Source organism: Amycolatopsis sp. lyj-90, assembly GCF_046549035.1.
GTDB lineage: Bacteria > Actinomycetota > Actinomycetes > Mycobacteriales > Pseudonocardiaceae > Amycolatopsis.
Genome location: NZ_JAJPWP010000001.1, coordinates 166,935 through 282,277 on the forward strand (window position 1 = coordinate 166,935; position 115,343 = coordinate 282,277).

At 69.5% G+C, this 115,343-nt stretch carries 94 protein-coding genes and 1 pseudogene (2 of these 95 cut by a window edge); 48 read left to right on the forward strand and 47 right to left on the reverse strand.

What is annotated here, in order from left to right:
• On the forward strand, positions 1-615 hold the 3' portion of the coding sequence (gene sbnA, locus ACLJPX_RS00795; RefSeq protein WP_101607068.1) for a 2,3-diaminopropionate biosynthesis protein SbnA. It extends 393 nt beyond the left edge of the window; 615 of the gene's 1,008 nt are visible here — the last part of the coding sequence; its start codon lies off the left edge, out of view; the stop codon is at positions 613-615.
• A 125-nt stretch (positions 616-740) separates the two neighbouring features.
• Here sbnA and ACLJPX_RS00800 read toward each other — a convergent pair whose 3' ends face one another.
• A complete protein-coding gene (locus ACLJPX_RS00800; protein WP_410598226.1) occupies positions 741-1,985 on the reverse strand; it encodes an MFS transporter in 1,245 nt (414 codons plus the stop codon).
• A gap of 178 nt (positions 1,986-2,163) precedes the next feature.
• Here ACLJPX_RS00800 and ACLJPX_RS00805 point away from each other — a divergent pair, with 178 nt between their 5' ends.
• Together ACLJPX_RS00805 and ACLJPX_RS00810 are read left to right on the forward strand one after the other, a co-directional pair.
• Positions 2,164-9,432: an amino acid adenylation domain-containing protein gene (locus ACLJPX_RS00805; RefSeq protein WP_410598227.1), complete on the forward strand. Its 7,269-nt coding sequence runs from the start codon at positions 2,164-2,166 to the stop codon at positions 9,430-9,432.
• Entirely contained in the window at positions 9,429-10,937 is a 1,509-nt protein-coding gene (locus tag ACLJPX_RS00810) for an amidase (RefSeq protein ID WP_410598228.1), read from the forward strand. Before ACLJPX_RS00805 ends, ACLJPX_RS00810 begins: the two co-directional genes overlap by 4 nt.
• A 149-nt stretch (positions 10,938-11,086) precedes the next feature.
• Here the strand turns inward: ACLJPX_RS00810 and ACLJPX_RS00815 are convergent, their stop codons facing one another.
• Together ACLJPX_RS00815 and ACLJPX_RS00820 are read right to left on the reverse strand one after the other, a co-directional pair.
• Positions 11,087-11,677, reverse strand: coding sequence for a LuxR C-terminal-related transcriptional regulator (locus ACLJPX_RS00815; protein ID WP_410598229.1), 591 nt, complete (start codon positions 11,675-11,677; stop codon positions 11,087-11,089).
• Positions 11,674-12,294 (reverse strand): response regulator transcription factor, encoded by a 621-nt coding sequence (locus tag ACLJPX_RS00820; protein WP_168214294.1) that lies wholly within the window; start codon positions 12,292-12,294, stop codon positions 11,674-11,676. The genes ACLJPX_RS00815 and ACLJPX_RS00820 overlap by 4 nt, the downstream gene beginning before the upstream one ends.
• Positions 12,295-12,551: 257 nt before the next feature.
• Here ACLJPX_RS00820 and ACLJPX_RS00825 point away from each other — a divergent pair, with 257 nt between their 5' ends.
• The 6 genes from ACLJPX_RS00825 to ACLJPX_RS00850 all read left to right on the forward strand — a co-directional run bounded on the left by ACLJPX_RS00825 (position 12,552) and on the right by ACLJPX_RS00850 (position 20,814).
• Positions 12,552-13,502: an ornithine carbamoyltransferase gene (locus ACLJPX_RS00825; protein ID WP_410598230.1), complete on the forward strand. Its 951-nt coding sequence runs from the start codon at positions 12,552-12,554 to the stop codon at positions 13,500-13,502.
• A complete protein-coding gene (locus tag ACLJPX_RS00830) occupies positions 13,495-15,792 on the forward strand; it encodes a lantibiotic dehydratase (RefSeq protein ID WP_410598231.1) in 2,298 nt (765 codons plus the stop codon). Before ACLJPX_RS00825 ends, ACLJPX_RS00830 begins: the two co-directional genes overlap by 8 nt.
• Positions 15,789-16,718, forward strand: coding sequence for a threonine/serine dehydratase (locus ACLJPX_RS00835; protein ID WP_410598232.1), 930 nt, complete (start codon positions 15,789-15,791; stop codon positions 16,716-16,718). The genes ACLJPX_RS00830 and ACLJPX_RS00835 overlap by 4 nt, the downstream gene beginning before the upstream one ends.
• Positions 16,719-16,738: 20 nt before the next feature.
• Positions 16,739-18,979 (forward strand): lantibiotic dehydratase, encoded by a 2,241-nt coding sequence (locus ACLJPX_RS00840; protein WP_410598233.1) that lies wholly within the window; start codon positions 16,739-16,741, stop codon positions 18,977-18,979.
• Positions 18,980-19,039: 60 nt separating this feature from the next.
• Positions 19,040-20,038, forward strand: a complete 999-nt coding sequence (gene sbnB, locus ACLJPX_RS00845; protein ID WP_410598234.1) for a 2,3-diaminopropionate biosynthesis protein SbnB — start codon at positions 19,040-19,042, stop codon at positions 20,036-20,038.
• A 143-nt stretch (positions 20,039-20,181) separates the two neighbouring features.
• Entirely contained in the window at positions 20,182-20,814 is a 633-nt protein-coding gene (locus tag ACLJPX_RS00850; protein WP_410598235.1) for a hypothetical protein, read from the forward strand.
• 442 nt (positions 20,815-21,256) lie between these two features.
• On the opposite strand, the gene ACLJPX_RS00855 is transcribed toward ACLJPX_RS00850, so the two are convergent.
• The 11 genes from ACLJPX_RS00855 to ACLJPX_RS00905 are packed head-to-tail and all read right to left on the reverse strand — an operon-like array spanning position 21,257 to position 38,990.
• Positions 21,257-22,552, reverse strand: a complete 1,296-nt coding sequence (locus ACLJPX_RS00855; RefSeq protein ID WP_410598236.1) for an MFS transporter — start codon at positions 22,550-22,552, stop codon at positions 21,257-21,259.
• Positions 22,549-23,343 (reverse strand): thioesterase II family protein, encoded by a 795-nt coding sequence (locus tag ACLJPX_RS00860; RefSeq protein ID WP_410598237.1) that lies wholly within the window; start codon positions 23,341-23,343, stop codon positions 22,549-22,551. The genes ACLJPX_RS00855 and ACLJPX_RS00860 overlap by 4 nt, the downstream gene beginning before the upstream one ends.
• A gap of 30 nt (positions 23,344-23,373) precedes the next feature.
• Complete coding sequence (locus ACLJPX_RS00865; RefSeq protein WP_101607080.1) at positions 23,374-24,672, reverse strand: cytochrome P450; 1,299 nt, start codon at positions 24,670-24,672, stop codon at positions 23,374-23,376.
• Complete coding sequence (locus ACLJPX_RS00870; RefSeq protein ID WP_410598238.1) at positions 24,669-26,483, reverse strand: amino acid adenylation domain-containing protein; 1,815 nt, start codon at positions 26,481-26,483, stop codon at positions 24,669-24,671. The genes ACLJPX_RS00865 and ACLJPX_RS00870 overlap by 4 nt, the downstream gene beginning before the upstream one ends.
• The gene (locus tag ACLJPX_RS00875) at positions 26,480-27,196 is read right to left on the reverse strand and encodes a hypothetical protein (RefSeq protein ID WP_410598239.1); all 717 of its coding nucleotides are present in this window, start codon (positions 27,194-27,196) and stop codon (positions 26,480-26,482) included. The genes ACLJPX_RS00870 and ACLJPX_RS00875 overlap by 4 nt, the downstream gene beginning before the upstream one ends.
• Complete coding sequence (gene glyA / locus ACLJPX_RS00880) at positions 27,196-28,557, reverse strand: serine hydroxymethyltransferase (RefSeq protein WP_410598240.1); 1,362 nt, start codon at positions 28,555-28,557, stop codon at positions 27,196-27,198. The genes ACLJPX_RS00875 and glyA overlap by 1 nt, the downstream gene beginning before the upstream one ends.
• On the reverse strand, positions 28,554-30,125 hold the full coding sequence (locus ACLJPX_RS00885; RefSeq protein WP_410598241.1) for a condensation domain-containing protein: 1,572 nt from the start codon (positions 30,123-30,125) through the stop codon (positions 28,554-28,556). The genes glyA and ACLJPX_RS00885 overlap by 4 nt, the downstream gene beginning before the upstream one ends.
• Before the next feature lie 23 nt (positions 30,126-30,148).
• The gene (locus tag ACLJPX_RS00890) at positions 30,149-31,423 is read right to left on the reverse strand and encodes an acetyl-CoA carboxylase biotin carboxylase subunit family protein (protein ID WP_410598242.1); all 1,275 of its coding nucleotides are present in this window, start codon (positions 31,421-31,423) and stop codon (positions 30,149-30,151) included.
• The gene (locus tag ACLJPX_RS00895) at positions 31,420-31,599 is read right to left on the reverse strand and encodes an MbtH family protein (protein ID WP_101607084.1); all 180 of its coding nucleotides are present in this window, start codon (positions 31,597-31,599) and stop codon (positions 31,420-31,422) included. The genes ACLJPX_RS00890 and ACLJPX_RS00895 overlap by 4 nt, the downstream gene beginning before the upstream one ends.
• A complete protein-coding gene (locus ACLJPX_RS00900) occupies positions 31,596-35,285 on the reverse strand; it encodes an amino acid adenylation domain-containing protein (protein ID WP_410598243.1) in 3,690 nt (1,229 codons plus the stop codon). Before ACLJPX_RS00900 ends, ACLJPX_RS00895 begins: the two co-directional genes overlap by 4 nt.
• Before the next feature lie 15 nt (positions 35,286-35,300).
• Positions 35,301-38,990 carry a condensation domain-containing protein gene (locus tag ACLJPX_RS00905; protein WP_410598244.1) on the reverse strand — a complete coding sequence of 1,230 codons (3,690 nt, stop codon included), beginning with the start codon at positions 38,988-38,990 and terminating at the stop codon, positions 35,301-35,303.
• A gap of 542 nt (positions 38,991-39,532) precedes the next feature.
• On the opposite strand from ACLJPX_RS00905, the gene ACLJPX_RS00910 reads away from it, so the two are divergent.
• Together ACLJPX_RS00910 and ACLJPX_RS00915 are read left to right on the forward strand one after the other, a co-directional pair.
• A complete protein-coding gene (locus tag ACLJPX_RS00910) occupies positions 39,533-41,251 on the forward strand; it encodes a non-ribosomal peptide synthetase (protein ID WP_410599071.1) in 1,719 nt (572 codons plus the stop codon).
• A gap of 249 nt (positions 41,252-41,500) precedes the next feature.
• Positions 41,501-42,955 carry a M28 family peptidase gene (locus ACLJPX_RS00915; RefSeq protein ID WP_410598245.1) on the forward strand — a complete coding sequence of 485 codons (1,455 nt, stop codon included), beginning with the start codon at positions 41,501-41,503 and terminating at the stop codon, positions 42,953-42,955.
• Between the two features lie 43 nt (positions 42,956-42,998).
• Here ACLJPX_RS00915 and ACLJPX_RS00920 read toward each other — a convergent pair whose 3' ends face one another.
• On the reverse strand, positions 42,999-43,178 hold the full coding sequence (locus tag ACLJPX_RS00920; RefSeq protein ID WP_410598246.1) for a hypothetical protein: 180 nt from the start codon (positions 43,176-43,178) through the stop codon (positions 42,999-43,001).
• A 417-nt stretch (positions 43,179-43,595) separates the two neighbouring features.
• Here ACLJPX_RS00920 and ACLJPX_RS00925 point away from each other — a divergent pair, with 417 nt between their 5' ends.
• Together ACLJPX_RS00925 and ACLJPX_RS00930 are read left to right on the forward strand one after the other, a co-directional pair.
• Positions 43,596-44,843: a DUF222 domain-containing protein gene (locus tag ACLJPX_RS00925; protein WP_410598247.1), complete on the forward strand. Its 1,248-nt coding sequence runs from the start codon at positions 43,596-43,598 to the stop codon at positions 44,841-44,843.
• 155 nt (positions 44,844-44,998) lie between these two features.
• A pseudogene (locus ACLJPX_RS00930) lies at positions 44,999-45,244 on the forward strand (aldo/keto reductase); the annotation flags it as partial.
• A 29-nt stretch (positions 45,245-45,273) separates the two neighbouring features.
• Here the strand turns inward: ACLJPX_RS00930 and ACLJPX_RS00935 are convergent.
• Positions 45,274-45,768, reverse strand: coding sequence for a GNAT family N-acetyltransferase (locus tag ACLJPX_RS00935; RefSeq protein WP_410598248.1), 495 nt, complete (start codon positions 45,766-45,768; stop codon positions 45,274-45,276).
• Positions 45,769-45,863: 95 nt separating this feature from the next.
• Here ACLJPX_RS00935 and ACLJPX_RS00940 point away from each other — a divergent pair, with 95 nt between their 5' ends.
• The 3 genes from ACLJPX_RS00940 (at position 45,864) to ACLJPX_RS00950 (ending at position 48,402) form a co-directional block, all read left to right on the forward strand.
• Positions 45,864-46,601, forward strand: coding sequence for a phosphotransferase family protein (locus ACLJPX_RS00940; protein ID WP_410598249.1), 738 nt, complete (start codon positions 45,864-45,866; stop codon positions 46,599-46,601).
• Positions 46,602-46,655: 54 nt separating this feature from the next.
• The gene (locus ACLJPX_RS00945; protein WP_146044422.1) at positions 46,656-47,621 is read left to right on the forward strand and encodes a hypothetical protein; all 966 of its coding nucleotides are present in this window, start codon (positions 46,656-46,658) and stop codon (positions 47,619-47,621) included.
• 139 nt (positions 47,622-47,760) lie between these two features.
• Complete coding sequence (locus ACLJPX_RS00950) at positions 47,761-48,402, forward strand: hypothetical protein (RefSeq protein ID WP_410598250.1); 642 nt, start codon at positions 47,761-47,763, stop codon at positions 48,400-48,402.
• On the opposite strand, the gene ACLJPX_RS00955 is transcribed toward ACLJPX_RS00950, so the two are convergent.
• Positions 48,293-50,254: a hypothetical protein gene (locus ACLJPX_RS00955; protein WP_410598251.1), complete on the reverse strand. Its 1,962-nt coding sequence runs from the start codon at positions 50,252-50,254 to the stop codon at positions 48,293-48,295. The two genes, ACLJPX_RS00950 and ACLJPX_RS00955, sit on opposite strands and share 110 nt — an antisense overlap.
• Before the next feature lie 125 nt (positions 50,255-50,379).
• Here ACLJPX_RS00955 and ACLJPX_RS00960 point away from each other — a divergent pair, with 125 nt between their 5' ends.
• Together ACLJPX_RS00960 and chrA are read left to right on the forward strand one after the other, a co-directional pair.
• Complete coding sequence (locus tag ACLJPX_RS00960; protein ID WP_410599072.1) at positions 50,380-51,117, forward strand: ArsR family transcriptional regulator; 738 nt, start codon at positions 50,380-50,382, stop codon at positions 51,115-51,117.
• A complete protein-coding gene (chrA, locus tag ACLJPX_RS00965) occupies positions 51,114-52,316 on the forward strand; it encodes a chromate efflux transporter (protein WP_410598252.1) in 1,203 nt (400 codons plus the stop codon). The genes ACLJPX_RS00960 and chrA overlap by 4 nt, the downstream gene beginning before the upstream one ends.
• Before the next feature lie 57 nt (positions 52,317-52,373).
• On the opposite strand, the gene ACLJPX_RS00970 is transcribed toward chrA, so the two are convergent.
• Both ACLJPX_RS00970 and ACLJPX_RS00975 read right to left on the reverse strand, forming a co-directional pair.
• Entirely contained in the window at positions 52,374-53,711 is a 1,338-nt protein-coding gene (locus ACLJPX_RS00970; RefSeq protein WP_410598253.1) for a serine hydrolase domain-containing protein, read from the reverse strand.
• A gap of 101 nt (positions 53,712-53,812) precedes the next feature.
• Entirely contained in the window at positions 53,813-54,436 is a 624-nt protein-coding gene (locus ACLJPX_RS00975) for a carbonic anhydrase (protein ID WP_101607097.1), read from the reverse strand.
• Between the two features lie 112 nt (positions 54,437-54,548).
• Here ACLJPX_RS00975 and ACLJPX_RS00980 point away from each other — a divergent pair, with 112 nt between their 5' ends.
• Positions 54,549-54,989 (forward strand): hypothetical protein, encoded by a 441-nt coding sequence (locus tag ACLJPX_RS00980; protein ID WP_101607098.1) that lies wholly within the window; start codon positions 54,549-54,551, stop codon positions 54,987-54,989.
• Here ACLJPX_RS00980 and ACLJPX_RS00985 read toward each other — a convergent pair.
• Positions 54,964-56,562: an FAD/NAD(P)-binding protein gene (locus tag ACLJPX_RS00985; RefSeq protein WP_410598254.1), complete on the reverse strand. Its 1,599-nt coding sequence runs from the start codon at positions 56,560-56,562 to the stop codon at positions 54,964-54,966. The genes ACLJPX_RS00980 and ACLJPX_RS00985 overlap by 26 nt on opposite strands.
• On the opposite strand from ACLJPX_RS00985, the gene ACLJPX_RS00990 reads away from it, so the two are divergent.
• On the forward strand, positions 56,542-57,630 hold the full coding sequence (locus tag ACLJPX_RS00990) for a response regulator transcription factor (protein ID WP_410598255.1): 1,089 nt from the start codon (positions 56,542-56,544) through the stop codon (positions 57,628-57,630). The genes ACLJPX_RS00985 and ACLJPX_RS00990 overlap by 21 nt on opposite strands.
• Positions 57,631-57,636: 6 nt before the next feature.
• Here ACLJPX_RS00990 and ACLJPX_RS00995 read toward each other — a convergent pair whose 3' ends face one another.
• On the reverse strand, positions 57,637-58,023 hold the full coding sequence (locus ACLJPX_RS00995; protein ID WP_410598256.1) for a Dabb family protein: 387 nt from the start codon (positions 58,021-58,023) through the stop codon (positions 57,637-57,639).
• A 110-nt stretch (positions 58,024-58,133) separates the two neighbouring features.
• Here ACLJPX_RS00995 and ACLJPX_RS01000 point away from each other — a divergent pair, with 110 nt between their 5' ends.
• The 5 genes from ACLJPX_RS01000 to ACLJPX_RS01020 all read left to right on the forward strand — a co-directional run bounded on the left by ACLJPX_RS01000 (position 58,134) and on the right by ACLJPX_RS01020 (position 64,236).
• The gene (locus ACLJPX_RS01000) at positions 58,134-58,769 is read left to right on the forward strand and encodes a TetR/AcrR family transcriptional regulator (RefSeq protein ID WP_410598257.1); all 636 of its coding nucleotides are present in this window, start codon (positions 58,134-58,136) and stop codon (positions 58,767-58,769) included.
• A gap of 86 nt (positions 58,770-58,855) precedes the next feature.
• Positions 58,856-59,794, forward strand: coding sequence for an ABC transporter permease (locus tag ACLJPX_RS01005; protein ID WP_410598258.1), 939 nt, complete (start codon positions 58,856-58,858; stop codon positions 59,792-59,794).
• Positions 59,794-60,789 (forward strand): ABC transporter permease, encoded by a 996-nt coding sequence (locus ACLJPX_RS01010; protein ID WP_410598259.1) that lies wholly within the window; start codon positions 59,794-59,796, stop codon positions 60,787-60,789. The genes ACLJPX_RS01005 and ACLJPX_RS01010 overlap by 1 nt, the downstream gene beginning before the upstream one ends.
• A 10-nt stretch (positions 60,790-60,799) precedes the next feature.
• A complete protein-coding gene (locus ACLJPX_RS01015) occupies positions 60,800-62,482 on the forward strand; it encodes an ABC transporter substrate-binding protein (RefSeq protein ID WP_410598260.1) in 1,683 nt (560 codons plus the stop codon).
• Between the two features lie 29 nt (positions 62,483-62,511).
• The gene (locus ACLJPX_RS01020; protein WP_410598261.1) at positions 62,512-64,236 is read left to right on the forward strand and encodes an ABC transporter ATP-binding protein; all 1,725 of its coding nucleotides are present in this window, start codon (positions 62,512-62,514) and stop codon (positions 64,234-64,236) included.
• 54 nt (positions 64,237-64,290) lie between these two features.
• Here the strand turns inward: ACLJPX_RS01020 and ACLJPX_RS01025 are convergent, their stop codons facing one another.
• From ACLJPX_RS01025 to ACLJPX_RS01040, 4 genes are all read right to left on the reverse strand, one after another.
• Entirely contained in the window at positions 64,291-65,277 is a 987-nt protein-coding gene (locus ACLJPX_RS01025; protein ID WP_410598262.1) for an aldo/keto reductase, read from the reverse strand.
• A gap of 112 nt (positions 65,278-65,389) precedes the next feature.
• Complete coding sequence (cmdF, locus tag ACLJPX_RS01030; protein WP_410598263.1) at positions 65,390-66,979, reverse strand: tyrosine 2,3-aminomutase; 1,590 nt, start codon at positions 66,977-66,979, stop codon at positions 65,390-65,392.
• Positions 66,976-68,448, reverse strand: a complete 1,473-nt coding sequence (locus tag ACLJPX_RS01035; protein ID WP_233224183.1) for an MFS transporter — start codon at positions 68,446-68,448, stop codon at positions 66,976-66,978. Before ACLJPX_RS01035 ends, cmdF begins: the two co-directional genes overlap by 4 nt.
• Before the next feature lie 10 nt (positions 68,449-68,458).
• Positions 68,459-69,184 carry an SDR family NAD(P)-dependent oxidoreductase gene (locus tag ACLJPX_RS01040; protein ID WP_410598264.1) on the reverse strand — a complete coding sequence of 242 codons (726 nt, stop codon included), beginning with the start codon at positions 69,182-69,184 and terminating at the stop codon, positions 68,459-68,461.
• 95 nt (positions 69,185-69,279) lie between these two features.
• Between ACLJPX_RS01040 and ACLJPX_RS01045 the strand changes: the two genes are divergently transcribed.
• On the forward strand, positions 69,280-69,843 hold the full coding sequence (locus ACLJPX_RS01045) for a MarR family winged helix-turn-helix transcriptional regulator (RefSeq protein WP_101607109.1): 564 nt from the start codon (positions 69,280-69,282) through the stop codon (positions 69,841-69,843).
• Between the two features lie 18 nt (positions 69,844-69,861).
• Here the strand turns inward: ACLJPX_RS01045 and ACLJPX_RS01050 are convergent, their stop codons facing one another.
• Genes ACLJPX_RS01050 through ACLJPX_RS01080 form a run of 7 tightly spaced genes read right to left on the reverse strand, consistent with a single transcriptional unit; the run spans position 69,862 to position 77,286 of the window.
• Positions 69,862-71,061: a 3-deoxy-7-phosphoheptulonate synthase gene (locus ACLJPX_RS01050; protein WP_410598265.1), complete on the reverse strand. Its 1,200-nt coding sequence runs from the start codon at positions 71,059-71,061 to the stop codon at positions 69,862-69,864.
• A gap of 28 nt (positions 71,062-71,089) precedes the next feature.
• Positions 71,090-72,493, reverse strand: coding sequence for an amidase family protein (locus ACLJPX_RS01055; RefSeq protein ID WP_410598266.1), 1,404 nt, complete (start codon positions 72,491-72,493; stop codon positions 71,090-71,092).
• Complete coding sequence (locus ACLJPX_RS01060) at positions 72,493-73,506, reverse strand: hypothetical protein (RefSeq protein WP_410598267.1); 1,014 nt, start codon at positions 73,504-73,506, stop codon at positions 72,493-72,495. Before ACLJPX_RS01060 ends, ACLJPX_RS01055 begins: the two co-directional genes overlap by 1 nt.
• Entirely contained in the window at positions 73,503-73,805 is a 303-nt protein-coding gene (locus tag ACLJPX_RS01065) for an acyl carrier protein (protein WP_101607113.1), read from the reverse strand. The genes ACLJPX_RS01060 and ACLJPX_RS01065 overlap by 4 nt, the downstream gene beginning before the upstream one ends.
• A gap of 11 nt (positions 73,806-73,816) precedes the next feature.
• Positions 73,817-74,209, reverse strand: a complete 393-nt coding sequence (locus tag ACLJPX_RS01070) for a hypothetical protein (RefSeq protein ID WP_101607114.1) — start codon at positions 74,207-74,209, stop codon at positions 73,817-73,819.
• Positions 74,210-74,236: 27 nt separating this feature from the next.
• Positions 74,237-75,973: a prenyltransferase/squalene oxidase repeat-containing protein gene (locus tag ACLJPX_RS01075; protein ID WP_410598268.1), complete on the reverse strand. Its 1,737-nt coding sequence runs from the start codon at positions 75,971-75,973 to the stop codon at positions 74,237-74,239.
• Positions 75,970-77,286: a phenylacetate--CoA ligase family protein gene (locus tag ACLJPX_RS01080; protein WP_410598269.1), complete on the reverse strand. Its 1,317-nt coding sequence runs from the start codon at positions 77,284-77,286 to the stop codon at positions 75,970-75,972. Before ACLJPX_RS01080 ends, ACLJPX_RS01075 begins: the two co-directional genes overlap by 4 nt.
• Before the next feature lie 386 nt (positions 77,287-77,672).
• Here ACLJPX_RS01080 and asnB point away from each other — a divergent pair, with 386 nt between their 5' ends.
• The 8 genes from asnB to ACLJPX_RS01120 all read left to right on the forward strand — a co-directional run bounded on the left by asnB (position 77,673) and on the right by ACLJPX_RS01120 (position 84,971).
• Entirely contained in the window at positions 77,673-79,502 is a 1,830-nt protein-coding gene (gene asnB, locus ACLJPX_RS01085) for an asparagine synthase (glutamine-hydrolyzing) (protein ID WP_410598270.1), read from the forward strand.
• A gap of 46 nt (positions 79,503-79,548) precedes the next feature.
• The gene (locus ACLJPX_RS01090) at positions 79,549-80,613 is read left to right on the forward strand and encodes an ornithine cyclodeaminase (RefSeq protein ID WP_410598271.1); all 1,065 of its coding nucleotides are present in this window, start codon (positions 79,549-79,551) and stop codon (positions 80,611-80,613) included.
• A gap of 96 nt (positions 80,614-80,709) precedes the next feature.
• Entirely contained in the window at positions 80,710-81,696 is a 987-nt protein-coding gene (locus tag ACLJPX_RS01095; RefSeq protein ID WP_410598272.1) for an iron-containing redox enzyme family protein, read from the forward strand.
• Positions 81,696-81,962 carry a CDGSH iron-sulfur domain-containing protein gene (locus ACLJPX_RS01100; RefSeq protein WP_410598273.1) on the forward strand — a complete coding sequence of 89 codons (267 nt, stop codon included), beginning with the start codon at positions 81,696-81,698 and terminating at the stop codon, positions 81,960-81,962. Before ACLJPX_RS01095 ends, ACLJPX_RS01100 begins: the two co-directional genes overlap by 1 nt.
• 142 nt (positions 81,963-82,104) lie before the next feature.
• On the forward strand, positions 82,105-83,115 hold the full coding sequence (locus ACLJPX_RS01105) for a pyridoxal-phosphate dependent enzyme (protein ID WP_410598274.1): 1,011 nt from the start codon (positions 82,105-82,107) through the stop codon (positions 83,113-83,115).
• A gap of 14 nt (positions 83,116-83,129) precedes the next feature.
• Positions 83,130-84,050: an ornithine carbamoyltransferase gene (locus ACLJPX_RS01110; protein ID WP_410598275.1), complete on the forward strand. Its 921-nt coding sequence runs from the start codon at positions 83,130-83,132 to the stop codon at positions 84,048-84,050.
• 13 nt (positions 84,051-84,063) lie between these two features.
• Positions 84,064-84,705: a LysE family translocator gene (locus tag ACLJPX_RS01115; protein WP_410598276.1), complete on the forward strand. Its 642-nt coding sequence runs from the start codon at positions 84,064-84,066 to the stop codon at positions 84,703-84,705.
• Entirely contained in the window at positions 84,705-84,971 is a 267-nt protein-coding gene (locus tag ACLJPX_RS01120; RefSeq protein ID WP_410598277.1) for a hypothetical protein, read from the forward strand. Before ACLJPX_RS01115 ends, ACLJPX_RS01120 begins: the two co-directional genes overlap by 1 nt.
• 22 nt (positions 84,972-84,993) lie before the next feature.
• On the opposite strand, the gene ACLJPX_RS01125 is transcribed toward ACLJPX_RS01120, so the two are convergent.
• Complete coding sequence (locus ACLJPX_RS01125) at positions 84,994-85,395, reverse strand: winged helix-turn-helix transcriptional regulator (protein ID WP_410598278.1); 402 nt, start codon at positions 85,393-85,395, stop codon at positions 84,994-84,996.
• Between the two features lie 90 nt (positions 85,396-85,485).
• On the opposite strand from ACLJPX_RS01125, the gene ACLJPX_RS01130 reads away from it, so the two are divergent.
• Positions 85,486-86,343 carry an SDR family oxidoreductase gene (locus ACLJPX_RS01130; RefSeq protein WP_410598279.1) on the forward strand — a complete coding sequence of 286 codons (858 nt, stop codon included), beginning with the start codon at positions 85,486-85,488 and terminating at the stop codon, positions 86,341-86,343.
• A 542-nt stretch (positions 86,344-86,885) separates the two neighbouring features.
• Here the strand turns inward: ACLJPX_RS01130 and ACLJPX_RS01135 are convergent.
• The 3 genes from ACLJPX_RS01135 to ACLJPX_RS01145 are packed head-to-tail and all read right to left on the reverse strand — an operon-like array spanning position 86,886 to position 89,949.
• Positions 86,886-87,062 (reverse strand): tautomerase family protein, encoded by a 177-nt coding sequence (locus ACLJPX_RS01135; protein ID WP_410598280.1) that lies wholly within the window; start codon positions 87,060-87,062, stop codon positions 86,886-86,888.
• On the reverse strand, positions 87,044-88,300 hold the full coding sequence (locus tag ACLJPX_RS01140; RefSeq protein WP_410598281.1) for a DegT/DnrJ/EryC1/StrS family aminotransferase: 1,257 nt from the start codon (positions 88,298-88,300) through the stop codon (positions 87,044-87,046). Before ACLJPX_RS01140 ends, ACLJPX_RS01135 begins: the two co-directional genes overlap by 19 nt.
• Before the next feature lie 14 nt (positions 88,301-88,314).
• The gene (locus tag ACLJPX_RS01145) at positions 88,315-89,949 is read right to left on the reverse strand and encodes a (2,3-dihydroxybenzoyl)adenylate synthase (protein WP_410598282.1); all 1,635 of its coding nucleotides are present in this window, start codon (positions 89,947-89,949) and stop codon (positions 88,315-88,317) included.
• Positions 89,950-90,167: 218 nt separating this feature from the next.
• On the opposite strand from ACLJPX_RS01145, the gene ACLJPX_RS01150 reads away from it, so the two are divergent.
• Positions 90,168-91,229 (forward strand): LLM class flavin-dependent oxidoreductase, encoded by a 1,062-nt coding sequence (locus ACLJPX_RS01150; RefSeq protein WP_410598283.1) that lies wholly within the window; start codon positions 90,168-90,170, stop codon positions 91,227-91,229.
• Positions 91,230-91,721: 492 nt separating this feature from the next.
• Here the strand turns inward: ACLJPX_RS01150 and solA are convergent, their stop codons facing one another.
• Complete coding sequence (solA, locus tag ACLJPX_RS01155; RefSeq protein ID WP_410598284.1) at positions 91,722-92,897, reverse strand: N-methyl-L-tryptophan oxidase; 1,176 nt, start codon at positions 92,895-92,897, stop codon at positions 91,722-91,724.
• A 301-nt stretch (positions 92,898-93,198) separates the two neighbouring features.
• Here solA and ACLJPX_RS01160 point away from each other — a divergent pair, with 301 nt between their 5' ends.
• Both ACLJPX_RS01160 and ACLJPX_RS01165 read left to right on the forward strand, forming a co-directional pair.
• Entirely contained in the window at positions 93,199-94,626 is a 1,428-nt protein-coding gene (locus ACLJPX_RS01160) for a PucR family transcriptional regulator (protein WP_410598285.1), read from the forward strand.
• 153 nt (positions 94,627-94,779) lie between these two features.
• Positions 94,780-95,481, forward strand: a complete 702-nt coding sequence (locus ACLJPX_RS01165; protein ID WP_410598286.1) for a winged helix-turn-helix domain-containing protein — start codon at positions 94,780-94,782, stop codon at positions 95,479-95,481.
• On the opposite strand, the gene ACLJPX_RS01170 is transcribed toward ACLJPX_RS01165, so the two are convergent.
• On the reverse strand, positions 95,465-95,707 hold the full coding sequence (locus tag ACLJPX_RS01170) for a phosphopantetheine-binding protein (RefSeq protein ID WP_410598287.1): 243 nt from the start codon (positions 95,705-95,707) through the stop codon (positions 95,465-95,467). The genes ACLJPX_RS01165 and ACLJPX_RS01170 overlap by 17 nt on opposite strands.
• Before the next feature lie 242 nt (positions 95,708-95,949).
• On the opposite strand from ACLJPX_RS01170, the gene ACLJPX_RS01175 reads away from it, so the two are divergent.
• The 9 genes from ACLJPX_RS01175 (at position 95,950) to ACLJPX_RS01215 (ending at position 104,879) form a co-directional block, all read left to right on the forward strand.
• Positions 95,950-96,975 carry a ketoacyl-ACP synthase III family protein gene (locus ACLJPX_RS01175; RefSeq protein WP_410598288.1) on the forward strand — a complete coding sequence of 342 codons (1,026 nt, stop codon included), beginning with the start codon at positions 95,950-95,952 and terminating at the stop codon, positions 96,973-96,975.
• A gap of 41 nt (positions 96,976-97,016) precedes the next feature.
• A complete protein-coding gene (locus ACLJPX_RS01180; protein ID WP_410598289.1) occupies positions 97,017-97,352 on the forward strand; it encodes an ATP-binding protein in 336 nt (111 codons plus the stop codon).
• Positions 97,349-99,262 carry a hypothetical protein gene (locus tag ACLJPX_RS01185; RefSeq protein WP_410598290.1) on the forward strand — a complete coding sequence of 638 codons (1,914 nt, stop codon included), beginning with the start codon at positions 97,349-97,351 and terminating at the stop codon, positions 99,260-99,262. The genes ACLJPX_RS01180 and ACLJPX_RS01185 overlap by 4 nt, the downstream gene beginning before the upstream one ends.
• A complete protein-coding gene (locus ACLJPX_RS01190) occupies positions 99,259-100,647 on the forward strand; it encodes an amidase (RefSeq protein WP_410598291.1) in 1,389 nt (462 codons plus the stop codon). The genes ACLJPX_RS01185 and ACLJPX_RS01190 overlap by 4 nt, the downstream gene beginning before the upstream one ends.
• Position 100,648: 1 nt before the next feature.
• Positions 100,649-102,133, forward strand: coding sequence for a glutamine synthetase family protein (locus ACLJPX_RS01195; RefSeq protein WP_410598292.1), 1,485 nt, complete (start codon positions 100,649-100,651; stop codon positions 102,131-102,133).
• Between the two features lie 12 nt (positions 102,134-102,145).
• Positions 102,146-103,435 (forward strand): adenylosuccinate lyase, encoded by a 1,290-nt coding sequence (gene purB / locus ACLJPX_RS01200; protein ID WP_410598293.1) that lies wholly within the window; start codon positions 102,146-102,148, stop codon positions 103,433-103,435.
• Positions 103,419-103,820 (forward strand): GNAT family N-acetyltransferase, encoded by a 402-nt coding sequence (locus ACLJPX_RS01205; protein WP_410598294.1) that lies wholly within the window; start codon positions 103,419-103,421, stop codon positions 103,818-103,820. The genes purB and ACLJPX_RS01205 overlap by 17 nt, the downstream gene beginning before the upstream one ends.
• A gap of 73 nt (positions 103,821-103,893) precedes the next feature.
• Complete coding sequence (locus tag ACLJPX_RS01210; protein ID WP_410598295.1) at positions 103,894-104,466, forward strand: TetR/AcrR family transcriptional regulator; 573 nt, start codon at positions 103,894-103,896, stop codon at positions 104,464-104,466.
• Between the two features lie 128 nt (positions 104,467-104,594).
• Positions 104,595-104,879 carry a DUF2218 domain-containing protein gene (locus ACLJPX_RS01215; protein ID WP_410598296.1) on the forward strand — a complete coding sequence of 95 codons (285 nt, stop codon included), beginning with the start codon at positions 104,595-104,597 and terminating at the stop codon, positions 104,877-104,879.
• A gap of 712 nt (positions 104,880-105,591) precedes the next feature.
• On the opposite strand, the gene ACLJPX_RS01220 is transcribed toward ACLJPX_RS01215, so the two are convergent.
• Genes ACLJPX_RS01220 through ACLJPX_RS01230 form a run of 3 tightly spaced genes read right to left on the reverse strand, consistent with a single transcriptional unit; the run spans position 105,592 to position 108,767 of the window.
• Complete coding sequence (locus ACLJPX_RS01220; protein ID WP_410598297.1) at positions 105,592-107,535, reverse strand: NPCBM/NEW2 domain-containing protein; 1,944 nt, start codon at positions 107,533-107,535, stop codon at positions 105,592-105,594.
• Positions 107,536-107,592: 57 nt separating this feature from the next.
• Positions 107,593-108,252 carry a TMEM175 family protein gene (locus tag ACLJPX_RS01225; RefSeq protein ID WP_410598298.1) on the reverse strand — a complete coding sequence of 220 codons (660 nt, stop codon included), beginning with the start codon at positions 108,250-108,252 and terminating at the stop codon, positions 107,593-107,595.
• Positions 108,249-108,767 (reverse strand): DUF6790 family protein, encoded by a 519-nt coding sequence (locus tag ACLJPX_RS01230; RefSeq protein WP_410598299.1) that lies wholly within the window; start codon positions 108,765-108,767, stop codon positions 108,249-108,251. Before ACLJPX_RS01230 ends, ACLJPX_RS01225 begins: the two co-directional genes overlap by 4 nt.
• 57 nt (positions 108,768-108,824) lie before the next feature.
• Here ACLJPX_RS01230 and ACLJPX_RS01235 point away from each other — a divergent pair, with 57 nt between their 5' ends.
• On the forward strand, positions 108,825-109,244 hold the full coding sequence (locus ACLJPX_RS01235; protein ID WP_410598300.1) for a MarR family winged helix-turn-helix transcriptional regulator: 420 nt from the start codon (positions 108,825-108,827) through the stop codon (positions 109,242-109,244).
• Positions 109,245-109,251: 7 nt separating this feature from the next.
• Here the strand turns inward: ACLJPX_RS01235 and ACLJPX_RS01240 are convergent, their stop codons facing one another.
• The 6 genes in view from ACLJPX_RS01240 to ACLJPX_RS01265 are tightly spaced (at most 12 nt apart) and all read right to left on the reverse strand, a layout consistent with a single transcriptional unit that may run on beyond the window.
• Positions 109,252-110,886, reverse strand: a complete 1,635-nt coding sequence (locus tag ACLJPX_RS01240) for an amidohydrolase (RefSeq protein WP_410598301.1) — start codon at positions 110,884-110,886, stop codon at positions 109,252-109,254.
• Complete coding sequence (locus ACLJPX_RS01245) at positions 110,883-111,908, reverse strand: ABC transporter ATP-binding protein (RefSeq protein WP_410598302.1); 1,026 nt, start codon at positions 111,906-111,908, stop codon at positions 110,883-110,885. Before ACLJPX_RS01245 ends, ACLJPX_RS01240 begins: the two co-directional genes overlap by 4 nt.
• Positions 111,901-112,722: an ABC transporter permease gene (locus ACLJPX_RS01250; protein WP_101613123.1), complete on the reverse strand. Its 822-nt coding sequence runs from the start codon at positions 112,720-112,722 to the stop codon at positions 111,901-111,903. Before ACLJPX_RS01250 ends, ACLJPX_RS01245 begins: the two co-directional genes overlap by 8 nt.
• Positions 112,715-113,572 (reverse strand): ABC transporter permease, encoded by an 858-nt coding sequence (locus ACLJPX_RS01255; protein WP_410598303.1) that lies wholly within the window; start codon positions 113,570-113,572, stop codon positions 112,715-112,717. Before ACLJPX_RS01255 ends, ACLJPX_RS01250 begins: the two co-directional genes overlap by 8 nt.
• Positions 113,569-114,615 (reverse strand): extracellular solute-binding protein, encoded by a 1,047-nt coding sequence (locus ACLJPX_RS01260; RefSeq protein ID WP_410598304.1) that lies wholly within the window; start codon positions 114,613-114,615, stop codon positions 113,569-113,571. The genes ACLJPX_RS01255 and ACLJPX_RS01260 overlap by 4 nt, the downstream gene beginning before the upstream one ends.
• 12 nt (positions 114,616-114,627) lie before the next feature.
• On the reverse strand, positions 114,628-115,343 hold the 3' portion of the coding sequence (locus ACLJPX_RS01265) for an aspartate aminotransferase family protein (protein ID WP_410598305.1). The gene runs 565 nt beyond the window's last position; only the last 716 of its 1,281 coding nucleotides appear in the window; the start codon falls outside the window, past its right edge; it ends in the stop codon at positions 114,628-114,630.

The following is a 115,343-nucleotide window of genomic DNA, read 5'->3' on the forward strand; positions in this document are numbered from 1 at the left end:
CTGCCGGTCCGCATCCGCCGCATCCGGGAACTGACCGAATGCCTCGAGCACGCCTACTGGCCGGACCAGTACTCCAACCCGGGAAACCCGCTGGCGCACCACACCACCATGCGCGAGATCGTCGAACAGGTGCCGGGCGGACTGGACTTCCTGTTCTGCGCCACCAGTTCCTGCGGGACGTTGCGCGGCTGCGCCGAGTACGCCCGGGCCAACGACCTGCCGGTGACGATCGTGGCCGTGGACGCCGCGGGCAGCGCCATCTTCGCCGACTCGCCCGGGCCCCGGCTGATCCCGGGACACGGCGCCGCCGTCCGCCCGGGTCACCACGCGGACGACCTGGCCGACTTGGTCGTGCACGTCGCCGACGTGGACAGCGTCCGCGGCTGCCGCAGGCTCGCCGCGCGGGAAGCGATTCTCGCGGGCGGTTCGTCCGGTGCGGTGGTCGCGGCGGTGGACAGCCTGCGCGACCGGGTGCCGCCCGGCGCCACCTGCGCGATCGTCCTGCCCGACCGCGGTGAGCGGTACCTCGACACGATCTACAACGACGCGTGGGTCTCGACCCACTTCGGCGAGGTGCCGCTGGAAGGGCTGACGCGGGTCCTGGTCGAGGGGTAGGGCCCGGCGCCCGGCTGTCCGTGATGCCTACGGCCGCGTCGCGAAAGCCACTTTCGGGACATCAGACGTCGCGAAAGTGGCTTTCGCGACACCCTCCCCACATCCACCCGCGTGGCCCCGTCGCTTCACTTCGCCGGGGCGGGTGCCTCGAGTTCCGCCAGGTCCGGTGCGGACCGGACCGAGGGGCTGATCACGGTCGCCAGGGCCAGCACGGCCATCCACAGCGTGAACAGCCACACCGTCGTGGTGGCGCCGACCCAGCCCAGCAGGAAACCGCCGATCAGCGACCCGAGCGGGACGGCCCCGAAGGCGATCATGCCCGCGGCGGCGAGGACCCGGCCTTGGAGGTGGTCCGGGGTGACCGCGAGCTGGTAGGCCGAGGTCCCCACGTTCCACAGTGGACCGACGAAGGCCATCGCGCCGAACACCGCGCCGAGCAGGAGCGGCTCGTCCACCACGGCCAGCAGCGGGACCAGCAGTAGCCAGACCCAGTTCGCCCCGATGACGACCGTCTTCAGCGACAGCCGTCTCGCCGCCGCGGGGGCGACCAGTGAGCCGAGCACCCCGCCGACCGCGATGATGCCGAGCATGAAACCGACGGTCGCCGGAGAGGCGCCGTGGTTGTTCGCGGACACGATCACGGTCAGGAACAGTCCCTGGAACAACAGGTTGCTGCCGGCGATCAGGAGCGTGGTCGCCCGGAGGAACGGCTGCCGCCACAGCCAGACGGCGCCCTCGGTGAACTCCGCGGCGCGCGGGCGTCGGCTCGCGGTGTCCCGCTGGACCTGGAAGTCCTTGCGGATCAAGCCGAGTGTCAGCACCGAGATCGCGTAGCTGACGATGTCGAACACGAACGGTACCGCGCGGCCGAAGCCGAACAGGATCCCGCCGAGGGGTTTGCCCAGCATGGCGGCGCCCCGGCGGCGGGCCTCGTTGCGCGCCAGCGCCAGGGAGAGCTGCGACGCGTCGACCACGTTGGGAACGGCGGCCGCGGCGGCCAATCGATAGCACACCGCGAAGGTGCCTTCGAGGAAGCCGACGACGAGGATGTGCGGCAGGGTCAGCCGCCCGAACAGCAGGGCCGCCACCAGGGTGCTCAGCACCAGTGCGCACAGGATATCGCAGTAGATCATCATGCGCTTGCGGTCGAACCGGTCGACCAGCGCGCCCGCGGGCAGCTGGAACAGCAGTTGCGGCAGCAGCGAGACGAATCCGGCGAGACCGGCGTCGGTGGCCGAGCCGGTCAGCGCGAGCACCAGCAGCGGGTACGCCACATTGGACACGTTCGAACCCAGGATCGACACCGCCGATCCGGCCCACAGCAGAACGAAGTCACGGTTTCGATACAGCGGGGGCACGGGGGGACTCATGGTCCCCGATGCTCGTGGGCACGGGCACTCGCGCACAGAGAAGGATCGGCACTCCGGCACCCGGCGCGCTGCGTGAACGGGCACCACCTTCACCCTGACGCCCGCTCACGGCCGCCGGGCATCCTCGACCGATCATCCCTGGCTCCCGGTCTTTGGTGGCAGGACAGGAAGGCGGACCATGGACACCCGAGGCAACTCCCGTGCCGAACTGCTGCGGCGACGGTTGCGAGGTATCGGCAACGTCGAGGCTTCCGGCGGGATCACCCCGGTGCCCCGGGGCCGGCCGCTGCCGCTTTCGTTCGCGCAGCGCGGGTTGTGGTTGCTCGACCAGACCCGGCCCGGCGGCGCCGACTACCTGATGCCGGTGCGGCTGCGGCTGCGCGGCGAGGTGAACGTACCCGCGCTGCGCCGGGCCCTGGACGAGATCGTCGCCAGGCACGAGGTGCTGCGCACCCGGTATCCGGACGGCGGTTCCGGCGGCGAGCCCGTGCAGGTGATCGACGAGCCGGGGCCGGTGCCTTTCGAACGGCTCGACCTCGCCGACCGGCCGGAGTCCCTCGACGAGGTGCTGGCCGAAGCGGGTGCTCGCCCGCTCGACCTGGCCGGAGAGTGGCCGCTACGGGCTCTACTGGTCCGTCTGTCCGATGTGGACCACGTGCTCCTCTTTTCCGTGCACCACATCGCCTCGGACGGCTGGTCCGAGAACATTCTTCTGTCCGAATTGGACAACGTGTACGCGGCGTTCGCCGCGGGCCTTCCGTCTCCGCTCGGGCCGCTCCCGGTGCAGTACGGGGACTTCGCCGTGTGGCAGCGGGACCGGCTCACCGGCGGTCGTCTCACCGAGAAGGTCGAGTACTGGCGCAAGCAACTCGACGGGGTCGTCCCGCTCGAGCTTCCGACGGATCGGCCCCGCGGACCGGTCCGCGACAGCGCGGGCGCGACCGTGCCGGTCGTCGTGCCCGGGCCGCTGGCCGAGAGCCTGACCCGGCTCGGCCGGGAACACGGCGCGACGCCGTACATGGTGCTGCTGGCGGCCTTCCAGGTGTTGCTCGGCCGCTACTCCGGGCAGACCGACGTGGTCGTGGGCAGCCCGGTCGCCGGGCGCGAGGAAGACCGGACCGAGGGTCTGCTCGGCATGTTCGTCAACATGATCGCGCAGCGTGCCGGACTGTCCGCAGAACAGTCCTTTGTGGACCTGCTGACCCGGGTGCGGGCGACCGCGCTCGACGCCTACACCCACCAGGACACCCCCTTCGATCTCGTGGTCGACGAACTCGCGGGGGAGCGTGACCCGTCCAGGACCCCGCTGTTCCAGGTGGTGTTCCAGCTCGGTGACGACGACGGGCCGCGCCACCTGACCGGCCTCGGCGCCGAGGTGGAGTCCCCGGGCTGGGACGTGGCGAAATACGATCTGGACCTCACCCTCGCCACCCGCCAGGACGGTTCCGTCACCGGGCAGCTGGGTTACGCCACGGCCCTGTTCGACGCCGCGACCGCGCACCGGATGTCCGGCCATTTCGTCCAGTTGCTGGAAAGCATCGCCGCCGAACCGAACGGCAGGCTCGGCGGGCTCGCCATGCTGGCGGGTGAGGAACGCGAACGTTTGCTGGCGGCCGGGAACGGCCCGGACCTGACCTTCCCCGCCGAGGAGAGCCTGCCCGAGGTCTTCGCGGCACAACTCGCCCGCACACCGGACGCGCTCGCCGTGTCCTTCGACGGCGAGCACCTGACCTATGCCGAGCTCGACGCACGGGCCAACCGGCTCGCCCATCGGCTCCGCTCGCACGGCGCGGCACCGGGACAGCTGGTCGGCGTCTGCCTCGACCGGGGACTCGATCTCGTGGTGGCCCTGCTGGGCGTGCTCAAGTCCGGCGCGGGTTACGTGCCGCTCGATCCCGCCCAGCCCGCCGAGCGGCTGACCATGATGCGAGCCGACGCCGAGGTCGGCACGGTGGTCAGCACGGGTGAGCTCGCCGGGTGGCTGGCGGGCGAGCCGGTCACCGCGGTCCTGCTGGACCAGCCCGGTTCCGAGTGGCCGGAGACCGACCCGGCGCACCTGGCGGGACCGGGCGACGTGGCGTACGTGATCTACACGTCCGGGTCCACCGGGCGGCCGAAGGGTGTCCCGGTCACGCACGCGAACGTGCTGCGGCTGCTGAGGTCCAGCGCGGCCGACTTCGCGTTCGGCCCGGACGACGTCTGGACCCTGTTCCACTCCTACGCCTTCGACTTCTCGGTCTGGGAGCTGTGGGGCGCGCTACTGCACGGCGGACGCGTCGTCGTCGTGCCGTTCACGGTTTCCCGTTCCCCGTGGGACTTCCTCGACCTGCTGATCGCCGAGGGCGTCACCGTGCTCAACCAGACCCCGTCGGCGTTCCGGCGGCTGATCGACGCGGTCGCCGAGGCGGAGACCCCGCCCGAGTCGCTCGCGCTGCGTTTCGTGGTGCTGGGCGGCGAGGCCGTCGACGTCGCCGACGTCGCGCCGTGGTTCGCCCGCTTCGGCGACGAACGGCCCGCCGTGGTCAACATGTACGGGATCACCGAGACGACCGTGCACGTGACCTACCGCAGGCTGCGTGCCGAGGACACCACCGAGGGCCCGCGCAGCCCCCTCGGCAGGCCGCTGCCCGACCTGCGCGTCTACCTGCTCGACGGCAACCTCGATCCGGTGCCGGTCGGCGTGCCCGGCGAGCTCTACGTGTCCGGGCCGGGGCTCGCCCTCGGGTACCTCGGCCGCCCGGAACTGACCGCGGACCGGTTCGGCCCCGATCCGTACTCGCCGCGTCCCGGCGCCCGCATGTACCGCACCGGCGACCTCGCCCGCCGCACCCTCGACGGTGATCTGGAGTTCGCGGGACGGGCCGACGAGCAGGTCAAGATCCGCGGCCACCGGATCGAGCCGGGCGAGATCGAGGCCGCCCTCGCCGCCCACGCCGCGGTGGCCCGTGCCGTGGTGCTCGCGCACCGGCGGCCGGGGGAGTGGGAGCACCGCCTCGTCGCCTACGCCGTGCCTGTCGCCGGCCACCGGCTGGACGCGGCGGACCTGCGTGACCACCTCAGCAGGCTCCTGCCCACGTACATGGTGCCCGCGGCTTTCGTGCCGCTGGACCGGTTCCCGGTGACGGCCAACGGGAAGATCGACCGGACCGCCTTGCCCGAGCCGGTCGCGGGCCACGCGACACCCGCCGGTTCGGTCGCTCCCCGCGACCCGGGCGAGCGGGCCATGGCCGAGGTGTGGGGCACGGCGCTCGGTGTCGGATCGGTCGGGGTGCACGACAACTTCTTCGCGCTGGGCGGTGACTCCATCCGGGCCATCCAGGTGGTGGGGGTGCTGCGCAAACGAGGGCTTCCGGTGACCGTGCAGGATCTGTTGCTGCATCAGACGGTCGAGAGCCTGACCCGGTTCGCCGGGACGGCGGCCGGGCCGGTCGAGGACCGCCGGGTCGCCCCGTTCGAACTGGTCGGCGAGGCCGACCGGAAGGCGTTGCCGGACGACCTCGCCGACGCCTATCCGATGTCCATGGGCCAGACCGCGATGGTCTACGAGATGGTGGCGGACAAGGACGTCAGCCTCTACCACAACATCACGCTGTTCCCGATCGTCGACGACGCCCCGTTCTCGCTGCCCGCGCTGCGGGAAGCGGCGGTGCTTCTGGTGCGGCGGCACGAGATCCTGCGCACCGCCTTCGACCTGACCACCTACCGGGAGCCCATGCAGCTGGTGCACCGCAGTGCGCCGATGGAGGTCGGTTATGACGACCTGCGCGGGACTCCCGGGCAGCGTGCCGACGAGGTGCTGGGGGAGTTCGTCGCCGACACCCGCCGCAAGCCGCTCGACGTCACGAAGGCACCGTTGGTGCGCTTCCACGTGCACCAGACGGCGGAACGCCGGTGGACGCTGTCGTTCATCGAGTGTCACGCGGTTCTCGACGGCTGGAGCCACCACTCGCTGCTCGAAGAGCTGCTGGACACGTACCGCAGCCTTCGGGACGGGCGCACTCCGACCTTCCCCGAGCAGGCGCCGGTGCGCTTCGCCGACTTCATCGCCCACGAGAAGCGCTCCCTCGAGTCCACTGTGGACCAGGAGTTCTGGCGCGACCGGCTGGATCGCTACGACCCGGTCAGCCTGCCGCCGGGCTGGGCGTCGGCACCGAGCCCGGACGGCCTTCCGCACCAGATCAGCGTGCGGTACGCCGACCTGGAACCGCGGTTGCGCGCCTTGGCCGCGGTGGCGGGCGCCTCGCTGAAGACCGTGCTGTTCGCCGCGCACCTCAAGGTGCTGAGCACGATCAGCGGGTCGAACCGGTTCCACACCGGGCTGGTGCACAACGGCAGGCTCGAAGAACCGGGCGGTGAGCTCGCGAGGGGCATGCACCTCAACCCGCTGCCGGTCTGCGTCGACCTGACCGCGACGAACTGGATCGGGTTCGTCCGGCAGGTGTTCGCCGAAGAGGTGGCCGTCTGGCCGCACCGGCGCTTCCCGATCGGGGAGTTGCAGCGGCGCTGGGGCGGGGGACGGCCGCTGGTCGACATCTCGTTCGCCTACCTGGACTTCCACGTCTTCGACACCGACCGGGTGGAGACGGCGAAGATCGTGGACGAGAGCTACAACGGGTTCGGCGTGGACGTGTGGAGCTTCCCCGGTGTCCTGCATTTCCGGGCACAGGCCGACCGGATCGCCCCGGTCCACGGGCCCGTGCTCGCCGCGATGTACCGGCGGGTGCTCGAAGCCATGGCCGCCGACCCGGAAGGTGACGTCCGCGGTGCCGCGCTCGCCCCGGCCGAGACCGAACGGCTGCTGTCGTTCGCGGACGGTCCGGTCGCCGAGTACCCGGACGCGTGTGCGCACGAGCTGTTCGAACGCCAGGTCGCCCGCACCCCGGACGAGATCGCGCTGCGGTGTGCGGACGGGACCACGGTCACTTACGCGGACCTCAACGTCCGCGCGAACAGGCTGGCCCATCACCTGCGCGAGCAAGGCGCGGGTCCGGAGACGGTGCTCGGCGTGCTCCTGCGCCGCGGCCCCGAGCTGGTGACCGCGCTGCTCGCGGTCCTCAAATCCGGCGCGGCGTACCTGCCGCTCGATCCGAGCCACCCGGCGCAACGGCTGGCCACGGTGCTCACCGAGGCCGGCGCGACCACGGTGGTCACCGAGTCCGCCCTCGCCGACCGGGTGCCCGGCACCACGACGGTCCTCGTCGGGGATCCGGCCATCGCCACCCGCCCGGACGGAGACCTCGGCCGGACCGCGACGCCGGAGGCGCTCGCGTACGTCATCTACACGTCCGGCTCGACGGGCACGCCGAAGGGCGTCATGGTCGAGCACCGCAACCTGGTCAACTACCTGTGCTGGCGCGCCGAATCCGCCGTCGCCGGGGGTTCCCCGTTGTACTCGTCGATGGCGTTCGACCTGCCGGTCACGTCCCTGTTCTCCGCGCTGCTGTCCGGCAGGCCGGTCACCCTCACCCCCGACGACGGCACCCCGGCCATCGAGGCGCTGGTCGCGGCGCTGGGCGAGGGCGGGTTCGGTCTCGTCAAGCTCACCCCGTCGCATCTGGCGGCGCTCAGCCAGATGCTGCCCGCCGAAGCGCTCCCCGGCGCGGCCGCCCGGCTCGTCGTGGGCGGCGAGGAGCTGACCAGGGACATGCTCGCCGCGTGGACCCGGCACGCCCCGGACACGGTGGTGGACAACGAATACGGGCCGACCGAGGCCACCGTGGGCTGTGCTTCCCACGTGAGTGCGGCCGGTGACCTCGAGGCGGGGCCGGTCCCGATCGGCCGTCCGGGTGCCAACACCGTGCTGCGGGTACTGGACGCCGACCTCGAGCCGGTCCCGGTCGGCGTGCTCGGCGAGCTGTACATCGGCGGCGCGCAGCTGGCCCGTGGTTACCGTGGCCGTCCCGACCTCACGGCGGACCGGTTCGTGCCCGATCCGTACGCCGTCGGTCGGCGCCTGTACCGCACCGGTGACCTCGCCCGGTACCGGGACGACGGCGTGCTGGAGTTCGCGGGACGGGTGGACGACCAGGTCAAGATCCGCGGTTACCGGGTCGAACTGGGTGAGGTGGAGTCGGTCCTGCGAGCGCACGCCGAATTGCGCGACGTGGCCGTGCGCGCCCGCCGGACCGCCCGTGGAGACCAAGAACTGGTCGCCTACCTGGTCCCGGCACACGAAGGACTGGACCCGGCCGAGCTGCCCGGACGGCTGGCCGGTGCCGTGCCCGAGTACCTGATCCCGTCCGCGTGGGTGGTGCTGCCCGAACTGCCCACCACCCCCAGCGGCAAACTCGACACCAAGGCCCTGCCCGAGCCGACGGCCACCGCCCGGACCGCGATGGCCCCGCGCACGGCGGTGGAGAAGATCATCGCCACCGCGCTGGCCAAGGGCCTCGCCATCGACCAGGTGGGCGTGGACGTCCCGTTCAGTGACCTGGGCCTGCACTCACTGCTGATCATCCGGGTGCTGGTCGAACTCCGCGAAGAACACGGCCTGCCGGTGGAGTTGCGCGACTTCTACGAGCACCGCACGGTGATCGATCTGGCCGAGGCCGTCGACCCGGCCAGCAAGGGCGGCTTCCGGCCGACCGAGGCGGCGGCGATGGAATCCACCGCGACCTGGGCGCGTGACGCCGTCGTGTGGCTGCGCCGCACCGGTTCGAAACCGCCGTTGTTCTGCATGTACCCCGGTGGCGGTCTTTGGTACATCCGGCTGGCCGAGCACATCAGCGCGGACCGGCCGGTGGCCGCCCTCGAGTGGCCCGGCCTGCACCGCGACACGCCCTCGCCGCAGAGCATCGCGAGCGTGGCCGCGCTCTTCGTGGACCAGATCCGCGCGGTGCATCCGGAGGGGCCCTACCACCTGCTCGGCTGGTGCGGCGGCGGGCTGGTCACCGGCGAGATGGCCCGCATCATGCACCGCGACGGCGACCGGCTCACGCTGATGTTGCTCGACCCGGCGCAGGACTTCTACAAGCGGGAGAACATGTGGGAGGAGACCGCCATGTTCGCCCGTGGCGAGGACCTCCTCGACCAGTTGAACAACACGACGGATCCCGACGAGCTCGCCGAGATCCACCGCCAGTTCGCGGAAGTGCTCGACTACATCATCGACGAGGGCACCAAGGAACCACCGATCCCCGGGGACCCGTTCTGGCCGCGCCGGATCCGGGTGTGGCGGGAGCTGACCCAGGCGATGCTCGGTTTCCGCCAGCGCCCGTACGCCGGCCGGACCAACCTGCTGGTGGGCGACGAACTGGCCGACGGCCTGCACGAGACCAACTTCGGGCAGAGCTACGCGCAGTACCAGGATCGCTGGGTCAAGCTGGCTCCCGGCGGGCTCAAGGTCCACCGGGTCGGCGGCGACCACATGGGCGTGCTGCGCCCGCCGCACGTGGCGAACCTGGCCGAGTTGCTCACCACGCTGATGAAGGCGACGGAGGAGGCGTGACGCTGGTGTCGGGCCGTCCCACGGTCGCCGGGATCGACCTCGAACGGGCGACGATCCCGGAACTGCAGCGCGCGATGGACTCCGGTCCGCTGACCTCGGCGGAGCTGACCGGGTTCTACCTGGATCGCATCCGCCTGCTCGACCCCCGGTTGCACGCGGTCATCACGACCAACCCGGACGCGCCGCGGCTCGCGGCGGAGAGCGACGACCGGCGCAGAGCCCGCCGGATGCTCGGTCTCCTGGACGGGATCCCGGTACTGCTCAAGGACAACATCGACACCGCGGACCGGCAGCGGACCACGGCGGGCTCGTTCGCGCTGGCCGGGTCGCGTCCGGCCGCCGACGCCCATCTGGTCGAACGGCTCCGCGCGGCCGGGGCGGTGATCCTCGGGAAGACGAACCTGTCGGAGTGGGCGAACTTCCGTGACCGGCGGTCGTCGAGCGGCTGGAGCGCGATCGGCGGGCAGGCCGGCAATCCCTACGTGCTCGACCGCAACACCTGCGGCTCGTCGAGCGGTTCCGCCGCGGCGATCGCCGCGAACCTGGCCACGGTCGCGGTCGGCACGGAGACGAACGGCTCGATCGTCACCGCGGCGGGCGCGAACGGGGTCGTCGGCGTCAAGCCGAGTATCGGCCTGGTGAGCCGGAGCGGCGTGGTGCCGATCTCGGTGGTGCAGGACACCGCGGGCCCCATGGCCCGCACCGTGACCGACGCGGCCATCCTGCTGGCCGTCCTCAACGGCCCCGACAGCGGCGACCCGTCCACCTCGGACAGTCCGGCCCGGCCGGACTATCTGCGCTTCTTGGATCCTGCCGCGTTGCACGGCAAGCGGATCGGCCTCTGGGATCCCACCGGAGGTACCAGCCCGGAAACCCTGGCGGCGTTCGCGCGCGCCGTGGACCTGCTGGAGTCCTCGGGAGCGACGACGGTCGAGGTGACGATCCCCGGACTGGACGTGGTGGGCCGCACCGAGTTGCCGTCGATGCTGCACGAGTTCAAGCACGGCATCAACGAGTACCTGGCGGCGACCCCCGGCGAACACCCGGCGGACCTGGCGGGCCTGATCGAGTTCAACAAGGCCAACGCGGACGTCGAGATGGGATTCTTCGGGCAAGAACTGTTCGAGGAGGCACAGGCCACGAGCGGTGACCTGACCGAACCGGCGTACCTGAGCATGCGCGCGGAAGCGACCGGGGCGGCGCGACGCGGGCTGGACGACACGCTCCGCGCACACCGCCTGGACGCGATCGTGGCACCGACGAACGCCCCGGCCTGGAAGACCACGCTCGGCCGGGGTGACGACTACCGGTTCGGTTCGTCCGCGCCCGCCGCGGTGTCCGGCTACGCGAACATCACCGTCCCCATGGGATTCGTCGGCCCGCTGCCGGTCGGCCTGTCGATCATGGCGGGCCGGTACAGCGAGCCGACGATACTGGCGCTGGCGTACGCGTTCGAGCAGGCCGCCCGCGCACGCCGGCCACCGGAGTTCCTGCCCTCCTGTTGAGGTGTGAAGAAACGTGCCCTGGTCGGGGTCCGCCGCTCGGGTGTCGCGAAAGCCACTTTCGCGACATCAGACGTCCCGAAAGTGGCTTTCGCGACACCGAAGCCGGAACGCGGGCGCGGTACCCATCGGACGCAGCCTTATAGGTGCCGTCAGATCAGCCCGGCACGGACCGCGTGGGCGACCGCGTGGGCCCGGTTGCGCACCTGAAGCCGCGCCATCAGCTCGTAGATGACGTTCTTCACGGTGTGCTCGGAACAGGACAGCTCGCGCGCGATGTCGGCGTTGCCGTGCCCGTCCGCCACCAGGGTGAGCACCGTCAGCTGTCGCTCCGTGAGCGGTGCGGCCAGGGGGTCGCCGATCGGCATCGACAGTTCGGCGCCACCGCTGAGCAAACGGACCAGTACCCCATACGGCACCCGGCTCTCCCCGTGTACGGCCGAATGCACGGCGGCGCCGAACTGGTCCGGCGTCGTTTCGGGGGTCTGCAACAGGATCCGCGCACCCGCCCGGACCGCATGCAGCACACCGGCCGGGTTGAGCGTGTCGGCGGCGACGATCAACCGCTGGCCCCGCGTACGAAGCGTGGGGGGACAGGTGGTCAGCGCTTCGTCGATCGTGCCGCCGGCGGCCACCACCACGGTGCCCGTCGTGGCCGTGACGAGGATTCCCGCCTGTCTCAGCTTGCCGACCACGGCTTCCCTGACCACGGTGCCCGCCGCGGTCACCTGCACACTGATCACAGCAGCCTGGCCCGGAGTGCGTAGGCGACGGCGTGCGCGCGGTTGCGCAGCCGGAAACGCTGGGTGATGTCGTGCACGACCGCCGTCACCGTACGCGCCGAGTACGACAGCCGCCGGGCGATCTCGTCGGTCTCGTAACCCTCGGCGACCAGGCGCAGCACCGCGTGCTCGCGTTCGCTGAGCCCCGCGCGTGCCCACGCCTGCGGCGCGACCGGCGTCTGGTTTTCCATTCCCTGTTCGAGAACCCGGTCGATCAGGTCCGGTGGCATGGTGCAGTCGCCGACGACGGCGGCTAGGACGGCGCGGGAGAGCCGGCTCGCGCTGGCCTCCCTCCGGCGCAGCAGGCCGTGCGCGCCCGCCGCGATCGCTTGCAGCGCGTCGCCCGGCGACAGTTCGGTGGCCAGCAGGACGACCTCGGGCCGGTGGGCCTGGTTCCTGATGGTGTGCACGACGTCGAGCACCTTCTCGTCCACGAGATCGACGACCACGACCGTGGCGTCCGCTTCTTCGCCGTTCGTCACGACCGTGAGTTCCGGACTCCCGTTCAGTGTGCAGCCGATCCCCGCCTCGAGTACCGGATCGGCCGCGTCCACACTGACCCTTGCGGGCTCTCCCATGCCAACTTCCCTTCCCCATTCGACCGGCGTCCAGTCTCATCGGGAAGGAGGCGGTTGTCTTCCTCGCTACGTATGAAAATCGAGAACTTTTACTGTGCTGTTTTTCGCACTTGGCGTGAATTTCACCGTTGTCACGGAACTGTTCGTAGAAGCAGGGACAAACGCGCAACCGGTGCCCGCACCGATCCTGCCGCTCTTTCCCTGCCGTCCCATCACCCCCGGCAGCAGGCTGTGGCGAGCACACTTCGGAGGTAGCCATGGCCGACCCGGCACGCCGCCACCTGATCTCACTCGAGGACCTCGACGACGCCGACCTGCACTGGATCGTCGGCCGCGGGATCGAGCACACGCTCGGCCGCCGAACAGACGAGCGCCCGTTGCGAGATTTGGTCGCGGGTATTTTGTTCCGCAAAACCTCGACCAGGACGCGGACTTCGTTCTCCGCCGGAGCCCTCCGGCTCGGCGCCCGGCTGATCACCTACGGTCCCGGCGACCTTCAGGAGAACACCGGTGAGACCATCGAGGACACTGCCGCCGTGCTGTCGGGCATGCTCGATCTGCTCGTGGTGCGGACGGCCGGAGGTGAGGCCGAGCTTCGCGCGTACGCGGTGAACCGGCGGATGGCCGTGATCAACGCGATGTGCGCGGAGGAACATCCCACCCAGGCACTCGCCGACCTCACCACGCTCACCCAGCGGTTCGGCCGGGTCGAAGGTCTGCGCGTGCTCTACGTCGGCGAGGGCAACAACACCGCGTCGGCGTTGGCCCTGGCGCTGTCCCGGTACGCCGGCACGAAGCTGTATCTGCGGACGCCGCCGGACTACGGCCTCGATCAACGGTTCCTGGACCGGGCCGCGGCCCACGCCCGGCGCAGCGGCGCGCTGGTGGAGGAGCGGCACGACATGACCGCCCTGCCGACGGTCGACGTGGTCTATACCACGCGATGGCAGACCACGGGAACGGTCAAACACACCGAGGACTGGCGCGAGGTGTTCGCCCCGTTCCAGGTGGACGCCAAGGTGATGGCCGAGACCGGCGCCGAGGTCTTCCTGCACGACCTGCCCGCGCACCGCGGCGAAGAGGTCACCGCGGAGGTCCTCGACGGACCCGCGAGCCTCGCGTTCCAGCAGGCGGAGAACAAGTACCACAGTGCGCGCGCCGTCCTCGAATGGTGCGGAACCGGTGGAGATCCGGTGGGCCGTGGCTGACGAAGTCCTGCTGTCGGGCGGCGAATGGCGGTTGTGGAACGAGTTCGCCTTGCGTGGCCCCGGATTCCCCGCCTCCGGGGTGCTGCGGCTGGCGCCGCTCGGGCTCGCCGAGGCGGCGGACAAGTTCGCCGGGGGAGCCGGGCTCACCGGTCCCGAGTGGCTCGCGTTCGAGGAGCTGTTCGCGGACGCGATGGTGAACAACGTCAAGGAACTGCAGGAGATCGCCGCGCAACCGGCCTTCCAGGCCGCGGTGGCCTGGCAGAACCCGGCGCTGCTGCAGCGGGGTATCGGCTTGTTCCTCGGCTGGGATCCTTCGGCGGAGGGACGCACCAGCAAGCGGCGTGAACGCGAGGAGCTGGTCGCGCACTACTGGCAACGGTTCTGCGTGAAGAACGACACGATCGGCTTCTTCGGCCCGGTGGGATGGGGCAAGTGGGACGAGTCGGTGGACGGCGTCGTCGTCGAGCCGGGTTCCGGTCTGGTCGCCGAGTCGAACATCTACTTCTCGAGCTGGGCCGTCGACGCGGTCGCCCGCACGGTCGGCACCGATCCCCGGCTGCGGGCCTGGATCGCGCCGCGCCGGGTGTCCTTCGTCCGGATCGCCGGTGACCAGGCAGGGATGCCCGGGCGGCCTCCGCAACGGCTCGAGCCGCTCGAACGGGAGATTCTCTCGCGCTGCGACGGTGTCCGCCGTCCGGCGGAGCTCGCGGCGGACCTCGGGGTGACCGAAGACGCGGTCGTGTCCCTCTTGGACGACTTGGTGCGGCGACGGCTGATCGTGTGGCGGCTGGAGGTGCCGACCTGCGCGTATCCCGAACGCTACCTGCGGACCGTGCTGGAGCGGGTCTCGGATCCCGGCCTGCGGCAGGACGCGCTGGCCAAGGTGGCGGTACTCGAACGCGGCCGGGACCGGATCCAGGCGGCCGGTGTCGACGCCAACGCCCTCTCGGCGGCGTTCTCCGGGCTGGAGAACGAGTTCGAGGAGCTGACCCAGGTCGCGGCGCAACGCGCCAAGGGCACGCGGACCGCACCGTGCCGGGCGCTCATCTACGCCGACTGCCGCCGGTCCGCCACGGTCCGGATCGGCGCCGCGATCCGCGACGAGCTGACCCCGCTGGGCCTGTGCCTCACCGCCGCCCGCTGGCTGACCGGCCGGTTCGGAGAGGCCGTCGGGCGCCGCGTCCGGGAGGCTTACGAGCGCCTGCGTGACCGGCACGGCAGCGTGGATCTCGCGTCGTTGTGGATGGAGTGCCTGCCCGCCCCGCACGGCGGGTCGATCGCCGACATCGACCGGATCCAGGCCGAGCTGAGAGAGCGCTGGGCGCGGATCCTGGACGTCCCCGAGGACGCCCGGCGCGTCCGTCTGTCCAGTGTGGACATCGCGGACCGGGTGCGGGAGGAGTTCGGGGAAACCGGCCCTGGCTGGCCGCAGTCCCGGTACGTCAGCCCGGACGTGATGGTCGTCGCCGACGACGCCGACGCGGTGGCACGCGGGGATTTCGAGCTGGTCCTCGGCGAACTGCACGTCGCGATGAACACCGCCAGCACGTCGCTGTGGGTGATGCAGCATCCGGACGCCGGACGGCTGCTCGCCGAGACCGCGACCGACTTCCCGGGCCCGCGCCTGTTGCCGATGCTGCCCAAGGAACAGCCGCCGCGGTGGTCGGCGCGCAGCCGGATCTCCCTGGACCGGCCCGAGGACTACTACGTGGCACTGGTGGACCACACGGTCGATCCGGAGCGGGGCAGGACGGTGCTCAGTGCCGACGTCCTGGTCGAAGAACGGGGCGACCGGCTGGTGGCCGTGCTGCCCGACAGCGCGGAGTTCGACCTGCTGGACGTGTTCAGCAACGCGATGACCAACCGGGTCATGGACCGGTTCTCCCTGCGGCCGCTCGCGGGCCACTCGCCGCGGGTGACGGTGGACCGGCTGGTGGTGGCGCGCGAGTCGTGGTCGATCCCGGTGGAGGAGATGGACTTCGTTTCGGAGAAGGCCGAGGCACGGCGGTTCGTGCTGGGCCGTCGGTGGCGGGAGTCGCTGGGATTGCCGCGTTTCGTGTTCGTCGTCTCACCGGGGGAGCCTCGTCCGTTCTATGTGGACTTCGACGCGCCGGTGTACGTCAACATCTTCGCGAAGGCTGTTCGACGGTTGGCACGGCAGGATCCGGGCGGCCGGCTGGTGATCACGGAGATGCTGCCGTCGCCCGAGCAGGTGTGGCTGACCGACGACGTGGGGAACCGCTACACCTCCGAACTACGCTTCGTCGCGGTCGACCAGTCCGCCCGATGATCGTCAGAGCGCCCCGGCTCGGCGCCGCCGACGTCCTGGCGGCGGCGCGGCGGACCGAAGGCCGGATCCGCCGCACCCCACTGCTGCCGCTGGACGGCCTGCCGCACATCCTGCTCAAGGCCGAGCATCTGCAGCTCGGCGGCTCGTTCAAGACCCGCGGCGCGGCGAACGCCATGCTCGACCTGGCCGCCACCCACGTCGTGACCGGCTCGTCGGGCAACCACGGGATCGCGGTCGCGCGGCTCGGCGCGGAACTGGGCGTGGGGGTGACGGTCGTCGTCGCGGGGGGAGCGCGGGCCGACAAGGCGGCCGCCATCGGCAGGCTCGGTGCCCAGGTGGTCGAAGTTCCCGGTGGGGTGGCCCAACGGGATCAGCACGCACGAGATCTCGCCGACCGCACCGGTGCGGTGTTCGTGCCGTCCTCGGACCACGGGCTGGTGGTCGCCGGCGCGGGCACCGTGGGGCTGGAGGTCTTCGACGCGATACCGGACCTCGACGCGATCTTCGTGCCGACCGGCGGCGGCGGTCTGCTGGCCGGTGTGTGCCTGGCCGCCGAGGGAACGCGCGGGACACCGCGGATCATCGGGGTGGAGCCGGTGGCGGCACGGCGTTACGCCCTTTCGCTGGCGGCCGGATGCCCGGTCGAGGTGCCGCCGTCCGACACGGTGGCCGACGGGCTGCGCGGCCAGCGGCCGGGCGCGATCCCGTTCCCGATCATCCGGCGCCGGGTCGACGAGATGATCGAGGTCACCGACGAGGCGATCCTGGCGGCGATGGACCTGTTGCACCGCAACGGCGTCGAGGCGGAACCGAGCGGGAGTGTCGCCCTCGCCGGAGCTTTGCGGACCGGGTTCACCGGCCGGGCCGTCGCCATCGTGTCCGGTGGGAACACGCCGAGGCGCTTCCGCGCCGTTGATCCCCGATAGCCGCGAGGAGCGTTGCCGACATGGTGTGGTTGAGCGGAAAGTGGCGGCTGTGGGACCAGTTCGCGGTCCGTGGCGCGGGTTTCCCCGCCGCGGGTGTGCTGCGGCTGGCGCCGGACGGACTGGCGGCCGCCGCGGACCAGTTCGACGCGGGCACGCGGCTGTCCGGCCCGGCGTGGGACGTGTTCGACAAGCAGTTCGCCGCCTCGGCCGTGGAAACAGCCGTGGAACTCCAGGCGATCGCGTCCGCGCCGGGATTCCGGGACGCGGTCGAGTGGCAGAATTCGACGATCTGGCGAACCGGTGTCGAGTCCTTCCTGGCCTGGGAGCCATCGGTGGCGGGCCGCACCAGCAAACCGCGGCAGCGTGAGGAGCTGGTGGCGCAGTACTGGCAACGGTTCTGCGTGAAGAACGACACGATCGGCTTCTTCGGCCCGGTGGGCTGGGGCCGGTGGGACGAGTCTGTCGAGGGCGTCGCCGTCGAGCCGGGCTCCGGGTTGATCACGGCTTCGAACGTCTACTTCGCCAGCTGGGCGATCGACGCGGTGGCCCAGGCGATCAGCGCCGATCCGCGATCGCGGAACTGGGTGGCGCCGCGCCGAGTGCCGTTCGTGCGGATTTCCGGCGGCCTGGCGCACCTCCCCGGCCGACCACCGCAGGAGATCCCGCCGGGGCTCGGCCGGGTGCTCGACCACTGCGACGGAGTCCGGACCGCACAGGCGATCCAGGAAGATCTGGGCCCCACAGTGACCTCCTTGCTGGAGGAGTTGGTGCTGCGCCGGTGGATCGTCTGGCGGCTGGACATCCCGGCGGGCGCGCACCCCGAGCGGCATCTGCGGGCCTGGCTGGAGTCCGTCGGAGACACCGAGTTCCGGGAGCACTGGCTCGCCCGGCTGGACGAGCTGGAGCGCGGCCGCGAGCGGGTCGGGGCGGCGGCGTCCGCTGAGCTGCCGGACGAACTGGGCGCGCTGGAGACCGTCTTCACGACCTTGACCGGCGCGGCGGCCACCCGCGCCAAAGGCACCAACACCGCACCCTGCCGCGGTCTGGTCTACTCCGACACCGTCCGGGCGGCGCGGTCCCGGCTCGGCACCGGCACCTTGGCCGACCTCGCCCCGCTCGACCTGCTGATGACCAGCGCGACCTGGCTGACCTCCCGGCTCGCCGACACGGTCCTGAGGCACGCGCGGCGGGTCCACGCCGACCTCGCGGCCGCCGGACCGGTCGACCTCGCCGCGTTCTGGTTCGCGTGCATGCCGATCCTGCACGGTTCGGCGGTGGCCGAGGCCACGGCACTCCGTCTCGAGCTGGCCACGCGGTGGGCGAGAATCCTCGACGTCCCCGATGGTGCCCGTCGAGTCCGTGTGTCCAGTGTGGACATCGCGGACCGGGTGCGGGACGAGTTCGGCGAGCCGTCTCCCGGCTGGGGCATGGCCCGCTACCTCAGCCCGGACGTGTTCGTCGTCCCCGGCGACGACGGCGGGCTGGTGCTCGGCGAGCTGCACGTCGCGTCGAACACCCTCGGCGCCTCACTGTTCGTCAACCAGCATCCGGCGCTCGGCGAACTGCTCGCCGAGACCTCGGCCGACTTCCCCGGCCCACGGCTGCTCCCGATGCTGCCCAAGGAACACAGATCCCGGCTGTCCGCCCGGATTCGCTATTCGCTCGACCGGCCGGAGGACTACTACGTCGCCCTCGTGGACCACACGGCCGACCCGAAACGCGGGCGGACGGTGCTGAGCGCCGACGTCCGGGTGGAGGAACGGGGCGACCGGCTGGTGGCGGTGTTGCCCGACAGCACGCAGTTCGACGTGCTCGACGTGTTCGGGCACGTGCTGACCACACTGGCGATGGACCTGTTCCGGATCATGCCGGACGCGGACCACACGCCCCGGGTGACGGTGGACCGGCTGGTGGTGGCGCGGGAGTCGTGGTCGGTTCCGGTGGAGGACTTGGGTTTCACCGCGGAGAAGTCGGAGTCGCGGCGGTTCGTGCTGGGGCGTCGGTGGCGGGAGTCGTTGGGGTTGCCGCGGTTCGTGTTCGTGGTGTCACCGGGGGAGCCGCGTCCGTTCTATGTGGACTTCGACGCTCCGGTGTATGTGAACGTCTTCGCGAAGGCTGTTCGGCGATTGGCGCGCCAGGATCCGGGCGGCCGGTTGGCGATCACGGAGATGTTGCCGTCACCGGAGCAGGTGTGGCTCACCGACGACGCGGGTTCCCGCTACACCGCCGAACTGCGTTTCGTCGCCGTCCACAACGGATAGCCGGTTTGTCTGCGTGTTCTTCCCTCCGCAAGGCGATCGCCGTCCGCCAGGCTTGGCGGCATGCTGATCCTGTCCCATGGCGACGTTCGGCGGATCCTCGACGGCGCGGAGCACGACGTGCTGGCCGCGGTGCGCTCCGCGTACGTCCTGCACGCCCAAGGCCGGACGGCCGTGCCACACTCGGTGTTCCTGCGATTCCCCGGCGACGAGCGCAACCGGATCATCGCGCTGCCCGCCTACCTGGACTCGCCCGAGGCCGCGGTCGCCGGAGTCAAATGGGTGTCGTCGTTCCCCGGCAACGTGAACTCCGCGCTGGACCGGGCGTCGGCGGCCATCATCCTCAACTCGATGCGGACCGGCCATCCCGAGGTGTTCCTCGAGGGAGCGACCATCTCGGCGCGGCGCACCGCGGCGAGCGCGGCGGTCGCCGCCGCCACCCTCGGCACCGGCGGATCCGGGGTCACCCTCATCGGCTGCGGCGTGATCAACTTCGAGGTCCTGGCGTTCCTGCGGGCCGTGGACGCCGGACTGGACTCGGTCACCCTGTTCGACCTCGACCAGGATCGGGCCGCCGCCTTCGCGGTCAAATGCGCCGCCCGGTGGCCCGAGGTGAAGATCGACGTCGCCACCAGGGTCGAGGACGCCCTCGCCGCGCACCCGTTGGTGTCCCTGGCGACCAGCGCGACGGTCCCGCATCTGGACGGTTCGCACTGCCGGCCGGGAACGCTGATCCTGCACCTCTCCCTGCGCGACCTCACGCCGGAGACGATCCTGTCCGGCGTCAACATCGTCGACGACGCCGACCACGTCTGCCGGGCCGCGACGTCGCCGCACCTCGCGGAGCAGCAGGTCGGCCACCGCGACTTCATCGCCCATTCGCTCGGCGAGTTGCTCCTCGCGGGCGGCGAATACGAGCGAAGCGCGGAGGCTCTCACGGTCTTCTCGCCGTTCGGCCTGGGCGTACTGGACCTCGCCGTCGCGGACCTCGTCCACCGGCGTGCGCGGGAGCTCGGCCTGGGGGTCCGTGTTCCGGACTTTCTGGGCAACGTGTCCGGCTGACCGGTACGTGAAGGCATACCCCTCGGAAGCGGTAGCAGAACGTCCACGCGGTCAATGCGTCAATCGACACAAGCCCCGCCGAAACTTCTTGCTAGTCATGAATCATGAGAACGCGATCAGCTGTGCATCGGACCGTGCTGGCGGTGGATGTACAGGGATTCGGCGACCGGTGGCGGGCCACACCGCATCAGCTCGCGGTGCGGAAGGGCATGTACCGCGCGCTGGAAAACGCCTTCAACGCCACGGGTATTTCATGGGCCGAGTGCCACCGCGAGGACCGTGGTGACGGTCTCATGGTGATGGCTCCTTCCCGGGCGCCCAAATCACTGTTCGTGGAGCTGTTCCCGCACGCGGTGGCCGCGGAGTTGCGTGCGCACAACGCGACGCGACCGGTGGAGCAGCAGATCCGGCTGCGCCTCGCGTTGCATGCCGGGGAGGTGGTCTTCGACGCGCACGGGGTCGCCGGCGCGGCGGTCGACCTGACGTTCCGGCTGCTGGACGCGCCCGCGCTGAAGCAAGCGTTGGCGGAGTCGCCGGGTGTGCTGGCGATGGTGACGTCGGGGTGGTTCTTCGAGGAGGTCGTGCGCAACAGCCCGGTCGCGGATCCGGCGGCCTACAGCCGGGTACGAGTGGCGGTGAAGGGGACCGCGACGATCGCGTGGATCAGCCGTCCGGACCGTCCTTGTCCCGGTGATCACGAATCCGGCGCGACGGTCACGATAACCGCGACCTCGTCGGACAGCGGCAGGGTTTACCAGGCCGCGCGGGACCAATAATCACCGAGGACTGAACCAGAGCCGGGCCTCTCGGGTGCGAGTGATCGCAGGTCCGTGAAGGCCAGCGTCTATGTCGCGAAAGCCACTTTCGGGACATCAGACGTCCCGAAAGTGGCTTTCGCGACACCGGTATGGCTGGCGCGGATCCTCACGACGGCATTTTCCTACCACGCCTGACCTGCACAGATGCGAAGTGTCAGCGGCGGCGCGGTCGACCGTGAAGGAATCGGGACGTTGAGTGTCCCAATTCCTTCATCGTCGAGGGGCGTTCCGGTCTCGGAGCTTGATCAACGGAGGATCGGGGACACTCAACGTCCCCAATCCTCCCCGCTCGCCCACATCGGCAACCAGTACAAGCTCACCGAGAACTGAGCCAGGCCTCGTGAGTGGTAAGGACGGTTAGAACCGTCCTTACCACTCACGAGGCAGGTCACCAGGCAGGTCAGGCAGAGCTCCGCGGCGACGTCTTCTCCGTATCGGTGGCCTGCGCGGTGGTCGGCATTTCGACCGGCACCGCCGCCGCCTCGGGCGCGGACCGCAACGGCATCCGCCGGACGTCCGGCAGGGCGAGCAGCGCGACGTTGAACCCGCCCACCAGCACGGCGGCGAAGATCAGGACGGTCGATTCGCTGGTCATCATCGCCACCGGCGCGGCGAGGGCGAGGCCCAGTGGACGGGCGGCGAAGGACAGGAGCGCGTCGTAGGAATCGGCCCTGGCCAGGGTTTGCGGCGGGAACTGCTGTTGCATCACCGTCTGCCAGAGCGTGTTCAGGATGCCCAGACCGAGCATCGCCACGAAGTAGGCCGCGGCGTTCAGCCACACCGGACCGGGGATGGCGAAGGCGGCCAGTGGCAGGGCGAACACCGCGCCACCCAACGAGGTCGCGATCAGTGGCCGGGCGATCGGCAGGCGCGGCGCCAGGAACGAGCCGATGATCATGCCCACCATGCCGCACTGGTAGATGATCACCCACGAGATCTCGCCGCCCAGTACGCGGATGGCGATCAGCGGCCCGAGTGTCATGAAGATGCCGGCCGTGAGGTTCGAAACGCCGTGCCCGAGCAGGTTCGTCCAGAACCACCGGCGCTTGCGGACCTCGGTCCAGCCCTCGACCAGGTCGCGGACGAAGGTGGCTTCCTTGCTCCTGGCGGGCCGGGCGGCGGTGCGGAGTCCGCCGAGCAGCGCGCCGCCCGCGAAGAACACGGCCGCGATGACGACGAACAGCCAGCCCGCGCCCACGGTCACGATCAGGAGGCCCACCACGCCGGGGCCCACCACGAGAGCGAGCCCTCGGGCCATGCCGAGCTGCCCGTTGACGCGCAGGCGGTCGCGTTCCGGCACGGTCGCGATGACCAGCGGCGACATCGTCGGCGTGCCGATGGCGATGGCGGCGCCCGCGATGGCCGAGAGGATGGCCAGGTGCAGGATCTGCATCGAGCCGAGGAGCAGTTCGACACCGATGGCCAGTTGCACCAGGCCGCGCACCACGTCGGCGGCGAACGCGAGCCGCTGCGGGCGCAGGCGGTCGGCGATCACCCCGCCGATCGGCAGCAGGAGCAACTGGGGGATCAGCTCGCAAGCGAGGACGACACCGACGGCGGTACCGGAATCGGTGGCTTCGATGATCGCCAGGATCAGCGCGGTCGGGATCATCGCGGTGCCGAGCAACGACAGCGAACGGCCGACGAGGAGACGGCGGATCGTGGCGGGAACGGCGGTGGTGACGGGAGTGCTCACGCGATCCCTCCCGCCGTGGCGACGACGCGGCGGCCTGCGACGGCTTCGGCCATCCCGGTGCCCAGCTCGTCCACCAGCGCCGGTGGCGCGTGGAGGAACGCGTGATGCTCGCCCTCCAGCACCACCTGCCGGAACCGGCCGGGCTCCGCGTACTCGGCCCAGCCGGTGCTCTGCTCCGGCCGGATCTCGACGTCGTCGCTCCAGCCGATCGCGTGGATCGTCGACGGCAGTTTCACCGGGGTGTCCAGGTGGTAGGCCTTGTTCGCATCAACATCCTTGCGCAGCACTCGCAACCCCATCGCGATCATGTCAGGACTGGCGTTTCCGCCGAGCTGCCCCACGAACGCGGTGAGTTCGGTGGCGAGTTCGGCGTTGGTCAATTCGAGGAACCGGCCGAACGGGCCGTCGTGCGGGGAGACCTGGGACGAGAGGAACAACCGGTCCGGCGTGGGCAGGCCACGTTCCCACAGATGCAGGGCCAGCGCGAAACCGGGTAGGGCACCGCCGCAGTGCCCGAAGAAGCCGAACGGGCGATCGAAATACGGCAGCAGCTGGTCCGCCAGCTGCCCGGCCAGCTCCTCATAGGTGCCGTAGTGCGGTTCCTTGATGCGGTTCTCCCGTCCGGGTGGCTGCACGAAACAGATTTCGGCGGGACCGGCGAACGCGGGCCAGCGGTTGTACATCGAAGCGCCGACGCCCGAATAGGGGAAACAGAACAGGCGAGCGGCCGAATCGGCTCGGGGTTTGCGCAACAGGACGCGTTGCGGCTTGGCTGGACTCGGGGAAGACATGACCACCTCGGAATGAGAGCGAAGGGAGGATCACCGGGTTGCTGGAATCGGCCCGTCGGCCGCGATCGCTTCCTCCAGTTCTTCTTCGGCGCCTTGACGCAACCGGGCGGAGACGCGCATGTCCTTGATGCCCGCGACGAAATTGGACGTGAGGTGTTCGACCGGCGTGTCCAGCCGGAATTCCGCGACCTTCCCGACGATTTCCTCGAACAGCAGGCGCAGCGCGATCCGCGCGAGAGGAGCGCCGATGCAGTAGTGCGGGCCGAAACCGAAGGCGACGTGCCGGTTGGGGGAGCGGGCGACGTCGAAACGGAACGGATCGGCGAACACCTCTTCGTCCCGGTTGGCCGAGCCGAGCCACGCCACGACGGCGTCACCGCGCCGCAGTTCCACGCCCCGGATCTCCGTGGGCTGCACGACGTAGCGCATGAAGTGGTTCGCCGGTGACGACCAGCGCAGCCCTTCTTCCACAGCGCTGGTCACCAGCCTGGGGTCGTCGGCCACCCGCCGGTACTCCTCGGGGTGCTCGATGAGGGCCAGTACCGTTCCCGCGACCGCGTGCGGCGTGGTGACGTTCGCGCCGAGCAGCAGGCTGTAGCAGTTGTAGACGATCTCGTCGTGCCGGAAGGCGCGGCCGCCGACGCTCATCCGCATCAGCGCGCCCACGAGGTCGTCACCCGGTTCGCCGGCCCGGCGCCGGACCTCGCCCGAGAAGTACGAGAACAGTTCGTGGTGCGCCGAAGCCAGCGTGCCGCCGCCCTTGCCCTGGCGGAATTCCGGGTCGTCCGGGGCGACCGCCATCGTGGTCAGGCGGGTGAGCCGCGGCCAGTCGGCCTCGGGGAGCCCCATCAGCGTCCCGGTGAACGCCATCGGGAAGTCGGCGGCGGAGCGGGCGAGGTTCCACGAACCCGTCGCCAGCGGCGCGATCATGCGATTGACGACCCGCCGGACCTTCGGGACCATCGGCCGCAGGGCCCGTGCCGAAAGCATGTCCATCATCGGCCGCCGCATCGACGTGTGCACGGGCGGATCGCTGGCCGCCATCATCTTGCCGCCCGCCGGATCGCGGCCGCCCAGGATCGACAGCAGGGTGCCCCGGTTCGACGTGAAGCGGGTGTGGTCGCGCAGGACGTCGTTGACGTCGTGGTACTTGGTGACCGACCAGAACGAGCGGCCGTCGGGCAGCACCTGGCGGTGCACCGGCGAGTGCAGGCGCATCGCCGTCCAGACCGGATGCGGATCACCGGACCCGTAGAGCGTCGGCGCGTGGAGGTCCGCTTCGTCGATCTCGTGCGGGGCCACCGCCGTGTCGTCGGCGCTGATCTTCATCGGGGCTCCTTCTCGATCGAGGTTTCACCGTCGATCAGAGCGGCGAGTTCCGCCACGGACGGGTTCTCGTAGAACGCGTAGGTGGGCACGTCGACGTTGTGGGCTTCGCTGATCTCCGTGGTCAGGCGGACCGCCACCAGCGAGTGCCCGCCCGCCTCGAAGAAGTCGTCGTCGACGCCGATCCGGTCGATCTGGAGCAGATCCGCCCAGAGCTCGGCAAGCCACGCCTCCAAGGGGGTTCCCGGGGCGCGGTAGTCGGTGCTCAGATCTCCGCGTTCCGGGAGCGGCAGGCCGGCGAGGGCGTCGCGGTCGACCTTCCCGTTCGCGGTCAGCGGGAGTTCGTCCAGCCGGACGAACCGGCCGGGGACCAGGTACGGCGGCAGGGTTTCCCCGAGATGGGCGCGCAGCCCGGCGGTGATGATCGTGTCGTCGCAGGCGTAGTAGGCGACCAGACTGTGCCCGGTGCCCGACGGCAGCGCGAGGACGGCGGCGTCGTACACCTCCGGGTGGGTCCGCAACGCGGCCTCGATTTCGGCGGGCTCCACCCGGAAACCGCGGATCTTGACCTGCCGGTCGTTGCGGCCCGCGAACTCGATCTGCCCGTCGGGCAGACGCCGGCCGAGGTCGCCGGTCGCGTACATGCGATCGCCGGGGACACCGGAGAAGGGATCGGGCAGGAAACGGTCCGCGGTGGCGGCGGGCGCGCCGAGATAGCCGTGCGCGAGACCGAGACCGGCGGCGAAGATCTGGCCCAGTTCCCCGTCCGGGACCGGGGCGCCGTGCTCGTCGAGCAGGTACACCCTCGTCCCGGTGATGGCGTGGCCGATCGGGACACTGCGCGCGCCCACCGGCCGGTCGAGGACCGCACAGCAGGTGAACGTCGTGTTCTCGGTCGGGCCGTAGCCGTTGAGCACGGTGGTGGACGGCAGCGCCTCGATGGCTTTGTCCACATGGGACGGTGAGAGGACGTCGCCACCCGCGATCAGGATCCGCAGTCCGGTCAGGTCCCGCGGTCCCGCTTCGATCACCTGGTGGAACAGCCCCGCGGTCAGCCACAGGACGGTGACCTTCTCCTCGCGGACGAGCACGGTCACGTCGGTGGGACGCAGTTCTCCCGCCGGTGCGACGACGAGCCTGCCGCCGTTGAGCAACGCTCCCCAGAATTCGAGGGTCGACGCGTCGAACGCGGCCGGCGCGAGCTGAAGGAAGACGTCCTCCGGGCCGACCGGCAGGAAACGCGCGCCGAGGACGAGCCGGAGAACGGCGCGATGCGGGACGACCACGCCCTTCGGCGTGCCGGTCGAGCCCGACGTGTACGCGATGTAGGCGGTGTCTTCCCCGCCGACGTCGATCGCTTCCGCCGCTTCGACGTGTTCGGCGCGGGCTGTCAGCTCGGCCAGCGTCGTCCACGAACTTCCCGGCACCGCAACGGGTTCTTCCGTGATCACGATCCTGGGGCCCGCGTCCCGCAGGATCGTGTCGCGCCGGGACTCCGGGGTGTGCGGGTCGAGGACGAGGTAGGCGGCGCCCGCTTTCAGGACCGCCAGCAGCAGGACCACGAGGTCCGCCGAACGCGGCAGGACGATGCCGACGGCATCCCCCGGTACGACACCGGCCGCACGCAGTGCGGTCGCGAGCTTCGCCGACGACTGGTCGAGTGCGCCGTAGCTCAGGACCCTGGCACCATCGGTGACAGCGACGGCTCCCGGGTTCTTCCTGGCCTGCTGTCCGAACGCGTCGACGACGGACCGCGCGGGCGCGGCGTCGAGGGTGCGTTCCTCCATGGTGGATGTGGTGGACACTGTGGTCATCCCTTCTCTTCCCGCTTGCCGGAATCCAGCGCGATCCAGACCGAGGCCGCTTTGGCCAGCAGCCCGCCCGTTTCGTCGTAGAGCGCGGTGCCGACGTTGGCCGTGCGGCCGTGCCGCCGCCGGAGCCTGCCGACGATCACATGGGTGCGCCCGGGGAGCGGTCTCTTGTGGACGATCGCGCTCATCCGGCCGAGCACCATCGGTTCCCGGACCGGGTCGCCGGTCCAGCCGCCGGGGCAGTCGAGCACGCTCCACACCAGCGCGATGGGTACTTCGCCGTCGTCGTCCGCTTCGGGGGTCCAGGTGCACGCCACGAGATCGCGGCCGCCGACCTTGCCGGGGGTCACCGGGAAGCCGCCGGACGGCGCGCGTTCGACGCCGCAGACGAAGCAGGTGGGGAACGGATGTCCTTCCCAGCCTTCGAAAGCCGATTCCGCCTGCTTCGCCTCCGTCACCGTGACGGGTTCGACTTCCTCGACCTTCCCGGCTTCGGGGCCGATGGTCGCGATCAGCCGTTCTCCGTGCCACACCTGGGTGCGCCGGGCTCCCGCCCGGACCTCGAGATCGGTCTGGAGCGGCGGCGGCGTGTGCAGGGTGACCGCGGGCGGGGTCGCCTCCGGGAACGTGGCCAGCCCGGCGAACACGCCGCACGCGTATCCGCCGTTCGCGCTGTGCGCGGGCCCGTTGTAGGCGCCGCCGATCCGGACGTCCATCAGGACTGTCCCCAGTGGACCTGCCGGAGCGGGAACTCCGCGCAGAGATCGCGGACGGCGGCACCGACTTCGGCGCGGACCGCTTCGTCGAGATGCCAGATCCGGTCGCCGTCGGGACGGACGGCCGACAGCACGCGGTCGACCAGCCCGGCACAGCGGATCACCGCGTCGTCGGTCAGGCCCCGGGCGGCCAGGATGTTCGTGCCGAACCGCAGACCGCTCGTCACCAGCGGACCGTGCGGGTCGCCGTCGATCACGTTCTTGTTCGCGACGATGCCGCACGACTCCAGCGCCTGTTCGGCGATCACCCCGGTCAGCCCGGCCTGGCCGACATCGACCAGCACCAGGTGGTTGTCGGTACCGCCGGTCAGCACCTCGTACCCGGCCCCCATCAGCTCGACGGCCAGGGCGTCGGCACTGGTCCTGATGCGCTGGGCGAGCGCGCGGAATTCGGGTGTGAGCACCAGATCGAGCGCGCGGGCCTTGGCCGCGATCGAATCGAACGCGGGCGTGCCCTGGAAGTAGGGGAAGACGGCGTTGCGCATGACGTCGGCGAGCGGGCGGCCCCGCCGGGCCGCGACCGGCGTGTCCGCGTCCTTGCCGAGCAGGATCAGGCCGCCGCGGGGACCGTAGAGCTGCTTGTACGTACTGGTGGTGGTGACGTGGGCGTGGTCGACGGGGCTCGGGTGCAGCCCCGCCGCGATCAGCCCGGCCACATGCGAGATGTCCGCGAGCAGATACGCGCCGGCCTCGTCGGCGATCGCCCGGAACCGGGCGTAGTCGATGGTCCGGGGATAGGAGCTGGCCCCGCACACGATCACCCGCGGCCGGTGTTCCCGCGCCAGGGCGGCGACCTGGTCGTAGTCGATCAGGCCGGCGCGGTCGGTGCCGTAGGAGACGGAGGTGAAGTACCGGCCGGTGACCGACGCGGACGCGCCGTGCGTCAGATGCCCGCCGGCGTTGAGGGCCATGCCCAGGACGACATCGCCGGGGGAGAGCAGACCGAACAGGACGATCTGGTTGGCGTTGCTGCCCGAATGCGGCTGCACGTTGGCGTACCGGGCGTGGAAGACCCGCTGCGCGCGATCGATGGCCAGCTGTTCGATCTCGTCGACGATCGCGCTCCCGGCGTGGAACCGCGCCCCCGGATAGCCCTCCGCGGTCGTGTTCCCGAGCACGGACCCCGCGGCCGCGAGCACCGACGGATCCGCCACGCTGGCGGCCGCGATCATGGCGAGCGTGCTGTCCTGGCGGACGCGTTCGCGTTCGATCAGGCCGAACAGCTCCGGATCGGCGCGGTGGTGGCCGTGCGGGTCGTCGGCGGCCCGGTCGGCGAAGTCCGCGATGTTCGCGAGGGTCATGCTTTGCTCCTGTCGAAGGCAGCGCCCGGCAGAGACACCGAGTCAGCGGGAGAACCGGCGAGCCGGTCCGCCGCGGTGAGCAGGTCGTCGCGCAGCCGGTCCAGGGCGTCGTTGCCGTGCCGGGTGAGATCCACGGTGATTTCGCAGTGGACGCCGCCGGCACGTGGCTCGTTCAGCGTCTCGATGCGGATCGGGAATTCGGCCCGTTCCCGCATGTCCTCCTCCGGGCGCAGCAGACCGGCTTCGAGCAGGCTGTCGCGCGCGTGGAAGTGGACGTAGTTGAAGGCCGAGTCGAACGGACGGCGGCCGAGCAGCTTGCGTACCTCGGAATCCGGGAACCGCCGGTACGGGAGCAGCGTGTTCTCGGCGGCCAGCGCCGAATCCGCCGCCTCCCGCCAGGTGCCGTCCGTGACCGGCAGGCGCAACGGGAGATAGTTGAGGAACAGCCCGATGGTCAGGTCCGCGCCGGTCACCTCCGGCCTGCCGCTGACCGGGATCCCGATCACCGGCGCCGGGTTCCCGGTGAGGGACGCGACCGCGGCGGCGTGGGTCACCAGCATCAGCGATTTCAGGGGCACTCCCCACGACGCCGAACGTTTCGACAGCGCCGCGGTGAGGTCGGACGGCAGGACGAAACCGATCTTGCGGAAGTCGGGGGTGGCCGACGGCGGTTCCGCGCCCAGATGCGGCCGGAGGCCTTCGAAGTAGGCCCGCGCGTCCGTGTCGCGCAGCGCGGCGCGCTCGAGCCGGACGTAGTCCTCGGCGGGGGCGGGCTTGCCCAGATCCACGCTGCCGCCGTCGAGCAGGGCGGCGTACACGCGGACCACTTCACTGACGAACAGCGATTCGCTCCAGCCGTCCATGATCGCGTGGTGGAACGCGTGGGAGAACCGGAAAGAACGATCGTCGAGCGCGGCGGCGTGCACGCGGATCAGCGGTGCCGTCTCCGGATCGAACGGCTGCCCCAGCGACGCCATGACCTGCTCGTGCCGGTCGGCGACGGCGTCCTCCGCCAGGCCCCGGTGGTCGGCGACCTCGAGCGGGATCGTGGCCTGCTTTTCGACCACCTGCATCGCCTCGCTGAACGACACCAGGTCGAATCCGGAGCGCAGCGCGGGATGGCGTGCCGACACGGTGGCGAGTGCCTTCGCGAGGGTTTCCTCGACGAGCGGGCGGTCGACCACCCGCGACACCGCAGCGTGGTAGAGCTCTCCGCCGCTGAGCAGGGATTCGTAGATCAGGCCGAGCTGGAGCCGGGTGGCCGGGTGGACCCGTTCCGCGCTGGCGGGGACGAGAGCCCGGTCCTCGGGCGAGAGCAACTCGGCCGTGTCGTCCTCCGGTTCGGCACCCAGCGCCGAACACATCCCGCGCACGGTCGGGTTCCGGAACAGGTCGACCAGGGTGAGGTGCATCCCCCGCTCGGCCGCCGCCCCGATGACCTTCAGCGCGAGCAGGGAATCACCGCCGAGGGCGAAGAAGTCCGCGTCGCCGTCGACCCGCTCGATACCGAGCACGTCCCGCCAGATCTCGGCCAGCGCGTCCTCGGCGTGGCCGGTGGTGTCAGTCATCGTCTTCTCGCTCCGGGTATTCGTCACAGGGCGCCGATCTCCGCGCCGCTGACGGCGCGCGGGCCGTCCTCGAAGGTGAAGCGGAAGACCAGCCGTCCGCTGATCGCCGCGGTCAGGCCCGCCAGTTCCGTGTGGTCGCCGACGCGGCCGATGGTCATGTCGAGTTCGTGGGTGTGCACCCCGCCGGGCAACGTGGCGCCGGGTTTGCCGAACGGGCGGTACACGCTCACCCCCGGCAGTTCGCGGACCCGCTCGCCCCCGTCGATGCCGTCCAGCACGCATTTGCGCCGCGGTGCCGGATGGAACTGCTGGAAGAACACCGAGTCCCGCGGCGGAGGCGGCACGTGGACGTCCTCGCCGAGGGCGATCCGCCCGCCGATCTCGATCAGGTTGACGCCGAGCGCGCGGATCGAAAGTTCGCTGATGCCACCGCCGAGCCGTCCGTTCACCTCGATCAGCCGGGGGCCGTCCGGGGTGAGCTTGAACTCGGTGTGCACCAGGCCGGTGGTGATGCCGAGCGCGGCGATCGCCCGGCGCGCGACGGCCTGCATCTCGTCGTCTTCGGCCCGCCCCAGCGGCGACGGCCAGAACCGGCCGGTCTCCCGGAACGGCGGCACCATCGGCAGTTTCCCGGTGACCGCGAGATCGTCGATCCGGCCTGCCACGACGACGTTCTCCACCGAGACGTAGTCGCCGAAGGCACCGCAATCCCGGCCGGGCAGGTACTCCTCCAGGATCAGCCCGCCCGACGGGTCGTAGCCGGGCGCGCCCTCGGAGAGCAGACGCCGGGCCAGAGCTTCGCCGTCGGCACTGTCGTGGATCAGATAGGTGTTCATGCTGGCGCCGCCGTACAGGGGCTTGAGCACGGCGGGCAGACCGGTCTCGGCGACCGCGGCCGCCCACTCGTCCGGCGTGGTGACGGGGTGGAAGCGCACGGCGTCGACCCCCGCGGCCCGCAACGCGGACCGCTGCTTCGCCTTGTCTGTCAGGTAGGTCAGCGTCTGCTCGCCCAGGTACGGCAGGTCGAGCGCGCGGGCGAGCTCCCCGGTCAGCCGGAGCGCTTTTTCGCTGTAGGTCACGATTCCCGCCGCGCCTCGCGCGGCCAGTTCCCGCGCGGCGCCGTCGACGGACTCGATCGCGGTGACCCGGCCGAACTGCTCCAGCAGCGGGCGCATCGCGGTGGTGTGCTCGTTGACCGGGATCGCGAACAGGCAGGGCGTCCTCGACCCCAGGCCCACCGCGATCTCGCCCGGTGGCGCCGCGCCCTGGTCGTAGACGACGACGAGTGGCCCGGTCATCGGGCGGCCGCTCGCGCCGACGCCGGCCGGATGTCGGTCCACACGGTCGCGATGTGCGCGAGGCAGGCTTCCCTGGTGCCGCTGAAGCCCACTTCGCGCCAGCCCTCGGGCGGAGTGGTGGCGGCGGGCCACACGGAGTACTGCTCTTCGTGATTGACGACGACGGTGTAGTTCACGACTGGCTCCCGGTTCGAAGGGTCGGCAAGTTTTCGGTGAAGGCGTCGGCGAGCGCGCTGACCCGCTTGGCGGACAACAAATCCGCGCTGTGCAACCAGGACACGGACAACCGCGACCCGGCGAACACCGCGTAGCACTCCAGCGCGTACGGCCGGGGCATGGCGGGATCGCGGTCCGCGCCGGTGCCCTCGATACGCACGCCACCGAGCGCGCCGCCGTCCCGGCCGTCGGCCAGATAGGCCGGGGTGCCCCAGAAGTTGAACAGCAGCCGCGGTCTGGGCAGCGCCGTGAGCCGGGCCCGCACGTCCGCGTCGGGATGCAGGAACCGCGCCGTCTCGAAGCCGAATCCCCGGCCGGGCACCGAGCGGTGCAGCGCGGCGATGTCGTCCGTGCTCGCCGAAAGCGGCAACGCGAACGGGTAAGCCGAGTTGAAGTAGCCGACGATCCGGCTGGGGTCGAGGTCGAGGACGTCCTCACGGCCGTGCCCGCCGAGCTGGACCAGCGCCTCGCCGTCTTCGCCGGTCCACTCGCGCAACGCGGCGCCGAGCGCACCGAGGAGGCATTCGTAGACCGAAAGCCCACGTTCGCGCGCGGTCTCGGCGATCGCCCGGCTCGCCGCCTCGTCCAGGACGGTGCGGACGTCGCCGACAGCCCCTTCCACCCCGGCCACGCCGTCCGGGACGACCTGGGCGCAGCCCGACCAGTCCCGGTCGAGCCAGTGGCCGACGCCGAGCCGGGCCGGATCGGTCCGCACGTAGCCGGTCAAGGCCGCGGCCCACGCCGCAGGGGACGGGCCGGGACGCTCCAGCGAGCCGTCGTCGCCGTCGCGGAGGATCACGGACAGCTCGTCGGTGATCAGGTCCCAGGAGAACAGGTCGACCATCAGGTGGTGGATCACCACGACCAGCCGGTCCGGGGCGTCGTCGATCCGCAGCAGGCCGAACCGCGCCACCGGGCCCGAGCGCAGGTCGAGCCCTTCGTGCAGGCCGGTGGCGGCTCGATGCGCCCGCTCGTCCACCTCGGTGGCCGGCACCCCGGTCAGGTCGATCTCGGTGACCGGCGGGGCTTCCGGCACCGCGTACTGACGCGGCTCGCCGGTCAGGTCCAGCCGCGAGCGCACCGCGGGATGCCGCCGGGCCAGCACCCGCACCGCGGCCGTGATCTCGCCGAGGTCGTAGTGGCGGCCGAGATCGTAGGAGACGCCGTGGTTCCAGTGATCCGGGTTCGGTACCCCGCGAGCCAGGAAGGACTGCTGAGCGGGCGTGAGAGGACCGCTGTCGCCGCCGTCCGATTCCACCGGGTCCTCGAACGGGATGGCGACCTCGGCGAGCTTCTCCACCGTCGGGTGTTCCAGGATGTGCCGCGGCCGCAGCGCGATACCGCGCCGCTTGGCCTCCTGCACGATGCGGATCCCGACGATGGAGTCCCCGCCGAGCGCGAAGAAACCGTGCCGGATCCCGATCTTGTCGGCCGTGGGCAGATGCGCCGCCCACACCTCGCACAGCGTCTCCTCCACCGGCGTGCGCGGTGCGACGTACTCCTCGCGGGAGCGCCTTTCGGCGGCCACGGCCCGCAACGCCCGCCGGTCGACCTTGCCGTTCGCGTTCCAGGGCAAGGAATCCAGCACGATCACCTGGTTCGGGACCATGTAGTCCGGCAGCCGTTCGGCGGCGAACCGCCGCAGGTCCTCGGCGTCGAGCGTGCGTCCGGTCGCGGCGGTCGCGAAGGCGACCAGCCGGGCGAGACCGTGTTCATCCAGTAACTCGACGGTGGCCCTCGCGACGTCGGGCGAGGTCTCCAGCAGGTGTTCGATCTCGCCGATCTCGACCCGCCTGCCGCGGATCTTGACCTGGCTGTCGGCCCGGCCGAGCAGGACGACCGCGCCGTCCGCACGCCAGTAGCCGAGGTCACCGGTGCGGTACAGGCGGCCGCCGGGGGTGGTGGCGAAAGGATCCGGCACGAACGCCGACGCGGTCATGGCGGGTTCGCCGAGGTAGCCGCGGCCGACGCTGCGCCCGCCGATGTGGATCTCCCCGGTGACGCCGGGCGGCACCGGCCGCTGGTCCGGGTCGAGGATGTGCACGGTGACGTTCGGCAGGACCAGCCCGATCGGCGTGTGCCGCGGCTCGTCGGGACCGACGGGGCCGCCCGTCGTGTCGTCGGCGACCTCGGCGGGACCGTAGGCGTTGAGCAGCGGGACGCCGGGCAGCTGGGCGTGCCAGCGGGCGGCGAGGCCGGGGCTCAGGACCTCGCCGGTCGAGACCATCAGGTGCAGGTGCTCGCGCAGGCGCGCGGTGAGCGCGGGGTCGTCGCGGAGTTCGTCCAGCAGGACCGCGATGTAGGTCGGCACCAGCGCCAGGCAGCCGAACCGGTGCCGGACGGCGAGCGCGAGCAGTGCGGCCGGATCGCGGACGACGTCGTCGGGGACGACCCGTACGGTCGCGCCCGCGGTGAGCCCGGCGAACATCTGCCAGATCGACAGGTCGAAGGTCAGCGGCGCGGTCTGCGGGACGGTGGCGCCCGGTTTCAGCCCGTAGTCGGGCACCCGCGTGGCCAGCAGGTTGAGGAAGGACCGGTGCTCGATGCAGGCGCCCTTGGGCCGCCCGGTCGAGCCGGAGGTGAAGATGGCGTACGCGAGGTCGCCCGGCTCGGGCGCCGGACCGAGGTCTGCGACGTCTCCTTCGGGCGCGTTTCGCAGCTCCGCCAGGTCGAAGCGCGGGCGCCCGGCCGAGCCCGCCACGCCGGGGACGGCGATCAGCGCGTCCGCCCGGCGGATCAGATCCGCCTGCCGCGCCGGGGGAGTGGCCGGATCGACCGGCATGTACGCGGCGCCCGCGAAGAGGATCCCGACCGCCGTCACCAGGAACCAGGCGTCACGCGGGGCGGCCAGCGCGACGAGGCTTTCCTTGCCGATGCCTTCGGCCCGCAGGCGCAGCGCGATCGCGGTGGCGTGACGGCACAGGTCGGCGTAGGTGAACGACTCGATGTCGTCCTCCACGGCCAGTGCGTCAGGCGCCTGCCGGAGCACGAGTTCCCGGTACGGAACGGTGCTGTCCAACGGTTCGGTTTGGTTGAACCCGGCGAGCAGCGCCGTCGTGGCGTCGTCGAGCACACCCAGTTCGCTGATCGTCCGGCCCAGGTCGTGCAGGCCTTCCTCCAGCACTACGCCGATCCCGTCGACCAGGTACCGCAGGCGTGCCGGGTCGGCGATCGTCGAGCCGGCATGGATTCCGCGTGCGTCGCAGGCGAGCGCCAGCGGGGCGGTGCCGGGTCGATCGCCCCAGACGAGTTCCAGTGTGCGGCTGTCGCCGGGCGTCTCGTGCGCCATCGCTTCGGCGACCGCGGTGCGCACCTCGCCGAGCCATTCCTGGACGGTCAGTTCCGGCCGGGGCCGGAGGAACAGCGGGAACCGCTCACCCGAAGGAGGTCCGGCCAGCAGCGTGATGCCCTGGTGCGCACCGAAACGGCGCAGCACGACGGCGGTCGCGGCCGCGACGACGGTCCAGCCGAGGACGGGGTCGCCACCGGTGATCGCGGCCAGCCGGGCGGCCGCACGCGCGGACCAGCCGGCGGAGGCTTCGGCCCGCTCGGTGCCGAGCGCGTCGAAGAGCCCCGCGACGGCGGTGTCACCGTCGCGCACTTCGCCGTCGTCGCGGCTCGTCAACGGGCTGATACTGGTGCTCATACCGCTCCCTCGGACTCAGAACCGGAAATCGGGCAAGGCGACGGCGGCCGGTGCGGTGCCGGTCAACTCCAGGAGTGACTCCTTCTCGCCGTTCTCGGCCAGCCGCCGCAGAAGGGCTTCGAAGTCCGCGATCCACCCTTCGACCGTGGCGCGCTCGAAGAGGTCGGCCGCGTACTTGACGCGGCCGCGCAGTTCGCCGCCGTACTCCAGCACCGACACGCTGACCGGGTACGCGGGCGCCGACGGGTCGACGTCGAGAAGCTCGACGCCGGGACCGCCGTCGCCGAAGGACTTTGTGATCGGCTCGACCCCCGCGTGGTAGGCGAAGTTGGTCGCGGCGAGCATGGCGCTGCCTCCCGGACGCGCCAGCCGCACGATGCGGTCGGTGGGCAGTTCGGCGTGTGCGAGCGCGGCGAGCTGGGATCGGCGGACGTCGGCCAGGTGGTCGCGGAAAAGGGCGTCGGGCAAGGATTTCGAGCGGATCGCGACGGTGTTGACGAAGCAGCCGACCACGTCCTCGTCCCGGCGCTCGCGGCCGCTGACCGGGATGGCGACGCTCTGGTCGCGCACGCCGGTGATCTGCCACAACAGGACCGACCACGCGGCCAGCAGCACCATGTTCACCGTCGCGCGCTCGCGGCGGGCGAGTTCCTTGAGCCCGTCGAACAGGGCGTCGTCCAGCTCCAAGGGCAGCACGCCGCCCGAGCCGGGCACGATCGCCCGTTCCGGGTGGCCGGTGGGCAGGGCCACCTCGGGCGCGCCGCCGAGGTAATCCGTCCAGAACCGGGTGAGCTGCTGTCCGCGTTCGCCCGCCAGAGCCTCGTTCTGTTCGCGCACGAGGTCGAAGTAGGTCCGTGCGGGCACGTCGCCCGACGGACCGCGCGTCAGTTCGGCCAGCAGGATCCGCCAGGACCAGCCGTCGCAGAACAGGTGATGCACGGTCAGCGCCAGCGCGTCCCGTTCGGTGTCGGCGAACCGGATCCGGACGAGCTGGGCCCGGACCGGCCGGTCATAGGGCGAAAGCGCCGGGCTGATGAGCTCTGCCAGGCCCGCTTCCAGATCCGCTCGCGCGTCGGCGTACGACAGGCGGGAGAGGTCGAGCCGGACTTCTTCCAGTACGACGGTCCTGCCCGTCTCCACTACCTGACGTGGGCCGGATTCGGTGTCCCGTAGGACAGTGCGCAGCATCGGATGCCTGCGGACCAGCTCCGCCAGCCGCTCGCCGACGGCCGCCGTATCGACGACGCCGTCGAACAACAGGATCTCCGGAACGTTGTAGGCGTTCGAGTCCGGGTCGAGTTGTCCGGCGGCCCAGATCGAAAGTTGCTGTCCGGAAAGCGGTCCGGTTTCGGCGGGCTCGGCGGTCGGCACGCTCGCCGAGGGCGCCGGCTCGGCGGGGATCTCGGCGGCGACGGCTTCGGCGATCCCGCTGATCTCGGTGTGGTCGAACAGATCGAGCACCTCGATGTCGGTGCCGAAGTGCTCGTTGATCCGGCTGACCAGCTGAGCGCCGTTGAGCGAATCGCCGCCCAACGCGAAGAAGTCGTCGTCCAGCGTGGTGTCCGGCTCCTTGAGCACCGCGCGGACGAACTCGAGAACCTGGTCCGCCACCGACAGTTCCGGTGTTTCGGCGGAATCGGGGGAAGACGGTGTCGTCTCCAGCGGCCAGCAGTGCTCGTCGAGCAACGGCGCGACCGGGAGCCGGGCCCGCAACGGCGGAGGTGACACGGCGGTCCGCAGGTCCAGCTCGAACCCGAGCAGGTACAACGCGCGCAGCAACTCCGCCGGGGTGGAGACCGGCCGCAGGTTCGCGGCCGGAAGGAGCTCGCGGATCGCGGTGCTGAGCGCGCTGCCGGGCGCGAGATCGAGAACGACCGTCCCATCGGGAACCGAGGCCAGTGCGGCACGGAGTTTCGTGGCGTCCGGCTTCGCGGTGCCGGACGCGTGGGCCAGCACCAGGGCCGGGGCGACCCCCAGATCGGTGACGATCGCGCGGAGACCGGCCGCGTGGATCTCCGCACGCTCGGCGGGAGACCAGGTCGCGGCAGGTTCGGCTGCGGCCGTGGCGAATCCGCGATAGTCGCGGGCCCAGTCCAGCAACGTCTTCGTGTCGGCGGGCGCGGGGACCCCGCCGACGGCCAGGACGACCGGCGGCGGGGTGGCCACGGCGGTCTCGCCCGGGTCGCTCCCGAGCTCTCGCAGCAACTCGTTCCGGTCGCGGACGACCCACGCGGCACGGTGCGCGAAGTGTTCGCGGCCGACGGCGAGTTGCCGGGCGAGGTCGCCGACACCGGGGGCACCCGCCTGCGACATCGCCGAGCGCAACTGTCCGGTGAGGGACCGCAGCCCGGCCTGATCGCGGGCGGAGACCAGGATCGCGGTCTCCCGGTCCGATGTGGACGGTGCGGACTGCCGTGGGCCTTCCTCCAGCACGACGTGCGCGTTGGTGCCGCTGAGCCCGAAACTGCTGATGCCCGCGATCCTCGGCGACCCGTCCGCCGGCCACGGCCGGACGTCACCGACGACCTGGACGGGGCCAGATGCCCAGTCCGCCAAGGGATTGGCCTCGCGGAAGTGCGCGGTCGGGAACAGCTGACCCGCCCGGAACTGGGCGAGGACCCGGAGCAGCCCGGCGAATCCGGCCATGCAGTCCAGGTGACCGAAGTTGCCCTTCGCGGAGGAGATCGGGATCCGCCCGGCGTACCCGGGCCAGTTCGCGACGGCCTGGCCGATGCCCTGCAGTTCGATCGGGTCACCGATCTTGGTCGCCGTGCCGTGCGCTTCCAGGTAGCCGATGTCGGCGGGTTCGACGGCGGCGTCACGCCACGCCTTCGTGATGACCTCGGCCTGCCCGGCGGGGCTGGGGGAGGTGAGGCCGTTCGCGCGCCCCGCGTCCTGGTTGACGGCGCTGCCGAGGAGGACCGCGTGCACGGTGTCCCCGTCCCGGCGGGCGTCGGAAAGTCTTTTGAGCACCACGAAACCGCCGCCTTCGCCGAACGTGGTGCCGTCGGCGTCCGCGTCGAACGGACGGCAGCGCCCGGTCGGCGACAGCACGCCGAGGCCGTCGCCGTTCTCGGGACGGCTCGGCGGCGGCCCGAGGATGAGCTCGAAACCACCCACCAGGGCGAGGTCGTGCTCACCGTTGGCCAGTTTCCGGCGGGCTTCGTGCAGCGCGACCAGAAAGGACGAACAGGCCGTGTCCACGACCGTGGCCGCGCCCCGCAGGTCGAGGTGGTACGCGATCCGGCCCGCGGAATAGGCGGGCATGCTCCCGATCACCGCGGGCCCGTCGGTCGCGCGATCGCCGGGAAGCAGTTCTCGCAGCGTCGGTTCGGTTCCGCCGTACGCGGCGACGACCACGGAGGTGTCGCTGCCCCGCAGTTCGGCGGGTGCGTAACCGGCGTCCCCGAGCGCGCCGACGGCGAGGTGCAGCATCCGGCGTTGCCGCGGGTCGATCAGTTCGGCGTCCGCCCGCGAGATCCCGAAATACCGGGGGTCGAAACCGGTGATGTGGTTCAGCCACGCACCGGGCTGGCCGGAGGAGTCCGGCGCCAGCCCCGTTTCCCCGGCCCGGTCGCCGGGCATCTGCCCGACGCGATCGGTACCGGAGCGGAAGAGTTCGGTCAACGATTCCCACTCGGTGAGTCCCGGTAATTCGAAGGACACCCCGATGATCGCGACAGAAATGTCGGCCACGCCTGACACGAATTCTCCTCGCTCTCGGATATCGGTTCAATCGGCGCTCGCCGCGCACGCTGAATACCAGGTCGCGGCATGCGGCGGCCTGTTGATCGGCGATTAATCGATTACCCGCTCGGTTGTACCTGCACGTTCGTGAGCAGGACGGATGGCGAGCTGCCTTGCCCCCTGTTCCCCAGTAAGTCCGCCGCATCGCGACGTGATTCGACTGTAACATCGTCGCAGTCCTCGTCAAGGCGCCCGATCGGGATCGTGGCGTTGATTAAACGCGAAGATCCGGATCGGGTGAGGATGCTCCCAGAGATCCGACCGGGAATAATCGGGAAGTGATTACTCCGGACGATCGATAAGCCCCAGTGAAGTGCTGTATTTGTGTTACGCTCGCATTCGGTCCTGCCGCTCCTGCTCAAATTGAAGATACACGCGATGCCGTGCGCGTCAGCAGAGTCGGACTGTTTTCACGAGAATGGAGTAGGCGAGTGTCGACGTTACCCGTGCGGGAGAACTGCGCATCGACAGTGGCGGAGCTGGTCCGGGACATCATTTCAGTGAATGGGACCCGCCCCGCCGTGCGCCACGGCGGAAAGACGTTGAGCTATGCGGAACTGGGCTCCGCCGCAGGTGGCGCGGCAGAAAGCCTGCGCGAACTCGGGGTCCGGCCGGGTTCGGTAGTGGCCATTCTCGTGGATCGGTCACCCTTGTCGGTGGTGGGTGTGGCGGCCGCCTGGGCGGTCGGCGCCGCTTATGTCCACCTCGAAAGTGCGCATCCCGATTCCCGCATCTCGGAAGTACTCGAGCTCGCGGGACCCATGGCGATAATCACCGATTCACACAACGAAAGTAGGGTTCCCACGGTCTTACGGGAGCGAACAGTCGTGGTCGAACGCACACCGCCCGCCCCCTATCGCGTCGATCCCGGCCGGACACCGGAAGAACTCGCTTACCTGGTATTCACCTCGGGTTCGTCCGGGAAGCCGAAGGCGGTCGAGGTCACCCACGGCGCGGTGACGAATTACCTCGAGGGTTTCACCAAGGGTTTGGCCGGACTGGAAATCGGCAGCTACGGCCTGGCCACGACCTTCGCGGCCGACCTGGGCAAAGTCTCGGTGTACGGCGCCTTGCTCACCGGTGCCCGGCTCGACATCTACGACCGCGAGACCATCTTGGACCCGGTGGCCTTCGCCGCGGAGATCCGGGAGCATCCGGTCGACTGGGTCACGCTGGTGCCGTCCCAGATGGAGGCGATCGCCGGCACGGGCGACGTCGCCGACGTGCTGCCCGCCCGGGCGGTCATGCTCGCCGGGGAGGCGTTCCCGCCCAGACTCGCCGAAGCCATCCTGGCCGCGAGGCCGGATCTCAAGGTCTACAACGGATACGGCCCTTCCGAGGCCACGATCGTGGTGACCATGCACGAGGTCCGGGTCGAGCCCGGCGCCGCCAGGGTACCGATCGGCCTGCCCTTGTCGGGTACCGAATTCCGGGTGCTGGACGAGCGGCGCGTGTCCGTCCCGGACGGTGAGCCCGGTGTCCTCCACATCGGAGGGGCGTCACTGGCCCGCGGCTACCGGAACGACCCCGGGCTGACCGCGGCGAAGTTCCCCGAGGTCGAGGGGACCCGCTTCTACTGCACGGACGACGTCGTCGTGCGGCGCGAGGGAGGGGAACTGGAATACCTCGGCCGCGCCGACGGCCAGCTGAAGATCCGCGGTCACCGTATCGAGCCGGGCGAGGTCGAGGCCGCCCTGCTCGCCCTGCCCGGGATCCGGCAGGCGGTGGTCGCGGGCGAACGATCCGCGGAAGGACCGCTGGAACTGGCCGCCTACGTGGTCGGCCCGGAAAACCCCGCCGGGCTGGGGAAGAAGCTGCTGGAGCGGCTGCCGCCCGAACTGGTGCCCAGCCGCTTCCACCTGGTCCCCCGGATCCCGGTCACGGTCAACGGCAAGGTCGACACCGCGGAACTGCGTGCCCTCGCCGCGGAACCGTCTGACCTGCGAAACGAGCCCGCCGAACCGCCGGAATCGCCGGACGAACACGTCATCGCCCGGGTGTGGTGGGAGGTATTGGGGCGGGCCGACATCGGGCGGAGCGACCGATTCCTGGAGAGCGGCGGAGACTCGTTCAAGGCGCTGGCCGTATTCGCGCGGCTGCGCAAACATTACCCCGGAATCACCATCGCCCAGCTCTTCGACCAGCCGACCATCGCCGATTTGGCCAAAGCGCTGGGTGGTAGTGCACCGGTGGCGGCCGTACCGGTTGTCGAACTTTGATCAACCGACAGAAATATCACCGGCGGTAGTCGGCCCCGGGTGGCGGAACACCACTTTGGCGGTATAGACCACCACCGGGCGCTGCTTATCCTGCTCCGGGGTCGCCCACGGATAGCGGGCGGCTATCATCTGGCGCACTGGGGAGTACGTCCGAAATCGCACCGGCGGTTACCGGTGCGATTTCGGTTGCGCGCGTTCCCGGTGCCACAGTGGCGACACCACCGACATGAACAATGGGGGTACCACAGCATGAGGAAATCACGATTCAGGAAGGCGACGGCCGTTCTCGCCGCCGCCCTGCTGGTCATACCGCAATTGGCCACGAGTACGGCGCAGGCGACCGGCGGAGGACCCGCGAACTGGCTGGCCGAACGCATGTCGGACCAGGTCACCGGCGCGAATTCGGCTCGCCACCTGCGCGAATTGATGGCCGCGACGGCGGCGAACGGCGGTCACCGCGATTCGGCGTCGCCGGGCTATACCGCCTCGGCGGATTATCTGACCGGAAAACTCCGCGCCGCGGGCTACCAGGTCCAACGCCAGGAATTCTCTTTCCGTGACTACGCCATCCACTCCGAGCGTGCGGAAGTGGTTTCGCCGAACGCCCGCGCGCTGCGGCCACTCATCGTCAGGTTCGCCGTCTCGACGCCGGCCGAAGGGCTGACCGCGACCGTCGCCGTACCCGCGGTCAAGGACACCGGGTGTACCGCCGAGGACTACGCGGGACAGGACGTGCGGGGCAAGATCGTCCTGGTCAGGGTCGGAGACTGCTTCATCACGCAGAAGCAGAACACCGCCGCGGCCGTGGGCGCGGCGGCCATGCTGATGAACGCGGACTCGCCGAATCCCGATCTCAACCTCCGCTACCGGATGGTTCCGCCGGAGGACGCCAAGATCCCGTCGGCGACCCTGCCCCGCGGTGAATCCGAACGGCTCGCCGCCGACGCGGCCGCCGGCCCGGTCACCGTCCGGCTCGACCTGCGCGGACAGGACTCGACCACCAAGACGTTCAACCTGCTGGCCGACACCCCGACCGGCCGCGCGGACAACACGATCGTCATGGGCGCGCACCTGGACAGCGTGGACACGACGCCCGGCGCCAACGACAACGGCGCCGCCGCCGCGACCGTGCTGGAGACGGCGCTCCAGCTCAAGCGCTATGCGCCGTTGCTGCGCAACAAGGTTCGGTTCGCCTGGTGGGCGGCGGAGGAGAAGGGGCTCTCCGGGTCGCAGTACTACGTCGACCAGCTGAGCCCGGAACAGCGGAAGCAGACCGCCCTGTACCTGAACCTGGAGATGATCGGCTCGCCGAACTTCGCCCGCCAGGTCTACAGTGGACAGACGCCCGAAGGACCTGCCCCGGCCGGCTCCGCGAAGATCTCGCAGCTGGTCCACGGCTACTTCGCCGACCAGAAGCTTCCGACCGTCGATCTGGTGCTGGACGGTCGATCCGACCACACCGCGTTCGTCAACGCCGGGATCGCCGCCGGTGGCGTGAACGCGGGCTCGGACCGGTTGAAGTCCGCGGAGTGGGTGAAGCTGTTCGGCGGCGTCGAAGGGCAGATGCTGGATCCCTGCTACCACCAGGGATGCGACGGCTACAGCAACGTGAACCAGACGATCTTCGACCAGTTCAGCCGGTCCATGGCGTGGGCGGTCGGCCGGTTCGCGATCACGACGGCGGATATCAACGGCCGCAAGTGAGCCTGAAGTGACGGCGGCGGGCGCTCACGGGCGCCCGCCGCGGTCAGGCGACGGGTAGTGGAACCGGTTCGTCGTCGGTGGGGATGATCGGGACGGCCTTCGGGAGGATGGGACGGCCGGTCATGAACCACGACAGGCCGAACGCCACCACGCCCAGGGTCTCCCACCAGAACACCCAGGATGTGGTGGTTCGGAGGTCGTCGCTGGTCGTCGCGATCACCAAGGCGGAACCGGCGACCGAGAGAAGGATCAGGCCGCCGCAGATACGGTGAATCTTTCGCCTCCAGCGTGTTGGTGCGGCTTGATGCAAACGAACTTTCTGGTTGACTTGCCGGTCCTCATCGTTGGCGTGGGACTCGACGCACTCTCGATCGCGGGCCGCCGGCAGTCACCCTCGGGGAACGGATGTTTCTGGGGATTTCTTTGCCAGGGCGCGGGTTTCTGTGGAACCTGACGACGTTGTGTCAAGGACTTCCGTTTCGAGTGGTCGTGGCCCGTGACTCCCGCAATGCTGCTTGGGGTGCTCGCGACTTGTGATCGAGCGGCTTCGCAAAATCACTCAGTAGTGGTGAATATGCAGGATTCGTTGTTGCTTAAAATTACGAACACCTGTTCGATAGATGTGCGGTATTATTGTGGGGTGTCCGAGACCTTTGTTCCCGAGTTGCCGCAGGAGTTGTGGCGCGCTGGCAAGCTGGAGCTTGCGCATGGCGTGCAACAGTTCCTGCAGGTGATGCGGGTCGCCTCTGCCGGGTTGGGGCAATACCTGGCGGAGGTCGAGGCTCGTGGCGCGAAAGACTTATACGGTTATGGGACGACGGTGGCGTGGTTCGCCGATGTCGCCGGACTGAGCCAGGGCGAGGCGCGGCCGTATGTGAATCGCGCTATCGATCTGAATCCCACGCGTGCCCTGGACGGCTCGGAGATCCCGGCCTTCGCACCCGCCACCGCTGTTGCGGCGGCGGAGGGTGTGATCGGTGAGGAACGGATCAAGCAGATCGTGGAGATCCTGCGGAAAATCCCGGCTGGGGTGTCGGTGGAGGATCGGGAGCACGCGGAGACAACTCTCGCCGACCTCGCCCGAAAGGCCGGACCCCAGCAGGTGTCGGACCTCGGAGACCAGCTGCTGGGCTGGCTCGACCCCGACGGCAAGGAACCCAAAGATCCCGAACCTGCCCAACCCCGTCGCGAGCTGACGTTGGAGCGCCGCAAAGACGGGTTCTGGAAACTGAACGGTCTGCTGGATGACGAGTTGGGTGCCCGCACCGCTGCCGTGCTCGAAGCGTATGCGAAGCCGCGTCCCGTGGATGAGTTCGGCCAAGCCGACCTGCGGACCAAGGCCGAACGCCAAGGCGATGCGTGGGCCGAGCTACTCGATCTGGCCATCGCGTGCCCGGATCAGCCCGGGACCAGCGGCTACCGCACGTTGATCCACGTCACCATCGGCCTCGAGGAGTTGATGTCGGGGCTGGGTACGGCGTGTGTGGATTTCGTCGGAAAGATGACCGCCCGCGAGGCGCGGACGGCGGCCTGCGACTGCCTCATGTTGCCGGTGGTGATGAACGCGGCTGGTGAGCCGCTGGACGTGGGACGGCTGAGACGGTTCGTCACCCCCGGCCAACGCCGTGCTTTGAACATCCGGGACGGGGGCTGCGCGTTCCCCGGCTGCCATCGCAAGCCGAAGAACTGTCACGCCCACCACATCCACCACTGGGTAGACGGCGGACCGACAGATCTCAGGAACCTCGTGCTGCTCTGCGGCTTCCACCACCGCCTGATCCACCACGGCGACTGGCAAGTCCGCATGGCACCTGACGGGCTACCGGAGTTCGTCCCACCCCAGTACTTGGATCCGTTACGAAGACCCCGGCGTAACTGCACTGTGTGACCCGAGGAGCCCGCCAGCCACACCGGCGACGGGCCCCTCGGCATGCCCACATCACGCAAAACCCGGGTAAACGGGGCAACGCCAGCTCGTCAACTTTCAGTGGTGCTGGTCTTGCGGGGGGCTAGTGGCAGAGCGCGAAGGCGCCTTCATCCAGGCAGCAGATTGCCGACGACAAAGGAGCCACGCCGGCCCAGGTCGGTCTCGCCTGGGTGCTGGCGCAGAAGCCGTGGTTCGTGCCGATCCCTGGTACCACCAAGCCGCAACGTCTGGAAGAGAACCTGGGCGCACTCGACGTCGAGCTGACAACCGGCGATCTACATCGGATCGAAGAGGCCGCGGCCGACATTCGGATCCAGGGCGAACGTGTCCCTGAGCAGTCGCAGTCACGGTTCGGCCACTGAACCCCTGCGAGAACACCCGCCCTTCACGGCTAGATCTTCTTGTGAAAGCACACCCGATCATGACCAGGCCCGTCGTAGTCGCCGTGCAGGGGAAGCCCGTCGACCATCCGGTCCCCGGGTTCGAGCGCGAACCCCATGGCGCGGTGAAAGGCGATCGATCCGGTGTTGCCCGGCGAGGTGATCGCCCGCACCTCCGTCCGGCCGGCCTCGGCGGCACGCTGGAAGAAGGTCGTGTACAGACGGCGAGCGGTGCCCTGTCCGCGAAGCTTCGGGTCCACTCCAACGAAATGGATGTACGCCTCCATGTCATTGTCGGCGGCGTAGAAGCCGACAAGGAAAGCCCTGATACCGGTTTCGTCCTCCATGACCAGGCTCGTGCCGGAGAAGAACTGCAAGAACAGCTTGGGGAGCAAGAGGGAGAGTTCTCGGGCCTGCGCGGGAGTGCGTGAGTCGCCCCACCACCGGTGCACCCGGTCGACGATCGCGCCGTGGTCGGTCACGCGGGCTTGCCGCAGCTCGGACATGCCGCTCCCTCTCGGAGATGATCTCGGCCGACACCGTTGTACCAGGGACCATAAATACGGCGACGTCCGCGTTCTTCCCGGTGACAATGGCCGTCATGGCGGAGGTCGAGGTCGTTGTCGCACACCACGAGTGCGCGACGTTGCGGGTCGGTGAGCTGTTCCTGAAGATCGACACCGATCAGGCGCGCGCCGATGTCGAGGTCGAGGCGATGAGCCTGGCGCCGATCCCGACTCCGGAGGTGCTGTGGCGGAAGCCGCCCGTGCTCGCGCTCGCCGCACTTCCCGGCAGGGCGCTCGGCCGTCTCGGCGAGCCGTCCACCGCGTCGCCGGAGGCCTGGGCCGCGGCGGGGGCCGCCGTGCGGAGGGTGCACGACGCGCCCTTGCCCCCGTGGCCGGGCCGGAGTCCTGGCGATTTCGCGGCGGACCTCGACAGGGAATGCGAGTGGCTCGTCGCGAACAGCGTCCTGCCTGCCGACCTGGTCACGCGCAACCGCGAGATCGCCGAGGCCGCGCTCCGGCCTTGGACGCCGGCGTTCATCCACGGTGACCTGCAGATCGCGCACGTCTTCACCGACGCAGACGAGATCACCGGCGTGCTCGACTGGACCGAGGCCGCCCGGGGCGACGCGCTGTTCGACCTCGCCACCTTGACGCTCGGACACGAGGAGCACCTCGGCGACGTGATCGACGGCTACGGTGCCGACGTCGACCTCGACGTGATCCGCGCGTGGTGGTCGACGCGCAGCCTGCTGGGGATCCGCTGGCTGGTCGAGCACGGCTTCGATCCGGCCGCGCCGGGCTGCGAGATCGACGTCTTGAAATCCGGAATGTAGCTGTACCGCCATGGCGTCTCGACTTTGTTCCCGTGATCACCTGAGTATCAGGGGATGGGTGGAGGATTCTGGCGGGATCTGGGCGCATTGGGCAGGTCCGCGGGGCTGGCCGGTCCGGTGCGGGGGGTCCGGCGCCGCGCGGCGGAGTACGTCGCGGCGTATGGCGGCGTGGTCGCCCCGATCGTCGATGCCGCGGTGGGCGACCCTGGGCTGCGTGAGCATGTGGGACGCTCGCTTTGTTCGGCGGGCGCCAAGGCCGGTTTTCTGATCCAGGGATACACGACGATGGCCGGGGTGCCGTTCAGAGCGGATTTGGCGGTACTCGGAGGCGCGGTCGCGCGGTTGTACGACGACCTGCTCGACGAGTTCGGCTCCGAGGAGCTTGTCCGGAGATTGTCCGTGCTGTTCGACGGCGGCCCGTTCTCGCCACGCAACGATGTCGAGCGGCTCTTGTGCGAGCTCTATCGCGAGGTGGAACGGCGGCTCGGCCGTGGCCGGGACGATCCGATCTTCGCGGCGTTGACGGCGGTGCACGAACATCAGGCACGATCCCGCCAGCAGAGTGATCCGGCGATCCCGGCGTTGACGCTGGCGGAGATCACCGAAGCCAAGGGCGGGGCGGCGATCGTCGTGCTGTTCGCGTTGATGCGGCCGTCGATGAGCGACCGCGAAATGTCGTTGATCCGCGACGTGGGCGGTGTGCTGCAGCTGCTCGACGACTATCAGGACGTGGCGCTGGACCGGCAGGCCGGGGTGGTGACGGCCGCTGTCCGCGGCGAGGTGACCTTGAGTGACATCTGTCGGCTGTTTCGGGTGATGCGGAGGCCGCTCAGCGACTACTATGGGCGCATTCGACCCTTTTCCGCGGTGCTCTACGCCATTCTGTGGATAGCCTTTCTCCGGCTGCACTGGCCAGGATTGGGGGTCGGCGGACCGCCCGCGTCCACGCCGTTCGGCGTGCTGGTGCGGCCGGGCGACAATCTGGTGCAGAAGGCAGGACAGCGGCGACACGGGAATTGATCAGCGGTTCGACGGTCGGAGGATGGTGAGAATGGTGCCGGACAGCGCCCCCTTCGAACCGATTACGCTCCGTCCCGATCTTGTGATACCGCTGCCGCCTTCCCGCTGGGGAACCGATTCCCTTCTGCGGAGCTTGACGATGCTCCGGGAACCGGCGTTCGCGCGGGCGCATCGGCAGACTCTCTGGCTGGTGACGGCGGCGGTCGCGCTGGTGGCGATGGGGCAGTTCGTGGTCGCCGGCGCCTTCCGCGAGGCGTTCACCGTAGGCGGCGTCGCGCTGGTGGTGTACACGGCGTTGCGGGCGATGGTGCTGGTCGCCGACGAGCGACGCCAGTACGCGTTCGAGCCCGTGTGGCTGGCCGAGCGGTCGGCGTCGTTACGGGACGGCCGGTTCGAGGTGATGCGCGTCGTCGTGGACGGCGAGGTCCGCGACCTCACGGATCCTGAAGACGTGCGGGACCTGCGGCGCCGGTACGACGACGCCCGGGTCAAGCTGGACTTCGTCTATCCGGCGGCCGGCTGGGAACGCGTGTACCGGCGGCTGGGGGATCTGGAGTTCCGCCGCACCTTGAAGCCGGGGGCGCAGGCTCAGGTGCGGTTCCCGCAGGCACGGTACGGCCTGCAACCGTCCGGCAGGCGGACGTATTGGCTGCTGGGCACCCCTGTGGTGATCACCGTCGCCGCGCCAGCCGGTCACGAAGCAGCGCGTGCCGGAACTGGTAGTACGGACCGACCTGGCGCAGCACCCCGAGACGGCGTGCGTCGTCCAGGAAGGTCATGAGCCGCAACGGAGTGACGCCCCACAGGGCCAGCCAGACCCGCGTGGTGGTGGAACGTCCCGACGCGCTGGTGGACTGAACGATCAGAGCCAGGCCGAAGGCGCCGAGCAGCGCGCCGACCGCCGCGCCCAGCAGGCCGACCAGGACCGGATTGTCGATCGGGACCACCAGCCCGCGGGTGGCCGCGCCGACCACTCCGCCCATGAACGCGCCCACCAGGGCACCGACCAGACCGCCGAGCCCGGCGGCGTACAGGACGGCGAATCGGTCGCTTCGCATCACGCTGGCGGGGGTGACGGCCTCGCGTGGTTCGGTCGGCTCGGTGAACCGGCGGACCACACCGAAGGCGATCCCGAAGACCAGGCCGATCGCGATGCCGAAGCCCCCGCCGTAGAGGATCCCGACCACCAGCCCACCGACCACGGCGCCGATCAGGCCGAATCCCAGATCTCTGGTGAGCTCGCTGCGGCGCAGCATCCGCGGGACGAACCGTCGCGGCGCCTCGGTCGGGACGAGTCCGAGTGCCAGACCGCCGGTGAGGCCGACGGCAAGCCCGAGCAGCGCGCCGAAACCGGGACGGCCGAACAAACCGAACATCAGCCAGCCCAGCAGGGTGCACGCGCCCCCGCCGACGAGCATCCCGGTGCCGATGAACACCGCTTTCGGAACCGCGCGATACAGCCGCCACCAAGCGATGTCGCCCTCGGTCATCCGGGCGAGAGCGGCGAGCCAGCGCTCGGCCTTCGCCGGATCCCAGTGCCGCGACGGACGTGACGCGGTGGCGAGAGCGGAAGGCGGCCGGTAGGCGAACACCTGCACGGCGAAGGCGTCGAGCAGGTGTTCTTCGACTTGCCGGGCGTCGGGAAGTTCCAGCAGTTCCGCCGGAGTGGTGCTGGGATCGGCGTAAGCCGTGCGGGCGAGATAGAGCATCAGTGGCGTGCGGAGTGCTTCGGCGACCGGTCCGCCGTCGTCCTCGGTGAGCTGGGCCAGTACCGGGTCCCACCGGTCGAGTTTCGTGGTGGGCGCGACGTCGAGCAGGTACTCCGCCGCGATGTCCGCGGTCAAGGGCAGCAACCGCACCACCAACGCGTCGCGGACGATTCCGGTCGCTTCGAATTCCGCGGTCCGGGACGTCAGGACCAGCGGCTCGCCGCTGCGGCGATCGAGCCCGATCGTCTGCAACGCGGCCGTCCGGCGGTTCTCGGCCATTTCGTCCAGCCCGTCCAGCACCGGCAGGATCCGGTGCTGCGCCAGGAGATCCCGGACGGCGGTGGCCCCGTATCGCGCCTCGTTGCCGAGGAACGGGTAGAACTCGAGGATGCTGCGGATGAGCCAGGCGTGGAAGTCGTCGGACGGATTCCAGGAGGAGATCTGCAGCAGTACCGGCGCCCGCGATGGTGACGGCCGGCGCAGCAACTCCAGCGTCAGCAACATGCACAGGCCCGTCTTGCCCGATCCGGGCTCACCGATCACCACGAGCCGTCGAGGGGCGTCGGCGTACGAGGTGACGAGCTCGGCCAGATCGCCGGTGGCCGAGCCGTTCTTCGCCTCCCAGCGCAGCGGCAGCCCATCCGCCTCGTCGAGAAGTCTTCGGCCGGCTTCGGCTTCCCACTGGGTGCGAACCTCCCAGGCCAGCGCCTCGGCGGCCCGGTCCAGCTGCTCCGACGTGCTCGACGCGTCCTGTCTGGATCGCCAGCGCAAAGCGGTGACGAGCTGCGCCAACGCGGCGCCTCCCGAAATGATGGTCAGCAACGTGGTCGCCGTGGCGGCGCCGTAGCGGCTCCACATGATCGCGAGCCCCAACGCCAGCGCCACCCAGAGGGCCGCCCGCCCCAACACCGCCCGTCGAGACACCGGCGCCCTCCTCGCGTCGCGAACCAAAGTACGTATCTTGTCACGCGCCGAGGGGGCGGCGGGACGACAAATCCAGGTACATCAATCTGCGTTGATGTACCCTCCCTCTCGTGACGATCACCGGGATGTCCGAGCCGCCGCCGTTCGTACGGCTGGCGAGTGAACCGCTGCGCTGGCGATTGCTGCGCGAACTGGCGCACGGCGATCGCCGGGTGCGGGAACTGGTGGAGAGCGTCGGGCAGCCGCAGAACCTGGTGTCGTACCACTTGCGCAAGTTGCGGGCAGCGGAGCTGGTCACGGCGCGGCAGAGCAGCTTCGACGGCCGGGACACCTATTACCACCTCGATCTCGAACGGTGCGCGGATTCGTTGGCCGAGGCGGGGAGCGCGCTGCACCCCGGTCTCGTGCCGAACCTGGAGAGTGAGAAGCGAACGGCGTCCCGGCCCAAGGTGCTGTTCGTGTGCACCGGCAACAGTGGCCGGTCACCGATGGCCGAGGCGTTGCTGCGACATCGAGCCGGTGGGTCGGTCGAGGTGTCCAGCGCGGGAAGTCATCCGAAACCGTTGCATCCCCACGCCGTGCGTGCTCTCGCCGAGCGCGGCATCGCCTTGACCCACGAACCGGCCTCTGTGGACGGTCTTCGTCGCCACCGTTTTCAGTGGGTGATCAGCCTGTGTGATCGTGTCCGCGAGGTCTGCCCGGAATTCCCCGGCCATCCGCGCGTCGTCCACTGGAGCCTGCCGGACCCGGCCAGGGAAGCCGACGAACTGGGGGAGACGTATCCGGCGTTCCGCCGCCTCGCCGTCGAGCTCGACCGCCGGATCGGGTTTCTCACCGCCCAGCTCGGTTCGCCCGCCCGATGACGGAGGAGCCCGGGACGCCGGGAAAGTCCACAAAGGATGAAACCGCCGCGCCGAGCCTCGGGAAAGTGCTGAAGGAATGGGGCAGGATCGGGTGCATCGGCTTCGGTGGCCCGCCGACTCACATCGCGTTGCTCCGGAAGTTGTGCGTGCAGCGCCAGAAGTGGTTGTCGGACCACGAATTCGAAGACGCGATCGCCGCCTGCAACCTGCTGCCCGGCCCGGCGTCGACCCAGCTGGCGATCTTCACCGCCTGGCGGGTGCGCGGACGCGTGGGAGCGCTGGTCGGGGGCGCGGCGTTCATCGTTCCCGGTCTCGTCGTGATCTTGGGGCTGGCGGCACTGTTCCTCACCGGGTCTCCGCCTGCCTGGGTCCGTGGGGCCGGAGCGGGCGCGGGCGCGGCGGTCGCCGCCGTCGCGGTGCACGCGGGCGCCGGCCTGGTCCCGGCGGGCTGGCGGCGTGCGGCCACCACCAGCCGGATTCGCTGGGCCCTGTACGTCCTCGCGGGTATCGCGTCGGCGGCCACGCTCGGTCCGTGGCTGGTGCTGGTCCTGCTCGGCTGCGGGCTGATCGAACTGACCGTGCACCGCGCGCGGACCGGTGAAGCGGGTACGGCGCTTCTCGCCGTACCCGCCCAATCGTGGGTCACCGCGGTCGCGGGCGCCGGTGTGTTCGCGTCCGTGGCGTGGGTGGCCCTCAAGGTCGGGATGCTGTCCTACGGCGGCGGCTTCGTGATCATCCCGCTCATGCAGGACGACGCGGTGAACACCTACCACTGGATGAGCGCCGGGCAATTCCTCAACGCGGTCGCCCTCGGCCAGGTCACCCCGGGGCCGGTGGTGCAGACCGTCGCCGTCGTCGGGTACGCCGCGGCCGGGCTCGCCGGTGGCATCCTGGCCGCGCTGGTCGCCTTCGCCCCGTCGTTCTTGTTCGTCTTGTTCGGTGCCAAGCATTTCGACCGGCTCCGCGGCAATCCGAACGTGCGGGCGTTCCTCGACGGCGCGGGCCCGGCCGCTGTCGGCGCGATCCTCGGCTCGGCGATCCCGCTCGCGCTCAGCCTGACCCAAGCGTGGCAGTACGCCGTCCTCGCCGGAGCCGTGATCCTGTTGTTCGCGCTACGGCGTGGCGTGGTGACCACGATCCTCGCCGCGGCCGGCGCCGGGACGGTACTCGCGCTCGCCGGTCTGCCCTTGCCGATTTGAACGTAGTGAGGAAACGGGCAAACGTGGCGTGCTCACGACCAACCCGACCCATAAGCCTCAGCCGAGGCAGGCTCGGACCGCCTTGGTCAGGTTCGCCGCCCTCGGGTCGTCGGGCCGGAAGTTCCAGAGGTTGGTGACGTAACCGAAGCCGACACCGGCGTCGGGATCCGCGAAGCCGATCGATCCGCCGGAACCCGGGTGCCCGAACGATCCCGGCCCGGTCATCGGCATCGGCGGGCAGGCCCTCCAGAACCCGAGCGACATGTTGAAGGAGCGGTCCGCCGGGATGTCCAGTCCCGGCGGCAGGCCGTGCATCGGTGTCCTGTCGGTCTGGACGGCGGTCATCTTCTCGACCGTCGCCCGATCGAGCAGCCGTACCCCGTCGACGGTGCTCACCGTGGCGGCGTACATCCGGGCCAGCGATCGTGCGTCGGTGAGCATGTTCGCGGCCGGGAACTCCGCCGCGCGCCAGGCGCGGGAGGAGAAGTAGTCGGTCGTGGGGTCCAGGGCACCGCCCAGCTCACCGGCTCGGGCCTGCACGGAGCCCGGGGCCCACAGGGCGGTGACCCAGCGGGTGACGGTGTCCGCGTCGAGTCCGGTCACCTTGATCATCCCGGCGATCAGCTCTTCCAGGGTGAACGGTGCGGCGTTGTGGATCTTGGCCACCCGGTGCTCTTGTCTCTCCGGCAGCCCGATCCAGGCGCTGAGCCCGAGCGGGCGGGCGACTTCGTCGGCGAAGAACGTGCCCAGTGACTTGCCTGAGATCCGGCGCACGACTTCTCCGACCAGGAAACCGAAGGTGACGCTGTGGTAGACGTGTTCGGTTCCCGGTTTCCACAGCGGCTTCTGCGCTTCGAGCGCCCGGATGACCGGATGCCAGGCGCAGGCCTGCTCGAAGGTCAGCGGCCCGTCGACGAGCGGCAGGCCCGCCTGGTGCGACAGCAGCCAGCGCACCGTGATCCGCTCCTTGCCCGCGGCGCCGAATTCGGGCCAGTACCGGGCCACCGGGGCGTCCAGATCCAGTTCGCCGCGCTGTGCCAGCAGATGGGCGCAGATCGCGGTGGCGCCCTTCGTCGTGGACGCGACCTGGACGATGGTGTTCCTGCGCCACGGCCGGTGGGTATCGCGATCGGCGAGACCGCCCCACAGGTTGACGACCGGGCGGCCACCGACGTAGACGCTGCACGCCGCGCCGACTTCGCCGGGGCCGTCCTTGAAGTTCCTGCGGAAGACGTCGGCGACCTTTCCCCAGCCGTGCTCGACGTCGTCGCCACCATGGCCGCTCTCCGCCGCGTTGCCGCGCCCCGCGAGACCGGCGAGCGCACCGGCGGTGAGCGCTCCGGTCAACACTGTCCTGCGCCGGACGTGCCCCTGCTCGGATGTTCCGTCCACCATGTCGCGTCCCTCCTGGTGAAGCTCGGATGACTTGTCCGAGATCACGGTGGACGAGTGCGCTGACGCGGTGCTGACACCGCCCTGACACGGCCGCCTTTGTCTTATCCCTCAGGAAGTCCTCGGGTGGTGACGACGCGCGCGCTGCCGTCGGCGAGGTGGTAGGAGAGTCCGGCGATGGCGGCTTCCCCGGCGTCGATCTTGTCGGCGAGCAGCCGGGAGCGGTCGGCCAGGAGGTCGACGGTGTTGCGGATGTGCTCGTCGATGATGTCGTCGTCGCCGGTGAGCCCGGCGGCGTGGGCGGCGAGGACACTCGGGGTGACCCGCTCGATGACGTCGCGGACGAAACTGTTGGTGCCGAGCCCTTCGGTCAGCGCCGCGCGGGTCGCGGCCACGGCGCCGCAGGAGTCATGGCCCAGCACGACGACCAGGGGACAGCCGAGGACGCTGACGGCGTACTCGATGCTGCCCAGCACCTCCGTACCGGCCACGTGCCCGGCGGTGCGGACGACGAACAGGTCGCCCAGACCGCGGTCGAAGATGATCTCGGCGGCCAGTCGCGAGTCCGAACAGCCGAAGAGAACGGCGAAGGGGCGCTGTACCGGGGCGGTTTCGGCCCGGCGGGTGGCGTCCTGGTTCGGGTGCTCCGGGGTGCCGGCGACGAATCGCCGGTTACCGGTGAGCAGAAGGTCGAAGGCCTCGGAGGGGGTCGGCGGCGCGTCGCTCATGAACCGGACATTACCGGCTGAGATCAAGATCAGCCGAGCGAGGTGACCGACCCCGCACCGGCCGCCGGCACGCGGTGTGCGGTCCGGCGTCCGGGCAGGCTAGTTTGCCCGGATGAGTCTCCTCGATGACGTGGCCGAACGCGACGGCTGGCGGTGCTGGGTGTGCGACGAACCGGTCGACCCCGACATGTCGGTGAACGACGCTCGAGGACCCAGCGTCGACAGCAGGACCGCCGATCGGAAGGCCAAGATCGCCGAACGGCTCGCGCATCGCGGATGCAACACCCGCAAGGGCGCCGTCAAGGTGGTCATCGCCTGGCCGGACCGGCTGCACGTGGTCGAACCCGCGCCGTTGATCACCGTCGCCGGGAGGCTGGAGCGCAAGGGCGGCCGCGAGATGGTCGCCCGGTGCCCGACCGAGCAGGACGCCCGCGAGGCCGCGGACTGGCTGGTGGACCGGTTCTCGCGGCTGGTCCCCGGGCTGCCGGTGACCGCGGCCGTCGAGCCGGGCGGCGGGCAGTTCCTCGTCATCCTGGCTGCCGGGCGCCGCTGACCGCCGGGAACACCCGGGCGGCCTGGGCCGCGACCCCGGGGATGCCGGAGGTGATGAACGGCCCGCCGCCCGCGAAGTCCCCGACGACGGCCAAGCGCGGATCTGCCGGGACGAGACCGCCGTCGGGATGCGCGGTGGCCAGGCCACCCGCGAGCAGCGACGCGGCCAGGGGCTCCGCCGCCCGCGGTACGGCGTGCGGCGCCGGATTCACGGCGTTGACGACGACGTCCGCACTCGACGTCCCCGCGGCACCGTGCAACCTGAAACCCCCTTGTGCGGCCTGGATTTCCCGGATGCCCGCGGTGACGTGGAGTTGCCCGCCGTCCAGCAGCCGGAGCAGGATCGCCGCGTTCACCGGCACCATGGGCGAGACGAGGCTGCTCGCCAGGCGGGATCGCCGCCACAGCAGGGCACGGTCGGCCTCCGGCAGCAACCGCCAGGCCAAGGGGCCGACGGTATGCGCCGTCTCTTGCAGGACACGGCGTCCGAGCGCGGGATCGTCCACAGTGGCCAGTTGGCGCCGCAGGCGTTCGGTGGGCGGTTCGGATTCCGCCGCGAGCAGATCGGCCACGACGTCGTCGAAGTCCTCTCCGGTTTCCGCGAGTTCCGAACGCATCAGCCGGACGAGATCGTCGAGGGTGACCGTGCCGTTTTCGCGATGCAGCGCGGTCACCCGGTCCACCGTGACCTCTCGTGGGCGCCGGTCGAGCGGGCGCTGCCAGACGTGGGGGAGCAGACCGGTGCGCGACACCAGCGAGATCGGGCCCGTGTGCCCGCGCGCCGCGAGCGACACGACGACGTCGACCGCCGTCAGGCCGCTGCCGATGACCGCCACCCGGCTCCGGGCCGGGATCCGGTCGAGAGTGCGCGCCAGCGGGTACGGATCGGCGACGAACCCGGTGGCCCCACCGAGTCCGTAGTGGTCGTGTGGTGTCCCTCCGCCCACGCAAAGCGTCACCCGGTCGGCTTCGTGCGCTCGTCCGTCGTCGGTGCGCAGGACGAGCCGTTCGCCGGCGCGGGCGATCGCGGTGACACGCCGTCCGATCACCCGGACCGTCACTTCGCGCTCCCGTAGCGCGGCGATCGCCGCCTCCGCGGTGTGTTCCAGGTAGCCGCCGTAGAGCGCGCGGGGAACAAGCGGCTGTCCCAGGAGTTCATCAAGGTGGGAGGCGCCACGCTCGCCCAGCCAGGCGGCGTAGTGCCCGAAGTCCGCGTGGCGGATCGACATGAGGGCGGGTGGGGAGTTGACGAGCACGGTGTCCAGGTCCGGTCCGTACGGGCGGCCGCGCCACAACCGCGCGGACGGCTCGAAAACGGTGACGGTGGCGGGCCCGTCGGCGATGGTCGCCAGTGTGTCGAGCAGGGCGACCGTGGCGGCGCCCCCTCCGATGATTGCGATGTCCATGCCAGTGAGCCTCGCCGTGACGGGAGCCGTGCCCCATCCCTCGCCCGCGGCGGATTCGCCGGGCAAGACCCCCTCGAACGAGGGATGGGCCCGGAGCGGGAGAGCGGGCATCGTCACCGAAGCACCGATCAGCAGGAGGAAGTTCTCGTGAGCGATCCACGCCGTCATGCCGGCGTCGTAGCGGCGGCCGAGCGCGCGGGCGGCGCGCTGGACCTGTTCACCCGCGCCTCGGCCAGGCTCCGGCGGCTCGTTCCGTTCGACGCGGCCGTGTGGACGGCGACCGACCCGGAAACCGGCTTGGTCACCGCGCCGATGCTGGTGGAGAACCTGGGCTCCGGTGAAGGATGCGGCGCGTACTGGGAGAGCGAGTTCCTGGAGGAGAACGTCCTCCCGTTCCGCGACCTCACCCGCGCGGCCGTCCCGGCGGCGGCGCTGTGTGCGGCGACCGGTGGCGTGCCCGCGCGCAGCGCGCGGTATCGGCGCCTGCTCGGGGCCCAAGGCGTGGACGACGAACTCCGGGCGGTGCTGCGCGTCGGCGACCGGCCGTGGGGGCTGGTCAGCCTGTTCCGCATGCACGGCGGCGCCGAGTTCGCGCCGGACGAGGTCGCCCTGCTCGCCGGGTTGTCCGCACCCCTCGCGGGACGGCTGCGCCGGTTCGCTCGTCCGTCCGGATCGGACGGTGCGGAGGGCTCTTCCGCGCCGGGACTGCTGCTGCTCGACCCGGATGGCGAGGCGACCTCGATCAACGAAGAGGCGCGGCGGTATCTCGCCCGGCTGCCTGACGGCCCGTCCGTTCCCTCGGCGCTGGGCCTGAACCTGCCGATCTGGGTGGCGGGCGCGGCGCTGCAGGCACGGGCGATCGCGCTGGGCCGGGATCGCGGCAGCGCCCGGGTCCGGATCCGCACCGTCGACGGCGTGTGGCTGACCTGCCACGCCTCCTGCCTCACCGGCCTCGACGGGAAACCGGGGCCGGTGGCGCTGGTCATCGAACCCGCGGCCGCCGCCGACCTCACGGGCATCGTCGCCGAGGCGTACGGGCTGACCCGGCGCGAACTCGAAGTCGCCCACCTCGTGGCGCGGGGCCTGCCCACCGCCGAGATCGCCTCGGCTCTGTTCCTCTCGCCCCACACCGTCCGCGACCACCTCAAGGCTCTCTTCGGCAAGACCGCGGTGTCCAGCCGTGTCGGGCTCGTCGCGCGGCTCTTCGCCGAACAGCACCGGCAGGCGACGACCTGACCGTGGTCAGCCGAAGCGGACTTCGGGGATCGCCGCCATCAGCCGCTCCCACTCGGGATACCTGGCGAGCTTGCCTTCGTAGACGGCGGTGATCTTCGCGGCCAGCTCCGGATCGGGGTCGTCGGAGACGGCGAGCCCGACGTGCAGCTTGCCGTAGTGCGGCAGGATTTCCGGATCTCCGGCCAGATGGACCGGGTCGTACATGTAGCGCTCGAAAGCGTCGAGGTCGGCGAGGCCGAAGGAGTAGCCGTGGGTGTAGCCCTCGGCCGGATCGCCGAGGAGCCTGCCGACCGTGGAGAACGACAGTGACTCCACCGCCGCTGTCCGGCGGATCAACTCCAGGGCCCGGGCCTTCTGGTCCTCGGTGCTCTCCTCGCGAAACGCGAAGCGCATGAACTGGACGATCAAGACTTCCTCCCGTAGATTGAACTCACGAGTTCAATGTAGTGAACGGGCAGGTTCAGGTGCAAGACCGGATTTCGAAGCGCGAGGGGATCTTGGCCGTGGCCTTCACGGTCTTCGCCCGACGCGGCTACGCGCGAGCGTCCGTCCAGGAGATCGCGGACGAGGCGAAGGCCGCGAAACCCACCGTCTACAACCACTTCGGCGACAAGGAAACACTGTTCCGCGGCGCCATGGCGGCCGCCGCCGACAGTGTCGCCGCCGAGACGTTCGCCGCCATCGAACCGCTCCGCGACGCGGGTGCCGACGTCCGCGCGACCCTCGGCGCCGCGGCCTCCGGGCTGCTGCGGATCTGTGCCGGCGAGCGTTCGCACGCGCTCCGGTCGCTGGCTTTCGCCGAACTGGCCACGTTCCCGGAGCTGGCGGTCGCCATGCAGGAACGCACGTCGGTGCACCTGACCGAGGCGCTGGCCGACCGGTTCGCCCGCCTCGCCCTTTCCGGCGCGCTCCGCCCCTGCGACCCGGACACGGCCGCCGAACACTTCCTCGCCCTGCTGATCGGGCCGCTGGAATCACGCTCTCGTCTGGGCGCTCGCACACTCCCGGAGAAGGAACTCGAGGGCATCGCGGAATCAGCCGTCGACACCTTCGTCCGTGCCTACGGTTCCCAGGCCGGAACGCCGTCTTTGTCCAAAAAGGACTCGCCAGTGCCGGATAGCTCACAGTCCAGCTGGTGAGACGGAAGTGTCAAGGCTGGGTGCGGCGGTTTTCTTTCTTTAGGGTCCCTGATCGTCACCCGATCAGCTGACCCCGAGTAGGTGCTGTGCCCGATCCCTTGCTGCTGCCCGAAGGCGTCCCGCCGACGGCGGCGCGTTCACTGCCGTCCGCGGTGTGGCACGCGGTCCGGTCCAGTGGATGGACACTCGCCTGCGCGATCGTCGTGGTGCTGATCCTGGTCATGGCGGTGGCCGCGGACCTGCTCGTCCTGGTCGAAGGACAGAGCCTGACCCCGGACATCGCCAACCTCGGGCCGACCGGGTTGCCCGCCGGATCCCTGGGCGGCGTCAGCGGATCCCACTGGTTCGGGGTGGAACCGCTCACCGGGATCGACCTGTTCGCCCTGGTGGCCCACGGCGCCAGGACGTCGTTGCTGGTCGGGCTCGGCGCGACGGCGCTGGCCACCGCCCTCGGCGTGGTGATCGGGGCGGCCGCGGGCTACCTCGGCGGCTGGTGGGACCGGGTGGTCACCTGGACCGCCGACGTGATCCTGGGTTTCCCGTACCTGATCTTCATGATCGCGCTCGGCGCGATGGCGCCACCCGACTTCCCGCGCCAGCCCTTGCTGATCGTCGTCCTCGGCCTCTTCGGCTGGCCGCGGGTCGCGCGGATCGTCCGCGCGCAGACGCTTTCGCTGAGCGGCCGCGACTTCGTGTCGGCGGCCAAGGCGATGGGCGGGGGACCGTGGCACGTCTTCACCCGTGAGCTGCTGCCGAACCTGTGGGCGCCGGTCATCGTCGTGGCGAGCCTGTCGATCCCGTCGATGATCGGCAGCGAGGCGGCGCTTTCCTTCCTGGGGGTCGGTGTCCTGCCGCCGACCCCGAGCTGGGGCCGGACGATCAGCACCGCGATCGACTTCTTCGAGACCGATCCGCTGTACCTGGTGTTCCCGGGGCTGATGCTGTTCCTGGTCACCTTGGCGTTCAACGTCGTCGGCGACGCCGTGCGCGACACGCTCGACCCGCGGTCGGGAGGGCGGGACTGATGCGTGCCCTGCGCTTCGTGCTCGGCCGGTTCGCCGGCATGGTGCTCGTCCTGCTGATCGTCACCTTCGTGACGTTCGTGGTGTTCTACCTGCTGCCCGCCGACCCCGCCCGGATGGCCTGCGGTCGCCCCTGCTCCCCGGAAAGCCTCACGCTGGCAAGGGAGTTCATGGGGTACGACGCGCCGTGGTACCGGCAGTTCGCCGAATTCCTCGGCGGCATCTTCGCCGGGCGGACGTTCGGCACCGGTGTCACCGCGATCCAGTGCGGTGCCCCGTGTTTCGGCTACGACTTCCAGAACAACGTCGGGGTGCTGACGGAGATCGGCGAACGGATCGAGGTGAGTTTCTCGGTCGCGCTCGGTGCCGCCGCCCTCTGGCTCGTCACCGGCGTCGGCCTCGGCGTGCTGTCGGCGTTGCGCCGGGGGAGCGCGGCCGACCGGATCACCATGGCGGTCGCGATGGCCGGGGTCTCCCTGCCCGCCTACCTCGCCGGGATGATCGGCATCACGGTCTTCGCGTTCGCGCTCGATGTCGTGCCCAAGAACGGCTACGTCCCGTTCGGCGAGGATCCGGTCCAGTGGGCCTGGCATCTCGTCCTGCCCTGGCTGGTGCTGGCCTTCCTGCACGCCGCGATCTATGCGCGGCTGACACGGAGCCAGATGCTGGAGACGCTCGGCGAGGACTTCATCCGTACCGCGCGGGCCAAGGGGCTCACCGAGCGGAAGGTCGTCGGCAAACACGCGCTGCGCAACGTCCTCCTGCCCGTGGTGACCGTGTTCGGCGTCGACCTCGGCGCCCTGCTCGCCGGGACCGTGATCACCGAACGGATCTTCGGGATGGCCGGGGTCGGCAGGCTGCTGGTCGACGCCATCGCCGCGATGAACCTGCCCGTCCTGCTCGGCGTCACGTTGTTCTCGGCGGTGCTCGTGACGGTCGTGAACTTCCTGGTCGACCTGGCTTATGGCGCGCTCGATCCGCGAGCCCGCCTGATCTGAAGGGGAAACGATGAAACGCAAGCCTTTGCTGAAGGCGGTCGCGGGGGCGGTCGCCGTCACGACGGTGCTGACCGCCTGCGGCGCCAACGACAAACCGGCGCAGGCCGGGGGCGAGGTCAAACCCGGTGGCACCGTCCGGCTCCTGAACGACAGCGCCACCCAGCAGTACGACCCGGCCAAGAGCGGAAGCCTGGTGGTCACCGCGCTCGGCCTGGTGCACCGCAGGCTGACCTCGTGGAAGGTCGCCCCGGGGCAGGACACCACGATCGTCCCCGACCTCGCGACCGACACCGGCAGGCCGACCGAGGGCGGCAAGACCTGGACCTTCACCCTGAAGGACAACGTCAAGTACAACGACGGTTCGCCGATCAAGGCGCAGGACATCAAATGGGGGCTGGAGCGGACGTACGCCGCCGCGTTCTCCGGAGGCCTGACCTACCACAAGGACCTGCTGTCGCCGGGGCTCGCGTACAAGGGGCCGTTCGAGGGCGGCAAGGAGCTCGACTCGATCGAGACGCCCGACGACAAGACCATCGTGTTCCACCTCGCCCGCCCCTACGGCGACTGGAACTGGATCGCGAGCACGCCCGCGTTTTCCCCGGTACCCAAGGGAAAGGGCGAGGAAGCGGACTACGGCAACCATCCGGTCGCGTCCGGGCCGTACGTACTGGAGAAGTACGAGCGCGGCAAGGAGGCGAGGCTCGTCCGGAACCCGCACTGGGACCGGGCGACCGACGACACCCGCAAGGCCAACCCGGACACCATCGTGTTCCAGCTCGGCCAGGACACCAGTGTCATCTCCAAGCGGCTGATCGACGACAGCGGTGACGACCAGAGCGCGTTCAGCATCCCGTTCGCCTCGCCCGCGCAGCTGGCCCAGATCCAGGCGAACCCTTCGGCGAAGTCCCGGATCGTCACCTCGGAATCGGGAGCGCTGGCGTACCTCACGCTGAACACCCAGCGCGGCAAACTCGTCGATCCCAAGGTGCGCCAGGCTTTCCAGTACGCGGTGGACAAGGCGGCGTACCAGGTCGCCAGCGCGGGCAACGCCCAGCTCGCCGGGGACGTCGCGACCACGCTGATCACCCCGGGTCTGCAGGGGCGCGAGCAGTTCGACCTGTACCCGGCACCGGCGAGCGGTGACCCGGAAAAGGCGAAGAAGCTGCTGGCCGAGGCGGGCCTGCCGAACGGTCTCGACGGCCTGGTCCTGGCCACCCGCAACGAGAACAGCTACCCGGAGAAGGCCGCCGCGATCCAGGCCGCGCTGGCGAGGGCGAACATCAAGATCACCATCAAGGCGCTCGACGAGGACACCTACACGTCCGAAGTGGACACCAAGGGGATCTCGGACTACGACCTGACGCTGACCTCGTGGCAGCCGGACATCCCGTCCGCGAACGCCAACATCCAGCCGCTGTTCCAGTCGACCGAGATCGGCAACGGCGGGGTCAACGAGTCGCGGTACAACAACCCCGAGGTCGACCGGCTGATCACCGAGGCGCAGGCGACGCTGGATCCCGCCGAGGCGGGGAAGAAGTGGGCGGCGCTGGACAAGAAGATCCTCGGTGACTCGCCGGTGGTCCCGCTGATCTACACCCGGAACTCGTTCCTGCACGGCTCGAAGTTCGGCAACGTCGTGATCGGCCGGTTCCCGGCGTACCCGGACTACCGCCAGTTCGGGCTGATCCAGTGACGGGGGCCTCGCCGTCCGGTGGACGGGCGGTGCCGGACGGCGAGGCCGCCCTCCTGGAGTTGCGCGAAGTCAGTGTCTCTTTCGGACGGACGAAGGCGGCGCGTTCGGTCTCCTGGTCGGTTTCGGCCGGTGAAGTCGTCGCGGTGGTCGGGGAATCCGGCTCGGGAAAGTCGGTCACCGCGCTGTCGCTGCTCGGGTTGCTGCCGCCGGACGCGGACGTCTCCGGCCGGGCACTGCTGTCCGGTCGCGATCTCTACACGCTGACGCCGGACGAGTTGCGCGCCGTCCGCGGCAACGAGATCGGCATGGTGTTCCAGGAACCGATGAGCGCGCTGAACCCGGTGTTCCCCGTCGGGGAGCAGCTGATCGAGGCGATCCGCACCCATCAGGACCTGTCGCCGAAGGCCGCCCGGCGGCGGGCGATCGAACTGCTCGGCTTGGTGGGACTACCCGCTCCCGAACAACGGTTCCGGTCGTATCCGCACGAGCTGTCCGGCGGTCAGTTGCAGCGGATCGTGATCGCGATGGCGGTCGCGAACGAGCCGGAACTGCTGATCGCCGACGAGCCGACGACGGCCCTCGACGTCACCGTGCAGGCCGAGATCCTCGAACTGCTGCGGGATCTGCGCGACCGGCTCGGCACGGCGATCCTGCTGATCACCCACGACATGGGCGTGGTGGCCGACATCGCCGACCGCGTCGTGGTGATGTACGACGGCCAGGTCGTCGAACAGGACGGCGTGGAGGAGATCTTCACCGCGCCGCGCGAGGACTACACCCGGCGGTTGCTCGGGTCGGTGGTCTCGCTCGGCGTCGCGGCGACGGAGGGTGTCGAGCGGGTGCTCGCGGCGGAGCCGGTCCTGTCGAGCGGTCATCACGCCGCGACCGACCACCCCGCCACCCGGTCGGTGCCGGACGTCCCGGCGGTGGCGCCGTTGCTGGTACTGGACGACCTGTCCGTCACCTATCGCGGCCGTTTCCGGGCGATGGCGGTCCGGGCGGCGGACGGGGTGAGCCTGCACGTCGAACCCGGCGAGATCCTCGGTCTGGTGGGGGAGTCGGGGTCGGGGAAGAGCACCGTCGCCGGTGCCGTCACGGGTTTGATCGCGCCCACCTCGGGCACGGTCCGGATCGGCGGGACCGACATCGCCCGCGCGAAGGGGAGAGCCGCCAAGGCGCTGCGCCGCCGGATCGGCGTGGTCTTCCAGGACCCGCTGTCCTCGCTCAACCCCCGGACGACCGTGGGCGACAGCGTGGCCACCCCGATCCGGCTGCACCGCACCCACCGCGGGTCCGAAGTGGACGATCGGGTCGCCGGGCTCTTCGAGTCGGTACGGCTTTCCCCCGATCTGCGTGGTCGCTATCCGCACCAGCTGTCCGGAGGGCAGCGCCAGCGGGTGTGTGTCGCCCGGGCGCTCGCCCTCGATCCGGATCTGCTGGTGGCGGACGAGCCGACCAGCGCGCTCGACGTCACCATCCAGGCCCGGATCCTCGAGCTCCTGCGGACCTTGCAGAGCGAACTCGGTTTCGCCTGCCTGTTCATCAGCCACGACCTCGCCGTCGTCGAGCAGCTCGCCGACCGGGTCGCGGTGATGCACCGAGGCCACGTCGTGGAGCAGGGGCCGACGAAGGAGGTGCTCACCGACCCGGTGCACCCGTACACCCACCGCCTGCTGTCGGCCGCGCCGGTCGCCGACCCCGCGGCACAACGGCGACGGCGCGAAGCCTGGCGGCGGCTGACGAGAGGATCTTGACGCGCCGTACGTCCACGGCCGGTCGGCATCGGACGCGGTGAAGGACGCCCAGGGTCAGAGACCGTTCATGTACATCGCGTTTTCGGGGTACCGCTTGCCTTTCGTGATGCCCGCCGGGACCGCCGCGTCGAGCAGTGCCATGTCCTCGGGGCTGAGCCGCAGCGCGGATGCCCGGAGGTTCTCCTCCAGCGCGCACCGGCGTTTGGTGCCTGGTATCGGCACGACATCGCCACCCTTGGCCAGCAGCCAAGCCAGGCACACCTGCGCCGGGGTCGCGTCGACCCGGGCGGCAACGACCCTGACCACGTCGACGGCGGCCTTGTTCGCGGAGAAGTTCTCGCGCTGGAAGCGAGGGTCTCTCCTGCGATAGTCGTCCTCGGCGTACTCCTCGGCGGGTTTGGCGGTTCCGGTCAGGAAACTGCGGCCCAGCGGCGAATAGGCGACCAGGCCGATGCCCAGTTCGCGCAGGACGGGCAGTATCTCGGCCTCGATGTGCCGCTCCCACAAGGCGTACTCGGTCTGCAGGGCGGTCACGGGGGTGACCGCGTGCGCGCGGCGGATCGTGGCCGTCCCGGCTTCGGAGAGGCCGAAGTACCGGATCTTGCCCGCGGCCATCAGGTCGTTCGCGGCGCCCGCGACGTCCTCGATCGGCACCTTCGGATCGACCCGGTGCTGTGACAGCAAATCGATGTGGTCGGTGCGCAGCCGCGTGAGCATCGCGTCGACGGTGCGACGGATGTGCTCGGGCCTGCTGTTCAACTCGCCGCGGGTGCCGTCCGGCGCGTACACCCAGCCGAACTTCGTGCAGACGAAGGCCTCGTCACGGCGGCCGCGCAACGCGGCGCCGAGCAGTTCTTCGTTGACGAACGGCCCGTAGACCTCCGCGGTGTCGAAGAAGGTGCAGCCGAGGTCGAGTGCCCGGTGGACGGTGGCGATCGATTCGGCGTCGTCCGCGGCACCGTAGGCCTGGCTCATCCCGAAGCACCCGAGCCCGAGCGCGGACACGACGGGACCGTCGATCCCCAGGATCCGGGTGGGCAAGACATCGTTGTACGGCAACGGGGCCCTTTCTGAGCTGGAGCACGGCCGAAGGTCGGGGTCCGGGATTCGTCGTGCGCTTGCGGAAGGAAGTCCGGTTCTTTCCGGTGAGCCGTCACCGAAGCTTGGCCCCGTTGCGGACGACCGCGTCGAGGAAGTCGCCACGGGAGAGCGCGACGGCGAGCGCTCCGATGTCGTCGCTCAGATACCGGTCCCGGTCCAGGGTCGGGACCGTCGCCCGGACCTGGTCGTGGGTGACCCGGCCGAGCGGGCCGAGGCGTTCGTACCGGCCCGACACGTCGACAGCCTGTGCCGCGGCGAGCAGTTCCACCGCCAGGATCCAGTTGTTGTTCGCCAGTACCCGGCGGGCGTTTCTCGCTCCGATCAGTCCCATGCTGACCACGTCCTGGTTGTCGGCGTTGGCGGGCACGCTCTGGATGCTGGCGGGGCCGATCGTCCGGTTCTCGGCGACCAGCGCGCTCGCCGGGTACTGCGCCCCGGCGAGCCCGCTGTGCAGGCCGGGACTGCCGGCGATGAGGAACTCGGGCAGCCCGTCGTTGAGATGCCGGTTCAACAGCCGATGCGTCCGGCGCTCGGAGAACACGCCGAGCTGGGTGAGCGCGATGGTGCAGTAGTCCATCGCGAAGGCGATCGGCTGACCGTGGAAATTCGCGCCGTGGAAGATGTCTTCTTCGCCGTCCCCGCCGAAGAAGAGGGGATTGTCGTTGGCGGAATTGAGTTCGATCTCCAGGGTGGCCTCGGCCTGCCGCAGGGTGTCGCGGACGGCGCCGAGCACCTGCGGCACCGCGCGCAGGGTGTACGCCTTCTGCAGGTAGACCTCGCCGTCGCCGTTCTTGGCCTGTCGTGAGAGTTCGGAGTGCTCGACGGCGAGTCCGGTGCCGTTCAACAGCAGGCGCAGGTTCGCCGCGGTGTCGATTTGACCCCGGTGGGGACGGGCCCGCTCGTGCCCACCGGCGAGGAACGGGCTCGTCGAGCCGCGCAGCACCTCCACGACCAGCGCGGAGATGATCTCGGCCTGTCGCACCTGGTCCAGCGCGCGGCCGACCACCAGCGCGCCGAGCCCCGTCATCGCCGACGTGCCGTTGATCAGCGCGAGGCCTTCCTTGGCCCGCAATTCGAGCGGCTCGATCCCGTGCTGTTCGAGCACCGGGCCGGTCGGTGTCCGCTCACCGCCTTCGAGGACGTATCCCTCGCCGATCAGGGTGCCGGCGATATGCGAGAGCGGTGCCAGGTCCCCGCTGGCTCCGAGCGACCCGATCTCCGGCACGGCCGGGACGATGTCCAGGTTCAGGTACGACGCCAGCCGCTCCAGGACGACCGGGCGCACGGCCGAATAGCCCTTGGCGAGCGCGTTGATCCTGGCCGTGATCATCGCCCGGACCTCGTCCGCGGCGAACAGCGGGCCGACACCGGCGCTGTGGCTGCGGACGAGGTTCGTCTGCAGGGCCACCTCGTCGCCCGCCCCGACCGGGTGATGCACCAGTTCGCCGTACCCGGTGGTGACGCCGTAGACCGGAACGCCCCGGCTCACCAGTCGCTCGAACGACTTCCGGTTCTCCTCGACGGCCGCCAGCGCGGCCGGGGCCACCACGCACGGCACCTTGCCCTCGGCGATCCGGCGGACGGCCGCGAGGTCCAGGGCGCCGCCGTCGAGTTCGACCGGCTGGTGTCTCTTCGCCGTCACGCCTGTACTCCCGCCTCGATCGGTGTCCCGGAACGGCCGAGCAGCCAGCTCAGCACCGCGGTCGCCACGGCGAGCAACGCGAGCACCCCGCAGGTGACGACGAACGCGTCGCCGAAACCGTCGGCGGGAATCGACGCCGTGTCCTGCGGACTGTGTCCCAGCGCGACGCGGTAGACCGTGCCGATACCGGCGATCCCGAGCGCCATCGCGGCCTGCGTGACGGTGTTCAGCACGCCCGAACCCGACCCGGTCAGGTCGGCGGGCACCTGGGCCATGGCGATGCCGATCAACGGCGAGACCACCAGCCCCTGCCCGATCCCGGACAGCCCGATGGTGGCCGCGAGCAGGACCGCCTGGGTGTCGGCGCCCGCCTGCACGATGAACGGCATCGGCAGGAAGCTCACGGTCATCAGCAGCGCGCCGGTGATCAGCACGCGGGTGCCGTAGCGCTCGGTCAGCCGTCGCCCGGCGGACGAGGCCACCGCGAAGCCGACGCCCAGCGGCACGAACACCACACCGGTGCCCAGCGGGTCCAGGTGCAGCGCGGACTGGAGGTAGTAGGTCAGCACCAGGAAGTAACCCGCGTTGCCGGCGAAGAACACCGTCACCGTGGCCATGCTGGTCGGGAAGCCGCGTCCCCGCAGGACGCGGGCGGGCAGCAGCGGATCACCGCCGCGCGCGGCCAGTCTGTTCTCGTACCGGAACAGGCCGGCCACGAGCAGCGCGGTGGCGGCGAAGCTGAACCAGATCCACAGTGGCCAGCCGTGTTCCGGGCCGAGCGACAACGGGATCAGCAGCGCGGGCAGCACGGCCGCGGTGAGGACCGTCCCCACCATGTCCAGCGGCGCGGTGACCTCGCTCCGGCTCTCCCGGACCGTCGGCGGCGCGGCCAGCAGGATGAGCAGCCCGATCGGCACGTTGATCAGGAAGATCGTCCGCCACTCGAGACCGGCGACATCCACTTCGAGGAGCAGCCCGCCGCCGATCAGCCCGGCGACGACCCCGAGCCCGATCACCGACCCGTAGGCACCGATCGCGCGCTGCCGGTCCCGCAGCTGGCCGAACGTGCCCTGGATGATCGACAGCACCTGTGGCATCAGGACGGCCGCCGCGGCACCCTGCACGACCCGCGCCACGATCAGGAGATTCGCCGTGGGGCAGAGCGCGCACAGCAGCGAGGCCACGGTGAAGGCCGCGACGCCGTACTGGAACACCTTCTTGCGGCCGAACCGGTCGCCGAGCTTGCCGCCGGTCACCATGCCCGCCGCGTAGGCGATCACGTAGCCGTCGATGACGAACTGGATCTGGCCGAAACTGGCGCCCAGATCCACTTGGATCGACGGGCTGGCCACGTTCACGATGAACATGTCGATCTGGCCCATGAACGTGGCCAGCAGGACTACCCCGATCCCGGCCCAGTCACGAGGGCTCGGCCTGGTCGAGGGTGTTGTGTCCGCAACGGCAACCATTCTCGCCTCTTTACCTGGTCGGGTGAGCGCCGCCGTTGACCCCGAGGGTCTGGCCGGTGATGTGGCGGGCGCCGGCGGAAGCGAGGAAGTACACCGTTTCGGCGATGTCGGCGGGGATCCCGGCACGGCCGGTGCTGGTCGCCTCGACCAGCTGCTCGGCCCGCTCCGTGGGGAGCTTGTCCCGGAAGAACTCGGTCTCGCGGATGTAGCCGGGCGAAACCACGTTCGAGGTGATCTTGCGGGCGCCGAGCTGCTTGGCCAGGTCGACGTTCCACGACGAGAGCCCGGCCTTGGCCGCGCCGTAGGAACCCGCGCCCTGGTCGGCGGCGATGGACCCGATGTGGATCACCGAGCCGCCTTCGGCCAGTTTGCCCTCGGCCGCGGTGGTGGTCAGCACCGCGCTGATCAGGTTCGCGTCCAGGTTGGCCCGCCAGTGCGCGAGGACCCCGGCGAGCCCGTCCTGCTCGGGGAGATCGAAGTCGGTGTTGCCGCCCGCGTTGTTGACCAGCACGTCGATCGGCCCGTCCAGCCCGTCCAGCGCGGCGGTCACCTGATCGGGATCGGTGCAGTCGCAGACGAGCGGCCGGACCGACGAACCCAGCTCGGCCGCGGTCGCGACCAGCACTTCCTTCCGTCGCCCAGTGATGTACACGACCGCGTCCGACGCGGCGAACCTCGCCGCGACGGACCTGCCGATGCCAGTGCCCCCGCCGGTGACCAAAATTGTCCGAATCATCTAGCCTTCCTTCGTGTCAGCCGGTTTAGACTCACGTTTAGGCCTAAATGATAGGCTGTGTGCCGTACAGCCGACAACCGAGGTGGAGGTCTGGGATGACTGCAGCGTCCGGGCAAGACCCCACGCTGGACGCCGCGGACGACATCGAGGCGGCCTGGAAACGCGAGCGTCCTGGCACGTCGACCGAGTCCATCGGCATCGTGACTCGCGTGTGGCAGCTGGCGAAACTGTTCGGTGAGGACCGCCGCCGGGTGCTGCTCGACTCCGATGTCGATTCGGCCACCTTGGACCTGCTCAGCATGCTCCGGCGCAGCTCCCCGCCGTATTCGCTGACGACGAGGGAGCTGGCCAGGCTGACCCTGGTCACCGCGGGAGCGATCTCGCAGCGGGTGGCTCGCGCGGAACGCGAAGGGCTGGTCGAGCGGCACACCGAGCCGCCGGGCCGCAGCGTGTACGTGACGCTGACCCCGGCCGGGCACGCCCTGGTGGAGGAAACCGTCGATCGGGTGCTCGCGAGGGAACTCGAACTGATCTCAGGGCTGAGCACCGAGCAGCGAAGCGAGCTCGCTTCGCTGCTGCGGGTGCTCCTCGGTGAGGTCCAGACGCGATGCAACGATCACGGCGTTTCGCACGTCGGCGATGTCGGTTCGGCGTTGTGAGCCCGATACGGGGCGGGCTCACAGCAACCGGGTGAAATGCCGGACGACCTGCTGCGCCTGAATCGGGTTCAGCCGGGGGTCGCAGGCGGACTCGTACCGGTCGAAGTCGAGCGAGCCGGTCAGGTCGGCCGTCGTGTCCACGCATTCGGTCACCGGGTCGGGGCTCACCTCGAGGTGGAGGCCGCCCGGGTGGACCCGCTGCTCGCGCAGGATCCGGCAGAAGTGCCCGATCTCGTCCTGGATCTCCGTCACGACCCGGGTCTTCTGCCCGGTCACGGTCTTCTTGGTGTTGCCGTGCATGGGGTCGCTGAGCCAGGCCACCTCGCCCGCCCGCGTGCCCAGTGCGGCCACCAGTGCGGGGAGCCGGTCCGCGATCTTTTCCGCGCCCATGCGGATGATGAGGGTCAGCCTGCCCCGGCGGTGCCCGGTGGCCAGGCGGTCGACGATGGCGATCAGCTCTTCCGGCGTCGCGGTCGGGCCGATCTTCACTCCGACGGGGTTGTTGATCTGCTCGGCGAGCGCGAGATGCGCGTGATCGAGCTGCCGGGTGCGCTCACCGATCCACACCATGTGGGCCGAGGAGGCGTAGGTACCGCCGCGGGCCGGGTCCGGCCGGAGCAGCGCTCGCTCGAAGTCCAGCAGCAGGGCTTCGTGGCTGATGTAGGTCGGCGCCAGCATCGAACTGATCCCGCTGTCGCCTTCGGAAAGGAGCAGCTGCCGCATGAACAGCGCGTCCAGGCCGTTCGCCGCGAGGTCGTAGGCGGTCAGCATGCGCGCCGGATCGGCCCGCCTGGCCGTGGCGGTGGGATTGAGGCCGTTCACCGCGTCACCGCGGTAGACCGGGATCTCCGTGCCGTCCGGCAGGGTTTCCGTGGCGCAGGAACGAGGTTTGGCGAACTGCCCGGCGAAGCGGCCGATCCGGACGGCCGGTATCCCGGCGAACTCGGCGGTGTCGCAGAGATGGTGCAACTGGGAGGCCTTGGCCTGGACCCGGTGCCGCTCCGAGTCGGAGAACAGTTCGGCACAGTCGCCCGCCTGGATCACCACGGCCTCACCGCGGGCGACGAACTCGAGTTCGCCTGCCAGCGCGTGACAGGAGTGCGCGTCGACGAGCGGTGGCCTGCCGAGCAGTTCGTTCCGGACCGCGGCCAGTTCGCCGGGGGTGGACCATTCGGGCTGGTGGGCGGCGGCGATTTCCAGTAGTGCGTGGGGGATCATCGCGGTCTCCTGGTGGGGTGGTGGGGCGTCACGCGGGGCGGAGGGCGGGTATTCCCAGCCGGAGCTGCACCCGCCGGGCCAGGTCGATCAGCCGTTCTTCGCTGCCGGGCGGTCCGACGATCTGCACGCCGAGCGGCGCGCGGTTCACCGGGCTGAGCCTGGCCGGCACGGCGATGGCGGGCAGTCCGGCGAAACTGGCGATCGGGGTGTAGCCGATCCGCCGGTCGTAGTCGGCTTCGCCGGGGGCGGGAATGGTGGTGGCGACCGGGCGGCTGGTCCGCAGATCCGGTGGGGGAGAGGGATCCAGCGGCAGCAACCAGACGTGCGTGCGGTCGTCGAACCGGGCGGCGTTCTCCTGACGACAGGAGAACATCGCGTCGAGGATTTCCGCGTAGTGGCTGTCGCTCACCCGTGCGCCGACCTCCAGCGCCTGCTCGGTGCTCGCGTGCAACGGCACGGTGATCCAGTGCCGCCAGAGCCGGTAGCCGTCCCACGCCTGCCGGGCGCAGAGCTGCCAGGCATCGCCACGGCGTTGCCAGAGGTTGTCCGGCACTCTCCGGTCGTTCACCTCGTGGCCGTCCTCGGCCAGCGCGGCGCTGACCAGATCCAGTGTTTCCAGCATCTCGGGACCGCATGAGCCTTCCCGGACGTTGGTGGGCACGCCGACGTGATACCGGGTGGGCAACGGCTGTCCGGTATCGCCGATCAGGGCGCGCAAACCCAAGCGCCGCCACAGGAACGCGAGGTCTTCGGCCGTGCGCGCCACCCAGCCGACCGCGTCCATCGGTGGTGACAAAGGGAAGATGCCGCGCAGCAGCCCGGGATCGTGCGTCATCCGCAGCCCGACGGTGCCGCAGTGCCCGGCGGGCCACCGTACCGAACCGAGGACGTCGGTGCCCATCGCGAGATCACAGAGATCGGCAGCGACGGCGACCCCCGCGCCGGTACTCGACCCCGCGGGGTCGATGTGCGGGAAATAGGGATTCACACAGCCGGAGCCGACTCCGATGTTCAGCTCGGTGCTCACGACCTTGCCGATCACCAGGTCTTCGACACCGTCGAGCCGGGAGAGCGCCGACGCCGACGCCGCCGGGTGATGCCGGTAATGGCGCAGGCCCAAGGTAGTGGGCAGGCCGGCGACGTCGACGGTGTCCTTGACGCCGACCCGGATCAGCGGCGTACCCGATTCCGGCTTCCGCCGCGTGGTGACCGCCCGGTAGCGGGCATCGGCCACGGAGTACCAGGTTTCGTTCTGCTCGGCCCATTTCCGGTCGTCCCACTCGCCCCGATCGTGCAGGTCGCACCGCTGCGCGAGCGGCAGTTCGAGCAGATCGGGCCGGACCGGGCGATCATCGGGATAGGTGATTCCCGCGTTCTCGATGTAGCCGGTCATCGACGTGGCGGGATCGGAGTGGAGCGGGCGGGCCGTCATCAGCTCGCCCCTTCCAGCGCCACGCGGGGTTTCTGTTGCGTGAGGGCGTACAGGGCGGTGACGGCGATCTTCCCGGTCGCGGTCCGCGGGATGCGCCGGACCTGGTGCATCGCCCGCGGTGGGGTGAAATCGTGCATGACCGACCGCAGCCGGGCGAAGATCTGCTGGCGGGAGAGGTCCCGGTCCAGGCTGTAGAACAGTTCGTAGTGCTCGGCGCGGACGGGATCGTGCACGGGCAGGCAGGCCACGTCCAGACCGTCGACCGAATTCCGCAGCGCGGTCGCGAGTTCTTCCAGGTTCACCCGCGCCCCGTTCACCTTGATCAGGGCCGAGGCCCGCCCCTTGAACTCGAAGGACCGGCCGTCGCGGTGGATCACGTCGGGCAGCCGCCACGATTCCGGTTTGAACGCCATGTCGCTGCGGCGGGCCAGCCGCGGGCTCCGGATGTGCAGCCACTGTCCCGGGCTTTCACCGGGATCGGCGAACTCGACGTCGGGCAGGAGCTGCCAGCGTCCCGCGTCGACGCCCGGCGGCGTGATCTCCCGGTGCGCGATCCCGCCGGTCTCGGTGGACCCGAACAACTCGAAGGCCCGGAAATCGGTGCTGGACAAGGCTTCCAGCACCTCACCGGTGGCCTGCACCGTCGGCCCGGTCCCGTGCAGCGCGACCGCAGAGGGCAGCGCCTTGAGCTGTCCGAGCAGATGACGCAGCAGCAGCCAGCTGGACGGCAGGCAGACGAACAGCGTCCGCTTCTTCTCCACCTCGGGCGGCAATCCGGCGGGCGCGTGGGTGAGATGGTGCACGGGAACGCCGCGCAGCTCCGGCAGGATCTGCGCGAACAGCTTGCCGAACAGATGCTCCACGGGAGCGAAGCTGACGATCTGCTCGACCTCGCCGACGAGCTCGTTCGCGATCAGCTCGGCTTCGGCGCGGAGTTGTTCCCGGGTACGAAGCCACACGGTGGGCGAACCCGTGTGCCCGGACGTGCGGAACTCGACTTCCCGCGCCGTCACCGGGGCCCTCCGAACGCGGCCTGGTCTTCCAGTTGGGCGTGCACGAACTCGGCGATGCGATCCATCTGCGCGAAGGTGTAGCGGACGTCGTGCTCGACGAAGTCGACCTCGATGCCGAACTCCTTTTCCATCGCGGTGACGCATTCCATCGCGCCGAGACTGTCGTAGCGGTCGCCGAGCGTTTCCGGGAGCGGCGCGTCGGCGGGCAGGTCGTCGATCTCCGGACCGAACAGACCGGCCAGCACAGCCCGGGTCCGGGTCCGGAGGGAGTCGAGGGTGGGCACGGAAGATACGGTCATCGGTTTCCCCTTTAGGTGGCGTCCGCGCGACGAAGTCGTCCCTGAACGCCGAAGTACACGGATTCCTTGGGCGTGGGCCGGAACTCCAGGTAGAGGAAGGGAGTCCCGGCGGTCATTCCGAGCGCGTCGGCGAGGACGGCGGCCAGCTCTTCGTAGAAGGCCTCGTCCCGCCCGACGGACACGCAGCAGACGACACTGGCGTGGTGCAGTCCTTCGTCCTCTTGTGGAAGGGCTTCGATCGGCAGGCCGCCGACGAACACCGTGCCCTCCTCGGTCCGCTCGAACCGCACGACCACATGCCTGCGGTCGCTGTCGTGGTCGGCGAACCAGCGGGTCAGCCGGACGGCGATGGCCCGGCGTTCGGTGGTGGACAGCGCCATGGTGCGAATGGTGATGGTGGGCATGGTTTTCCCCAGAATCGACGGTTTCACTCAGGACAGGGTGAGTGCGGGCAGTTCCGCCCGGTGCCCCGCGATGCGGTCGCGGAGCAGTACGCCGAGGCAGTCGGCCAGCGCTCCGCCGCCGGTCGGGGTGAGCGGTGTCCACGCGGTGCCGTCCGGGCGCCCGATCCGGTCGAGGAAGACGGCCAGCCGGGAGAAGTCCACGGGAATCCGCTGACGGTCCGCGGTCACCACCGCTTCGTAGGTGCTCAGCAGATCCGGCATGCGCGAACCTTCGTTGGCGAAGCCGCCACCGGTCACCCGGTGCTGGTCGAGCAGGATCGCGAGTTCGCCGGGTGTGGTCTGGCCCAGTTCGTCCCGGATCCGCAACGCCTGCAGCCCGGCGCGGAGCGTGGGTGGTGCCTCCGGCACGTGCCGGTAACCCAGCACGTCACGGCACCCCAGGACGAATTCCGCCAGCCGCGCGGGATCCAGCGCCCCGGAAAGCGGAATCCCGAGCAGCCGCAAGGTCTCCACCGCCGCCGCGGTGGAGACCAGATCCGATCCCCGGCCTTCCCAGTAGCCGAAACCACCGTCGGGATTCTGCAGTTCGCCCAGCCAGTTCGCGATCTCGCGAGGCGCGGTGGGATCGGCGCCCGCCGCGCCCGCGGCGACGGCCCACAGTGTGCACCGCACTTCGCTGCCCCGGGCGGGCATGTACATGATCCCGCCCTCGTTCGGCAGCCGGCACCCGGCCAGCCAGGTACGCCACTGGCTTTGTCGCGGGTCTTCGGGCGCTGACATCATCGCGGTCGCCGCGGTGCTCAGCGCGTCTCCGGCTCGATCGGGTTCGCGATAGGTGAAGCCGCCGCCGTCACAGGACATCGCGTGCAGCCTGCGCAGCACCGGACCGGCGTGCCTCTCGGTGTCCGCGCCCATGGCCCGCAACGAACCGATCGCGCAGAACGAGGCCCAGACGTCGGCGACGTCGTAACCGGCCCATCGGACGAACGAGCCGTCGGCCAACCGGCGGTCCAGGACCCAATCGACGCAGCGCTGCTTCTCCGCCGGGCCCGAGCCCAGCGTTTCGAGAGCGGCTGTCGCCCGATAGGTGGCCCACATGCATGACGTATCGGCCGACGGGCCGAACAGGAAACCGCCATCGGCCTGCTGCTGGTCCCGCAGCCAGCGGACCAGCGCGGGACCGTCCCACGGAAGCGCCAGATCCGGATCAGTGGCTCGCAGCGCCCGCCAGGACATCACTCCGTAGAAGCAGGCCCGGACGTCGGAAGCCGTGGTCGCGGCGTGCTCCGGCGACCAGCCGAGGCCGCCGTCCGGCGCCTGCAGCGCGCGCAGCCAGGTCAGCAGGCGACCCCGGTCCGGCGGGTCGTCGTGACACAGTTCGACCATGGTGCGCACCGAAAAGTGCGTGGCCCACACATCGGGGGCTTGGCCGGGCAGCATCGCGTACGCGTCGCCGGACCAGGTGCGGTGCAGCCAGTCCCGCGTCGAGCCGAGCTTGGGGATCTCGGCGCCGAGTTCGGCCATCGCCTGGGTGCAGTAGAACGTCGCCCACGCGTCGGACGCCATTCCCTTGCTCCAGGCGTAGCCGCCATCGCTGTTGCGGCGGCTGCGCAGGTAGTCGACGGTGGCCGCGCTACCGGGCAGTTCGCCGGCCTGGCCCAGCCACGCGGCGGTGCGGACCGCGGCGTAGGTGCACCACAGGTCGGCTTCACCGGTGGTGACGGCTGTTCCGACCGGCGCGTGGGGCGCCAGGTGCGCGATCATCCGCCCGCTCCCACGACCCGGAAGTTGGATCGCTTCCAGCTCTTCTGCGAAGCGCCGCTCTTGGTGCTCGCGGGCAGCTGGTTGACGAAGAGCACCTCGTCCCATTCCAGGCCGAGCACTTCGCGGGAGGAATGCTGGAGCCGGTCGGCCATCGTGGCCTCGCCGGTCCGGTCCCAGTGCACGTCCCGTTCCAGGATCAACCGGGCGAACGCGCCCGGCGCGTCGGTCTCCATCAGGTAGCCGGTCGCCTCGGTCTCGCCGTAGACCACTTCTTCGACCGCTCGCACGGTGAGTTTCGCGCCGCGGACGGCCACGGCGTCGGAACTGCGCCCGACGACCTCGATCACCGGGGCGCGGTCGCCGCAGTCGCAGCGGGCGCCCAACCGCACGTCGTCCCCCGTGTCCAGCCGCAGCACGCACCGGGCGTGCAGGTTGAGCGGGGTGACCACGAGTCGTCCGGCGCCGGATTCCGGCAGTGGACGGACGGTTCCGTCGTCATCGGCGAGCTCGAAGTAGTTGGTCGCGGTCAGCAGGTGCAACCGGTCCCGGGCGCAGCCGGCGGCCAGGGTGCCGGTCTCCGTGCTCCCGTAACTCGCGTCCAGCGCGGAGGCACCCCACCATCGGCCGAGACGGGTCCGGAACGGAGCGGTGCTGACCTCGCCGAGCAGCATCAGCCGGTTCACGCCGGCACTCAGTTCCGCCAGAAGCCCGCGTTGTTTGATCAGCCTGCTGAACTGCAGCGCCACCCCGGGAGCGGCGAAAATCACGGTCGGCCGGAAGGTCTGGCACAGTCCTATCAGCCGGTCCCAGTCGGAGATCCCGGTGGCGAACGGATAGGCCCTGGCATGCGGCCGCCCGAGGTACTCGCAGACACCGACGATAAGGTCGGCCACCGGAACGATGTCCGAGGGCAGCATAATCAATACGCGTTCATTTTCCGGCAACAGATCGCGCCAGGCTTCTGCCACCGAAACAGTGTTCCAGATTATGTCCTCCGCCAGTCGCGGAGTCGGCGTCGGCAGCCCGGTGGTACCGGTTGTTTCATAATATTTCGACGCCGCGTCAACTGGGGAAGCCAGGAATTCAGAAGGTTTTTTCTTGAGGTGCTGCTTGCTGGTGGTGCCGAGTGCTTCGAATTTGGCGAAGGAGTACTCCGGAAGGTTGGCGTAGGCTTCGGTGCGGCCGGCTCGTTGCCATGTTTCGGCAAGTTTCCGCAGGTAGAAGCCCTGACTGGGCATCTTTCGCTGCTGGTCGCAGATCTCGTCGCCTGCCTGGTTCAGTAGGCGCAAGCGATCGCTGCTATTGATGATCAAGGATAATTCCCTCCCCAGGAAATAGACTAAGGTCTATGATCTTCTTGAGGCCCCCGGCTATTCAATCGGAGCAAGTTTAGCACTAAACCTCGATACGTCGCAAGTTGTCCGACGAGACAACGACGTTCGTATCATTCGCGGCCGACGTCACTCTGGTGGCGGTACGGGCCCTGTCGGGCGCTGACGTACAGTCCTCGACCAGATGAATTACCGGCAGTCGTTGGCGTGCGTTCGTCTGCACTATATCGCCGCCATGGTCGGTGAAACACCCCCTTCCGTGCGCCTGGTCGCGAGTCAATAGCACGTGTCGTGAGGGTGTACGGCTCGTCAGTGCGGTGTAAGAGCCCATCAAGCAGACCCAGCATGCCTCTAAGACAGGGAGCGTCATGTGCGGAATCGCAGGCTGGATCAATCTCGAGCATCCCGTCGGGTGGAAGGAAGCGGACCTCGAACGCATGACCCGGACGCTCGCCCGCCGCGGCCCGGACGACGAAGGGCTGTGGACTGACCGGCACGTGGGACTCGGCCACCGCCGGCTCGCCATCCTCGACGTGCAGCGGGGTGTGCAGCCGATGGTCGCGGGTCCGCTCGACCGGCCGCACGCCGTCCTCTGCTACAGCGGCGAGGTGTACAACTTCCGCGAGTTGAGGGCGGAACTGGCCGGGCGCGGGCACGTCTTCCGGACCCACGGCGACACCGAAGTGGTGCTCAACGCCTACCTGGAGTGGGGCGAGAGCTTCGTCGAGCGGCTGAGCGGGATGTTCGCCTTCGCGTTGTGGGATCCGCGCGAACGGAAGCTGATCCTGGTCCGCGACCGGCTGGGCATCAAACCTCTTTACTACGCCCGGCTCGGTGAAGCGGTGCTGTTCGCTTCCGAGCCGAAGGCGGTGCTGGCCCACCCGGAGTTCACCGCCCGGCTGGATCACCAGGGGCTCGCCGATCTGCTGGGGCTCATCAAGACTCCCGGCGTGACCCCGTTCCACGACCTGTTCGAGTTGCCGCCCGGGCACGTCCTCACCATCGACGACAACGGCAGCCACCTGACCCGGTACTGGAGGTTGCCGACCGTTCCGCACGAGGACGACATCGCGGAGACGGTGAGCCACGTCCGCGAGCTGCTCTTCGACACCGTGCGACGGCAGCTGATCACCGACGTTCCGTTGTGCACCCTGCTTTCCGGCGGGCTGGACTCGAGTGCGCTGACCGCGATGGCCACGGAAATCCTCGACAGCACGGGAGAAGGCCCGGTCCGCTCGTTCTCCGTCGACTTCGTCGGCAGCGCGGACCACTTCCGCGCCAGCGATTTCCGGCCCGAACGGGACAATCCGTACGCCCTCCTGGTCGCCGAACACCTCGGCACGGCACACCGGACCATCGAACTGCCGGAAGACGCCCTCATCGAGGACGGCAACCGGAACGTCGTCCTCGGCGCGCACGATCTCCCGCTCACCTTCGGCGACGTCGACACCTCGCTGTACCTTCTCTTCTCGGCCATTCGCGACAAATCGACCGTCGCGCTGTCCGGTGAGTCCGCGGACGAGGTCTTCGGCGGGTACAACTGGTTCCACGATCCGAAGGTCGTCGGCACCGCCGACTTTCCCTGGCTCAGCACCATGCAGTTCGTCCCCGAGGGGATGCTGACCGCCGAGTTCCGTGAGCACACCCGATTCGGGGAGTACCGGGCCGACAGCTACCAGCAGGCGATCGGCGAAGTCGAGTACCTGCCGGGAGAAGACGCGCAGGACCGGCGGATGCGCGAGTTCAGCCACCTGCATCTCACGCGCTGGCTGCAAGTTCTGCTGGATCGGAAGGACCGGCTCAGCATGGCCGCCGGTCTCGAGGTGCGGGTGCCGTTCTGCGATCACCGGCTGGTCGAGTACGTGCACAACATCCCGTGGAAGATCAAGACCTACGACGGCCGGGAAAAGAGCGTTCTCCGTGGCGCGGCGGCCGGTCTGCTGCCCGATTCGGTGCTGAGCCGGAAGAAGAGTCCGTATCCCACCACCGGCAACACCCGGTACGAACAGGATCTGCGCCGCCGGGTCGGCACCCTCCTGGCGGAGAACCGCTCGCCGGCACTGGAGATCGTCGACCCGGGCGCCCTCCGCGAGTTGCTGAGCAGGCCCGACGGCTACTTCGACACCCAGCTCCGGCGCAATCCGCTGGAAACCGCCTTGAGTCTCGCGCAGTGGTACCAGGGTCAATGGAACTCGTGATCGCCGCGTCCGGCGGCCCGGGTCTCCCGAACGAACCGGAGGAATGATGGAGAACCTGTGGCTCGCCGACGTGCTCGCGAAGCCGGTGCCGGAGTCGGTGCGGTTCCTCAGCCGCGCCGACGTCGTGGAGTGCCTGGCGACGGTCGACGTCGTGGGCGCGGTCAAGGGCGCGCTGCTGAGCCATCACCACGGCCGGACGATCCTGCCCGGTGAGGCATATCTGTCCTGGACCAATCGGCTCGGCGCCTACAGCCGGTCGATCGGCATGCCGGGTGCCGTGCTGGAGCAGGGATCCGAGGGCGCCTACGGCATGAAAATCATCAATGCCAGTGTGTCGAACCCGGAGTTCGGCCTGGAACGGGCCGGTGGCCTGGGTCTCTGCTTCGACGCGCAGACCGCCAGGGTGACCGCGGTGATGGAGGTCGGCGTGCTCAGCGCCGTGCGGACGGCCGCCGTGACCGAGATCGCCGTCGACGCGGTCGGGTACGGGGCGGCTCGCTCGCTGGCCGCCGTCGGATGTGGAACCCAGGCGCGTGTGCACCTCGCGCTGCTCCTCGCGCGATGCCCGGAGCTCAGCCGGATCACGCTGTACGACGTGCGACAGCCGGTGGCCGAGAGCCTTGCCGCTGAGCTCGCCCTGCGGCACCCGGAGGTCTCGTTCTCCGTCGCTTCCACGCCGGCCGAAGCGATGGCAGACGCCGAGGTGGCGCTGTTCTTGACCACCGTGGCCGAAGGGTACGTCCAGCCGGAGTGGGTGCGACCCGGATCGCTCCTGGTCAACGTCTCGCTCGGCGACCTCACCGACGAGGTCCTGGTCGGCGCCTCCGCTCTCGTCGTCGACGACCTTCAGCTGATCATCGAGAATCCCCGGCGGCCGTTGGGCCGTCTGATCAACGACGGGCGGATCGCGGCGAAGGCCGACGAGGGCCTGCCCTCGGTCACCGCGACGATCGGCGAACTGCTCGTCGGAGACACGACCGTCCAGAGGTCCGACGCCGGCTACGTCGTCGTGAATCCTTTCGGGCTCGGCATTCTCGACGTGGCACTGTTCGGCGCGGTGCTGCGCCAGGCGAGCGGTGCGGGCGTCGGGCGGATTCTGGAGCTCAATTGAGCCGGGCGGTCGTCGTCCGGCGAAAGTTTCACTGTTGACCATTCACCGTCTTTGATTCAGGGAGTTCAGGTGCGGTTGCCCAACCATCGCGGTCCGGTGAGCGAGATCCTAGTGAACATCTTCCGGCGCCCGCCGGAGAGTGACGACAAGTCCGTCTTGGAGGCCATTTCGGCGACCGAGGTGGAGGCCATCTCCGACGAGGACCTGCAGCTGAGTTTGTTCTTGTGCTACGGACCCCAGTACTGCCTCTTCGGAGAGACGGCGCAAAATTGGGAGTGGGACGCCTCTCTGGTCGAGTTGCGCAAGCGGCTCGAAAACCGCTTCGCTCGCGAGCTCGGCGAAATCGCCGGCCCGCTCCCGGAGGTGGACGTGGAGAAGCTTCCCGAGTTCCTGATGGAACTGGGGAAACCGAGCCCGGGACGGTCTCTCTCGCGCTACATCAAGCAAGAGGCCTCCATGGCGCAGTTCCAGGAGTTCCTCATGCACCGGTCCGTCTACAGTCTCATGGAAGCGGACCACCACAGCCTCGTCATCCCGCGTGTGCGCGGCGGCGGGAAACCGGCCTTGGTGGAGATCCAGGCCGACGAGTACGGCGGCGGAATCCCGGGCCGTCTGCACTCCCAGTTGTTCGAACTGACCCTGGCCGAACTCGGCATGCTCACCGAATTCGGCTCGTATTTCGAGGATGTCCCGGCTTGTTCGCTGGAGACGGTGAACGTGATATCCTATTTCGGAACATACGGGCGTCACCGGGGTGCGTTGCTCGGAAATCTGGCGCTCACGGAAATCGGCTCACACTATGTGAACCGAAATTTCCGGAACGGCCTGCAGCGGTTGAACGGGTCCGACGATTCGTGGATCTTCTTCCAAGAGCACATCGTGGCCGACGCCGTCCACGAACAGCTCGCCGCCTATGACATGTGCGGCAAATTCGTACGGGAGAACCCGCGGGAGTTGTCCGATCTGGTCTTCGGCGCCGTCGTGACGGCCGAACTGGGAGCACGGGCGAACGAGAGCATGTTGTCGGCTTGGGAGCGTGGCGAATCCTCCCTCCGCGGCAAGACGTCCGTGGCGGCGAGCTGATGGACGGCCGGGAACCGGCAGGGGACACCGGCGCCGGGCCGGTGGTGCAGAAGCACGCTCCGGCCACGGTCGTGGTGTGCCAGGACGGGCCGATCATCATCCGCGGCGACTACGACCTGCGCAGCCAAACCGACGAGCCGATAGATCCACAGCGCAAGACCATCGCCATCTGCCGTTGCGGACGCTCCTTGATGAAGCCGTTCTGCGATGGCAGCCATATCTGGGCGAGGAACGGTGGCCATGGAGACCGGTCGGACCGGACGTAGTGACGATGCCTGTGCCAGGGCGTGTTTCACAAGCCCTGTTCGCGGTCTTCGCGCCCAGTCGCCCCCCGACGGCACGAACCACCTGGATCACGAAGCCCATCGAACAGACTTGGGAAACACGCCCTAGGGGAGGAAAAAGACGGTGCTGGTTGAACTGCACGGCCCTGTGCCGGGTAGAACACCGATGGTGAAGGCGGTGGTGGGCTATCACGGCAGAACGACGAATCTCTGGTTGAAACTGGAGCAGGAGAACCCGTTCGGGTCCATCAAGGACAGAGTGGCGTACTCCCTGCTCGGCACGATCTTCGAGACGGGACTGCTCTGCGGTGGGATCATCGAGTCGACGTCCGGAAACCTCGGGATCGCGTTGGCCAGGTACTCCCAGATCTGCGGCGTGGAGTTCACGGCCGTCGTCGACCCGCGGACGTCGCGCATGCTCGTGCGGCAGATGCGGAGCGCGGACGCGAAGATCGTGGAAGTGACGAATCCCGACGAGACCGGCGGATTCCTGCTGTCCCGGCTGGCCTACATCCGGGATCGGATGGCGGTCGAGGACACGCTCGTGTGGCCGAACCAGTACGAGAACCCGGCCAACCCTCGTGCGCACACCGAAGGGACGGCACCGGAGATCCACTCCGCCATTCCCTCCGACGAGCTCGACGTCTTCCTCGGCGTGTCGACGGGCGGGACCATGCGCGGGTTCACGGACTACGTCACGCGCAACAGGCTGCCCTGGCGGTGCGTCGCGGTGGACGAAGTGGGATCGATCGCGCTCGGCGGTCCGCCGGCGACCCGCAGCCTCAACGGAATCGGCGCGAGCCGGAGCTCGTCCTTCGTCTCCGGGCGCGACTGCCCGAACGTGCGGGTGACCGCGCGCGAGGCGGTGGCCGCGTGCGACTGGGTCGCGAGTGAGCTGGGCGTCCGTGTCGGCGGAAGCTCGGGGGCCGCCGTGGCGGGGGCGCTGAGATGGATGCGCGAGGGTTTCGGCGCCGAGCACATGGTCGTCGTCTGTCCTGACGGCGGCGAACGCTACGAGGACACGATCTATTCACAGAACTGGCGTCGAGCGAAGGACCTGACCGCGAGAGCGGACCTGGAATTTCCGGAAGTGCGCTCGACGAGTGTCGTGGACAATTCGCTGATTTTGACCTGACGACGGAGGACCGCATGGTTGGCTTTCTCTCTCTCGACGATGTCGACCCCGGCGAGCTGCACGAAATCGTCGGCAGGTCGGTCGACGTGCTCGCCCGGCCGGAGCGGTGGGAACAACGGCTTTCCGGCAAGGTGATCGGAACCTACTTCGCCAAGACCTCCACTCGCACGCGGACCGCGTTCACGACGGCGGCGTTGCGGCTCGGGGCTTCGGTCGTCCCGTACGGCCCCGCCGATCTTCAGCTCAACACCGGGGAGTCCCTGCACGACACCGGCCGGATGTTCGGCGTGATGCTCGACGGCCTGGTCATGCGCACCGCGGGCCCGCTCGAAGACATGCGGCTCGTGGCTCGCAGCGGTGACCTTCCCGTCGTGAACGCGATGGCCGCGCAAGAGCATCCGACCCAGGGCGTTTGCGACGCGGCGTCGATGCTCCGGCACTTCGGCGGCGTGGACGGTTTGTCCGTGCTGTACGTCGGTGAAGGCAACAACACGGCTGTGGCGCTCGGAAAGATCCTGAGCACTTATCGTGGTGTCACGGTGGTTTTCGCCACCCCGAAGGAGTACGGGCTCGATGCCGCGCTGCTCGGTTCGCTGCAGGAGAAGGCGGCGGCTTCGGGCTCCCGGATCGTCGAGACCCACGACCTCGATTCGGTCGACGTAACGGTCGACGTCGTTTACACGACTCGCTGGCAGACCACTGGTACGGCGAAACCGAGTGCGGATTGGCGGGAGGACTTCAGGCCGTTCTATGTGGACGACGCGGTGATGTCCCGCTGGCCGGACGCGGTCTTCATGCACGACCTGCCGGCGCACCGCGGCGACGAGGTCAAGGGTTCGGTGCTCGACGGAGACCGGTCGATCGCCTGGGAACAGGCGCGGATGAAGTACGGCAGTGCGGTCGCAATTCTGGAATGGGTCTACCGCGATTTCTAAAAGCAGCTTGCAAGTGAACAACGGGGGAGTTTTGACGATACTTACACTTCTTTCTTTCACAGCCGCGGCGGCGGTCGTCGTCATCGTGCCGGGGCCGGACCAGGCGTTGCTGCTCCAGACGAGCGCCGCGTCCGGACGCCCGGCGGCGGTGCGCGCCGCAGGAGGAGTGCTGCTCGGCATCGTCCTGTGGGGTATCGCCTCGGTGGTGGGGTTGTCCGCACTGCTGGCCAACGGCAGCGTCGCCTTTCTGGTCGTCTCCGTGATCGGCGCGGCCTACTTGATCTGGCTCGGGATCATGGCACTGCGTTCCGCGATGTCGGCCGCGGCGGGCGCCGCTCCGATACGCGACGCTCGCGGGAAGACGGGGTTCTTCATGCGCGGACTGCTGATGAATTGCCTGAATCCGAAGATCGGCCTGTTCTACCTGTCGATTCTTCCGCAGTTCCTGCCGAGCTCGGCGACGCCCGCCGTGAGCGACGAGCTCGTGCTCTTCGCCATCTACGTCACGGTGAGCGCCCTGTGGTTGTTCGGATTCGCGTTCGCGGCCGGAAGTCTCCATCCGATCCTGAACCGGCCGCGCGTCAAAAGATCTTTGGACTCGGTGGTAGGAGTGATTTTGGTGGGACTAGGCGTCATGGCTCTGGTGGGGGTGTGATGAACGGCCAAGTGGACACACTCGTCAAAACGGGCTGCGCGGTAGGGCGGGCTGTCGACGCCGTCGAGCAGGCCCGGGGCGAGCTGCGAACATCCGGTGACCCCTTGATGGCCGCGGTGGACAGCGCGCTCACCTGTGCGGTTTCCTTGATCGAGCTTCGGGAGCGCGGAACGGACTGCGACATCGACACCTTGCACAAGGCTCTGGCCGCGGCGCGGGCCTTGGTCGGCGAAGTCACCTTCGCCGTTCGCGACAGCTATCCGTGAGCATCCACTGAGGACACTGTCCTCAGTGGATGCTCGCCTTCGCGGTGTCGTAGTCCTCGCGTGCCCTCTGGACGGCACTCAACCGCCGGTCGGTCCAGCGGGCCAGGGCGCAGACCTGGTCCGCGGCCTCTTTGCCGATGTCGGTGAGGGAGTAGTCGACCCGGGGCGGGATCACGGGCTTGGCGTCACGGTGGACCAGTCCGTCGCGTTCCAGGGTCTGGAGGGTCTGGGCGAGCATCTTTTCGCTGACCTTGCCGATCTGACGACGCAGCTCGTTGAAACGGTAGGGACGTTCCAGGAGCGCGATGAGGACGAGCGTGCCCCACCGGCTGGTGACATGTTCCAGCACGAGGCGCTGGGGGCACATCGTGTCGCCGCCGGCGAGCCGGACGCGGTCCACGAGCGTCATCTCACTTACGTCCATGCCAGTACCTTACTTCAAGGTGGGTACTTCCCAAAGGAGAGTGTGCGGGTCAAGGTTGGGTGAACCGACCTTGAAGGAGAAAGTACGAGCATGAGCATCGTCGTCACCGGCGCCACCGGAAGCCTCGGCCGATTCGTCGTCGAGGGCTTGTTGGAGAAGGTCCCGGCCGAACAGATCACCGCTGTCGCCCGCAGCCGGGAGAAAGCGGCCGCCTTCGCTGCCCGCGGCGTGCGGATCGCGATCGCCGACTACAACGACCCCGAGACCTTCGACGGCCTGTTCGCCGCGGGGGACAAGGTGCTCCTCATTTCCGGCACCGAGTTCGACAAGGGCCGCGTCGGACAGCACAAGATCGTCCTCGACGCCGCGCGTGCCGCCGGAGTCGCGCTGTTCGCGTACACCAGCGCGCTCGGCGCTCTCACCGCCACGCTCGCGGACGACCACCGGGGCACCGAGGCCGCGATCCTCGAGTCCGGTCTGCCGTATGTGTTCTTGCGCAACAATTGGTACAACGAGAACTACACCGAGCGGCTCGCTCCCGTGCTCGAGACCTCCACCGTCACCCAGGCCGCCGGCGAAGGCCGCGTCGCCTCCGCTTCCCGGGCCGACTACGCCGCCGCCGCGGTCGCGGTGCTCACCGGTGAGGGTCACGAGAACACGGCGTACGAGCTCAGCGGCGACACCGCCTGGGGCTTCGCCGAGCTCGCGGCCGAGTTGAGCAGGCAGACCGGCGGTGAAATCGTCTACCGGCCCGTTTCGGTCGACGCCTTCTCCGACATCCTGACCGGCCACGCCGGGCTCCCCGCGCCGATCGCCGCGCTCTTGACCGGTATGGAGTCGGCCATCGAGAAGGGCGAACTGGCGGGCGCCGACGGCGAACTCGGCCGTCTGATCGGCAGGCCCACCACTCCGATCGCCGACTCGATCGCCCTCGCGCTGAAGGAGTGACCGGGTTGGATATTGAGGGGTAAGTCAACGGTGGCGTGTTCGCGGGCGAGGCTGGCGGGGTCCTTCGTCGCGTCCGATGTCGAGCAGTCGTGTCGCGAAAGCCACTTTCGGGACGTCTGATGTCGCGAAAGTGGCTTTCACGACATCCCGGGAGACTGGTGTGGCCCGATCGGTGGCTTCTCGGTCGTGAGTGGCGACTCAGCGTGTGCCGGGTGTTGATGGTGAAGGAATCGGGACGTTGAGTGTCCCGATTCCTTCACCGTCGAGGGGCCGAGCCGGTCTCGGAGCTTGAATCGACGGAGGATCGGGGACGTTGAGTGCCCTCGATCTTCCGTTGATCAAGACCGTGCCACCCCGCAACCCCGCGACCGGCAGCCGAGCGGGGAAGATTCCGGACGTTCAACGTCCCAAATCCTCCCCGCTCGCCGACATCGGCAGGCGAATACGGGACTACCAGAACCCGAAACGCTACTCACAACCTTTGTCGCAAGCGTGAGCTGGTCGACTTGGACTGCCAGGCGGTGTGGAGGGAAAACCCCAGCTCACTTGCCGCCGATTCCCCAGTGGTCGACGGGAACCGGGGTGAGCACGACCCAAGTGCTGTCCCGGATGGCGTCGTCGAAGACGTCGGCCACCGCGTCCGTCAGCTTCGCGATCAACGCCTGCCGGGTCTCCGGGGTCAGCCGCCGGTCGTAGATCTTCACGTCGATGAAGGGCATGCGAGTGCTCCGGTTCGTGGGAAGGCCACTGTGGACAGTGCTTCGCGCAGGGCGTCGATCAGGTAGTCCACCTGATCGTCGGTGAGGCCAGGGTGGCAGGGGAGGTTCATATGGGAGGAGAACCACAGCCGCTCGGCCACGGGACACTCGCCGATGGAGTGGCCGCGCAGTCGCCACTCGGGCAGCAGGTGTTGCGGGAAGTACCGCAACTGCACCTCCACTCCCCGTTCGTCGAGCGCGCGCACCAGGTTGTAGCGCACGTCCGGGCCGCCGGGAAGGAAGAACGTGTACAGGTGTTGCGCGTGTTCCAGGCCTGGTTGCGTGCGGTGGAACCGCACACCCGGGAAGTCTTCCAGCACCTCGTCGAGCCGGGAGGCGATCCACCGGCGGCGGGCGGTGAGCACCGGCAGCTTGTCCAGCTGGACGACCCCCACCGCGGCCGCCGCCTCGGACATCGTCGCGTTGGTGCCCGCGCCCGCGACCGAGCGGCAGGAATCCTGGTAGACACCTTCGGAGTACTTCATCCAGGGCAACACCCGTGGCGCCCGGTCGGCCAGGGGACCGGCCGGGGCGTACGTGCCATCGACCTCGTTGGACCGGATCCGGTCGATCCGCCTGGCCCACGTCTCGCGGTTCACCGTGATCATCCCGCCCTCGCCGAGGGTGGTGATGTTCTTGCTGGTGTGGAAGCTGAAACAGCCGATGTCACCGAGCGCGCCGGGCCGGCGGCCGTGGTAGCGGGCGCCGAGGGCGTGCGCGCAGTCCTCGATCACCGGGATGCCACGGCGCCGGGCGATCCCCATGATCTCCGCCATCTCGGCCGGGTAGCCGCCGTAGTGCACCAGGAGGACACCCCGGGTGCGCGGGGTGATCAGGGACCGGAGCGAGGTGGGGTCGATGTTGAGCGACTGCGGGTCGATGTCGCAGAAGCGGACCTTGATCTGGTGTGCCAGCAACGGTTGCACGGTCGCCTGGTAGGTCTGCGGGGTGGCGATGACCTCGTCGCCCGGTTGCAGGTCGAGCAGGCGGATCGCGATCTCCAGTGCCACCGTGCCGCTGGTGACCGACAAGGCGTACCGCGCGCCGACGTAGTCGCGGAACTTCTCCTCGAATCTGTCGCGGCAGGCGCCCGACGACAGCGCCTCGCCGGACCGCACCACCTCCGTCAACGCCTGGATGTCGTGCTCGTCGAGCACGCTGCCCCGGCGCGCGAAGGGAACCTTGTACGTCCCGTCCATCTTGTCCTTCCCCCTCACCAGGTCTCGGCCGGGCGCCGAGCCGCCACGCGTGCCAGTGCCTTCTTGTCCACCTTTCCCAGGCCGGTGAGCGGGAACTCGGTGACCACCTCGATCTCGTCCGGCAGCTTGAAGTCCGCCAGGCCCCGTCGGCGCAGGAATTCCTTGAGCACCGCGAGGGCCGGTGCGGTCCGGCCCGGCGTGACGATCAGGTACGCGCACGTCCGCTCGCCCAGCAACGAGTCCGGGACCGGCACCACCGCGGCCTGCTCGACCTCCTCGTGCGCTGTCAGGTGCGCCTCGACCTCGGTCGCGGACACCTTGTCGCCGCCGCGGATGATCACGTCCTTGATCCGGCCCTCCACGACCATGTTGCCGTCTTCGGTCAGCCGGACCAGGTCACCGCTGTGGTAGAAACCGTCCTCGGTGAACGCGACCGCGTTGTGTTCCGGCGCCCGGAAGTATCCGCGGAGCGTGTACGGGCCGCGGGCCAGCAGCTCACCGATCTCACCGGGACCGACGTCCCTGCCCGCGCTGTCGACGACCCGCACCTCGTCCGCCTCCGACACCGGCCGGCCCTGGGTGCCCACGATCGTCTCCGGCGGATCGTCGAAGCGGGTGAACGTCAGCAGCCCCTCGGCCATCCCGAAGACCTGTTGCAGCCTGCAGCCGAACGCGGGCTCGACCTCCTCGGCGACCTCGCGGTGCAGCTTCGCGCTGCCCACCTGCACGACCTGCAGGCTCGACAGGTCGTGCCCGGACCATTGCCTGCCTTCGAGCCACAGGTGGAGCACCGTCGGCACGACCGAGGTGAGGGTGACGCGTTCCCGTTCGATCAGCTCGAAGCATTCGTCGGGGCTGGGGCTGGCGGACAGCACGACGGTCCCGCCCGCGTGCAGGGTGCCGATGATGCCGGGGCAGCCCCAGGTGAAGTTGAACTCGACCGGGAGCACGGCCAAGTACACCGTGCCGACGTCGAGCCGGTCGATCTCGGCGGTGATCCGGGCTTGGTAGAGATAGTCGTCGTGAGTCCGGGGGATGAGCTTCGGCAGCGCCGTGGTCCCTCCGGAGAGCAGGAAGAACGCGACGTCCGAAGGATCGGGGTCGGGCAGGTCGGGCGCCGTACTGTCCACTTCGGACGGTGCCAGTCCGGACAGCGCGGTGAACTCGCCGGGGTCACCGTCGACGAACACGTTCTTCAGCTCCGGCCGGCTTTCCACGACCTGGCGAGCGAGCCTGCGGTAGTCGTAGCCGCCGAACTCGTCCGGAACGATGTACGCGACCGCTTGCGCGATGTCGCACAGGTGCCGCACCTCGTCGGCGCGGTACGCGGGCAGGGTGAAGACCGGCAGCGCGCCCAGCCGGAACAACGCGAAGCACACCGCGACGAACTCGGCGCTGTTGGGCAGTTGGACCAGGATCCGGTCGTGCCTGCCGATGCCCTGCTTGGCGAAACCCGCGGCCAGCCGGTCCGCCCAGTCGTCCAGCTCGGCGTAGCTGAACCGGCGGTCGTGGTCCACCAGCGCGGTCCGGGCACCGTAGGTCCGGCTCCGCTCGCGCAACAGCCGGCCCAGGGTGCGGCCCGCCCAGTACCCGGTCTCACGCAGCCGGGCGATCTCCTCGTCCGCGCGCGGTACGCAACCCTCCAGCATGGAGTACCCCATTTTCTCGGCGGGAACAATGCCGTGAGCGTAACCCCGCCGAGAATCGCGAATAAAGTACTCGGGGCCTTTCTTGCTCATTGCTTTAGCGCAACTTGTGCCAACGTTTAAGGGCAGTTACCGGGCGCCGGAGTAGAAAAGACTCCTACCGCGGCAGAGTCCCACGAGCGAGCACGCTGTTCCGTCCGGCGGAACCGCAGGGAGACATCATGGAATTCGGCCTCAATTTCTTCCCGGTCATGGCGCCCGGGAGTAAAAGCGCCCGGCAGTACTACGACGAGACCTTGCGGCTGTCCCGGCTGGCGGACACCTGGGGCTACGAGCACGTGCAGACGGTCGAACACTACGGCTCCGGTTACGGCGGTTACAGCCCGGACCCGGTGACCCTCTTGACCGCGATGGCGATGGCCACCACCCGGATCCGGATCACCACCGGGGCGGTGATCCCCGCCTTCACGCACCCGCTGAAACTGGCGGGCAAACTGGCGATGCTGGACAACCTCTCCGGTGGCCGCCTGGACGTCGGCTTCGGCCGGGGCTTCCTCCCCGACGAGTTCGACTGGTTCGGCGTTCCCATGGCGGAGAGCCGCGAACGCTTCGACGAGGGCCTGGAAGCCTGCCGCCGGCTGTGGAGCGAGGAGAACGTCGTCTTCTCCGGGAAGTTCTCGTCCTTCGGGCCCGTGAGTCTTTTGCCCCGCCCGGTCCAACAGCCGCACCCCCCGATCTTCGTGGCTTCCGCCACCAGCCCGGATTCGTGCGCGACAGCCGGAACCGCCGGTTATCACCTCCAGGTCGTGCCTTCGGTGACCAGCCGTGAGCAGCTGACCGAGATGCTCTCGGCGTACCGGTCGGCCTGGGCCTCGGCAGGCCATCCCGCCGGTGGGGCGAGGATTCAGATCAAGTACACGTGTTACGTCGACACCGACGGCTCCGAAGCCCGCGAGCGGGCGTCGCTGTTCGAGAACAACTACATCGAGCAGATGACCGGCGCGATCGCCTCCTGGGCGACGACCCGTTCGGAGGCGTATCCGGGGTACGAGAAGTTCATCGACAAGGTGAAGCAGTACTCGTTCGAGAATTCGTTGCGGGACAACAAGGTTCTGGCGGGTACCCCGGAGGAGGTGGCGGACCGGATCGCCGTGGTGGGGGACTGGTTCGGCGATGATCTCTGTGTGAGCCTTCAGTTCAGCCCCGGCTACCAGGAGTTCGAAGACAGCAGGCGGTCGCTGGAGCTGTTCACCGAGCGGGTGATGCCCGAATTCACGAAGTGATCCGAGTGGGGCACGGCGAGGGTTCCCCTCTGGTCGCAGGGCGCGTGAGTGACAATGAGGGTTATTGAGGGGAAGGGTAAACGTGGCGTGTTCGGGCGGGGTGTCCGTGAAGGACCCTTTACTGCGCTAGACGCCAGGGTTCCCCGCTGGTCACAGGGGTGAGGGAGTGGGCTCGTCATCCGTGGGCCTGACACGCTCCTCGAATGTCCACAGAGGACGTCTCTGGCGCATCTTTGCCCGATTTAGGCGTTTTGCGAGGGGGTCGTGAGCGGTAAAGGTCGTTCTAACGCTCTTTACCGCTCACGACCCCCATGTGAAAACGCGTAAAACGCTCGAATCGGGCATCGAGACCCATTCTGCGGTCTTCTGTGGACAGTCATCTGTCCCGTCTGGGGGTCCGGGTCGATCGCCGAGAACGACACCGACCAGCGGATAGCAGACTTTGCCGGAACCCTGAGGCCCGTCCGGTGGACGGGCCTCCTTCTCGCGCGGTCAGGTGGTCTCCGAGGCGACGATCAGGTCACCTGCCAGGCCGTCCAAACCCCCGAACCGGTTCGGGTCCGTGAACGACAGGTCGCACAACTGCTCTTCTCCCAGCACCATCCGGGCCAGCACCTCGCCGATCCCCGACGCGTGCTTGAACCCGTGCGCGTTGCACCCACCGGCGACGATCAGCCGCGGATCCCCGCCAGGGCGCCCGAGCACGAACTGCCCGTCCGGGGTTCGCGTCCACATGCACACCGCCACCTTGGCGGGCAACGGTTCCAGTCCCGGCACCGCGGTGGCCAGCTCGGCGCTCAGGGCGGACCAGTCCGCCGGGCCCACCGACCGGTCGTCGGTCAGCGGATCCAGCTCGGGCGGCGTGCCCGGCGTGTTCTCCAGGCCCAGCTTGACGTCGTAGCCGCCCTCGCTCCCGTTGCCCCACAGGATCAAGCCGTTGTCGCGTTCGCGCATGAACACCGGGAACTCCGCCAAGGTGAAGCCGTCGGCGACCGGCCGGTACCAGGTGATCGGCATTCGCAGTACCCGCAGCGGCAACCCCGGGACCAGCGAAGGCAACCAGCTCCCGACCGCCACCACCGCCTGACGGACCCGCAAGGTCCGTACCGGCGTGCGGACCTCTACCCCGTCGTCGATCGGTACCAGCGCGGACACCCCGGAGTCCGCGTACACCTCGGCGCCCAGACTCGAGGCGACCGAGACCGCGGCCAGGACGGCCGCCTCCGGCCGGATGATCCCGGCCGACGGTTCCCAGACCCCGATATGCCCCGCGGGAACGCCCGCATGCCGGGGGAAGCGTTCGTGCACGGAGATCTCCTCGACGGCGATTCCGTGCAGGTTCGCCGCCCGTACCGTCCCGCCGGCCACCGAACCCGTCGGCGGGCCGATCAGCAGTCCGCCGGTCTGCCACAACAACTCCTGGCCGGACGCCGCCTCGAGCGCGCGCCACAGGTCCAGGGAGGCGCGGGCCAAGGGGACCAGACCAGGATGCTCCAGGCAGGTGAGCCGGAACATCCGGCTGCCGCCGTGGGAGGCTCCGTAAGGGTGTCCTGGATGAAATCGGTCCAGACCTATTACGTCCACGCCTCGTGATGCCAGGCGCCAGAGGGCCGATGCTCCCCAGGCGCCCAGGCCGACGACGGCCACTTGCGCGTCCCAGCGCGTCATTTCTCTCCCTCGCCACTCGGTTTACCGGCGGCCCGAAGAGATTGTCAGTTGTGCATATGTCATTAAACGGACACGGGCAACTGATATCCCCCGAGCGCGCCCCACCGGGTCCGATTCGGCGTATGGTAGCACGGGAAACCGCACGTTTTTCTGTGGTGCCTTGACGTTTTGGTACGGACCCCGTGGCGGGAAATGTCGTGGACCGTGCGGGATTGCATCGGCGTGACGAAAGCCGAGGGGACGAACGGACGGACGCGCGGCCGGGGAATCCGCGCGCTGGACCAAGTCAGGGGGAAGTTGCGTGGAAAGTCCTGTCACCGGCCGAAACTTCGCTGGTCATCGTCGTGCGCCGGCCGCGCCACGGCAGTATCCGGCGGACAAAACCCGCTCCTCGCGGTTCTTCTGGGCCGAACTGCTCCAACCGGATACCCCGACCGCGTTCGACCTGGTGATGTCCGGTACGCGCGAGGTTGAAGAGTTCATCGCCGACGCCGGTCTGGCCGCCGCGGCGTGGGCCGCGGAAACGGCGCACGCGGTGGTCGCCGGACTCGCCGCCTCGTATGAGAGTGACAATCTTTTGTCCTCGGCCGAAACGCGTTTGGTGGAAGGCGCGGTGATGTGGACGCTCTACCGGTTGGTCCGTGACGAGCGGTTGCCCGAGTCCTTTCGCCGCGAACTGCGCCTGTGTGTCCGTGAACGCCTTGCCGGCGGTCTGAGCGCCGATGATTGGCTGCGGCCGTTGCACGACGGCTACGCGGTGTTGAGCGAACGGCTGCTGCACTCCGTCGCCGCAGGGCTGCCGCCGGACCGCCACGCCGAGGCCATGCAACGGATCTCCAGCACGCTCTACCGCACCATGGGTGTGCTCGCCGACGAGATCAACGTCGCGTTCGTGGCCGAGCAACGGCGGCAAAGCGGTGGTACGTCGGCCGAACGCATCAAGCTCGTTCGCGGAATCCTCGAGGGCGCGCGGGTGAACGCCGAACGCGCCGGCAGGCACCTCGGCTACGAACTGACCCTGCACCACCTGTGCCTCATGCTCTGGTACGACCCCGACGCCGTGCCCTGGTGCGACGACGACACCCTGAACTGGACGAGGGAACTGGAAACGACGGCCACGAACCTCCTGCACGCCGCCGGATGCTCGTCGACCCTGTTGGTACCAGGGGGTTCCGGCCGGTTGTGGGCGTGGGGTGGCCGCGTCAACGGGTTGCCGACCGAACTGGGCGAGCTGAGCCCCGAGCGGCTGCCCACCGGGCACGTCCACGTGGCCGCCGGGATTCCCGCCCCGGGCATCAGCGGATTCTGCCGGTCGTACGAACAGGCGGCGTCACTCGAACGGCTCAGCCGCACCGTTCTCGCGGGATCCGGGAACATCCACGACTACCGGACGCTGGAGTTGTTCGTGCTGATGAGCATGGACGTCCGGCAGGTGGCGGAGTTCGTCCGGCGGCAGCTGGGCGGGCTGGTCGGCACGGCCCGTTCGGTCGTCGCGCTCCGCGAGACGCTGAAGTGCTACCTGGATCACGAGCGGAGCGTCACGGCGACCGCCGCGCGTATGAGGATCGCCAAGAACACCGTGTCGTACCGGGTGAAGAAGGCCGAGCAGTCGCGGGGTTGCCCGATCGAGCAGGATTCTTTGCACCTTCATCTCGCCTTGCACCTGACCGAACGAATGGCACCCGGCTTATTGGCCGAATCCGGTGCCGAAACGAAACCGCGCCGCTGACGGCGCTTGAGTTGTTCCTGCAACATCCCGGCGAAAGTCTGGTTCCAGCGCCCTATCATCGCGCCGCCGTTTTGCCGTTAGCTGGTATCAGGCCGGCCCGCTGCCCGATGCGCGGACGGCCGTGACCGGCTGACCTTCACGGACGGAGCCGAGATGAACAGGGTTTTGATCGTCGACCACGAGGCGACGAGCGCGGACTCGCTGGCGTCGTCGCTGCGTGACCACGGGTTCAGCCCGGTCGTCACGAACGACGGCGCGGCCGGGCTCACGGAGTTCGGCCGCAGCGGCGCGGACTTCGTGCTGATGGAACTGAACCTGCCGGGTATGCCCGGCGCGGACCTGTGCCGTCGGCTGCGGGCCAGCTCCGGGGTCCCGGTGATCGTCGTTTCGGCGCGCGACAGCGAGGTCGACATCATCGTGAGCCTGGAACTGGGCGCGGACGACTACGTCACCAAACCGTTCTCGCCCCGGGAGCTGGTCGCCCGGATGCACGCCGTGCAGCGCCGCTGGCGGGCCGATCGGGAGCAGCCGCCGCATCCGGCGGAGCCACGGCCGGAGCTGGTCACGGCCGGTCCGGTCAGTATCGACCCGGGCAGGCACGTGGTGACCGTGCACGGCGACGAGGTGCACATCCCGCTCAAGGAGTTCGAGTTGCTGGAGTGCCTGATCAGGCACCCCGGCCAGATGCTCACCCGGACCCGGCTGATCGGCCGCGTGTGGGGCGCGGACTACGTCGGCGACATGAAGACACTGGATGTCCACATCGGACGGTTGCGGGCCAAGGTCGAGCGCGATCCGTCGCGGCCCCGGCATCTGCTCACCGTGCGCGGCCTCGGGTTCAAGTTCGAGCCGTGACCGTGGCCACGTGCTCCATCCAGGCGCCGAGCGTCGGGTGCGCGGACAACACCCGGAACTCCACCGCCAGGCCGGCCCGCCGAAACCGGTTGACCAGCCGCATCATCTCCAGCGAGCCGACGCCCAGGTCCAGCAGGCTGGTCGTCGGCGTGATGCCGGCCGGGTCGGCGCCGGTCATCGCCGCGACCATTTCCCGCATTTCGTCGATGCTCGGCACGTCCGTCATCAGCGCTCGCTTTCCTCGCTCTCGGCGTTTCCGCTGACTGACAGCATGACCCGGGCCAGGACGCGACGGGTAAATGAGGTTCAACCATCGCTGGAATTGTGCGGCCCGTCGTTCATCGATTGTTGTGGGAAACGCGGACGTGGGTATAGGGAGCCCCGGCTAGCTTGGCTTTGTCTCAAGACAACCGGCAGCGCCCCGCCGGGTCCGGCCCCTCGATCCGAACAGTCAGGGAGAGTGACGCAGTGAAGGTCAACGATGTCTATTTCGCGGGCATCGGTACCGCGGACACTGACTTCGCCGAGACCTCCCACGCGGTGGAGCGCGGGTGGTACGAGGCCGAGGAACGCGAGCGGAGCAGGCTGGTCTCGATCTCCGTCGCCGGTACCCGGCCCGCACCGGACCTCGCCGTGGAGGCCGCGCAGCGCGCATTGGAGGTGGCCGGGCGCAAACCGGCCGAGTTCAGCGGTGTCTTCCACACCAACGTCCACCCGCAGGGGCCGGACGGGTGGTCGGCGCCGCACTACATCAACCGCCTCACGGTGAATCAGCCGGTCACGTCCCTCGAGGTCCGCAACGGCTGTCTGGGTTTCTTCGCCACGCTGAACCTGGCGACCAGCTACCTGCGAGCCGACCGGAGCCGTGTTTCCGTGTTGCTGACCGCCGGCGACAACTTCGGCACCCCCGCCGTCGACCGCTGGCGTGCCACCACCCTGTTCGTCCTGGCCGACGGAGGCGGTTCCGTCGTGCTGTCCAGGAAACCCGGGTTCGCGCGGCTGCTGTCCGTTCATTCCGTCTCCGACCCGGAGCTGGAACTGCGTGACCGCGTCGGCGAGGAGCTCTTCCCGCCGAGCCTGACGATCGGCAAGGCACTGAACTTCGACGAACGCTGGGCGAGGTTCGGCCAGCTGCAGATGGAAGGCACGCTCCCGCCGATGGGTGACTTCGGCGGCGTGATGATCGAGGCGTCGAAGACGGCCATGGACGAGGCCGATACGTCCCTCGAACAGATCGCGAAGGTCGTACACGACGGCTTCACCTGGAACGGCCTGCGGGACGTGTTCCTGGACCCGATCGGGGTCGAGGAGCAGCACGGCATCTGGGACTTCACCCGGCGGCACGGGCACGCGGGCCCGGTGGACGCGATCCGCGGCCTGCAGCACGTGTGGCGGACCGGCCAGGTCGAGCCCGGCGACAAGGTACTGCTCGTCGGCGGCGCGCCCGGGATGGAGGCCGCTTGCGCCGTCGTGGAGATCCTTCAGGCGCCCTGACCCGATACGGAAACCAAGACACTTCGCGAGGAGGGGTCACCATGGCCGCATCGCCGACCGTGCGCGTGGGCGAGAACCGGGCCGCGCGCATCGCCACCCGCAGCCGGGACGAGAACTGGACCAAGACGCCCCGCCGGATCGAGTCTTCCGAATGCATCGTGTGCGACACGTGCCTGCGCAACTGCCCGCCGGAGTTCGGCGCCATCTTCGACAACGGGATCGACGTGGTGATCGTGCCGGAACTGTGTTCGGGCTGCCCGGCGTGCGTGCTGGTGTGCCCGGTGGACTGCATCTACGTCGACGAGAACTGGTCGTCGACCGGCAACGATCTGTGGGGGCACGTGGAACTCACCAGTCCGGTGGGGGACCGAGGATGAAACTGACCACACTGCGGACCGCGTCTTCGTACCGGGAAGCGATGGCGGCGGCCCGGCTGAGCCGCCGCCCCAGCAGGCTGGGCGACAAGGCCGGTACGGCGGCGGAACCGGACAGCGTCCTCGCCCCCGACGACGGTTTCCCCGGCCTGCTGGAAAGGGCCTGGAGGGCCGCCGTGGCGGCCCCGGATCCGGCCGGGGCCGTGGACATCCTGCTCACTTTGGACGGTCACGTGCCCGCGGACGTGCAGCTGAGAGCGTTACGCGTCCCGGAGAAATGCGCGCTGAAGGCGTTGTTCGGACTGTCCTGGCAGGACGGTGCCGACCGTGCGGACGGCACCAGCGCGGACGAAGACCCCGCCTACGTCGGCGAATTCGGGCTGACCACGGGGGGCCGGGTCGCCGTGCGGGCGCCGTCGCAGCGGCCGTTGTCCGACGACGAGGACCTGGTCGACGGGGTTCGCCGGGTGCGCTGGACCAAGGCCGCGCTCGACCACTACCGCGACGAGCTGCGGTTCGAGCAGGCCCGTGCCGACGAGTCCACAAAGGATTGCCGAGACTGGTTGGAGGGCCTCGGTCCGGCCGGCCGTGACGAACTGCTGGACGAGCTGAAGGACGCGGCCCTGCGGACCGCGCCGTTCGTGCTGTACCAGGACACCAAGCGGTACACGAACTTCCGTGAACGCAACACCCTGACCGGCAAAACGCTCTGGCCGGGCCATCCGGACTGCGCGCTGACCGGCCTGCAGGGTTTGGACCTGGAACTGTGGTCGGACAACGACGCCGTCCTGGTCGTCTGCCTCAAACTGCTCATCACGTCCGTCGGCTACGGCCGGGTCGAAGAGGCCAACAGCACCCAGCTGACCGTCGAGCACGTCGCCGCCCTGCTGGACCGGGTCCGGCGCAAGTACAACCGCGCCCTCGGCGCCCCTCAGGTGCCGCCCGCGAGCTCCACCCGCGTCGTCGCGCTGCTGGAACACGCCCGGCAGCTCCGGGTCCAGCGCCAGGCCGTCAGCGGGAAAACGCAGCTGTACCGGGAAATCCACGGCCCCTTGATGCACAAGATCGAACGGATCGCCGCGCCGCGCGGACCACTGGCCCTGGCCCGCGAGGCCGCGCTGGCCGAGCAGTTGTCCGATCGTCTGCCCCTCCGCGGTGACGACCTGCGGAGCCTCACGGCGGAGCTGGATTCGTCGCCGGGCTGGTTGACCGAACCGCACGGGGACTTCGGCACCGGCCTGGAGGCGCTGATCCACACGACCGTCGCCGCCGCGGTGACCGGCTTCGACGCCGATTTCGCGATGAGCCGCGGCATCCGCTCCTTGCCGATGCTCCTGGGGGCCCTGCGCGCGGAGGACTGGTCACGGATGGTCCAGTGGGATCTGCCGGACTACTTCTGCTGTGTGGTCCCGAATCCGGCGGCGGCCCGGCATTTCGGCGGGTCACTCGCGCGGCTCGCCGACATCACCTGGTCGATGTCCGCGCGGATGCAGTACAACTCGTGGCACTTCCTCGCGGGCAACCTGCCGAAAACACCGGAAGTGCTGGCGCGGGACTACTTCGTGCCGCCGATCATCCCGGACATCGCCTACTACTCCGACCAGCACCACCGTGGTCACGTCGCCGCCAAGGTCCGCTTCAGCATCCGCAGTCCCCAGGCGGTGGAACTGCTGGGCCGCCGGTTCGCCGGGTTCGTCGACCTGCGGTTGCTGCGCTGCGCGGGCCGTCCCTTCGACGAACAGGACCTGCTCGCCGCACACGAGGCGTCCCGGTTCGTCGCGCACGCCACCACCCTGGCCGGTGCCGCCGTCGCCGAGGGCGCGACGTGCGCGGTCACCGCGTTCGACAGCCGATGGCACTGGACACGGATCGCGGGCGAGGAGGCGCCTGAGCGGCCGGGGGAGGGAACTTGAGCGTCCTCGACGCGCACGGCACCAGGGAACTCCTCCGCAAGGGAACGATGTCCGTCACCGACCACGTGGCGGGCACCCTGGCCGCGATAGACCGGCTGGACCCCGTGCTGGGCGCGTACGTCGCTGTCGCTCGCGAAGACGCCCTTGCCGCCGCTGAGGCCGCCGACGCCCTGATCCGCCGGTCCGGCGCGGACGCCTGGCGGTCCTGGCCGCTGCTCGGGCTGACCGTGTCGGTGAAGGACCTGATCCAGACCGAGTGCCTGCCGACCAGCCGTGGTTCGTTGCTGGAGAACCGCCGTCCCCGGGTGGACGCCCCCGCGGTCGCCCGGCTGAAAGCGGCCGGCGCGATCGTGATCGGCAAGACGACGACGTCCGAACACGGGTGGAGCGCGAGCACGGTCAGCCGGGTCGCCGAACCCACGCGCAATCCATGGGCGCCGCACCTGACGGCCGGCGGGTCCAGCGGTGGCGCGGCCGCCGCGGTGGCCGCGAGGTTGTGCGATCTCGCACTGGGGACGGACGGGGCCGGGTCGATCCGCATCCCGTCGGCTTTCTGCGGTGTCGTCGGATTCAAGCCGTCGTTCGCTCGGATTCCGTACGTGCCACCGTGCGCGGACCGGCTCGCGCATCTCGGGCCGATCGTGACCAGCGTCCGGGACGCGGCCGAGGTCTACAAGCACGCGTCCGGCGCGCATCCCGGGGACCCCGACTCGTGGGGGGTGCGGGAGATGCCCCGGCGACGGCGGGCGGCGCTGAGGGTGGGATGGCTGGAGTTCCCTGGCACTTCGGCGGAAGTGCGGGAGGTGTGCGAGCGGGCGTCGGGGATCTTCGCCGCGTCCGAATACCAGCTGGAACGCGTCGATGTCCCCTTCGAAGACACGTACCCGGCACTGGTGGATCTGATCGCGGCGGGCGAAGCGGCGGGAACCGACCCCTCGGACGAACAGTGGTGTGATCCCGGCAGGCTCGCGATCGTCCACTACGGACAGACGGTGACGGGCAAGGCCCTGGTCCGCGCGGCCGAGAGCCACCTGCGCCTGCGGGCCTCCTTGCACGCGCTGTTCGACCGCTACGACCTCCTGGCGATGGCGACCGTGCCGATCGAACCGTTCGATCCCTACGCCGTCGGGCCCGCCTGGGCCGCCGAACCGGCCGACCTGCAGTGGCTGGGGTGGGCGCCCGCGGTGCATCCGTTCAACGTGACGGGTCACCCGGCCGTGTCGTTGCCAGCCGGGCTCACAGCGGCCGGGCTGCCGGTGGGAATGCAACTGGTGGGCACGCTCGGCCGGGACGAAATGGTGCTGACCGCCGCGGCGGGGATCGAGGCCGAGCTGGCCTTCCGGCAGCACACCCCGGTGGTGCCGATCGAGGAAAGGGTGCAGTGACTTGACATCCCGACAGTGGTCCAATCCCTGCCCCGGCAGCAGCGTCGGGCTGCCGGGGTTCGTCGCCCGGCACGGACTCTGGGACGACGAACAGCAGGCCGCCGCCGAGCGCGTCGAAGCCGCGCTGGACGGCGTCGAGCACGTCCGCCTGGTCTTCGCCGACCCCCATGGCCTGGCCCGGGGCAAGATCCTGCCCCGGGCGACGTTCAGGTCCGTTCTCCGCAACGGCATGGACTTCAGCGCCGGGCCGTTCGTCCTCGACACCGGGCACGGCATCGCCGTGGACTTCCTTTCCGACGACCCCGGCGTCGGAGTCGGCGAGCTGGCCGGTGCCGGTGACTTCGTCGTGGTCCCCGACCCGCGCACGTTCCAGCTCCTTCCGGACGTCGAACCGGCCACCGCCTGGGTGCTCGGCGACGAATACCTCCGCGACGGCTCCCCGCATCCGCTCAGCTCACGGGCCGTCCTCAAACGCGTGGTCGAACAGTTCACCCGCCGCGACCTGACCCCGGTCGTCGGTCTGGAGGTCGAGTGGTACCTCACCCGCCGGTTGCCGGGGCACCCGTCCGCCGCGGGCAACGGGTTCGGCGACCAGGCGCAGGCGCCCGCGGTCGCCCCCATCGACGCCGGCTATCAGTTCAACCTGGAGAGCGGGCTGGACCGGGCCGCGGAGATCACGGGCCCGTTGTCGGCCGCCGTCGCCGAACTCGGCCTGCCGCTGCGGTCGATGGAACTCGAGTCGGGCCCGGGTCAGCTGGAGTTCACGTTCGACCCGATGACCGCGTCCGACACCGCAGACGCGATGCTCCTGTTCCGCACGGTCGCCAAGCAGCTGTGCGCCCGCCGGGGCCTGCACGCGTCCTTCATGGCGTTGCCGGGACTGCCCGGGTTCGACCCGAGCGGCTGGCACATCCACCAGTCCGTGCTGGAGACGAGGACCGGCCGGAACCTGTTCGCCTTCGAAACCGACCTGCTGTCACCCGACGGAGAGCGCTACGTCGACGGCATGCTCGCGCTGACCCGTCAGCTGTGCCTGCTGTCCGTGCCCACGGTCAACGGCTACCGGCGGCTCCGGCCCGGGCCGGCGTTGTCACCGTCCTGTGTGGACTCGCGGACGGAGAACCGCAGCGCGCTGGTCCGGATCCTCGGCAGCGGTCCCTCGGCGCACGCGGAGAACCGGATCGCCGAACCGGCCGCCAACCCGTATCTGGCCATCGCGGCCCAGCTCTACGCCGGTCTCGCCGGATTGGACGGCGACCCGCCCGGTGGCGGCACCGAACTGCCCGGATCGCTGCGGGACGCCCTGGAGTCGTTCCGGGGCAGCAAAGCCGCGGACGACCTGCTCGGCACGCCGCTGGCCGCGTTGCTGACGAAGCTCAAGGACAGCGAGCTGACGAGGTTCGAGAAGGCAGCCGGAACGGGCGAGGACCTGCTCGACGGCGAGGTCACCGACTGGGAGCACCGGGAGTACTTCGATGTCTACTGAGGGAGCGGCCACGTGATCCCGAGGTACTCACGTCCCGAGATGGCCGCGCTGTGGACCGACCAGGCCCGGTACGACCTGTGGGCACGCGTCGAGGTTCTCGCGACCGAGGCGCAGGCGAAGCTGGGCCATGTCCCCGGGGAGGCGCTGGCGGACATCCGCAAGGCACCACCCCCGGCCGCGGCCAGGGTCGCCGACTGCGAACGTACCCGCGACCACGAGATCCTCGCGTTCCTCGCGGCCTTCTGCGAGCAGATCCCCGCCGACTCGGCGCGCTGGGTGCACCTGGGCATGACGAGCTACGACCTCGTCGACACCGCACTCGGCCACACCCTGGCCCGGGCAGGCGACGTCCTGCTGACGGCCACCGGACGGCTGCGCACGGTCCTGGCGGACAAGGCCGTCGAGCACTGGGACACCGTGTGCGTCGGCCGTACCCACGGCGTCCACGCGGAACCGACGACGTTCGGGCACAAACTCGCCGGGTACGCGTTCGCGATCGACCGTTCGGCCAGGCGGCTGCGCGCGGCCCGGGACGCCGTCGCGGTGGGGACGATCTCGGGTTCGGTGGGGACGTACGCGCTCATCGATCCGGCCGTCGAGGCGTTCGTGTGCGACGCGCTGGGGCTCGGTGTCGAGGAGGCGCCCAGTCAGGTCGTCGCGCGGGACCGGCACGCAGAGCTGGTGACCGCGGTGGCGGTGCTCGCGGCGTGCGTCGAACAGGTGGTGCTGGAGCTGCGCCTGCTGCAACGGACCGAGGTGCGTGAGGTCGAGGAGCGCCGGGCGAGCGCGTACCAGGGATCCAGCGCGATGCCGCACAAGCGGAATCCGACCACCAGCGAACGGCTCAGCGGCCTCGCGCGGTTGGTGCGCGGCTACGCGGCGCCGATGCTGGAGGACGTGGCGCTGTGGCACGAACGGGATCTGTCCCATTCGCCGGTCGAGCGGGTGGCGCTGGCGGACAGCCTCATCGCCTGCCACTACCAGGTGACCGCGGCCACCGAGGTGATCGAGACACTGGCGGTCTTCCCGGATCGCATGGCCGGAGCGGTCGACGCGACGCGCGGGCTCACCTTCAGTTCGGTCGTGCTCGCCCGCCTGCTGGCCGATGGGATGGACCGAGAGAAGGCGTACCGGCTGGTGCAGCGGGCCGCCGACAGGGTCGTCGAGGGAACGGGCGGGGATTTCCGGGCCGCGCTCGTCGCCGAGGGCGTCGACCCCGGGCCGTTGACGCCCGAGATGTTCCTGACCCGGCACACCGTCGTCCGAGAACGTTTGGAGGTCCTTCGTGGACTGGAAGATTGAACGGGTCCAGGGCGCCGATCTGGACCTGGACGAGGTGCTGGCCGTGTACCGGTCGTCCGGGCTGGGGGAGCGCCGTCCGGTCGGTGACCGGGAGCGGATGGCCACCATGGTCCGCGAAGCCAACCTCGTCCTGGTCTGCCGGGTCGACGGTGAGCTGGCCGGGATCGCGCGGGCCGTTTCGGACTTCTCGTACGTCACCTACCTTTCCGACATCGCGGTGTCCGGACCACATCAGCGGCTGGGGATCGGCAAGGCGTTGATCGACGCGCTGGGAGCGGAGGCGCCACGGGCGAAGATCGTGCTGCTGTCCGCACCGGCCGCGACGGACTACTACCCGCACCTCGGGTTCACCCGGCACGATTCGGCATGGTTTCGCAACCCGTGACAGACTCCGCTCAAAGAACGTCGTCCCGGTGGTGGACAGGATGTCCCACACCGGCGGGACACAGGAGGCTGTCGTGGGGTCGAAGCTGTGGGACCAGTCGGTGAGTGACCACCGCAAGGCAGTGGTGGAAGCGACCTTGGACAGCACGGCGGCGCTCGTGGCGCAGCACGGCCTGTCGGCCATCACGATGTCGTTGATCGCCAAGGAGACCGGCATCGGCCGGGCCACGCTGTACCGGCACTTCCCCGACGTCAACGCGATCCTGACGGCCTGGCACGCGCGGGAGATGGCCCGCAACCTCGAACAAATGGCCGCCGCGGGCCGCGGGGCGGGCGCGGCCGACAAGCGGCTGGCGGCGGTGCTGGAGAAGTACGCGACGATCTCCTTCGAGCACCACCGCACCGAACTGGCCGCGCTGCTGCACCAGGGCGAGCACGCGGTCCGGGCGAGCAAGGAACTCACGGACTTCCTGAGCGACCTCATCGCCGAAGGCGCGGGCTCGGGGAGCCTGCGCGACGACGTCCCCTCCGGCGAGTTGGCGCTCTTCTGCGTGCACTCGCTCGCGGCCGCCGGGGTGCTCAAGTCGGCCGCGGCGGTACGACGGCTGGTGCGCGTGACCCTGGCGGGCCTGCGTTCACCCTGCTGACGTTTCCGCAGGTGCGGGTGTTCTCAGCGCGGACAAAGTGTCTTGACCACGGACACTGTGTATCAGTATCGTCGAATGTGGCGAAGTCGAGTCATGTCCGCGCTCCCACCACGAAGGGACGTTCGTCGATGCTGCGTACCCAGGCGAAAGTGCCGACCCCGTCGGCAGGCCGTTACGCGAAACAGCTGTGCAGCCACTTCTCGCACAGGGTGAAAGCGGAATGGACCCCACCGAACGGCGTGATCGAGTTCCCCCGCGGCGGTACCTGTCACCTCCAGGCCGACACCGACGGGTTGCTCCTGGTGGCGGAGGCCACCTTCCCCGAACTGCTCGACCGGATCCAGGTGACGGTCGGCGGCCATCTGGAACGTTTCGCTCGCCGCGACGGCCTTTGCGTCAACTGGGAGTCCTGACAGTCCACAGTGGAATGATCTCGACGTGAAGCCTCGTGGGTGCCGCCGCCGGTTGGGGGACCGGCGGCGTCACCCACGACTCTTTGTTTGAGGGGTGAGCCGATGGTGGCGGGGTCGGCGGGTGTTGGCGGGTGTTGCGAAAGCCACTTTCGAGACGTCAGACGTCCCGAAAGTGGCTTTCGCGACGTCCTGGGAGGCTGATGTGGCCTTCGCCGTGTGGTTCTGGATTGCCCTGCGGGCGCCAGTCGTTCCCGGGTGGCCGCAGGGGACACTTTCGGCGGCTGAATGTCCGATTGATGGCAGATGCGCTTTTTCGAGAGGGTCGTGAGTGTCAAGGACGGTTAGTGCGGACCGGTATTTGCCTACTTACGCGTGACCAGGGCGAAGGTGAGGTGGGGTAGTCGAGTGGGTCGCTCCGGTCTTGGGGCTCGATGACACCGGAATTTCACCGCGGCAGGTTCGAGTGTGGAGGATTCGGGACGTTCAATGTCCTAAATCCTCCACGCTCGGTTCGCGTGGCCACCTGGCCAATACTGGGTTGCGGCTCGCGCGCGTGCCAGGTGTTGACGATGAAGGAATCGGGACGTTGAACGTCCCGAATCCTCCCCGCTCGCCCACCGAGCCGTGTCCTATATGGACACTCAGAGTGCGGCCGGTCCGGCACGACCCGCCCGTGAACGCGCCACGTTTGCCCTACCTCCCAGTAACCCTTTCAGCAGCTGAGGTACGGGGAAATCCAGTCTCCCCAGTCCCCGGCGGAGCCGTCACTCGCGTCATCCACGGCGAGCGCGAGTACCTGCACGCCCGTCACCGGCACGACGAGACGCTGCACGGCGTCCCCGTGCCGCATGTTCCCCGTGGCCTCCAGTTCGACGCCGTCGCCGAGTACTCGGAACCCGAGCGTCCCGTTCGGCCCGCGGTCGTCCACGCCGACGGTCGCGGTGAACTGCTTGCACTTGCCGCCGAGGTAGTACCGCACCACCGACGGCGCGTGCGCGCCCAGCCCGCCGCGTGTCTCGGTCTTGCCGTTGATCTTGAACGGGTGGCCGTTGTCGGTGCTGTCCCGTTCGACCGGGCCGAGGCCGTTCTCGGAGGAGATCCACGGCTGAGTGTTGAGCAACCCGTTGGTATAAGGCGGATTCGGCGCGAGCATGAGCGGCGCCTCGGCCGAAGTGGTCGCGGTCCGCGCGCCTTGCGTGGTCGTGTACGTCACGGTGCCCGGCATCTTGAACGGCTGGGTGGCTGTCGAAACCGGCGTCAGCGTCACCGGGGTCTCCCACGTGTCGCCCGGTCCGACGGTCTCGGTGGTCGCTTCGGCGGGGCTGTCGAACCGCCATTCCGCGGGGGCGGTCAACCGCAGGTGGGCGCCGGTGACCGGCGTCGAACCGGCGTTGGTGAACTTGACCGTGGCGGTGACCGGCTGGGACGGCGGCACGGAGTCGGGCAGCTCGACGGTCAGCGACGTCCGCGGCGCGGCGGTCGCGTTCGTGGGCCACACGCGCAGCACGGTGGCGGCGTGCCGTCCGACGGTTTCGCGGAGGGCACCGGTCGTTTCGGTCTCGTCGCCGGTCCACAGGTCGCGCACGCGATAGCCGGACGCGGCGGGGAGTCCGGCATCGGCCACGGAGGTGGTGATCGGCGTGGCCAGTTCGCCGCGGTTGAACAGCACCAGCACGGCCGAGCCGTCGGACATCGGTTTCGTCCACACCTCGGTCCAGCCCGTGTCGCGGACCTTGTGCCCGGCGACACCCGCCCAGTCCTGCTGGACGGCGATGATGTCGGGGTTCTTCATCTCGGCGGCCGGGAGCGTGGTGTCGGCCGCCAGCGCCATGTCGGCCACCAGCGGCGCGTTGAGCACCGCCCACAGCCCGAGCTTGGCCTGGCGCTCCGCGGTGCTGAGGTAGCTGAAGGTGAACGGGCCCGGCATGTTCCAGCCACCCGAGCCCTTGTAGCCGTCCAGCCCGTACTGCTTGTCGAGACTGTCCGTCGAGTACCCGAAGTTGAAGGTCGCGTGCTTGTACGTACGCCAAACCTGTGCGCCGGCGGCCCGTCCCCACAGCCATTGGCTCTGGTCGCGGTCGTAGTCGTCGATCTCGAGCGTGATGGGACGTCCGGTGCGCTTGATCGCGTCCGCCATCTTCTTGACCCGAGCGGGCGCGTCGCCGTTGACGCTGTGGCAGGTGTCGTAGCGCAGGTAGTCCGCGCCCCAGTCGGCGAAGGTCTGGGCGTCGAGGTCCTCGTGGTCGAGCGAGCCCGCCGCCTGACGGCTGCAGGTCTTCTCGCCGGTGCCGCTGTAGAGACCGATCTTGAGCCCGCGTGAGTGCACGTAGTCCACCAGCGCCGGGATGCCCGAAGGGAAACTGGCGCGGGCGGTGAGTTTCCCGGCGGCGTCGCGTTCGGCCGCCTGCCAGCAGTCGCCCAGCATGACGTACTCGTATCCGGCGTCCCGCAGCCCGGAGGTGACCAGCTGGTCCGCCGCGGCCTTCACGACGTCCTCGGTGAACCGGTTGTAGATGCAGTAGGGATCCCCGGTCGCCCAGGTGATCCCCAGCGGGGGTCTTTCGCCCGGAACCGGATCAGGGGGCGTATCGGCCGCCGCGGGAACGGCGGTCGCTGTCAGGAAAAGTGCGCAGAGCAGTACGAAGAGTCGTCGCATTGGTCCCCTCCAGAAAGCAGACAAGACTCCCAGGATCGCCTTGCCTCGCGACAAAGGTCAAGAGGGATGCGAGGCCGCGGACGGCTTGCGATCCTGGACGCGGCGGGCGACGGTGAGCACGATCGGCGCGGCGAGCCAGCACAGGTACGCACCGGTGCCCTCGGTCAGGAACGCGACGGGAATGGACAGCCCGAACACCGCGGCCAGGCAGACACTGCGCGTCAGGCTTTGGGCGAAGACCCGGGGCGGGCCGTCCGTTCCGTACAGGTGTTCGCGGCGGATCTCCCGGATGATCAGCGCGAACGACGCGGAGGCCAGGACCTGCACCATCGCGTAGAAGCCGAACCGGAGCGGGAAGGCGCCGTCGGCGGTGAGCACCCGCGTCGCGAACGGCATCAGGACCTGCATGAACAGCCAGGCCAGGGTGAGGCTGATCAGGCGGCCGCTCAGCGAGCGGACGTAGGGGAAGATCTCGTGGTGGGCGCGCCAGTGGGCGGCGATCACCACGAAACCGAGTGCGAAGGCAAGGTATTCCTTGCCGTGGTCCGCCACCGACCCCAGCATGGCGTCGGTGGTGTCGCCGTGGGGAATCGGGAGATCCAGGGCCAGCAGGGTGAGCGCGATCGCGATCACCGCGTCGACGAAGATGGTGAGCCGCTCGGCGGCGGCCGCGCGCGTCTTCCCGGACGTGTCGCCGGGGCCGGTGGGGGTGGTCATGCCGCGACTGGCTGACGGGTGGTGGTCGCGAGGCGCCGGGACCGCACGGCCAGGAAGATCATGACCGCCGGGATCAGGATGTCGGTGACGAGGACTCCGCCGGTGTTGCCGGGGGCGTGGTCACCGTTGGCGAACCACTGGTAGACGTGGCCGACGACGGCTCCCCAGAGGAACATCCCGCCACCGATGCCGATGGTGATGCGTTCGCGCGCCGACGCCGAGGCGGCCCGGAACCCCAGGATGGCCATGCCGAGGTTGGCGAAGGCGATTTCGAACAGGAAGGGGGTCCGCTCGAAGCCGATCGCCGTCGCCATGACGTCGGGGAAGGCGAGGAAGGCGATCGTCATCCACAGGCTGCCGAGGCCGAAGGCGCCGATGGCCCACCAGCGCTGCCAGATCTCGAGCCGCTCTTCGGCGGACGTGGCGCGGCGTGCGCGGATCGAGGCTCCGATGGCGGGCACCACGACCCAGACCAGCGGGAAGGCGGATTGGGCGAGGTAAGAGAAGTTGTCCATGGGCTCAGTCTTACCTAGTTAATATTAACTCGTCAAGACTCTGGTAAGGTGGGTCACGTGGACGATGGACTCGGAGACTTGTTGCACCGCGTGGTCATGCTGCTGGGCGAAGCGGCCCGCAGACGCACCGACGACCCCGGCGGTTTGACCTACAGTCAGATACGGCTTCTGGGCACGCTGGAGGAAGTCGAGCCGACGACGCAGCATCGGCTCGCGCAAGCGCTGTCGGTGTCCGACCCGGCGATCAGCCGGGCGCTGCGCCCGCTCGAGGCGGACGGTCTGGTGCAGATCACCGTCGACCCCGAACACGCGCGACGGCGGCTGGTCCGCCTCACCGAGGTCGGCCGGAAAGCCTTCCATGCCGCCGGAAAGCCGCTCTACGACGAGTTTCGCGCGGCGCTCGTCGCGGCAGGCTTTCCTTACGACCGCTACCTGGAAGACACCCTTCGGCTGGCCGAGATCCTCACGCCCGACTGAGGGTGTCTCAGTCCATTTCGGACACCACGCGCCCACCGACGACGGTCAGGTCCGAACGGGCACCGAGCAGTTCCCGCCCGCTCGCGGTGACCGGATCGTGGTCGAGGACGGTCAGGTCGGCGAGCCGGCCCGGCGCCAGGGTCCCCTTGCGGCTCTCGGCATGTTCCAGCCAAGCCGGGCCGGTCGTCCACAGTCGCAGCGCTTCTTCCCGGCTGAGCCATTTCTCCTGCGGGAGCAGGGAAAAAGGGTTGGGCCCCGGCTCGCCGGTGAACGTCGCGACCCCGCGTCGCCAGTCCGGTTCGGTCACCGGGGCGTCCGAGCTGTCGGCGACCATCACCCCGTGGTCGAGCAGTGTTCGGGCGGGAAACGACTCCTGCCAGAGATCCTCACCCACGATCCGGACCATCGACGGACCGCTGAAAGTCCGCATGAGCGAGCTGGTGATCACGCCGGTCCCGGTCCGGGCCAGGCGTTCGTGCACTTCCGGCGACAGGAAGGTGCCGTGGATGAGCACGTGCCGCGCGTCCGGCCACGGGTCGGCGGCCGCGGCGGCCTCGATGGCGTCGACCACGGCGTCGGCCGCGCGATCGCCGGTCACGTGGACCTGCACGCGCACCCGGCGCCGGTGGGCGACGGCGATCAGGTCGTGCAGTTCCCGTACCTGCTCCGGATCGCCGGACCCGGCCGTGACGAGACTTCCGTGTCCACCATCGGGATACGGCTGGTGCATCCAGGCCGTGCAGTGCGTGGGGACGCCGTCGGCGAACAGCTTGATCCCGCCGATGCGCAGCAGGTCGTCCCCGGTCTCCAGGTCCGTCGCGTCCAGTGCCCGGGCCAAGTCGGCCGCCGAAGTCGTGGGAGACGGCCAGTTCCAGTGCAGCAGCGCGCTGACCCGCAGCGTCATCCGGCCCGCCGCGTGCAGCTCCCGGTAGTCCTGCCACAACCCGGGCGGAACGATCGGATCGGTGACGCTGGTGACGCCCAGCCGGTTCAGCCGGGCCATCGTGCGCGCGGTCGCGTCCAGCCGTTCGTCCCGGGTCGGCTGCGGGAGCAATCCGGCCACGAGTTCCTGCGCGCTTTCCAGGAGCACTCCCGTCGGCTCCCCGGCGGCGTCCCGGACGATCTCTCCCGCCGTGGGATCCGGTGTCGCCGCGGTGATCCCGGCCCGCTCCAGTGCGGCGCTGTTGACCCAGATCGAATGGGACGAGGCGTGGTGCAGCACCGCGGGCCGGGTCCCGGTCACCTCGTCGAGCCATGCCCGCGACGGCGCGGACCGGCCGTCGGCGAACTCGGCGATGGTGGTCTCACGCCAGCCGCGGCCGACGATCCATTCGCCCGGTGGCGCGGCCTCCAGCGCCCGCCGCACCTCGGCGAGGCTCGCCGAGGCCGCGAGGTTCACGCAGAACTCCGGCCCGGCCAGGGCATACCAGGCCAGATGCAGATGCGCGTCGTTGATCCCCGGCAGCACCGTGCGTCCCCGCAGGTCGATCGACGGTGTCCCGGGGGCGGCCGCGGCGGAGACGGTGTCGTCGTCCCCGACCGCGACCACGCGGCCGCCGGAAAGCAGGATCGCCGTGGCGTTTCCGGGTTCGGCGTCGAAGGTGCGCACGAGACCGCCGTGCAGGAGCAGATCGGAGGTCATACCGCCGCCTTTTCCGCGGCGGGGACGGCCGCCTGATGTTCCGGATGCCAGGCCACGGTCACGTCGTCGCCGGGACGGTGTTCGTGTGCCGCGCCCGCGGCCAGCACCGCGCAACCACGCGCGCCGTCGGCGTACCGCAGCCAGATCCGGCTGTGGTCGCCCACGTAGACGATGTCGGTGACCTGGGCGCTGACCCGCTGATGCCCGGACGGCACCGGTTCGGCCCGGGTGTACAGTGTCAGCCGCTCCGGCCGCACGATGGTGACTTCGCCGGGCGTGAGGGACAAGGCGTTGGACTCACCGACGAACTGCGCGACGAACAACGTTTCCGGTCGCTCGTAAAGGTCTTCGGGTGTGCCGACCTGTTCGATCCGGCCTTCGTTGAACACCGCGATCCGGTCGGACAGGGTGAGTGCCTCCTGCTGGTCGTGGGTGACGAACAGGAACGTCATGCCCAGCTCGCGGTGCATCCGGGCGATCTCGCGCTGCAGCTGGTCGCGCAGCTTCTTGTCGAGGGCGCCCAGCGGCTCGTCCATCAGCAGCGCCCGGGGCTGGTAGACCACGGCGCGGGCCAGCGCGACCCGTTGCTGCTGACCGCCGGAAAGCTGACGGGGCAACCGATCCCGGACCGCGGACAAGCCGACCATCTCCAGCACCTCGGTGACCCGGCGGTCGATCTCCGCCTTCGGCCGTTTGCGCTGGGTGAGCCCGAACGCGACGTTGCGGGCGACCGACATGTGCGGGAACAGGGCGTACTGCTGGAACACCACCCCGAGATCGCGCCGGTGTGGTTTGAGCCGGGAGATCTCCTGGCCGTCCAGGGTGATCGACCCCTCGGTGAGCGGGGTGAAGCCGGCGATCATCGACAGCATCGTCGTCTTGCCCGAACCCGACGGGCCGAGGAAGGTCATGAACTCGCCGTCGGCGATGTGCAGCGAGACGTCGTCCACGGCGGGACGGTCGACACCGGCGTACGCCTTGGTCACGTGGGCGGTGGTGATACCGCGGTGGTCGTCAGTCATGGTGGCTCCGTCGGCGCAGGAACGTGGGTACGAACAGCAGGATCGTGGTGAACACGACGATCAGGCTCGACGCCGCGGCGATGGTGGGGTCGATCTCGAGGACGATCGACTCGTACATCTTCACCGGCAAGGTCTTGATGGCGGGCGTCTGCAGGAAGAGGGCGACCACGACCTCGTCGAAGGAGGTCGCGAAGGCGAACACGAAACCCGACAGCACGCCGGGAGCGATGATCGGCAGCACGACCTTGCGCAGCGTCGTGAGCTTCGGCGCGCCGAGACTCGCCGCGGCCTTCTCCACGACCGGGTCGTACCCGGCGAGACTGGTCTGCACGGAGGTCAGCACGAACGGCACGCCCAGCACGGCGTGCGCCAGCACGAAACCGAGCATCGTCCCGTTGAGCTGCCAGCGCAGGAAGACCCCGTAGACGGCGACCGCGACGACGATCCCGGGCAGGATCATCGGCGCCATCAGCAGTTGCCGCACGACGCCGCGGCCGCGGAACCGCGCGCGGTCGAGACCGAACGCGGCCGCCACCCCGACGACCGTCGCGAGCACCGCCGCCAGCAGGCCGACCTGGACCGAGTTGCCCAGCGCGGCGAGCCACTGCTTGCTGCCGAAGAACTCGCCGTACCAGCGCCATGACCAGTCGTCGGGCGGGAACTGGAAGGTCGAGCCCGCGCCGAAGCTCATCGGGATCACGACGAGCGTGGGCGCGACGAGCACGAACCCCACGACGGCGACCCACGCGCGCAGTCCCCAGCCGAGCGTCCGCTGCCGGAGCGCGGCCCTGGAAATGGACGGTTTGTCAGCCACGGTCGGCACCTCCCGCCGCGCTGGTCCCCAGCGGTGCGGCCACCCGGCTGAGCACGGCCAGCACCACGAGCGTGAGGACCAGCAGGATCGCCCCGAGCGCACCGGCCCCGGCGAAGTCCAGCAGATCGTTGACCTGGGTCCCGATCACCTGCGCGGCCAGCGCTTGTTGCGGCGTGCCGAGCAGTGCCGGGGTGATGTAGAAGCCGAGAGACATGATGAACACCACCGACACTCCCGCCAGGACTCCCGGCATCGACAGCGGCACGTACACCCGCAGGAAGGCGACCGGACGGGACGCGCCGAGACTGCCGGCGGCGTGCAGCAGGCTGCGGTCGATCCCGGTCATCGAACTGTGCAGCGGGAGCACCATGAACGGCAGCATCACCTGCACCATCGCGACGGTCACCCCGGCCACCGAACCCAGGAGCACCACCCCGTCGAAGCCGATCGAAGCGAGCACCTTGTCGATCACGCCGCCCCGCTGTTCGAGGACGTACCAGGCGAAGTTGCGGGCCATCACGCTGGTCCAGAACGGCATCAGGACCAGCAACGTCAGGACCGTGCGGGCCCGGCGCCCGACCAAGGTCATCGCGTAGGCGTACGGATAGGCGACGATCAGCGTGGCGACGGTGATGATCAGCGCGGTCCGCAAGGTCCGGAGCAGCACCCGGATCTGCACCTCGTCCCCGAGGACGGCCAGGTAGTTGCCGACGCCGAAAGCGGGTTCGGTGAAGCTGCGCCAGAGGATCGCGGCGAGCGGGTAGAAGAAGAACACGAGCACCACCGCCGCGGCGGGGAGCAGCAGCCAGGACGCGGACCCGGTCCGCCTCGTTCTCGGAACGGTGGTCATCCGGTCCTCCAATCCGACCAGGCCTTGACGAGCATGGTCCGGTTCGCCGCCCACCAGCGGACGTCGCTGAGCACCCGCAGGTCCTCCTTGGCGTCTCCCCAGATGTCGAGCTCGCGCCCGATCGCCGTGGCCGGTGGGGGCGCGGCGGTGTTCGCGGGCCCGACGCCCGCACTGGCCGCGAAGGCCGCCGCCTGCGCCGGTTCCGAGGCGAACCGGATCAGCCGCTTGGCCTCGTCCGCGCGCGGTGTCCCCTTGGGCACGACGAGCACGTCCCAGGTCACCGGCACGGGGATGCCGGGCACCACCTTCCAGTTCGTCGCGCCCGCTTTCAGCAGCGAGAACGCGCGGGCACTGACGATGAGCGCCATGTCCGCCTGCCCACCCGCCATGCGCTGCTGTTGGTCGCCGTAGGTGCTGGTGATGGTGAGTAACGGCCGGATCCGGTCGTACATCGACAGCGCGCGGGGGACGTCGAGCGGGTACAGGGCGTCGCGCGGGACTCCGTCGGCCAGCAGGGCGGCCTCGATCGTGCCCACACTCGGGTCGCCGCCGTAGATGATCCGCCGTCCAGGGAACTTCTGAGGATCGAAGAAGTCGGCCATGCGGGTCGGCGGGTGGTCGCCGTAGACCTTGGTGTCGTACATCAGCATCATGCCGAAGAAGGCGTCCGGCACCCCGCAGTCGGTCAGCGACCCTTTCGGGAAACCCGCCGCCAGCGGTCCCATGTCGATGGGTTCGAGCAGGCTGCCGCAGACCGCGGCGGCCGCGGAGGCGTCGGTGTCCACGACGTCCCAGGTGACCTTGCCCGCCTCGACCATCGCCTTCAGCTTGGCGTTGCTCGACGGGCCGTCGATCGTGACCGTGGTCCCGGTCAGCTTCTCGTACGGGTCGAGCCACGCCGAGCGCTGCCCCGCCTGGTAGGCGCCCTGGCCGTAGGAGACGAACACGAGCGAATTCGGGCCGCCCTCGGAAATGGCGCATCCGGTGGCGACGAGGGGAACGGTCAGCGCGGCGGACAACAGCGTCGGTATCCGGCGTCTCATCGGGATCCCCGCTCAGCTCGCCGCGGCCGCGACGTGGCGGCACAGCACGTCGGCCAGGGTGTCGATCTGCTCCTCGGTGATGACCAGCGGCGGGGACAGCACGATGCTGGTGCCGGAGGCGCGGACCACCACGCCGTCCGCGCGGCAGCCGGACTGCACCGACGCCGTCGGCACGTCGGTGAACTCGATGCCGAGCATCAGGCCGACCCCGCGGACCTCGCGCACGTGGGGGAGCTCGGTGAGCGGGTCGAGCCGTGCGCGCAGCCGGGCGCCGAGGACGCGGGCGCGTTCGAGCAGGTTCTCCCGCTCGATGATGTCGAGGTTCGCCAGCGCGACCGCGGCGCCGACGGGATGGCCGTTGTAGGTGAAACCGTGCAGGAACGTGGCGCCGTCGGCGAGGTCGAGCACCCGGCGGCCGATGAGCACCGCGCCCATCGGGACGTAGCCGCTGGTGATGCCCTTCGCGGTGACGATCATGTCCGGCTCGATGCCGAAGTGCTGACTGCCGAACCACTGTCCCGTCCGGCCGAAGGCGGTCACGATCTCATCGACGATGAGCAGGATCCCGTTGCGGCGCAACACTTCCTGCACGCGGGGCCAGTACCCGTCCGGCGGCGGCACCATCCCGCCGACGCCCAGCACCGGTTCGCCGATGAACGCGGCGATGCGATGCGCGCCGATCTCGGCGATGCGCTGTTCCAGCTCCGCGACGAGCACGTCCGTCGCGT

Coding starts and splice junctions, on each gene's coding strand:
- ACLJPX_RS00800 (WP_410598226.1), bottom strand. CDS start 1,985: ATGAGTCCCCCCGTGCCCCCGCTGTATCGAAACCGTGACTTCGTTCTG.
- ACLJPX_RS00805 (WP_410598227.1), top strand. CDS start 2,164: ATGGACACCCGAGGCAACTCCCGTGCCGAACTGCTGCGGCGACGGTTG.
- ACLJPX_RS00820 (WP_168214294.1), bottom strand. CDS start 12,294: ATGGGAGAGCCCGCAAGGGTCAGTGTGGACGCGGCCGATCCGGTACTC.
- ACLJPX_RS00825 (WP_410598230.1), top strand. CDS start 12,552: ATGGCCGACCCGGCACGCCGCCACCTGATCTCACTCGAGGACCTCGAC.
- ACLJPX_RS00835 (WP_410598232.1), top strand. CDS start 15,789: ATGATCGTCAGAGCGCCCCGGCTCGGCGCCGCCGACGTCCTGGCGGCG.
- ACLJPX_RS00840 (WP_410598233.1), top strand. CDS start 16,739: ATGGTGTGGTTGAGCGGAAAGTGGCGGCTGTGGGACCAGTTCGCGGTC.
- sbnB (WP_410598234.1), top strand. CDS start 19,040: ATGCTGATCCTGTCCCATGGCGACGTTCGGCGGATCCTCGACGGCGCG.
- ACLJPX_RS00860 (WP_410598237.1), bottom strand. CDS start 23,343: ATGTCTTCCCCGAGTCCAGCCAAGCCGCAACGCGTCCTGTTGCGCAAA.
- ACLJPX_RS00865 (WP_101607080.1), bottom strand. CDS start 24,672: ATGAAGATCAGCGCCGACGACACGGCGGTGGCCCCGCACGAGATCGAC.
- ACLJPX_RS00870 (WP_410598238.1), bottom strand. CDS start 26,483: ATGACCACAGTGTCCACCACATCCACCATGGAGGAACGCACCCTCGAC.
- ACLJPX_RS00875 (WP_410598239.1), bottom strand. CDS start 27,196: ATGGACGTCCGGATCGGCGGCGCCTACAACGGGCCCGCGCACAGCGCG.
- glyA (WP_410598240.1), bottom strand. CDS start 28,557: ATGACCCTCGCGAACATCGCGGACTTCGCCGACCGGGCCGCCGACGAC.
- ACLJPX_RS00885 (WP_410598241.1), bottom strand. CDS start 30,125: ATGACTGACACCACCGGCCACGCCGAGGACGCGCTGGCCGAGATCTGG.
- ACLJPX_RS00890 (WP_410598242.1), bottom strand. CDS start 31,423: ATGACCGGGCCACTCGTCGTCGTCTACGACCAGGGCGCGGCGCCACCG.
- ACLJPX_RS00900 (WP_410598243.1), bottom strand. CDS start 35,285: ATGAGCACCAGTATCAGCCCGTTGACGAGCCGCGACGACGGCGAAGTG.
- ACLJPX_RS00915 (WP_410598245.1), top strand. CDS start 41,501: ATGAGGAAATCACGATTCAGGAAGGCGACGGCCGTTCTCGCCGCCGCC.
- ACLJPX_RS00935 (WP_410598248.1), bottom strand. CDS start 45,768: ATGTCCGAGCTGCGGCAAGCCCGCGTGACCGACCACGGCGCGATCGTC.
- ACLJPX_RS00940 (WP_410598249.1), top strand. CDS start 45,864: ATGGCGGAGGTCGAGGTCGTTGTCGCACACCACGAGTGCGCGACGTTG.
- ACLJPX_RS00945 (WP_146044422.1), top strand. CDS start 46,656: ATGGGTGGAGGATTCTGGCGGGATCTGGGCGCATTGGGCAGGTCCGCG.
- ACLJPX_RS00950 (WP_410598250.1), top strand. CDS start 47,761: ATGCTCCGGGAACCGGCGTTCGCGCGGGCGCATCGGCAGACTCTCTGG.
- ACLJPX_RS00960 (WP_410599072.1), top strand. CDS start 50,380: ATGTCCGAGCCGCCGCCGTTCGTACGGCTGGCGAGTGAACCGCTGCGC.
- chrA (WP_410598252.1), top strand. CDS start 51,114: ATGACGGAGGAGCCCGGGACGCCGGGAAAGTCCACAAAGGATGAAACC.
- ACLJPX_RS00970 (WP_410598253.1), bottom strand. CDS start 53,711: ATGGTGGACGGAACATCCGAGCAGGGGCACGTCCGGCGCAGGACAGTG.
- ACLJPX_RS00975 (WP_101607097.1), bottom strand. CDS start 54,436: ATGAGCGACGCGCCGCCGACCCCCTCCGAGGCCTTCGACCTTCTGCTC.
- ACLJPX_RS00980 (WP_101607098.1), top strand. CDS start 54,549: ATGAGTCTCCTCGATGACGTGGCCGAACGCGACGGCTGGCGGTGCTGG.
- ACLJPX_RS00985 (WP_410598254.1), bottom strand. CDS start 56,562: ATGACGGCGTGGATCGCTCACGAGAACTTCCTCCTGCTGATCGGTGCT.
- ACLJPX_RS00995 (WP_410598256.1), bottom strand. CDS start 58,023: ATGCGCTTCGCGTTTCGCGAGGAGAGCACCGAGGACCAGAAGGCCCGG.
- ACLJPX_RS01010 (WP_410598259.1), top strand. CDS start 59,794: ATGCGTGCCCTGCGCTTCGTGCTCGGCCGGTTCGCCGGCATGGTGCTC.
- ACLJPX_RS01015 (WP_410598260.1), top strand. CDS start 60,800: ATGAAACGCAAGCCTTTGCTGAAGGCGGTCGCGGGGGCGGTCGCCGTC.
- ACLJPX_RS01035 (WP_233224183.1), bottom strand. CDS start 68,448: ATGGTTGCCGTTGCGGACACAACACCCTCGACCAGGCCGAGCCCTCGT.
- ACLJPX_RS01040 (WP_410598264.1), bottom strand. CDS start 69,184: ATGATTCGGACAATTTTGGTCACCGGCGGGGGCACTGGCATCGGCAGG.
- ACLJPX_RS01045 (WP_101607109.1), top strand. CDS start 69,280: ATGACTGCAGCGTCCGGGCAAGACCCCACGCTGGACGCCGCGGACGAC.
- ACLJPX_RS01050 (WP_410598265.1), bottom strand. CDS start 71,061: ATGATCCCCCACGCACTACTGGAAATCGCCGCCGCCCACCAGCCCGAA.
- ACLJPX_RS01055 (WP_410598266.1), bottom strand. CDS start 72,493: ATGACGGCCCGCCCGCTCCACTCCGATCCCGCCACGTCGATGACCGGC.
- ACLJPX_RS01065 (WP_101607113.1), bottom strand. CDS start 73,805: ATGACCGTATCTTCCGTGCCCACCCTCGACTCCCTCCGGACCCGGACC.
- ACLJPX_RS01070 (WP_101607114.1), bottom strand. CDS start 74,209: ATGCCCACCATCACCATTCGCACCATGGCGCTGTCCACCACCGAACGC.
- ACLJPX_RS01075 (WP_410598268.1), bottom strand. CDS start 75,973: ATGATCGCGCACCTGGCGCCCCACGCGCCGGTCGGAACAGCCGTCACC.
- asnB (WP_410598270.1), top strand. CDS start 77,673: ATGTGCGGAATCGCAGGCTGGATCAATCTCGAGCATCCCGTCGGGTGG.
- ACLJPX_RS01090 (WP_410598271.1), top strand. CDS start 79,549: ATGGAGAACCTGTGGCTCGCCGACGTGCTCGCGAAGCCGGTGCCGGAG.
- ACLJPX_RS01100 (WP_410598273.1), top strand. CDS start 81,696: ATGGACGGCCGGGAACCGGCAGGGGACACCGGCGCCGGGCCGGTGGTG.
- ACLJPX_RS01110 (WP_410598275.1), top strand. CDS start 83,130: ATGGTTGGCTTTCTCTCTCTCGACGATGTCGACCCCGGCGAGCTGCAC.
- ACLJPX_RS01120 (WP_410598277.1), top strand. CDS start 84,705: ATGAACGGCCAAGTGGACACACTCGTCAAAACGGGCTGCGCGGTAGGG.
- ACLJPX_RS01125 (WP_410598278.1), bottom strand. CDS start 85,395: ATGGACGTAAGTGAGATGACGCTCGTGGACCGCGTCCGGCTCGCCGGC.
- ACLJPX_RS01130 (WP_410598279.1), top strand. CDS start 85,486: ATGAGCATCGTCGTCACCGGCGCCACCGGAAGCCTCGGCCGATTCGTC.
- ACLJPX_RS01135 (WP_410598280.1), bottom strand. CDS start 87,062: ATGCCCTTCATCGACGTGAAGATCTACGACCGGCGGCTGACCCCGGAG.
- ACLJPX_RS01140 (WP_410598281.1), bottom strand. CDS start 88,300: ATGGACGGGACGTACAAGGTTCCCTTCGCGCGCCGGGGCAGCGTGCTC.
- ACLJPX_RS01145 (WP_410598282.1), bottom strand. CDS start 89,949: ATGCTGGAGGGTTGCGTACCGCGCGCGGACGAGGAGATCGCCCGGCTG.
- ACLJPX_RS01150 (WP_410598283.1), top strand. CDS start 90,168: ATGGAATTCGGCCTCAATTTCTTCCCGGTCATGGCGCCCGGGAGTAAA.
- solA (WP_410598284.1), bottom strand. CDS start 92,897: ATGACGCGCTGGGACGCGCAAGTGGCCGTCGTCGGCCTGGGCGCCTGG.
- ACLJPX_RS01165 (WP_410598286.1), top strand. CDS start 94,780: ATGAACAGGGTTTTGATCGTCGACCACGAGGCGACGAGCGCGGACTCG.
- ACLJPX_RS01170 (WP_410598287.1), bottom strand. CDS start 95,707: ATGACGGACGTGCCGAGCATCGACGAAATGCGGGAAATGGTCGCGGCG.
- ACLJPX_RS01180 (WP_410598289.1), top strand. CDS start 97,017: ATGGCCGCATCGCCGACCGTGCGCGTGGGCGAGAACCGGGCCGCGCGC.
- ACLJPX_RS01185 (WP_410598290.1), top strand. CDS start 97,349: ATGAAACTGACCACACTGCGGACCGCGTCTTCGTACCGGGAAGCGATG.
- ACLJPX_RS01215 (WP_410598296.1), top strand. CDS start 104,595: ATGCTGCGTACCCAGGCGAAAGTGCCGACCCCGTCGGCAGGCCGTTAC.
- ACLJPX_RS01220 (WP_410598297.1), bottom strand. CDS start 107,535: ATGCGACGACTCTTCGTACTGCTCTGCGCACTTTTCCTGACAGCGACC.
- ACLJPX_RS01225 (WP_410598298.1), bottom strand. CDS start 108,252: ATGACCACCCCCACCGGCCCCGGCGACACGTCCGGGAAGACGCGCGCG.
- ACLJPX_RS01230 (WP_410598299.1), bottom strand. CDS start 108,767: ATGGACAACTTCTCTTACCTCGCCCAATCCGCCTTCCCGCTGGTCTGG.
- ACLJPX_RS01240 (WP_410598301.1), bottom strand. CDS start 110,886: ATGACCTCCGATCTGCTCCTGCACGGCGGTCTCGTGCGCACCTTCGAC.
- ACLJPX_RS01245 (WP_410598302.1), bottom strand. CDS start 111,908: ATGACTGACGACCACCGCGGTATCACCACCGCCCACGTGACCAAGGCG.
- ACLJPX_RS01255 (WP_410598303.1), bottom strand. CDS start 113,572: ATGACCACCGTTCCGAGAACGAGGCGGACCGGGTCCGCGTCCTGGCTG.
- ACLJPX_RS01260 (WP_410598304.1), bottom strand. CDS start 114,615: ATGAGACGCCGGATACCGACGCTGTTGTCCGCCGCGCTGACCGTTCCC.